Below are 110120 nucleotides of genomic sequence, written 5' to 3'. Positions count from 1 at the left end.
CCGTGGGCCTCGGCTGGGACGTCCGCACCACCACCGGCACGGACTTCGACCTCGACGCCTCGGCCATCGCGGTCAACGCACAGGGCAGGGTCTACTCGGACGCCCACTTCGTGTTCTTCAACAACAAGCAGACCCCGGACAACTCCATCGTCCACACCGGCGACAACCGCACGGGCGAGGGCGCCGGCGACGACGAGGCGATCAACGTCAACCTGGCCGCGCTCCCGGCCGACATCGACAAGATCGTCTTCCCGGTCTCGATCTACGACGCCGAGAACCGCAGCCAGAACTTCGGCCAGGTGCGCAACGCCTACATCCGCATCGTCAACCAGGCCGGCGGCGCCGAGATCGCCCGCTACGACCTGTCCGAGGACGCGGCCACCGAGACCGCCATGGTCTTCGGCGAGCTGTACCGCAACGGCGCGGAGTGGAAGTTCCGCGCGGTCGGCCAGGGCTACGCCTCGGGCCTGGCCGGCATCGCCCAGGACTTCGGCGTGAACGTCTGACGGACGCCCACCCGGATCGTCCCGCCGCCGCGGGAGCCGAGAGCCCCCGGTCACCGCGAGGACGGGCCGGGGGCTCCGGCCTGCCGGGGGCGGACGCGCGCCCGGGAGGGTCCCGGCGCCCCTCAGGGCCGCGCCGGCCTGCCCTCCCCGTACAGCCAGTCCGCCCAGATCCCGCGGAAGTCCTCCCCCGGGGCCGACCTCTCCACGTACGCCGTGAAGTCGCCGGTGTCCGCGTTGCCGTGGCGGTGCTCCCGCGCCCAGCCCTTCAGCAGGGCGCGGAACGGGCCGTCGCCGACCGTCTGCCGGATCTTGTGCAGGACCATCGCGCCGCGCTGGTAGACCGGGACGCCGGACAGGTGCGCCGCGTCGGGCGGCCGGGCCGGCGGGAACGACCAGAGCGCCTCGTCCGACCCCGCCTCGCGGAAGTAGGTGCCCGCGTACAGCGCGTCGAAGGTCTGCTGCGCGGTGTCGCCGCCGTGGTCCTCCTCCCACAGCCACGTCGCGTACGTCGCGAAGCCCTCGTTGAGCCACATGTCCCGCCAGGTCCTCGGGGTGACGGAGTCGCCGTACCACTGGTGGGCGATCTCGTGCACCAGCAGCCCGAGGGCCGGGGCGCCGGGGAAGACGGGGCGGTTCTGGGTCTCCAGCGCGTACCCGGCGTCCCCGGGGCGCTCCACGATCGCGCCCGTGGAGGAGAAGGGGTACGGGCCGAAGGTCCGCTCCGCCCACTCCACCACCTCGGGGAGCCGCGCCAGGACCGCGCGGCTCGCCCCGGCCTGCTCCGGGTCGACCGCCGTGTGCACGGGCAGGCCGCCCGAGGTCGTGGCGCGGTGGACGTCGTACCTGCCGACGGCGAGCGTGGCGAGGTAGCTCGCCATCGGTTCGGCGGTGCGCCAGCGGTAGGTGGTGCGGTCCCCCTTCGTCTCCTCGCCGGCCGGCTCCCCGTTGGACACCGCCCGCAGCCCCTTCGGCACGGTGACCGCGAGGGCGTACGTCGCCTTGTCGGAGGGGTGGTGGTTGCCGGGGAACCACGCCATCGACCCCGTCGGCTGCCCCAGGGCCAGCGCGCCGTCGGCGGTGCGCAGCCAGCCCTCCTCGGAGCCGTCCGGGTCGGTGACGGTGACGGGGGCGCCGGAGTAGCGGACGGCGACGCGGAAGCGCGCGCCGCGGTCGATGTCGCGGCGCGGGCGGATCGTCAGCTCCTGGCCGGCCCGGTGCCGGCTCGCGGGCGCCCCGTCGACGGTGACCTCCTCGACGTCCAGGCCCTGGAGATCGAGGTTCAGCGCGGAGAGGTCCTGGGTCGCGCGGGCGGTGAGCGTCGCGGTGCCGGTCAGGTGGTGGGCGCCGGGGTCGTAGGCGAGGTCGAGGGCGTAGTGGACGACGTCGTAACCGCCGTTGCCCGCCTTCGGGAAGTACGGGTCGCGGACACCGCTCGCGCCGGGAGCGCCGCCGACGCCGCCGCCGCACGCGGTCGCCGTGACCGCCGTGACGGCGGTGAGCAGGGCGGTCACGGCGGCGGTGAGCAGGCGGGGGCGGCGGGAGCGGCACGGGCGGCGGAAGCGGTGGGGACGGTGGGGGCGCACGCCGTGATCCTAGGGAGGCGCGGCGCCGGCCCCGGCCAGGTGCCCGTGCGGGCGGGCCCGCCGTGTCGTGACACCATCACCCCGTGCTCGACATCGGCTACGCCCTCTCCAACCGCTTCCCCGACCCGCCCCAGACCGACTACCGCCGCGCGGACGTCCACGCCCTGCGCCACGACCTGTTCTGCGGTGACGTCTACCTCGCCGACACCGGGTCGGACCGCGAGGTGTCCACGGCCTGGGGATGGGTGCCGGTGCTCGACTTCGCCTGGGCGCTGTGCGACATCGTGGAGCGCCTCGACCGGGACCCGGCGGGCTCCAGGGCCTCCCGTCCCCAGCGGGCCGAGCTGGACTTCACCGAGTCCACCGACCGCCTGCTCTTCGAGCGCCGCTTCGGATGGGTGGACATCGAGGCGGAGTGGCTGCCGGCCACCGAGCCCCCGCTGACCTTCTCCCACGCCGAACTCCGCCGCGAGGCCCGCGACTTCCTGCACGACCTCCTCGCCGACCTGATCGACCTGCACGAGGACCTCGGCGAGAACCCGGCCGTCTGGACCCTCCAGGCCCGCTATCCCCGGCTGGCGTGACCCGGGGCACGGACGGCCTCTCCCGCCGCCCGCTCATCCCTCCACCCGGATCCCCCACTCCGCCGCCAGCACCGGTGCCAGGTCCAGCAGCTGCGCCGGGCTGATCACCGCTCCCGCCAGCCGGTCCGCGCCCCGTGCGACCTCCAGCGGCGCGGCCCCGCGCAGGTCCACGTCCACCAGCGTGACGCCGGTGAGGTCCGCCCCCTTCAGCGCGCAGTCCACGAACTCCACCCGCTCCAGCCGGGCCCCGCCGAAGTCCGGCTCGACCAGGACGCAGCCCTCGAACACCACGTCCTCGAGCCGGGCCGAGCGCAGGTTCAGGAAGTCGATCTTGCCGCCCCGGACCAGCACCCGCTCCAGCACCGCCCCGTGCAGTCGCGTCCCCCCGAGCCGCGCGTCGGTCACCTCGACGTCCCGCAGGGTGGCCTCGGCCAGGTCCGTGCCCACCCCCCGGACACCGGTGAGGACCGAGTCCAGCACCCGCGCCCGGGACAGCCGCGCCTCGTCCAGCGCGCACCCCGTCAGCGCGCAGTCCAGGAAGCGCGCCCCCGCGCCGTTCTGCCCGGAGAGGTCCGCCTCGTGGAACTCCAGCCCGTCGTAGTCCCCGTCCGGCTCCAGCCCGCCTCCCGCGAACCGCTCCAGGGCGGGCAGCACCGGCTCGGGCCGCCGCGCCCCCTTCACTCCCCTGCCGCCCGCCGCTCTCCTCGCCATCCCCCCATGCTGCACCCCGCCACCGACAATCCGTCCGGTCCGCGGCGCTGACGGTCCGTCCGGCCCGCGGCGACCGCGCGCACGTCACCTCCCGGGGCCTTCGCGCGGCCGGGCCGGCGGGCACCCGGAGGCCCTCCCCGGGCGGCTCCCCGAAGACCTTCACCCCCGGGCCGGCGCCGACTTGACCTGAAGCATGCTCGAGGTTGCACCGTGGGGTCACGGCGGCGACACGGCCGCGACCCGACCCACCGGGGGGACCCCTGATGCGCGCCATCCGTCTGCACGCCTTCGGCCCGGCCGAGAACCTCACCCACGAGGAGGTCGAGGACCCCCGGCCGGGCCCGGGACAGGTCCGGATCGCCGTGCGGGCCGCCGGCGTCCACCTCCTGGACGTGGCCCTGCGGCAGGGCCTGCGGGGCCCCGCCCCGGCCCCGGCCGTCCTGCCGACCGTCCCGGGCCGCGAGGTCGCCGGGGTGGTCGACGCCCTCGGCGAGGGCACCTCCGCCGACTGGCTCGGCAGGCGGGTCGTCGCCCACCTCGGCTTCGCCCCCGGCGGTTACGCGGAACTGGCCGTCACCGACGCCGGCCGGCTGCACGAGATCCCGGAGCGCCTGGACTTCGCCGCGGCCGTCGCCATGATCGGCACCGGGCGCACGGCGATGGGCGTCGTGCAGTTCGCCGAGCCGGGCCCGGGCGACGTGGTCCTCGTCCCCGCCGCCGCCGGCGGCCTCGGCACCCTCCTCGCGCAGTACGCCAAGAACGCCGGCGCCACCGTCATCGGCCTGGCCGGCGGCCCCGCGAAGACGGCCCGGGTGGCGGCCGGCGGCGCCGACCTCGCCGTCGACTACACGGACCCGGACTGGCCCGCACGGCTCGAGGCCCACCGGGGCCGTGTCACCGTCGTGTACGACGGCGTCGGCGGCGACGTCGCCCGCACGGCGGTGGCCCTCCTGGCGCCGGGCGGCCGGCACGTCGTGTTCGGCTGGTCGTCCCAGGGCGTCGGCAGCGGCAGCCCCTACCTCGTCGAGGGCGTCTCCCTCAACGTCCTCGGCCCCGAGATGATGCGCCGGGCCGGCGGGGACGACCCCGTCCGCACCCTCGAACTGCGCGCCCTCGCCGAGGCCGCCGCGGGCCGGCTCGTCCCCGCCGTCCACCGCTTCCCCCTCGCCGAGGCCGCCGCCGCCCACCGGGCCCTGGAGAACCGGGGCACGACCGGAAAGGTCGTCCTGGAACCGTGAAACGGGGGTGCCCCGCCCACCGCGCCCGGCTACCGTGCGGAGGGTGATCCACATTCCCGAGGAACTCGCCGCTTTCCAGGAGAAGTTCAACAAGGAGGCCGGCCGGGCCTTCATCGCCGCCCTGCCCGGCCTGGCCGCCTCCTTCCTCGACCGCTGGGACCTGCGCGTCACCGGGGCGCCCCTGCACGGCGTGAGCGCCCTGGTCCTCCCGGTCGACCGCGCGGACGGTACGCCGGCGGTGCTGAAGCTCCAGCTCCGCGACGAGGAGACGGACGGCGAACCGGTCGCGCTGCGCCGGTGGGACGGCGACGGCGCGGTCCGCCTGCTGGACCACGACGAGCCCACCGGCACCCTGCTCCTGGAGCGCCTCGACGCCTCCCGCATGCTCGCGCACCACCCGGACGTCCACGAGGCCGTCCTGGTGATCGCCCGCCTCCTCGCCCGCCTCCACGCCGCTCCCGCCCCCGAGGGCGTGCGCCACCTCGGCGACAAGGCCCGCGACCTGCTCGAACGGACCCCCCGGGCCCTGGAGCACATCCCGGACCCGGCCGCCCGCCGGATCGTCGCCGACTGCGCGGCCGCCGTCCGGGAGGTCGCCGACGAGCCCGGCGACCGCCTCCTGCACTGGGACCTGCACGACGAGAACGTCCTGGCCGCGGACCGCGCCCCCTGGCTCGCCATCGACCCCAAGCCCCTGGTCGGCGACCCCGGCTTCGACCTCTGGCCCGCCCTGGACAACCGCTTCGACGCCGACGACGTCGCGTGGCGCTTCGACGCCATGACCGACGTCCTCGGCCTGGACCGCGAGCGGGCCCGCGCGTGGACGTACGGGAGGGTGCTGCAGAACTGCCTGTGGGAGATCGAGGACGGCCGCCCCCTGGACGACCGCGACCTGGAGCTCGCCCGCCGCCTGCGCCGCCGCGGGGCGTGAGGGACGCGGGACGTGCGACGCGGGGCAGGCACGCGGGGCACGAAGAACCCGGGCCGGGAAGGACCCGGCCCGGGTTCCAGCCGAGCCCCCTGTCGGATTCGAACCGACGACCTACGCATTACAAGTGCGTTGCTCTGGCCAGCTGAGCTAAGGAGGCACCGCGCGGCACGCGCGAAGGCTGGTCCACTGTACACAGAGCCGCTTTCACCGGGCCACGCACGTGCGGAGTGAGGCCCGCCCGCTCACTCCAGTTCGTACGCGAAGGTGTACGGCACCTCCGTCTCCCCGTGCCGGTAGGTGAACCCGCCCGTGCCGCGCAGCCCCGTCAGTCCCCCGGTGCCCGAGCCCTCGACGACCTCGAAGGTGCAGTGCACGGTGCCGTCGGCCTCGAAGCGTCCGCGCTCCTCCAGGACGAAGGTCCCCTCACGCCCGTCGACCCGGCCGCCGACGTGTTCCATCCCGGTGAAGGCGCCGGTCGTCCCGGTCAGGTAGGCGATCGCGTAGTCGCAGGCCGTGGCCTCGGCCTCGATGCCGCCCGAGAACGCGTTGATGACCGTGGCGCGCGCGAGCCGGGGGTGGGCGCCCTCCGGGGTGACGGGGTCCTCCTTCCAGTCGGCGAAGGTGAAGTGGCCGGTGGTGGTCCGGGTGGTGGGCACGGGTGTTCCCTTCCGTTGCTGTTCCGGTCTGCGGGTCCACCCTCCCGGCCGTACCTGACACCCTCTGTCAGGTACGGCGGGAGAATGGGCCGCATGCGCGCCGACCGCCTCCTCTCCCTGCTCCTGCTGCTGCAGAACCGCGGCCGGATGACCGCCCCCGAACTCGCGGCGGAGCTGGAGGTGTCGGTGCGCACCGTCTACCGGGACATCGAGGCGCTCGGCGCGTCGGGGGTGCCGGTCCGGGCGGAGCGCGGACCCGGGGGCGGCTACCGCCTGATGGAGGGGTACCGCACGCGGCTGACCGGGCTGACCGACGCGGAGGCCGGTTCGCTGTTCCTGGCCGGGCTGCCGGGACCGGCCGGGGAACTGGGCCTGGGGGCCGTCCTGGCGAGCGCCCAGCTGAAGGTGGAGGCCGCCCTGCCGGACGCCCTGGCCGGGCAGGCGCGGCGGGTGCGCGAACGGTTCCACCTGGACGCGCCGGCCTGGTTCCGGGACGCCGACCCCGTGCCGCACCTGGAGACCGTCGCGCGGGCGGTGTGGGAGCAGCGGGTGCTGCGCACCCGCTACCGGCGCTGGCGCGGCGAGGTGCGCCGCGAGGTGTGCCCGCTGGGCCTGGTGCTGAAGGGCGGCATCTGGTACCTGGCGGCGCTGGCGGAGGACGCCGTGCGCACCTACCGGGTGTCGCGTTTCCAGGCGGTGGAGGAGACGGACGAGGAGTTCACCCGTCCGGCCGGTTTCGACCTGGCCGCGTACTGGACGGAGTCCGCCCGGCGCCTGGAGGCGGCGCTGCACCGGGACACCGCCCGGCTGCGGCTCTCACCGCGCGGGCAGAAGCTGCTGCCGATGCAGTTCGGTGCGGCGGGGACCCGGGCGCTCGCGGAGGCGGGGCCGCCGGACGACGAGGGGTGGGTCGAGGTGGAGCTGTCCGTCGAGTCGGAGGCGATCGCGACCGGCGACCTGCTCCGGCTGGGCACCGAGGCGGAGGTGCTCGGTCCGGCGGGGCTGCGGCAGGCGGTCGCGGCGGCCGTGGCGGTGCTGGCGGACCGGTACGCGGCCGGCCGGTGACGCCCGCGCCCGCCGGGCCGTGATCCGCGCGCAACGCGGCCGTCACCCCAACGGCCGAAAGTTTCCGCGAAATTCACAGCCCCGGAACTACTGACAGACAGGTGAACGCCGGGTACCGTCCTGTGCCAGTTCACCCCTGTGGACTACACCACAACGGAACACCCGTCGTGGCAACACCTTCCTACTCGGATCGTCCGGCACGTTCCTGCCGGTAGAAGGGGACCGTTCACCATGGCCACTGTCACGTTCGACAAGGCGACCCGGATCTACCCGGGTTCCACCAAGCCCGCCGTCGACGCCCTCGACATCGATATCGCGGACGGCGAGTTCCTCGTCCTGGTCGGCCCGTCCGGCTGCGGCAAGTCCACCTCGCTCCGGATGCTCGCGGGGCTCGAGGACGTCAACGGCGGCGCCATCCGCATCGGTGACCGCGACGTCACGCACCTGCCGCCCAAGGACCGGGACATCGCCATGGTGTTCCAGAACTACGCGCTCTACCCGCACATGACGGTCGCCGACAACATGGGCTTCGCGCTCAAGATCGCCGGCGTCAACAAGGCGGAGATCCGGCAGAAGGTCGAGGAGGCCGCGAAGATCCTCGACCTGACCGAGTACCTGGACCGCAAGCCGAAGGCGCTCTCCGGCGGTCAGCGCCAGCGCGTCGCCATGGGCCGCGCCATCGTGCGCGAGCCGCAGGTGTTCCTCATGGACGAGCCGCTGTCCAACCTGGACGCCAAGCTCCGCGTGTCCACCCGTACGCAGATCGCCTCGCTCCAGCGCCGCCTGGGCATCACCACCGTCTACGTCACCCACGACCAGATCGAGGCCCTCACCATGGGCGACCGGGTCGCGGTCCTCAAGGACGGTCTGCTCCAGCAGGTCGACACCCCGCGCAACATGTACGACAAGCCCGCGAACCTCTTCGTCGCCGGCTTCATCGGCTCCCCGGCGATGAACCTGATCGAGGTCCCGATCACCGACGGCGGTGTGAAGTTCGGCAACTCGGTGGTGCCGGTCCAGCGCGACGCGCTGGCCTCCACCACCGACAAGACCGTCACGGTCGGCGTCCGCCCCGAGCACTTCGACGTGGCCGGCGCCGACTCCGACCTCGGCGTCGAGGTCACCGTCAACGTCGTGGAGGAGCTGGGCTCCGACGCGTTCGTCTACGGCACCGCGCAGATCGGCGGCGAGGCCAAGGACGTCGTCGTCCGCGTCGGCGGCCGCGAGGTCCCGGAGAAGGGCAGCCAGCTGCACGTCGTGCCGCGGGCGGGCGAGACCCACGTGTTCTCGACCTCGACCGGCGCGCGCCTCTCCGACTGAGGCACCGGACCGGGCACACGGCCCCGGGGAGATTCACCCGGGATGATGAAGAAGGGCCCCGCAGGCCGCTGCGGGGCCCTCTCCTTTGTCGACAAGTACCCCGGCACGGCGGACATTTCGAGCAGCGTGCGTCAACACACCCCTTCGAAACCTCCCGCCCCCGTCCCCCGAACCGGTGACGCAAGGCTTGCGGTCAGCTACCTACCGCTACCCTCACACGCGTGAAGCACTCCACGAACCCTCAGACGCGACGCGGCGGGGGCCCCGCCCTCCGGATCGGCCGCACCCTCGCCTTCGTCCTGCCCGTCGTCCTGGTGCTCTCCGGGACCCTCGCGGTCGCCCGGGTCAACTGGTCGGGGACGGCCCCCTCGAGCCCGGTGCTCACCGCCGCGGACGCCTCCGCGCCCGGCGCCTCCTCGCGTGCCGCCGCCCGCGCGCCGCAGGACGTGCTGCGCGACGCGCTGCTGGCCGAACTGCAGGAGGAGAACCCGGGCGTCGCGCTCACCCACCTCCAGCAGGCCGTCGACGACCGCCCCTCGCTGGCGAAGCACTGCGCCTCCATCGCCCGCTCCCTCGGCAAGGCCGCGGTCCGGATGTACGGCCCCACCAGGGCCCAGTCCTACGCCCGCCCGGTCTGCGACACCTCCTTCGCGTCGGGGGTCGTCACCGCCCACCGCTGAGCACACCGCCCGCCCCCGGGCCCGCACCCCGCCCCCGGGCCCGCGCCTCCCCGCACCGGGCCCGCACCCCATGACCCCGGGCCCGCGGCTCACCGCACCGGCCGCACCGCGCCGGTGCGGAGGAGGAGCCGCCGGCTTCACCGGGCCACCGGTCCCGGCCGCTCGCGGAGCGCCACGTACAGTTCCGCCCATGACCGATCCGAGCGCCGCGTCCCGCCCCGTCCAAGCCGTCGTCCTGGCCGGCGGCCAAGGCTCCCGGCTCCGTCCGTACACCGACGACCGGCCCAAGCCGATGGTCGAGATCCCCGGCACGGGGACCCCGATCATCGGCCATCAGCTCTCCTGGCTCGCCGAGGAGGGCGTGACGGACGTGGTGGTCTCCTGCGGCCACCTCGCCGAGGTCCTGCAGGAGTGGCTGGAGACCGCCGACCTGCCCGTCGCCGTCACCACCGCCGTCGAGACGGAGCCCCTCGGCCGCGGCGGCGGCCTGAAGCACGCCGCCGCGCACCTGCCGTACCCGGACCGCCCCTGGTACGCCACCAACGGCGACATCTGGACCCGTTTCTCGCTGCGCGACATGGCGGACTTCCACACCGAGCGGGACGCCGTCGCGACCCTCGCCCTGGCCCGCCCGCGCATCCCGTGGGGCGCGGTGCGGACGGACGGCTTCGGCCACATCACCGACTTCATCGAGGCCCCGCCGTCGACCTTCGAGATCAACGCGGGCGTGTACGTCTTCTCCCCCGGCTTCGCCGACCTGCTCCCGGAGCGCGGCGACCACGAGCGCACCACGTTCCCGCACCTGGCCCGGGAGCGCCGGCTGGCCGGGTTCCCGATCCCCCAGGGCTCCTACTGGCGGGCGATCGACACCGCGAAGGACCTGACGGAGGCGGCGAAGGAGCTGGCGGCGCAGGGCCGCTGACGCGCCCTCACGGCAACGCGAAGGGGTTCCCGCACCTCGGTCCGTGCGGGAACCCCTTCGTCCGTGCGGGCTGTTCCTACCCCAGGAGGCCGCCCACGAGGCCCCGCCTTCCCGAGGAGGAGCCGCTGCCGTCGCCGCCGCCTTCGCCGTCGCCGCTCGGGGTGCCGCTGCTGCTACCGGTGGCGCTGCCGCCCGAGGTCGGGCCGGAGCTGGTGCTCGGCGCCCGGTCGACCGGGGAGGACTGCTGGGGCGGCACCTGCCCGGTGCCGTCCCCGGTCCGGCCGGGGGCGCCGGTGGTGGCTCCGGCGCCCTGGGTGGCGCCCGGGGTGGTGGCCCCGGCGGACGGACCGGTCGGGCCGGAGGTGGTGGCGCTCCGGCTGGGCGGGGTGGAGGCCGGCGGGGTGCGCCGCTTCGGCGACTCACCGGGCTCCTGCGGGAGCGGGGAGCCGGGGAGTTCGTTGCGCGGGGCCTCTCCGGGACCCGGGACGACCACGCGGTCGGCGTCGCGGACGGCGCCGCCGAGCAGCGAGCCGACGAGCAGGGCGAGCCCGCAGACCACGGTGGTGACGAGGGCGCCGCGGCGCAGGACGTGGCGGCGCAGGTCCCAGATGTCGGCGCGGGGGCCGAGCCGGCGCCAGGCGCCGCTCGCGAGGCGGCCGTCGACGGAGTAGACGGGGGCGCCCGCGATGACCAGCGGGGACCAGGCGGCGAGGTGGATGATGTCGGGCGTCTCGTAGACGGGGGCGCTCTTCCAGCTGACGGTGACCAGCAGCGCCGCCGAGAGCAGCGCGCCGACCGCGGCCGCCACCCGCTGCCAGCAGCCGAGGGCGGTCAGGACGCCGACGACGATCTGGAGGAAGGCGACGGCCAGTCCGGAGCCGACGGGGTGCTCCAGGGCGAACTGGCGCAGCGGCTCGGCGGCTTCCCAGGGGTGCAGGGTGTTCAGCCACTTGACCATGGAGCCGCGCTCGCCGCCCTCGAAGTAGAGGGGGTCGCAGAGCTTGCCCATCCCGGCGTAGACGGAGATGCCGCCGAGGAAGAGCCGCAGCGGGAACAGGACGATGCCGAGGTTCATCCGGCGGCCGGGGTAGTAGGCGTGCCGGGCCGGGTCGTCGGCGTGCCGCCTGCCGCGCCGGCCGGTGTCCTCGAACACGTCCTCGTCGTACGCGGACCGGTCGTGGCCGGTGTGACCGAAGCCGTCGTGGTCGGGTTCGTCGTAGGCGCTGCCGACCGTGCGCCCGGGGGGCAGCAGGGGTCCGTCGCCGGGCCCGCGCGGGGCGCCGACGAACGGGATCTCGAGGGGCTGGGTGGCCGGGCCGTCGTCGTAGGCGTCGTGACCGGTGCCCGGGCGGGGGATGACCCGGGTGGCGCCCCCGGTGTCGGTGAGCGGTTCGTCGGCGTGCCGGACGCCCTCGCGCCGCACGGCCTGGAGGAGCCGGTGGGCGCCGGTGTCGTCGGGGGCGGACCGGCCGCTCCAGACGACGGGACGGCGGCGGGGAGCGGCCCGGCCCGGCGCGCCCATGGTGGTGACGACGGGGATGCGGGCGGTCTCCTCGACGGCGCTCGGATACCGCGCGGTCCGCGGCGGCCGGGCCGAAGCGCCCAGCTGCACGCGGAAGCTGGCGTGATTGACGATGACCTGCGCCGGATCGCTCGGCACCTTCACCATGCTCAGCGCGGGAGCGTCGTCGAGTCCCGACGAGCGGTCCCCCGTGGGTGTGCGGGGTGTTCTGGTGTCCACACTCATCTAACCGAGTGACACGGTGTTAGGACACTGCCTTGACCCGCCGGAAGTGTCCGGACAGCGTCAAGCTGGCCCGGACCGTCCGGAACGCCCCGGTCGGACGACGGGGTCGCACACCCGTTCAGGGGCTTCGCGCGCCCCCGGTGGGATCAGCCCCGGCGCCGGGCCGCCTCGTACAGGACGATGCCCGCCGCCACACCGGCGTTGAGCGACTCCGCGCCGCCCGGCATCGGGATCCGCACCCGGAGGTCGCACGTCTCGCCGACCAGCCGGGACAGCCCCTTGCCCTCGCTGCCGACGACGATGACGACCGGGCCGTCGAGCGCGTCCAGCTCGCCGATCCCGGCGTCCCCGTCGGCGGCCAGGCCGACGACCACGAGCCCGGCCTTCTTGTACGCCTCCAGGGCGCGCGTGAGGTTGGTGGCGCGGGCGACGGGCGTACGGGCGGCCGTCCCCGCGGACGTCTTCCACGCGCCGGCGGTCATGCCGGCGGCGCGCCGCTCGGGCACGACGACGCCGTGGCCGCCGAAGGCGGAGACGGAGCGGACGACGGCGCCGAGGTTGCGCGGGTCGGTGACGCCGTCCAGGGCGACGATCAGCGGGTCCTCGCCCTCGTCGTGGGCGGCCGCGACGAGGTCCTCGGGGTGGGCGTACTCGTACGGCGGGACCTGGAGGACCAGACCCTGGTGGTTCAGGCCGTTCGTCATGCGGTCGAGCTCGGGGCGGGGCGCCTCCATGAGGTTGATCCCGCCGCGCTCGGCCGCCAGCTGGAGCGCCTCGCGCACCCGCTCGTCGTTGTCGATGAACTGCTGGACGTACAGCGTGGAGGCGGGCACGCCCTCGCGCAGCGCCTCGACGACGGGGTTGCGCCCGACGACGAGTTCGGACGTCGAGCGGCCCCCGCCGCGCCGCTGCTGCGGGCGGCCCTGGGCGCGGCGCGCCTTCGCCTGGGCGGCGCGCTGCTTGGCGTGGCCCTTGCGCATCTCGGCGGGCGGGGTCGGCCCCTTGCCTTCGAGGCCCCGGCGCCGCTGGCCGCCACTGCCGACCTGCGCGCCCTTCTTGCCGGACATGCGGCGGTTGTTCGCGGCCATGAGGTATCCGTCTTCCGTGAAGTGGTGGGTGCGTGCGTTGTGTCTGTGGGGAGTGTGTCTGCGTGGTGTGCCGCCCGGCGCCCCGGGCGGCGCGGCCGGTCACGGGGGCCGCCGGGCCCCCGTGGTCCTCAGCGCGGGCCGAGGCTCCAGCGCGGTCCTTGCGGGCTGTCCTCGACGACCAGGCCGGACTGGCCCAGCCGGTCGCGGATGGCGTCCGCGGTGGCCCAGTCCTTGCGGGCGCGGGCGGCCTCGCGCTGGTCGAGGACGAGGCGGACGAGGCTGTCGACCACGCCGTGCAGGTCCTCGCCCCGGTCGTCCCCGCCGGCCCAGTGCGGGTCGAGGGGGTCGAGACCGAGGACGCCCAGCATCGCACGGACCTCGGCGAGCCGGGCCACGGCGGCTTCCTTGTCGTCGGCGGCCAGCGCGCTGTTGCCCTGCCGGACGGTGGTGTGCACCACCGCCAGCGCCTGCGGCACGCCCAGGTCGTCGTCCATGGCCTCGGCGAAGGCGGGCGGCACCTCGGCGGACGGCTCGACCGGCCCGCCGGCGAGTTCCGCGGCGCGCTGCACGAAGCCCTCGATGCGCGCGAACGCGGACTCGGCCTCGCGCAGGGCCTCCTCGCTGTACTCGATCATCGAGCGGTAGTGCGGGGTGCCGAGGTAGTAGCGCAGCACGACGGGCCGCCACCGCTTGACCATCTCGGACACGAGCACGCTGTTGCCGAGCGACTTCGACATCTTCTCGCCGCTCATGGTGACCCAGGCGTTGTGCACCCAGTACCGGGCGAACTCGTCGCCGTAGGCCTTGGCCTGGGCGATCTCGTTCTCGTGGTGCGGGAAGACCAGGTCGAGGCCGCCGCCGTGGATGTCGAAGGCGGTGCCGAGGTACTTGTGCGCCATCGCCGAGCACTCCAGGTGCCAGCCCGGGCGCCCGCGGCCCCAGGGCGTCTCCCAGCTCGGCTCGCCGGGCTTGGCCGCCTTCCACATCGCGAAGTCGCGCGGGTCGCGCTTGCCGGTCTCGCCCTCGCCGGAGGGCTGGAGGAGGTTCTCCAGCTCCTGGTTGGACAGCCGCAGGTACTCCGGGAACGAGGTGACGGCGAAGTAGACGTTGCCGTCGGCCTCGTAGGCGTGGCCGCGCTCGATGAGGCCGCGCATCATCTCGACCATCTCGGTGATGTGGCCGGTGGCGCGCGGCTCGTAGCTGGGGGGCAGGCAGCCGAGGGCCCGGTAGCCGTCGGTGAAGGCGCGCTCGTTCTCGTAGCCGATGGACCACCAGGGGCGGCCCTGCTCCGCGGACTTGGCGATGATCTTGTCGTCGATGTCGGTGACGTTGCGGATGAACGTCACCTCCAGGCCGCGGTACTCGAACCAGCGGCGCATGATGTCGAAGTTCAGCCCCGAGCGGATGTGCCCGATGTGCGGCGCCGCCTGCACGGTGGCACCGCACAGGTAGATCGAGACACAACCCGGCCGGAGCGGGATGAAGTCGCGGATCTGCCGGGCGCTGGTGTCGTACAGGCGAATAGTCACCCCTCCAGGGTAGTGGGCCCCGGAGCGTGCCCGGCGCCTTCCGGTGATTCGACGCGCACGGAGGCCGCGGGCCCCGGGCGCCGGGCCGCCGGGACACGGCCCGCGGACGGGGCCCGCCCGGCCCCGCCGGGGGCGGGCCGGGCGGTGCGCGGGCCGTGCCGCGGGGGCCCGGCGCCGTGCGGCGCGGCGGTCCCGCGCGCCCCGGGGCGAGGGGCGGGCCGCCGGTCAGCCCGCGCGCACGACCAGCGCCGTCGCCACCGCCATGAGGCCTTCCCCCCGGCCGGGGAAGCCGAGCCCGTCCGTCGTGGCCCCCGACACCGACACCGGCGCCCCGGCGGCCTCCGACAGGATCTTCTGGGCCTCCTCCCGGCGCTTGCCGATCTTCGGCCGGGGGCCGACGACCTGCACCGCGACGTTGCCGATCCGGAACCCGGCCTCCCGCACGATGCGCGCGGCCTCGGTCAGCAGCGTCACGCCGGACGCCCCGGACCACTCGGGCCGCCCGGTGCCGAAGTGCTGCCCCAGGTCGCCGAGCCCGGCGGCGGAGAACAGCGCGTTGCAGGCGGCGTGCGCGACGACGTCCGCGTCGGAGTGCCCGGCCAGGCCCGGCCCCTCGCCCTCCCACTTCAGGCCGGCGCACCACAGCTCCCGGCCGTCCTCGAAGGCGTGGATGTCGGTGCCGACGCCGACCCGGGGCAGCGGGTACGGCGGGGGCGCCTCGGAAGCCGTCGTCTCAGAAGCCATCGTTGAGCCTCCTGCGGGCCAGGACCGCCTCGGCGAGGACCAGGTCGAGGGGGCGGGTGACCTTGAAGGCCTCCTCGTGGCCGGGGACGGTGACGACGGTCGGGCCGAGCTGCTCGACCATGCTCGCGTCGTCGGTGACGTCGTCCGTCACCGTCTCGTGCGCGCGCACCAGGGTGGCCCGGTCGAAGCCCTGCGGGGTCTGCACCGCGCGCAGCCGGGACCGGTCCGGGGTGGCGACCACGCGCTCGGGCCCGCCCGGCGTGCCGGCGGGCTCGACCTGCTTGACCGTGTCGGCGAGCGGCAGCACGGGAACGACGGCGACGGCGCCGTCGCGGACGGCCTCGACGACGGCGTCCACGGTGTCCACGGGGACGAGCGGGCGGGCCGCGTCGTGCACCAGGACGATGTCGTAGCCGGGCGGCAGCGCCCGCAGGCCGAGCCGCACGGACTCCTGGCGGCTCTCGCCACCGGGGACGACGAGGAAGTCGGTGCGCTCGGGCAGGGCGTGCGCGTCGAGCAGCGTCCTGACCTCGGCGGCGCCGTCGGGCGGGGCCACGACGACGACCAGGGAGACCGCGCGGGAGTCGGCCATCGCGCGGATCGCGTGGATGAGCATGGGAGTGCCGCCGAGGGCCCGGAGGGCCTTGGGGGCGCCCGGCCCGAGCCGTACGCCGCGGCCGGCGGCCGGGATCACGGCCGCCGTCCGGACGGTCGCACGGTCGGGCGCGAGGGTCGTCCGGGGCGGGTGGAGAGGGTCGTCAGACATCGGTTCCTGTCAGGTTTGTGTGCTCGGCCTAGCTGGGTATGGCCTGGACGTGCCCCCGCTCCCGGAGCGGGGGCGGTGCCGGGCGCGACGCCTCGACCAGCCCCTTCCGTGACCCTGGTCGGGCCGGCCGCCCGGGGCCCGGCACACCGGGGGCGGGACGTGAGTGATGACACATTCCCCGGCGCGGCGCAAGTGCGACGCGGGCACGACGGCCCACGGAGTCCGGGTACGAACATGCCGCAGCGCCCGGCGACATCCAGGACGTCATCGGGCACCGCGGCATTTCGGTGTGCTGAGTGCTGAGCGAGCGACGCTCCGCCTCGGTCTCAGGAGGCGAGAACCTCGTCGAGCAGGGCTTCGGCCTTGTCCTCGTTGGTGTTCTCCGCGAGGGCGAGTTCACTGACCAGAATCTGGCGCGCCTTGGCGAGCATGCGCTTCTCACCTGCGGAGAGTCCACGCTCGCGCTCACGGCGCCACAGGTCGCGCACGACTTCCGCGACCTTGATGACGTCGCCCGAGGCGAGCTTCTCCAGGTTTGCCTTGTAACGACGGGACCAGTTCGTGGGCTCCTCGGCGTACGGCGCGCGCAGCACCTCGAAGACTCGGTCCAGCCCGTCCTGACCGACCACATCGCGCACGCCGACGAACTCCGCATTGTCCGCTGGCACACGTACCGTCAGGTCACCCTGGGCGACCTTCAGCACCAAGTAGGTCTTGTCCACGCCTTTGATCTGGCGAGTTTCGATTGCCTCGATCAGCGCGGCCCCGTGATGGGGATAGACCACGGTGTCGCCAACCTTGAACGTCATGTGACAGGTACCCCTTCCGTGGCTATCCAGGGTAACACGGATACGGCGTCTTCTGAATGGCGTTTTCGCAGGTCAGGGCCATTCTCGGGGCTTGACAACAGCGACGGGAACGTGCTGCGGACGCCGAACGGAAGCGGATATTCGCAGGTCGGAGCGGCTCTCCGGGGCAGGCGAAACGCGCCCGCCGCGCATCTCGGAACGTGCGCACACGCGACCGAACAGCCCCATATGTCCGGTTCCAGGTGTGCGACTTCCGCTACTCCGTTCGGTGAGCCGAGCGGGGTTCCGGCCGAATCCCGAATTGATCACACCCCGCGGAGAAGGGCGGCCCGGTGATCAATTCCGGGGCCGCCGGAGCATTCCTCCACGGAAATGCGCGACGCGCGGGACCGCTATCGCGACGCGCGGGGACGACTATGGCGAAGGCGCCGCCCGACGCGCCCGGTCCGCTTATGGGAATGGCCGGGGATGCCGGACCGAAAGCGACCCGTGAGTCACTCGAGTCAACATGAGCCCCTCGGGTCACACGGGATGCGCGGATCGCAGGACCACGGGGACCGCACGGGTCGCGGACGGCGGACGGGTCCGCGGCGCAGGGGACCCGTAGCACGGTGGTGCCGTCCGGGGAAACGCGACGGTGCCGTCCGGGGGAAAGCCGCCCTCCCGGGGATCGGGATGCGTCTTGGGGGAGGGTCGGGTGCGGTCGCGCGGGGGCGGCTCGGTAACCTGAAGCCGCTGACAGATCATTTAAGGCGGCTTTACCGGCCGCCAACGCTCGAGTCAAGGAGTTGCCGCCGCCGTGAGCAGCAGCCTTCGACGCGGCGCCCTCGCCGCCGCCGCCATCGCGTTCTCGATCGCCTCGCTCTCCGCGTGCGCGGCCGGCAACAACGCCCAGACCCTGCAGATCCAGCCGGACAACGCATCCACCTCCGTCGGCGACATCAAGATCCAGAACGCCGCGGTCGTCACCCAGCCCGACCTCGAGTCGACGGGCCCGGCCGTCATCGCCGCCACCCTGTTCAACGAGGGCCGCACCGACCAGACCCTGGAGTCGATCACCCTCCCCGGCACCGGCAAGAGCGCCGAGCTCACCCCCGCCGAGGGCGGCAGCCTGACCATCCCGGCCGGCGGTTCGCTCATCCTCGGCGGCGAGGGCAACGCCTCCGCCGTCCTGCCGAGCAGCCGCGAGGCCGTCCAGGACGGCAACGCGCAGCAGGTCACCTTCACCCTCAGCAAGACCGGTGACGTGACCCTGCGCGCGTTCGTCTACCCCGCCGAGCACGTCTTCAGCGGCTGGGGCCCGAGCGAGGTCCCGGCCGCACCGGGCGCGGAGCCGTCGGCGGAGGCCTCCGGCGAGCCGGCCGACGAGGGCTCCGAGACGCCGGGCGGCACCGGGTCGACGGAGTCCGGGGCTCCGGCGGACGGCGCCACGGGCGCCCCGTCGGGCACCCCGACCGACGCCGCCTCGGCGAGCCAGCAGGCCGGTCACTGACCGGTCGTACGACGCACAGGTGAAGGGCGGGACCCGCGCGGGTCCCGCCCTTCACCGTGCCGCGACGCCCTTCACCGCCTCCGCGGCCCCGGCCGCCGGGGCGCCCACGCCCCCACGGCCTCCCTACGGCTCGAACTTGTAGCCGAGACCGCGCACCGTCACCAGGTACCGCGGCGCGCCCGGGTCCGGCTCGATCTTGGCGCGCAGCCGCTTGACGTGGACGTCGAGCGTCTTGGTGTCCCCGACGTAGTCGGCGCCCCAGACCCGGTCGATGAGCTGCATGCGCGTCAGGACCCGGCCGGCGTTGCGCAGCAGCATCTCCAGCAGGTCGAACTCCTTCAGCGGCAGGTCGATCTTGGTGCCGCCCACGGTGACCACGTGCCGGTCGACGTCCATCCGCACCGGGCCGGCCTCCAGCGCCGCGGGGACGGCCTCCTCCGGCTCGCCGCGGCGGCGCAGCACCGCGCGGATCCGGGCGACCAGCTCGCGCGAGGAGAACGGCTTGGTGACGTAGTCGTCGGCCCCTATCTCCAGGCCGACCACCTTGTCGATCTCGCTGTCCTTGGCGGTCACCATGATGACGGGGACGTTGGAGCGGCCGCGCAGCTGGCGGCACACCTCGGTGCCCGGCAGCCCGGGCAGCATCAGGTCGAGGAGGACGAGGTCGGCGCCGTTGCGCTCGAACTCGTCGAGCCCGTCGGGCCCGGTGGTCGCGACGGCGACCTCGAAGCCCTCCTTGCGGAGCATGTACGACAGGGCGTCGGAGAAGGACTCCTCGTCCTCGACTACGAGCACTCGGGTCACGGAAGGACCTCCGGGGAGGGAAGCGTTTCGTACGCGGATGGATCGGAAGAGTGGGGGGATGAGAGGTGGGACCCCCCGGCCTCGCCGTCGAGGCCGGAGGACTCGTCCCGGCGGGACGTCTGACGGGTGCGGTCGCGGGCCGCTCCGGCCTCCGGCAACCGCAGGGTGAAGGTGGAGCCCTGGCCCTCGGCGCTCCACACCGTGACCTCCCCGCCGTGCGAGGCGGCCACGTGCTTCACGATCGCGAGGCCCAGGCCCGTACCGCCGGTGGCACGGGAGCGGGCCGGGTCGACCCGGTAGAAGCGCTCGAAGACGCGCTCCCTGTCCTTCTCGGAGATGCCGATGCCCTGGTCGGTCACGGCGATCTCGATCAGGTCCCCGCCGGGCTGGGCGACCCTGCGGGCCGCGATGCCCACGCGGGTGCGGGCGGGCGAGTAGTTGACGGCGTTCTCGACGAGGTTGCCGAGCGCGGCGGCGAGCTGGCCGCGGTTGCCCCACACGTGCAGGTCGGTGGTGCCGGCCTGGTCGATCCCCTCGGGCGCCAGGACGTTCGAGGCCATGGTGATCTCCTTGGTGCCCGCCGCGTGCCGGCACCGGTCGATGGCCTCGGCGACCAGCTCGTCCACGCGGACGGGTTCGGCGTCCTCGAGGGGGTCGTCGTTCTGCACCCGGGAGAGGTCGATGAGTTCCTGCACCAGGTTGGTCAGCCGGGTGGCCTCGATCTGCATGCGCCCGGCGAAGCGCTCCACGGCCTCCGGGTCGTCGGAGGCGTCCATGACGGCCTCGGAGAGCAGCGAGAGGGCGCCGACGGGCGTCTTGAGCTCGTGGCTGACGTTGGCGACGAAGTCGCGGCGCACCGCCTCGATGCGGCGGGCCTCGGTGAGGTCCTCGACGAGCAGCAGCACGAGCCGGGAACCGAGCGGCGCCACCCGCGCGGAGACCGCGAGGGGCTCGCCTCGCCCGGTGCCCCGGCGGGGCAGGTCCAGCTCGACCTGCCGTATCTCGCCGTCCCGCCGGGTGTCGCGGGCCATCTGCAGCATCGGCTCCACGGCGAGCTTGCCGCCCCGGACCAGCCCGAGCGCGTACGCGGCGGAGCTGGCCTTGACCACGCCGTCGGCCTCGTCCAGGACGACGGCGGAGGAGCGCAGCACGGACAGGACGGTGTCGACCCCCGGCGGGAGGACCGGGTCGGTGTGCAGGGAGGTGCGCGGGGGACGCCGCTGTTCGCGTTCGCTGAAGCGGACCGCCAGCATGGCGATGACGCCGGTGAGCACCCCGGCGATCGCTGCCACTGCGGCGACCGCCGCGTTCACGTCCATGCGTCCAGGTTAGGCATGGGGCGAGCGGTGGCCACAGCCGTCGGAGGGCGACCTCGAACACTCGTCGCCCAGAGTTCACCTCGGAGCCAGGGATGGTTCATTTGGGGTGGCCGAACCGGACGCACAGGGGACGGAACGTGGGAGCGTGGGGTTCGACCGCCGGCCGCGCGGAGTGCGCGGCCCGCGGTCCCGCGGCGGGGCACCCGGCCCCGGACCTCGCAGGAGCCCAGGCCCCTGAACCCCTGTACAGACGCATGAGAGGAACCCTGATGCGGGACGCGTACCACGAGGAACTGGATTCGATCGGCGACGGTCTGGTGGAGATGGCCCGGCTGGTCGGCTCGGCGATCGGGCGCGCCACGACGGCCATCCTCGACGCCGATCTGAAGCTGGCGGAGAACGTGATCGAGGCCGACCAGAAGGTCGACGAACTCCAGCACGACCTGGAGGCCCGGGCCATAGCCCTGCTGGCACGCCAGCAGCCGGTCGCCACCGACCTGCGCATCGTCGTCACCTCGCTGCGCATGTCGGCCGACCTGGAGCGCTCCGGCGACCTCGCGCAGCACGTGGCGAAGCTCGCCCGGCTGCGCTACCCGTCGCGTGCGGTCCCGCGCGACCTGCACGCCACGATCCTGGAGATGGGCCAGCTCGCGCAGCGCCTGATGGCGAAGGCGGCCGAGGTGATCATCACCAAGGACGTCGACCTGGCGCTCCAGCTGGAACAGGACGACGACGCGATGGACCTGCTGCACCGCACGCTCTTCCAGCACCTGATGGACGACCGCTGGAAGCACGGCATCGAGACGGCCGTCGACGTGACCCTGCTGGGCCGCTACTACGAGCGTTTCGCCGACCACGCGGTCTCGGTCGCCAAGCGGGTCGTCTACCTGGTCACCGGCGAGCACGCGGACGAGATCCAGGCGGACCTCCAGACGGAGATCCAGACCGTGCCGGGGGCGGAGGGGGCCTGATCGGGACGGGGCCCGGCCGGGTCGGGGACGGGGCCCGGCCGGGTCGGGCCGGGCCGGGCCGGGTCGGGTCGAAGTCCTGAGCGGGGCGGGGACCCGATCGGCGCGGGGACCCGATCGGCGCGGAGGGTGCCCGGCCCGGCCGGTCGCGCGCGAGGGGTCGGCCGGGGCGCTCGCGAGCCTCAATGCGCCGTTGATGCGCCCGGCGGGGCGGACGTCCAATGGGCACAGGCACCAGTCTCGAGGAGGGACCCATGGCCGAATCCCCCAGCACGTCACCCGACCCCGCGCAGGAGCGCGAGACCGAGCAGCCCGCCGAGACCAGGAACCTGCCCCTGGTCGCCGCGTGCGGCTGCGGCTCCGGCTGCGGCTGTGGGTGCCAGTCGGGCGGCCCCTGCCAGTGCGGCTGACCCGCCGTACACGCGCGGACCCGCGCACACCACCGCAACCCGCACAGCCCGTATAGATTGGTACACGCCGGTGTGAACCGGCACGGACGGAAGGCCCGGCGACCCTGACCGCCGGGTCTTCCGTCTGCCGGGGGTCCGTCCCCCTCGGGCGCCGGTCAGGAGGCCCCGACCTCCGGCTTCCCCTCGAGGGCGCCGGCCGCCCCGCCCGGCGTCCTTCCTCCCGGCGTTTCCCCGCCCGGCGTCCTCCCGGTCGCCGTCCCCTCGGCCGGAACCGCCGCCTCGGCCGCCGCCGCCGTCGTCGTCGTCGTCGTAGCCGCCGTCGTAGCCGCCGTCGCCGTCTCGTCCGGCAGTCGCCGCATCAGCGCGGCGTAGCCGACTCCGGCCACCGTGCCGATCACGGCGCACAGACCCCACAGCCACTCGGCCCCGAACCGGTCGATCACGGCACCCGACATCAGCGGGGCGACGAGCGCGGCGACGGCCCAGGACATGGTGTACATCCCCTGGTAGCGCCCGCGTCCGTGCACCGGGGAGAGCCGGACCACGAGCCCGGTCTGGGTGGGCGCGTTGACGATCTCGGCGAGGGTCCACACGCAGACCGTGAGGGCGAAGACGCCGACCGACCCGGCGAAGGCGGTGAGGCCGAAGCCGTACCCCGCGAGCAGCGAGGAGATCACCAGCAGCCGCCCGGGGTCACGGTGCTCGATGAACCGGGTGACCGGGATCTGCAGCACGACGATGAGCACGCCGTTGACCGCGATGGCCATGCCGTAGTCGGCCGGGGTGAACCCCGCCGCGCCCATCGCGACGGGCAGGCCGACCGAGCCCTGCTGGAAGATCACCGCGACGAGGAAGGACAGCCCGACGACCCCCATGAACCGCCCGTCGCGCAGCACGGTCCCCAGCCCCACGGCCTCCTCCCGCGCCGCCTCCGCACCGCCGCGCACGGGCTTGGACTCGGGCAGCTTCACGAACACGACGACGGCGCACACCATCGTCATCACGGCTTCGATGAGGAACCCGGCGAGGTAGCTGTGCTCGGCGATGAACCCGGCCGCCATGGAGGAGACGGCGAAACCGAGGTTGATGGCCCAGTAGTTGAGGGAGAAGGCACGGATGCGGTCCTCGGGCCGCACGATGTCCGCCATCATCGCCTGGACGGCGGGCCGGGAGGCGTTGGAGGCCATGCCGACGAGGAAGGCGACGCCGGCGATGGCGACGGGGTCGTGCACGAACCCGAGCAGCGCGACGGACACCGCCGTCGACGCCTGGGCGACCAGCAGCGTGGGCCGCCGCCCGAGCCGGTCGGTCATCACCCCGGCGCCCAGCGACGAGATCACCCCGCCGAGGCCGTGCAGGGCGGCGACGAGACCGGCGTAGGTGGCGGAGTAGCCGCGGTCGAGGGTCAGGTAGAGCGCCATGAAGGTGGCGACGAAGGCGCCGAGCCGGTTGACCAGGGTGCTGGTCCACAGCCACCAGAACGCCGGGGGCAGCCCGGAGACGGTCTGGCGGACCGCGCGTCTCGCACGGGTGACGGACGACACGGATGACACGGGACCCCCCGGATGTAAGCGGCTGAGACGGCAAGCAGACCTTACGAAGAGACCGCGTCCGGGGACCACTCGATTAACAGATCCCGTCAACCGTCCGACCGGCGGGCGCCCCGCGCGACGGGCGCGGGCCTTCGATTACGCTCGGGCACATGGCCGACGCACCGTACAAGCTGATCCTCCTCCGCCACGGCGAGAGCGAGTGGAACGAGAAGAACCTGTTCACCGGCTGGGTGGACGTCAACCTCACCCCGAAGGGCGAGAAGGAGGCGACGCGCGGCGGCGAGCTGCTCAAGGACGCCGGCCTGCTGCCCGACGTGCTCCACACCTCCCTCCAGAAGCGCGCGATCCGCACGGCGCAGCTCGCGCTGGAGGCCGCCGACCGCCTGTGGATCCCGGTCAGCCGCAGCTGGCGCCTGAACGAGCGCCACTACGGCGCCCTCCAGGGCAAGGACAAGGCACAGACCCTCGCGGAGTTCGGCGAGGAGCAGTTCATGCTGTGGCGCCGCTCCTACGACACCCCGCCGCCCCCGCTCGACAACGACGCCGAGTACTCCCAGTTCTCCGACCCGCGCTACGCGACCCTCCCGCCGGAGCTGCGCCCGCGGACGGAGTGCCTGAAGGACGTCGTCGTCCGGATGCTCCCGTACTGGTTCGACTCCGTCGTCCCCGACCTGCTGGCCGGCCGCACGGTCCTGATCGCCGCCCACGGCAACAGCCTGCGCGCCCTGGTCAAGCACCTCGACGGCATCTCGGACGCGGACATCGCGGGCCTGAACATCCCGACGGGCATCCCCCTGTACTACGAGCTCGACGCCGACTTCAAGCCGGTCACCCCGGGCGGCAAGTACCTCGACCCGGAGGCGGCGGCAGCCGCGATCGAGGCGGTCAAGAACCAGGGCAAGAAGAAGTAAGCGCGCCGGAAGAAGCCCCCTACCTGCGGTTTTGCTGTCAGGAGGGGGCTCTTCTATGCGCCTGGGCCGTGCCTGGGCCGTCAGGTGCGGCGGCTCCAGCGGCGGACGCGGATGTCGAGGGCGATCAGCAGCGCCATCGGTACGGCGATCCCGGCGGGCACGTCCCCCCAGTGGGGGGACCCCGCCACGGCCGCGCCGACCAAGCAAAGCGGTAGGTCGCGAAGACAAATGTCGATTCTCAGTCCGAATTGTGGCATGCTTATGTTCTCCAACGTGTCGAGGAGCTTCCCAAGTTTTCCGAACACGGATGGAGACGGGGCCGCCTCCGGGCCAACGGAGGCGGCCTTTCCAATCCGCGAGCAGAACTTAACCACGGATCACCCGGCAGTCAAAATTCCCCGCGGGTACCCCCCGGGGGGATCGGTCGATAATTCCGACTGCATGGCCAACCTCAGCCATGCTAAGCACCTCGAAGGGGCGCTGCGGCGCACTTGCCGATATTGACTCCGATTCTTCTTTCCGTGCCCTCCCGTCCGGTCGCCCGGCCACCCGGCCACCTGGGAGGGAGGGAGGGAGGGAGGTGGTGGCCAGCCACCCGGCGGGGCGGCTGGCGTCGACAATTATGTGTCGCAACATTGTCGCCTGACGAAAGTTCACGAATGGTGATTCCAAATACCATGGTCGGAGAATTGCGTGTCGCAAAACTTTCGATGGACCAAAGTTCACGGATGGTGATTCCAAATGTTGCGGTTGGAGAATTGCGTGTCGCAACATTGTTGGCGGACCAAAGTTCACGAATCAAAGTTCACGGACCAAAGTTCATCGACCGAAGCTCGCGGATGGAAGCTCACGGATGGAGCGTTTGAGGTGCATCCTTCTGCGGGTCAGGCGAAGACGGCCGCAATCGCCTTGCGGGTACGCTCCTGGCTGGACGGCATGAGATGCGCGTACACGCGGAGCGTCAGGCCCGGGTCCGAGTGGCCCAGGTACTCGGCGAGGGCCTTGATGTTCTCGCCCGCGTCCAGGAGCAACGACGCGTAGAAGTGGCGGAGCGCGTGCATGCCGTTCTCGCGGGACTCGGCGTATGGCCGGCCCCGCTTGGGCATGGGGATGACACCAGCCGCGGCCAGCGCTGGCTTCCATGCCTCCTCGTTGAGCGACGTGCGCCAGACGTGCCCGCCGCGCGGCCCGGTGAAGATCAGCCGCTTGGTCACCGGAGGACCGTCGGCAACCTTCCACGGCAAGGTGATCTCGACCGGTGGGAACCGCTTCATGTGCGCCCGGAGCGCATCGGCGACGGGGCCGGGGAGCGGCACGTCCCGCAGCTTGCCGCCCTTCGGCGGCGCGAACACGGCCTTGCTGCGGCTCAGCTTCAGTTGCTGGACCACGTGCAGCGTGTCCGACTCGAAGTCGATGGCGTCGACGGCCACGCCCAGGATCTCGCCCTGGCGGAGCCCACAGCCGCCGCCCAGGTCGACCATGACTTGGTAGCGCTCGGGCATGGCGGCCCGGACGGCGAAGACCCGCTCGGGCGTCCAGGGCACGACGCGCTTGTTGTCGACGGTCGGCGGCCGGACGGACCGGGCCGCACACGGGTTGCGGGGAAGGTGGCCGTCGTCCACGGCCGCGCTGAGCGCCGCGCGCACGTTGGAGTAGATCGTCCGGGCGTACGACCCGCGGATGCCGTTCTCCTGCAACTGCCGCACCCAGTCGCGGATGTGTGCCGGCTGGAAGGAGCCGAGCGGACGTGAGCCGAGGTAGGGGAAGGCGTGCAGCCGTAGTTGCGACTCCATCGAGGCTTGGGTGTTCGGGTCGGCGCCCTGCGTGGCGACCCAGCGTTCGGCGTACTGCTGGAAGGTGATCCGGGCCGCGCGCGGGTCGATGTACTGCCCGCGCGCCATGTCCGCCTCGATGTGCGCCAGCCACTGATCAGCGAGCCGCTTCTGACGGTCGGGGAAGCTCTTGGACTTCTCCGTGCCGTCCGGGCCGACGTAGCGAGCGCGGTAACGCAGGCCGGCCCCGTAACGCTCGGTCTTGACCTTGCGCACCTTCCCGTCCGGGCCGGTCTCGGTCCGGTACCAGCGGTCCTGGATGTGCCCGGCCATCAGGCGGCAGCCCCTTCCCGCAGGGACTCGACCCAGGCTTGGACGTCCGCAGGGTCGTAGCGCAGGTGCCGGCCGACCCGGAAGCCACGGGGACCGGTGCGCTTGCGGCGCCACTGGTAGACCGTCTCGACGCTGGGCAGGTCGAACATCGCCACCAGGTCGTCAGGAGTCAGGTACCGCGACGGCAGACCACGCGGCTCGGAGGCCGCTTCCGCGACAGCGAGGCGCCGGCTACCCATGGGTGGGTTCTCCTTCCGTTCCGGGGGCGGGTTCGAGGGTTTCGGCGAGCCAGGCTTCGGCGTCGGTGAGGCCGGTTCCGGCGTAGACCCAGTGCGCGAGGACGAGGGTCGTGTCCGGGTCGGTCCCGTCCGTTGCCAGGGCCTGTGCGCGGCGCCATGCGGCACGGGCGTCGCGGAGGGCGCCGAGGGTGGTGGAGTAGCGGCGGGACTTGGTGGAGAAGTGGCCGCGGAAGCCGAGCATGTGGGCCCAGGCCCGCAGGCGGAGGTGTTCGAGGTCCTTACGCGCGCCGAGGGTCCAGGCGGTGCGGATGAGCCGGCGGGCATGGTCGCTGATGTCGAGCTGGGCGAGTTCGGCGAGGAACCTCAGCGGCCGGTCCAGAGCTCCCGTCGCCGTCTCGGCGCCCTTAGTGGCGTACTTGGCGATGTACGCGGCGACGGCCCGCTCGGTCAGCTCCTGGCCGCCGTCGAAGTCGGCCGAGCGGATGGTGCGGACGTCGAGCTGACGGCCGAAGGCGAAGGTGTGGGCGCGGCCGTCGATGACCGGGCCGTCCACGCGGGCGGCGGTGGCGGCGGCCCGGATGGCGTCGGTCAGCAGCTCGGCGGTGGCCCAGGCGGGAGGCGGGGTGTCGCCGCCCTCGGGGCCGTCGAGGCGGATAACGGCGTGAAAGTGGACGGCCCCGCGCTTCTGGTACTCGGCGACCTTGGCGAAGGACACCCGGGCGTGCTCGCGGAAGGCCCGCTGGGTGAGGCCGGCGCGCTTGGCGACCTCCCGGCGCAGGTAGATGGAGAAGCGCCGCCACAGCGGACCGGCGTGCGCGTTCCAGAGCACGGCGGCTTCGTAGTCGTAGGTGTCCGGGTCGAGCGGGGTGCCGAGGGCGGGGTCGTCCTGGTCGTGGAGCGCGCCGCAGCGGCAGCGGCGGACCGAGCCGGCCGGGCCGGTGGGGCGGTTGTGGACCGGGCCGAAGCTGGGGGCGGTGAAGGTGGCGAAGACGCGCGGGTGGGCGGCGACGCGCTTGGGGACGCCCTTGCCGCCGCGCAGTCCGGAGGTGATCAGGTGGAAGGTGTCGCGGCGGTAGACCTCGGCGCAGGCCGTGCACCGGGTGGTGCGGCGGTTGTTGCAGCGGACCAGGAGGTGACCGGCCGGGAGGCTGGAGGAGTCGAGGTGGTGGAGGACGTTGCCGATCTCGCCGGTGCGGGTGTTCACGTCGTGCTCGGTGCGGTGGCCGTCGAGGCGGATCGGGTGCGTGCAGCCGCCGAGGCCGGAGAGCTGGCGCAGGAGTGCGGGCATGGTGCCGAGGGCGGCCAGTTCGCCGAGTTCGTGGAGCGGGGGCGGAGTGGCGCGGGTGATGATGGCTTTCTCCTTCTGGTTCGGCTGGAGGGAGACGGTCCCCCGGGGCGGCGGATGCTTGGCGGTATCGAGGCCGCCCCGGGGGTCCGGTGCGTCAGCGGCGGTGCGGGTCGCGCAGCAGCGAGCGCAGGACCACGGCGGCGACGGCCACGGAGACGGCCGTGACGGCGACGGCGGCCAGGAGCGCGGTCAGCACGACGCCGCCGACGAGGACGGCCGCGACCGCTCCGGTGCTGACGGAGATCTGAGGGACCGGCCGCCGCACGGGCGCCTGGTCGGCCACGGTGTGGGGGTGCGCGGGCGGTGGCGTCGGGCTGTCGGGGTACTGGGGCAGGAACACGACGAAGCTCTCCTTACCTACTCGTCTAGTCATGTGAGCCGTTGACGATGTCCACGCCGGAGCGCGTGCCGGACTCGATGGCCGGGGCCAGGAAGGTGTCCGAGAGCCAGAAGCCGAAGAGGGCGATCAGGACGACGATCCACGTGCGGACGCCGAGGAACTTGACCGCTCCCCAGGCGAAGAAGCCGAGGAGGACGACGAGCGGCAGGCTGACGGTCACGGTGTGCGGGTCCTTTCAGCGGACGGGGCAGCGGTGGGTACGGGCGGCCAGTTCGGCGGCGGCGCGGCTGTCGTAGTCGGCGGAGAAGCCGCAGCGCGGGGCCGTGCAGGCGGCGGTGTGCTTCTCCCGGCCGCGGCCGTCGTAGGACGTGCCGACCTGGACGGGGCCGATGCGGGTGACGGAGCGGAAGCGGCGGTTGGCGCTCACGTGGGTCTCCTTTCAGAGCTGGGCGGCGATGGCGTCGGCCATGGGCGGCGGGACGCCGAGGCGGGCGCGCAGGGTCGGGGTGTCGATGGCCGTTCCGGTGCGGGCGTGGTGCTCAGCGGCGACTTTGCGGGCGTGCTCGACCAGGGCAGCCGGGACGGCGACCGGCGGCGGAGCCGGATCCGGTGCCGACTCGACTGCCGGAGGCGCCGGGGGTTCCGGTGCGGGATCGGGCGCGTCCTCCTGGTCCTCGATGTCCTCGGGTGTCTCCTGGCCCACGGCCTCACTGGTCTCGTCGTGCGTGTTCGGCGACGAGTGGACGAGGAGGGTCCCGCCGAGGAAGGCGACCGCGGGCCAGCCCGCGACGAGGATGCGGAGCCAGGCCGGCACGTGGTCCAGGTCGAGCAGTCCGGCGGTGGCGACGTTCGCACCCAGGGACGCGGCGAGGGCGATCAGGAACCAGCACCACCCGGCCGCTTTCGCGTCGCCGGACCGCAGTCGGCGCCAGGCGGCGACGAGCAGCAGGTCGACCGAGACGGGATAGGCCCACGCCTTCCACCCGTCCTGTCCGGCCGCCGAGGCGACGTCGTGCAGGTGGGCGAAGGACAGCGCGGCGGCGATGACCGCTTGGACGAGCACCGCGTCGACGCGGGCCAGGTGGGCGCGCATGCTGCGGCTCCTTCCGGGTTCGGGCATGGGAGGGGTAGGGACACGGCGTGAGGCGGTCACGCCGACCGGGGATGCGTGTGGGCGCGGGTCAGTCGGTCACCGGGCGGGGCCACACGACCAGGCTCGGAGTCTCGACAGGCGGCCGTACGGGGACGTCGGGCCGGAAGGGCTTGAGCGCGGGCAGGTCGGGGACCAGGTGGGCCGACTCGCGACAGGTCTCGGCGGCGTCGCCGAGGGAGAGGTACGGCGTGCGAATGCGGGACCAACCGCCGGAGGTGTCACCGGCCACGGCGAGGCCGGGCCGTTCGGGAGCGATGGCGCAGGCGGCAGCGACCGCCTCGGGGGCGATGTCGCCGAGTGCCATCTTGGCGGAGGCTTCGTCGTTGACGCGGTGACAGACGCGGCCGGTCAACTGGGCCCGCAGCATGGTCGCGCCCTTGCCCAGTTCGGCGCCGAAGCGCTGTCCGCAGACCTCCAGGTAGATGCCGGCGGCCCGGCCGAGCTGGGCGAGCCGGATGAGCTGGGTGACCATCTCGTCCCGGCGTTCCTCGTCCTTCTTCGTGGCGATGAGGAAGAGTTCGGCCACCTCGTCGACGAACAGCACGACGGGCACCGGGCGTTCGTGCTCGGGCAGACCCCAGATGTCAGAGGTGATCTCCTCGTCCGGCGTGCCCGGCGCGATGCCCTGCCGGGCCTTGATCAGGTCGTACCGGTCCTCCATTTCCCTGATCAGCACGGGCAGCAGTTCGGCGGCCTGCTCCGGGTCGGTGGCGAGCGCCGACAGGCGCGGGGCGAAGGGCGCCAGCTCCACGCCCCGCTTGCAGTCGATGCCGACCAGGGCGACGGGCTGACGGGCGAGGCCGGCGACGAGGTGACGCAGGTACATGGACTTGCCGGACAGCGTGGCGCCGAGGGTGAGTTGGTGCGGCACGGTGCGGTAGTCGCGTACGAACGGAGTGGCGTCCTCGCGCAGCGCGACCGGCACCCGGAGCAGGCCCGGGCGGAGCTTGCGCGGCATGCGCACCCGCCGCAGCACGTCGAAGCCGACGAGCCGCAGTTCGACCACGCCCGGCTTGACCGTGGTCACGTAGACGGCGTGGACACCCCAGGCGTGCCGCAGCCGTTCGGCGGAGGCGGCCACGTCGGCGGGTTCCTGCCCCGGAGCGAGCCGCAGGCGGACCCGCAGCCCCGTCGTGGTCGGCCGGATGATCCCCCGGCGCGGCGGCACGGGCCGGACCTCACGGCGAGTGGTGGCCTTGACCGCCAGGACCCGCAGCCGGGAGGGGGCCACGGTCAGCCCGCACGCCTCCATGACGGAGCCGTAGGAGCTGAGCAGCCGGACCGTGGACACCGGTAAGCCGACCGTGGACCAGTAGGCGCCGGGGTGTCGTGCCCGGGCGTAGGCGGCCCCACCACCGAGCGCGGCGAGGGGACCACCCACCTCCAGAAGCGTTGCCAGGTCGGTCATCAGGCCGACGCCCCCACGGCGGCCGGGAAGGTGGCCGGAGTGACGGCGGCGGCCCGGAAGGCGATGCCGTGCCGCTGCTGGCCGTTGAACACGCTCTCCCACGGCCGGGCGATCAGACCCGGCAGGGAGACCGGAGCACCGAGGGCGAGCCCTTCCGACACTCCGCTCTCCGGAACGGTCACCTTGATCAGGGACGACTCTCCCTCCTCGATGTACACGACGCCGATGGTCATCAGCGCCTCACCGCTGACGGCGTCCTTCGCGATCTCGCCCGACTGCCGGTCGCGGACCTTGGGCTCGGGCGCCTCGGTCAGCAGGATCGTTGCGGCCGAGGTCTCCACACGGATGGTGCGCAAGATTTTCCCCATCTACTCGTCTAGACAAGATGCATCCTTCGAACCCGACGACGCCGGGAACGGGATCACCTTGCCACACAACTTGCCCACTCGTCTATACGAGTATGCGTGTCGGTGTGTACGAGTCCGGGGAAGTGGCCTCGCGCACCGCCGATCAGGTCGCCGGAAGCTGGTAGGAGAGGACGTACGCGTCCGCCGCCATCACCGTGTCGCAGACCTCCACGGCCCGCCCCGCCGTGTCGAAGGCGGTACGGATCAGGTGGATCACCGGTACGCCGGAGGCCAGTTGCAGCGTCTTCACCTCGGACGGCGAGGGCATCCGGGCCCGAATCTCCTCCTCGAAGTGGTCGAGCTGGTGGCCCAGTTCCTCGAGCCGCGCGTAGATGCCACCGGGGCCGGGGTTGGGCTCAGCGATCTGCGTCCCGCGGGCGATGTCGAGCGGGAGGTACGACGTGGCGAACTCGACCGGCCGGCCGTCGAGCAGATACCGGCGACGCCGGGCGAGCACGCGCCGCACGGAACCGAGCCGGGTGGAGATGTCCTGGCTGGCCTTCTCCTCCTTTACCTCCAGGCTGTCCACAGTGGGGTGACTGCCGGCGGCGTCGGCCTCCACGATGAACGCGGACTTCCCCTGCTCGCGGTGGCGCCGGGCGAACCGGTCGGAGGCGAGACGGCGCACCGGAGGCCGGGGCCGGACGAAGACGCCCCGGCCGTGCTCGGCGTGCACCAGGCCCTCGCCTTGGAGGATTGAGAAGGAGTTCCGGACCGTCATCCGGGAAACCCCGTAGTGCTCGACCAATTCAGCCTCGGAAGGCAGCTTCTCCCCTTCCTTGAACCGCCCACGGTCGATGGCTTCGCGCAGCTGGTCGGCGATCTGCCGGAAGACCGCACGATCACTGGTCGGGTCGAGGCCGCCGAGAATGCTCGGTAGAGACGCCATGCGTACTCCTTTAGGTATCTAGACGAGTGGGCGAGTCTTGTTGCTACGGTGGAGAGCCTAGTCAGCCGAGAGGGCCGAGGAACGTGAGCACAGAACGCCCGCACTCCGTGAGCGTCGCCGGGGTCATCGTCGATGACCAAGGCCGGGCCCTCCTGATCAAGCGCCGCGACAACGGCCACTGGGAACCCCCGGGCGGAGTCCTCGAACGCGAGGAGACCATCCCCGAAGCCCTCCAGCGCGAAGTCCTCGAAGAGACCGGCATCAAGATCGAGCTTCCCGCGACCCTGACCGGCGTCTACAAGAACATGACGGGCCTGATCGTCTCCCTCGTCTTCCGCTGCCAGGCGGCCGACGGCACTCCCACCACCGGGGACGAGACCCGCGCCCTGCGCTGGGCCACCCGCGAAGAAGTCATCGAACTCACCGACGAGGCGTACGCGATCCGTGTGCTTGACGCACTCGACGCGGCGTCCCCGCCGGCCGTCCGCGCCCACGACGGCGTGAAACTCGTCTAGCCCGAACCCGCTGCACATGGCGGCCTACCAGCACGAAGGAACTTGTATGCACGAGTATACGAGTAGCGCCCGGGTCTGGGGGCTCAGTTGCCCAGGATTCCCGGAAGAGGTCAGCAGGGCCCGCCGCTGGACCCGCGACATCCTGCGGGGATCGCCGTTGGCCGAGGACGCCGAGCTGATCGTCAGCGAGCTGAGCGCGAACGCGATTCTCCACACGGCCAGCGGCCAGGCATCCGGCAGCTTCCATCTGGCGCTCGCGGTCTCCCCGCAGGTGATCGCCCTGTCCGTCACGGACGACGGAGGCACCGGCACGGCCCCGAAGGTCGAGCACCAGGGCCAGGAGGCGGAGCACGGCCGGGGCCTGGGCATGGTCAGCGCGCTCGCTCACCGGGTCGTCGTCCATGACAGCCATGGCGGTTACACGGTCACCGCGGAACTCTTCACCGAGGCCGGACCGGCAGGAGGGCACCCGTGCTGATGTCTGCTCCTCTCGTAGTGCTGAGTACAGGCGGCCGGCCCCTCCCCTACCTGTGCCGAGCCGCCGCCTACCCGTCGAACGAGGTCCGTTCCATCCCCTTGGGATCACACGGCGCCACGAGCCCACGCCTGGCACTGCGCTGGTTACGCGAGCGCACGCAGCACATCACCGACCAGCTCGACGCCGCATACGCACGGCCGGGCCTGCACTGGTTGACGGACGAGGCCGAGCATGAACGAGCCCTCGCCTACCTGACCGGTGGCACGGGTTACCAACTCACTCTCTACGACGAGAGCACCCACTACGTGTTGCTGGCCTACCCGGCGGGAGCGACCCCATGAACGGGCCCACCCGCGGCTACTGGTGCGAATGCTGGACCGAGGAAGTCACCAGCACAGGAGGGCCGGCGCTCCTGGCATCGTTCGACGCGTACTCAGCACCCCAGGCAGACCGATGGGTCACCGTCGCTCTCCGCACCATCTCACCCGTACTCGACTCCGACGCGTCGGACGAAGCGTGGACGTGGTTGTACGAAGAGCGCGCCGAGACCCGCAGAGCCCTGATGCGCTCCGAACCCTGCACGGTGACCATCACCCACGCCAGCACCCGCATCACCTGGACCATCCGCCCAGTGCTCTTCCTGCCCCTCGCACACCGGCAGGACGCCGACCTCCCAGCCTGTGCACACAGCTTCAAGCCCCACCGCACAGACTGAGTTACAACTTTCTCCACTGGTTCAAGGCGGCTCGCTCCGCTCACCGCGCGCGGCCCGGCCCCCGGCCGGGCCTGCGCTCCTGTCTCCGCCCCGCTCCAGCCCGGCCGGCGCCCGTGCCGCGCGCACAGCAATCAGCCACCTGATGCCAGAGAAGGGGTACGTCGTGGCTGGGGCGGTCGGCTCCACGGCTTTACGCAGCCACTTCGGCGCGAGCCTCGAAGATCACGGCCCCAACGTCGTGCTTTACCGGGCAGGTCCACAGACCGCCCGACGCGCCGGAAGCTTACGGGGCCATGATCACTCGCGCCAAAGCAGCGCCACCCCAAAGCCGCTCCGCTGACCTGTCATTTCACTGCGGGAAGCGATTGCAGGCAAGGCTAACTCTCAAGGTCTTCAATATGTTCGCGTGTGTGGAGGCTGTCTGGATGATCTTCCCCTAGATGGCGTACTTGATCGACGTACAGCCGCTTAAACATTTCCAAGGCCCTCCCTCGCTCGCCCAAAAGAAGCAACTGGTAAGCAAGGTAATCCCGAGATTGCAGCGTCCTTGGATCACCAGATCCATGGATTCTCTCTCTATCAGAGACGAGACGCTGATAGGCGGCCAGAGATCCCTGAAGATCGCCAACATCTCGCAGTGCTGAAGCGAGGAGCTTTACCATCCTGACGGTCATAGGATGATCGGGCCCTAGAACGTTTTCACAATCCTTGAGGAGTTGGCCGTACTCACGAGCAGCCTCGCCCTTCTTACCTGACCGGCCCTTCCAATGTGCCACTAGGCCTCTTGAATCCAGGGTTTCCGGGTGCTCAGGGCCTCGTTCCAATAGATGTTTTTCGTAGACATCTTGACTAATCGCCAGGGCGTGATGCGGATCGCCGGCGAGTCCAACGTAATCGGCGAGATGGCCCAGGAGTTCTAGAACGCTCGGATGTGTTTCCCCAAAAGAGGTCTCTTCGTCGTGCACCAGTGATCGCGTGATGCTGACGGCTTCCTCATAGCGTTTATCCTCAGCGTACCATTGGGCCAGATGATGGCGAATCGAGAAGGTTTCCTCGTGATGCTCCCCATGCTGGCGACTAACTTGCCGCAGCATGTTCTCTAGGATTTCAATCGCAGCAGTTGTATCGCCTGAGGCGCCAATCTCTTCTGCGAGGTGAATTTGAGTGTGCCAGGTAGCTGCTTGGTCCTGCCCGTTGACCCGAAGCTCATCTTCCAGCAACTCTTGACACGTGGCAATTGCCCCAGCGATGTCACCAGCATGACTTCGTGCACTCACCAGGCGACGGCGCGTGTCAAAGGTCAGTTCGTCATCAGGGCCGTGAACCCGTATTCTGTCCTTTAGGAGTTCCTCAAAAGCACGCACCGACCCTTCTGCGTCACCAGCGCGTCCCAGGCATTCAGCCAGGGAGCTGCGGATATTTTGCACCCACCCGTCATCGCCGTCATCACGCTTCAGCTCGTCATGGAGGAGTTTTCGATATTCCGTCAACGCCTCGGCGATACGCCCTGACTCCTCGAGAGCATCCCCCAGACACAGCCTAAGATAAGTGAGATCGGGACGGGTTGGATCGTCCTCTTCTATGGCGCGACGCAGCGTCTCAAAATGGGCCACCGCAGCTGACGCAAGACCAGCCGCCATCAGACTTTCTCCATACTTGTCGAGAATTCCGTGAGAATAGTCGGATAGCAGCTGAGGCAAGGAATTATCTCGCATAAACTCCGCGTTCGACCTGAAGGCCCGTACATAATCCGACTGAATCGGACCACTCGGCCATGCCTCGAGTAGACCATCTGCGGCCACCTGAACGGTAATCGCGTAAGCTTCTTCACTCAGAGTCTCAACGACTGCTCGTTGCACGAGCGCGTGCATGCGCACTTCCGCGCCTGGCGTCGCTCCGGCATCATCGTCGATCAGACTTAGCCTGTGGAGATTGCGCAGAGCGGAATTAATATGACCGTCGATGAGCGTCTTTTGTTCACTTGCGTCCATGAAGCTGCTTACATATTCTTTGATGGCAGCCGTTTCGAAGGTCAACCTTGGGATGCCGTTAGGGTTGAGAACAGCCGCAATCTCAAGTACCGGGCGGGCTAATCCACGCGGCGTAAGCGAGTTCGCTTTTTCCATAGAGAGCGACCAAGTGGCCGTCACGATATCTTGATGATCGTCCGGCAGGCTCTCCGCATCCGGCAGAAGCTCCCGCAGTGAACCTCGCCTATCTGCTAGCAATTCTCTGTATTGGGTGCACTCCATACCGGCATCGACCAAATATGCGGCACTCTGAGCCAAAGCTAGGGGCAAATAACCCAGGTCTTCTGCAAGGTTTTCCAACTCTCGGGATTCTACGGAAAGCCCAAATGCCCCGAGTTTTTGAGTTAGATATTCTACGGATTCTCCCGTAGAGAGGATTTCTACAGGGATGCGATGCCATTTAGCACCAGCGAGTGCGGCATCCCTACGGCGAGTCGTAATCAAAACCCTGCCGCTCCCGATTGAGGGCGGACACAGTTCCCTTATTACGGACGGTGTAGACAGATCGTCCAGCACCACCAGCCACTTCATGTCAGTGATATGGGTCCAGGATAGGAAGTTAGCCGCAGCACTTTCCGTATCACTGATGTCAGCTCCCGTAAGCGCATTGATCGCTTTAGCGTAAGAGGATTGTATTGCCTCTCTGCTGCTGGCTGAGGCCCAGACGACCACGTCGACTGATCGATTGCTCAAGCGCTCTCGAACGTAGCGTGCAGCAATCTGTGTTTTTCCCACTCCTCCTACGCCAACCAGCAAACAGACTTCCGGTGCCGCGTCTATCGATTCGAAAGCTTGGGATAGTCGCTGGCTCGCACTCCGTTCTTGATAGCAGTCGGCCTCTCTGGGAAGGCTACCAATCAAGATGGGTGTATCCACCGTTTTTGACTGTGGCGACACAAACAACTGACCAATGTATCCGGCTGCTAGCCCACCGTTACTTGCGAGCACGGAATTTATAGCCGAGATTTCAGGGGCTTGTGAACTACCGGAAACGGTCAGCCCTGGCCCGCCTCCGGAAATGGAGGGTTTGCAAGGCTCAAGCCGCCTTCCACGTTCAGTACGCCGCTGGCGACTGACCCTCGCTCAGCTTGCACATGGAGATCTCCGCCAACCGCCAGCCCTCGATCACCAGCAGACGTGCTGCCTTGGCCTAGAGCTCCCAGCGATGCGATGTCTCGAAGTGCCTGTGCTGCGTCTTCCCGGTCTTCAGCCGGAAGATCCTCGAGGAAATCCTCGAATCGCGTGCGCCAGGCCTCTACGAGCCGGGCCCGTCGGGCGTCGTCAGGCTGGTGATTCTCCTGGAGGTCAGCCAGTGTCCGATCCAATCGAGCCAATGCTGTTTGCTCAGCCGCGGCGTCACGGCCCAGCAATGCTGCTACCCGACTGCGTACAACCGTCCAGACGTCTGTGCCGGCCGCTTGGACTACGGCCGTCCCACCCGCTGCGGCCACGGCTGTTAAGGCCTCGTTCAGCATCCCTACCCCCTAGTCGACGCCTGGGGCATCACGATAGAGCAGAGCGGGGCGATGTGAGTCGACCTTGTTCGTGCTTCATGCCTTCACCGCGGAAGGGCTGGCGGTGTCCAGCACGGATCAAAAGGCTGCGGCCGTGGCGCGCACCACGGCCGCACCATAAGCGCACCAGATCGAACGGGGAACAGCGGGGAACCACGGTGAAAGCCGCCGAGCCCGGTGAGGCCGCTCCTCGGTCGTTCACCCAGGTCAGTGCCCGAACCGGTCGCAGGTGCTCGCAGCTTCCCAAGCTGAGGACTCGGCCGGTCGCCGCCGTCAGGCACTACGTAACCATCGAAACAGGCAGCATGGCTGAGGCCGGCGGGGGTGCAGCGAGGCACACGCGTGCGTGGTCGATTGGCGCACCCGCCATCGTGGCGGGCTGTCGTCGGCTGAGGTTCGGACTGGGCGCGTCGAAGGTGCCGGCCGCCAGGCAAGCGCGCCGAAGCTGGGCCGTCTCTGGGCCGCCCGAGGTCACTCGACAGTGGCCAAGGACGACCAACAATGACCACCAGGCCCACGGGCTTACCGTCTCTGAGCAGCGAAAACGCAGGTCACCAAGATCCCCGGTAAGACCCAGGGCAAGAAGAAGTAAGTTCCGTGGTCATGCCCCTTGCCCGTACTTTCGGTGCGGGCAAGGGGCGTTTTCGTGCCGGGGTTCTGTGCGGGGCACCCGGGTGGTGTGCCGCGAGGTGGTGGGTGCGGCGGGCGGGTGGGCTGCGGTCGTGCGTCACCGTGCGGCGAGGAAGGCGAACAGTCCTGCTCCGCCGCCCAGGAACAGGAGCTGGATCGTGCCGGGGAGGGGCCATCCCCGGGCGAGCAGGCCGCCGCCCGTGACCACCGCGCCCCCGGCCAGCAGCCACATCGCCTGCTGGGCGATCCGGGGGGCGTCCGGTGGGTCGGAGGAGTCGTAGCCGTCGGCCCACCCCGTTATTCCGTAGCCGTACAGCAGACAGGCGATCACCAACAGGTCGAGCAGGAGCAGTGCCGCGCCGACTCCCACCTGCCGACCGGTCGAGGGCCTGGTCGTGCGCTTCATTCCCACCGCCGCTCCCGCCGTTCCGACTGCCGTCCCTCGGCCGCCCGCTGCACAGGGGACAGCATGCGGTCCCGGACCGTGCCCCGCATGAGTACGTCTCCTCAGCTGCGCGGACGGTCAGGGGAGGGGCGGGCCGCCCGGGAGCGAGCCGAGGGTCGGGGAGGTCTGGGTCCGTTGTTCGACCCACTGGCGGAGTTCCTCGTCGCCCACCCGTTCGACCGCTGCGAGGAGTTCCTGCCGGGCCCTTTCGTCGCGCTCGGCGGCGGGGAGCAGGCGGTAGCGGTTGACGGCCCGGCGGAGCGCCTCGTGCGACTGTGCCGCCAGGACGTAGCGGGGACCGTGTCCGAACACCTGCCGGAAGCCGGTGAAGAACAGGGCCCCGCCGGCGACGAGGGCCGTCAGCCAGGCCGGGGCGCTGAGCCCCGCCGCCACCACGGTGGAGGAGGCGGTGGCGAGGGCGCCCAGCTCGGTCATGCGGTACCACCGGCGGGACGCGTTCCGCACCTGCTCGTAGAAGGCCAGTTCCGCCTGGGCCAGGGCCAGTACGGGGTCCGGGGCGTCCAGCCAGTCGGCGTCGGGGGTCCGTCGGCGCATGCACCCATGGTGTCCTCAAAGGGCCGCGTGCGGAACGTGTTTGATCGAACTCCCGGGGAGGGGAGGTGAGTTCCCGTCCGGGGGAAGGGGAAGGACCGATCCGGTCCCCAGCGGACAGGATCCGACCTCATGGCCTCCTACGGTCGTCCCATGACGCAGACGCAACGGGCACAGCAGACACAGAAGACGCAGAAGACACAGCAGCCGCAGAAGGTTCTCGTCACCGGTGCCACCGGCACCGTCGGCCGTCAGGTCGTCGCCGAGCTGCTCGCCCGCGGTCACGCGGTGCGCGCCCTCACCCGGGACCCGGCGCGGGCCTCGTTCCCGGCGGAGGTCGAGGTCGTCCGGGGTGATCTGACCGAGCCCGCGGGTCTGGCCCCGGCCCTGGAGGGCGTCACCGGGCTGCATCTGATCACCTTCGGCGGGGCCCTCTTCACCCCGCTGGAGACCGGCCCGCGCATCCTGGAGCTGGCCCGCGCGGCCGGCGTGCGCCGGGTCACCGTGCTGAACGGCGGCGGCCCGACCCCGCTGGAGGACGCCGTGCGGGCCGAGGCCGGGGTGGACTGGACCGTGCTGATGCCGGTCGAGTTCATGGCCAACGCCCTGGAGTGGGCGGACGGGATCAGGGCGGCGGACGAGGTCCGCGAACCGTTCGTCTCCCGACTGAGCGCCATGGTCCACGAGGCCGACATCGGCGCCGTCGCGGCGGTCGCGCTCACCGAGGAGGGGCACGGCGGCCGGGAGTACGTGATCACCGGCCCCGAGGTGCTGACCGTCGGCGACAAGGTGGCGGCGATCGCCGCCGCCCGCGGCCGGGACGTCGCCCTGGTGGAGCTGACCGAGGAGCAGGCCGTCGCGCGGTGGCGGGCGGCGGGTCAGCCCGAGGAGGTGATCGGTTTCCTGCTCGACGTGTACGGCAACACGCCCGAGGCGGGCCGCACGGTCCTCGACACCGTCGAGAAGGTCACCGGCCGCCCGGCCCGCACCTTCGCCGGGTGGGCCGCGGAGCACGCGGACGCCTTCACGGCGTAGGTCCGCGGCACGGGCCCGCCGTCCGTCCCCGCCTGTCCCCGTTCGGCCGGCCGTCCGCCGCGGCACAGTGGATCCGTCCGGGGCCGGTGACGGTCATCGCGGGCGTCAGCGGGCCCCGCCGACCGGCACCTCCGCCCAGACCGTCTTGCCCACGGGCGCGCGGGGCTCCCAGCCCCAGCGCTCGGCCAGGACGTCCACCAGGAGCAGGCCCCGGCCGGACTCGCCGTCGGGACACGCGGAGGGCGCAGCCGTCGGCGGCCGTTTCGCGGCGGCGGCGTCGGCGACCTCGATCCGCACCAGGCCCGCCGCCTCGTCGAGGCCGACGCGGAGACGGAAGTCGTGCCCCGGGACGCGGCCGTGCCGCACGGCGTTCGCGGCGAGTTCGCCGACGACCAGGGCGACCGTGCACGACAGGTCCGAGACCGGCGGGTGCCCCCACTCCTCCAGGCACCGCACGGCGAGGCGCCGGGCGAGCCGCGCGCCACGGGGTGTGGAGGCGAACGGGGCGCTCGTCTCGCGTGGTGGGGAGATGCCGGGGTCCCGTCCGGATCCGTCGCCCGGGGTGGTCGTTCCTGTCAGCACAGCGTGCCCGTCCTTGCCTGTCGCGTTCTGGGACGTCTCGCGGCGCGCACGAGTCGTCACGTTCCGTACTCAAGAGTCGCGTGATCGCCCTACGCTCGGAAGGTGACGCAGCATTACCTTTCGGTCGCTAAAGGACGGAAGTGACGCCTTGGCCAAGGAAATCGACCCCAGCACCTCCATGGCCGCGCTGTTCGGCGCGCGGGTGCGCAGGCTCCGTACGGCGGCCGGACTGACCCAGGCCGAACTCGGCGCGAGAACCCACGTGGTGGGCGCGCGGATCGCCCAGATCGAGCGGGCGCTGGGAGCGAAACCGACGCTGGAGCTGACCCGGGCGCTGGACGCCGTCCTCGGCGCCGACCACCTGCTGGTCGACCTGTGGCCGTACGTGTACCGGGAGGCCTTCCCGGACTGGTCGCGCAAGTTCATGGCGTACTCGGAGCGGGCGGTGTCCGTCAGGCAGTACGCGGCCCATGTGGTGCCCGGCCTGTTGCAGACGGAGGACTATGCACGGGCGGTCCTGAGCCTGGACGCGCTGCTCGACGGCGACGAGCAGTTGGAGGAGCGTGTCGCGGCTCGTATGGGGCGACAGGAAAGGCTCGGCTCACCCGATCGACCGGAGCTGTGCGTGATTCTGGACGAGGCGGTGCTGAGGCGTCCGGTCGGCAGTTCTGCCGTGATGCGAGGGCAGTTGGACCGACTGCTCGAGACGGCGACGGAACGCCACATCACCGTGCAGGTACTGCCGTTCGACCAGGGCGGGCACGAGGCGATGGGCGGCTCACTGACGATTCTGGCCCTTCCGGACGGCTCGGAAGTCGCCTACACGGAGGGTTCGGACTACGGACAACTCATCGAGGAACCGGACAACGTCGGTCGCTACAAAGTGATTTACGATCGGCTGCGGGCAGTGGCCCTGCCCCCGCTCATGTCCCTCGGCATGATTCGGACCGCGATGGAGGGCAGCTACCGTGGCGCGAACGTCCCGTCCCGATCTGAACGGCGTCGCCTGGCGCAGGAGCAGCTACAGCAATCAAGCGGGGGGCGACTGCGTGGAGGTGGCGGACGGATTCCCCGGCGTCGTCCCCGTCCGTGACAGCAAGGCCCCGCACGGTCCTGCCCTGTCCCTCGGGGCGGACTCCTGGACTGCGTTCATAGGGGAGTTGAAGGCAGGCCGGCACCGGGTCTGAGTCGCCCGGACCCCGGTGGCCGTCCGCCCTCCCGGCCCGCCGGTTCCTCGTCCGCGGGGGCCCGGTGGGCCGCTGACCCCCCGAAGAACAGGAGGAGTGCGGGCGCGTGATCCTCGGGCCGGCGTAGGTCACCGCCGTCCGTCGCGCGTTGCGCGCTCGCGGGGTCCTCACCGGGTGCTCAGACGATCTCCCAGTCCAGCTCGGTCTCGTCGACCACCACACGGCGGTAGTGGTCCACGACCTCGCCGGTTTCCAGGGCGGTGGCCGTCGCCTCCAGGAGGGCCGGGAGCGAGGCCCACATGGGGTGCGGCCGGAACGAACAGCCCGTTTCGTGGTCGGCGTCGCCGATCCGTCCGCTGCGGCGGTGCTCGCGCTGGTCGACGACGAGGTAGTCACCGGCTCCGTCCGCGGCGAAGGGAGTCCACAGGGGGTGCCACCACGGCCCGTACTCCCCTTCCGGGTCCCCTTCCTCCCCGCCGTCGGGGGCGTCGCCGTCGATCCTCGTGCGTAGTTCCCAGGCGTCGACGACGCCCTTCACGTCGAGCAGCTTCCAGAACGGGGGCAGCAGATCGCGGTACCCCGTGCCGTCGTGCCGCAGCAGGGACTCCTTCAGCGGCTCGGGGAGGGGCCGGCCGACGGCCCGTTCGGCCGCAGCGAGGGCCGAGTGCTCGGCGGGTGGTCCGAGCGCGGCGAACGTACTCGGCGCGTGCCCGGCGAGCCACGTCTCGATACGGATCCAGGACTCGGTGACCGAAGACGTCATGCGCCGGATCATGTCAGCCCGGCGCGGTGCGGTGCTGTCCGGACGGTGGGATCAGGACAGCTTCGGACCGGTACTCGCCGTCGTGGTCGAGCAGTTGACCTATTCTTCCGGTGTGAAGAAACGGTGGAGGTCCCTGGTGCGTGCCTTCTGGGCTCTGGACCGGGCCCTGGGCGGGCGGCGAAAGCCGACTCGGCTCCAGCGGTGGGTGGCCCGTCACCCGGTCGGGGCCGGTCTCTGCGTGGCCGTTCCCTGCACGCTCTTCCTCTGGGTGACGGCGCCCGAGGGGGAATCCGACGGGTTCCCGGTCGCCGTGCTCCTCGGGCTGCTCATGGGCTCCGTCGTCGCCCTCGTGGCCGCCGTGGAGCGGCTTCGGCAGCGCCGGCTCGGGCGACCGGGACAGGGGGAGGGGAAGGGTCGTCATGCGCGGTGATCCGCGTCCGCCGCGGGAGCCGTCGGCGCCGTCGGGCGGGGGACGCGGAGCGGCGGGGGCGGGCCGGCACGTCGCCTGGAGCGAGGCCCTGCTCGTGGCCCTGGTCTGCTGGCTGGTCAGTGGCCTGGGGTACGCCGTGTTCGCCGCCCTGGACGAGCCGGGTCTCACGGTCGCGCCCCTGCTGGGCGTGGTCCTCGCCCCGTGGTTCTGGACGCGTCACCGTGTCTGGCCGGCCGCGGTCGCGGCGGGCCTCGTGGGGTTCGTCGTCCTGTTCGGGGCCGTCGACCTGCTGCGACCGGACCTGGGCCGGTACGCCGGTGACGCGCTGGCCACCGGCCTCGGCGCGACGGCGGCCCTCGGCGCCTTCACCCTGACCAGCCGCGTCCGCGTGCGGTCCGGTGGCCGGAACCGCTGAGGCGGACACCGGGCGGCACCGTCAGACCTTCTCGGCCACCCCCGCGGCCGGTCCGCGGTGAGCGGGCCGACGCCCCCGGCGTCGGGGGCCGGGATCGACCTGTGGGCCGGATACCGAGGGGCCGTCACGCGCCACGACGCGCTCGGGCCGGGTCATGCCGGGTCCTCCAGCCGGCGGGCGCGGTCGGTGAGGTGGCGGCGTTCGGGGGCGCTGTCGGTGCGGCGGGCGGCCTCGCGGTACGCGTGTGCGGCGGCCTCCCGGTCGCCCCGGAGCTCCAGCAGGTGGGCGCGGGTGGCGAACAACCGGTGGTGACGCGCCAGGCGCTTGTCGCCCTCCAGCTCCGCCAGCAGGGCGAGGCCGGTGTCCGGACCGTGCACCATGGCCAGGGCGACGGCGCGGTTGAGGGTGACCACCGGGTTCGGTCCGAACCGCTCCAGCAGGCCGTACAGGGCGAGGATCTGCGGCCAGTCGGTGGTGCCGGTGTCCTCCGCCTCGTCGTGCACGGCGGCGATCGCCGCCTGCAGCTGGTAGGGACCTGCCCGGCCCCGCGGCAGGACGCGGCTGACCAGCTCGACGCCCTCGGCGATGAGCGAGCGGTCCCACCGGTCACGGTCCTGATCGGCCAGCGGCACCAGCTCGCCGTTCGGACCGGTGCGCGCCGGGCGGCGGGCGTCGGTCAGCAGCATCAGCGCGAGCAGGCCCGCGGTCTCGGCGTCCTCGGGGACGAGGCCGTGCAGCAGCCGGGTGAGCCGGATCGCCTCGGTGGACAGTTCCGGCGCGGTCAGTTCCGTACCGCCGGTGGCCGTGTACCCCTCGTTGAAGATCAGGTAGAGCACGTGCCGGACCTCGGCCAGCCGCTCGGTGGCCTCCGGGCCCTCGGGCAGCGCGAGCGTGCCGCCGGCCTTCCCGACGGCCGCCTTGGCGCGGCTGATGCGCTGGGCCATGGTCGCCTCGGGCACCAGGAACGCCGCGGCGATCTGAGCGGTGGTCAGGCCGCCGACCGCCCGCAGGGTCAGCGCGATCCGGCTCGGTGCGGACAAGACGGGATGGCAGCACAGGAACAGCAGGGCCAGCGAGTCGTCCCGGTCCGTGGCGGGCACGGCGTCGGCGGCGGGGGCGAGCAGCGCGGACTGCGGGGTGGCCAGGGCCAGGGCCTCCTCCCGGCGGCGGCGCGCCGCCTCGCTGCGCACCCGGTCGGCCAGCCTGCGGGAGGCGACGGTGACCAGCCAGCCGCGCGGGTTGTCCGGGACGCCGGCGTCGGGCCACTGCACGGCCGCCGCCAGCAGCGCCTCCTGCACGGCGTCCTCGCTCAGGTCGAAGGCGCCGTGGCGGCGGACGAGCGTGCCGAGGACCTGCGGCGCCAGCTCGCGCAGCAGGTCCTCGACCTCACGGCGTACGGTGCTCACAGGTCTCCCGCGGACTCGTGGAGCACCGGCCACAGCTCCACCGGCTCGGCATCGGCGAACGGCATGTCCGCGGCGATCTGCTGCGCCCGCTCCAGGCTCTCGCAGTCCAGCAGGTAGAAGCTGGCCACGTACTCCTTGGTCTCCAGGTACGGGCCGTCGGTGACCGCCGGGACGCCGTCCTCGCGGCGCACCAGCCGGGCGGCGGCGGCATCGGCGAGGCCGTAGGCCCCGAGCAGTTCGCCGCTCTCCCGGTACTTCCTGTTGAACGCCTCCTGCCGGGCGATCGCCTCCGGCCACGCCTCCGCGGGGAAGGCGTCCCACTTGGCCTGGTTGCCGTAGATCATCGCGACGTACTTCATCCCGGGTGTCCTCCCCGTCCCGCGCGCCCCGTCGGCGCGCTGTCACCCTTCGGTCGGAGCGGGGAGCGGCTCCTCGACATCCGACCACGGTCTTTTTTCATCTTTCTTCGCAGCCGCCCCGTCACCCCCGTGAGCGGCCGGGCGGCCGGAGCACCCGGGCACCGCGGTGATCAACATACGGTCCGGCCGCCCGCCGGGCCACCGTTGCGCTCGCCGGTCACGAACCGGGTCGGGCGGGCGGGCGACGGAGCCGGGGCCGTGGAGCAGGAGCGGGCGAGGCGGGGACCGGCACGCCCGCCGTCTCAGGGGTGCATCCGCGCCCCCTTCAGGACCTTGTCCACCGCGTTCCTCGGGCCGTACACCGCCAGGCCGACCAGGTCCAGGTCCGACGTGCCCACGGCCCGGACCGCCGCGCGGTTGGCCTCGTCGTGGCCGGTGGTGAACAGGTCGCCGGTGAAGACCGCGCGCGGCAGGGCGCGGGAGAGGGCGCGTGCGTGCGCCGCCCCCAGGGTCTCCTTGGTGCCCTCGAAGACCAGCACCGGCTGGCGGAACATCGGCAGGTAGGACACCCGGTCCGCGTCCTCGTACGGTTCCCCGATCACCTCGGGCAGGTGCGTGCCCAGGCCGCTGACCAGGAACGCGGTGACGTTGAGGCGCTGCCAGGTCTCCAGGTCCCCGCGCAGCAGTACGGCGATCTTCGTGTCGAAGCGTGTGCTCATCGTGCTCATGCCGTGAGACTGCCGCCCGGGGCGCGGGGGCGTCTTGTACGTTGTTTGCATGGCCGCAGAGCACGCCGGGCGTCCCGAGCGGACCGTCTCCGCCTGGCGGCCCGACGTCCCGGGCGTCGTGGAGGTCTTCCACGCCCGCTTCACCGGATACGCCTACCCGATGCACGTCCACGACGCCTGGACGCTGCTGATCGTCGACGACGGCGCCGTGCGCTACGACCTCGACCGGCACGAGCACGGCACCCCGCACGACACCGTGTCCCTGCTGCCGCCGCACGTCCCCCACAACGGCTCCCCCGCCACCTCCGACGGCTTCCGCAAGCGGGTGCTCTACCTCGACGGCACCCACCTCGCCGACGACCTCATCGGGGCCGCCGTGGACCGGCCCGACCTGCGCGATCCCCTGCTGCGGCGGCGGGTCGGACAGGTGCACGCCGCGCTCGTGCGGCCCGGCGACGAACTGGAGGCCGAGAGCCGGCTGACCCTCGTCGGGGAGCGGCTGCGCGCGCACCTGCGGTCCCGGGAGGACACCGCGGGGACGCACCGGCGGGACCCCGTCCTCGCGCGGCGGCTGCGCGAGCTGCTCGACGAGCGGGTCGTGGAGGGGCTCGTCCTGCGGGAGGCCGCCGCGCTGCTGTCCGCCCATCCCGCCCACCTGGTGCGGGCGTTCAGCGGCGCCTACGGCATCGCGCCGCACCAGTACCTGATGTCCCGCCGGGTGGGCCGGGCCCGCCGGCTGCTCCTGCGGGGGCGGTCGCCGAGCGAGGTCGCGGCCGCCACCGGGTTCTACGACCAGGCCCACCTCACCCGGCACTTCCGCAGGCTGGTCGGGGTCACGCCGGGCCGCTACCGCGCGGCCGGCCGGCAGGCGCCCGTGCCTACCGGTCCGAGGGGCGCCCCAGCAGGTGGGTGAAGGCGTCCAGGTTGCGGGTCGACTCGCCGCGCGACACCCGCCAGGCGTACTCCTTGCGGATCGCCGAGGCGAAGCCGAGTTCCAGGAGCGTGTTGAAGCTGCCGTCGGCGGCCTCCAGGACCTGGCCGAGGAGGCGGTCGAGTGCGTCCGGGGTGACGGCGGGCAGCGGGAGGCGGCCGGTGACGTAGACGTCGCCGAGCGGGTCGACGGCGTAACTCACGCCGAAGAGCTTGAGGTTGCGCTCCAGCAGCCACCGGTGGACGGCGGCCTCGTTCTCGTCGGGCCGGCGGATGACGAAGGCGTTGAGGGAGAGCGTGTGCCGGCCCACGATCAGGGAGACCGTCGTGGACAGCTTCCGGGTGCCGGGGAGTTTCACGACGTAACCGCCGGACGCGGGGGTCTCCCAGTCGAGTTCGGCGTCCTTCAGGACGTCCTCGACGATCCGCACCGCCCGCCGCTGTGCTTCTTCCGCCTCCGTGTCAGCCATGGTGGGAGCGTACGTGACGGCGGTGCGCCTGCGTCGCGGCCGTGTAGACGTCGGCCGTGGCGGCGGCCGCGGTGTCCCAGCCGAAGGACCGGGCGTGCCGGGCTGCGGCCTCGCCCATCCGGTCGGCGAGGTGCGGGTGGTCGGCGAAGTCGCGCAGCACGCGCGCGTAGGCGGCGGGGTCGTGGCCCCGGACCAGGAAGCCGGTGTGCCCGTCCCGCACGGCCACCGGGAGGCCGCCGACCGCGGCGGCGAGCACCGGGGTGCCGGCCGCCTGCGCCTCTATGGCGACCAGGCCGAACGACTCGCTGTAGGACGGCATGACGAGGACGGACGCCGCGCGGAACCAGTCCGCGAGCCGGTCCTGCCCGACCGGCGGGTGGAACCGCACGACGTCCGCGATGCCGAGGCGGGCGGCGAGCTTCTGCAGGCCCTCCGGCCGGGCGAGGCCGCTGCCGCTGGGGCCGCCGACCACGGGGACGCAGATCCGCGCGCGCAGCTCGGGGCGTTCGTCGAGCAGGACGGCGACCGCGCGCAGCAGCACGTCCGGCGCTTTGAGCGGCTGGATGCGGCCGGCGAAGAGCGGGATCAGCGCGTCCTGCGGCAGGCCGAGGCGGGCGCGGGCGGCGGCGCGGCCGTCGGCGGGGCGGAAGCGGGAGAGGTTCACACCGGGGTGCACGACGGCGACCTTGCCGGGGTCGGCGGCGTAGTGCCGGACGAGTTCGTCCGCCTCCTCGGCGGTGTTGGCGATCAGCCGGTCGGCGGCGTCGACGATCTGGGTCTCGCCGATGACGCGGGCGGCGGGCTCGGGGGTGTCGCCGTCGGCCAGGTTGGCGTTCTTGACCTTGGCCATGGTGTGCATGGCGTGCACCAGGGGGACGCCCCAGCGCTGGGCGGCGAGCCAGCCGACGTGGCCGGAGAGCCAGTAGTGGGAGTGGACCAGGTCGTAGTACCCGGGGCGGTGGCCGGCCCAGGCCTGCATCACGCCGTGGGTGAAGGCGCACAGCTGGGCGGGCAGGTCCTCCTTGGCGAGGCCCTCGTAGGGGCCGGCGTCGACGTGCCGGACGAGGACGCCGGGGGCGAGTTCGACGGCGGGCGGGAGGGCCGCGGTGGTCGAGCGGGTGAAGATCTCGACCTCGATGTCGAGGGCGGCGAGGCGCTGCGCCAGCTCCACGATGTAGACGTTCATGCCGCCGGCGTCGCCGGTTCCCGGCTGGTGAAGCGGGGAGGTGTGCACGGAGAGCATCGCCACGCGGCGGGGCTGCCTGCGGTGCAGCCGCAGCCGCGGGGGTGCCCCCGGGGAGCGCCGCCCGAGCCTCGCGATGTACTGGCTCACGTGGCGTTCCTCCTCGCTGCGGGCACGACGGTCGCGGGGCCTGCGGCCCCGTGGGGGGTCAACGCCGCAGGACTTCGATCCCATTTCCGGGCGCCCCCTCGCCGGGCCGGTTCTTTGCCGAATCATTACTGACCTTCGCTCAACCGTTCGAGAGGGGAGGGCGTGGTGCGGGAGGCGGGACGCGGGGGCCTGGTGCGGGGCGGTCGCGGCGGCTTCCGCGCCGCGGGGCCCCGGCGGCCCCGGCGGATCGTCCGGCCCGCTCCGGGGCCCCGCCTACCCTCGTACGCATGAGGTCCCGCGCCGACTCCCTCTCCCGCCCCCGGCTTCTCCCCCCCTCCCCCCGGCCGCGTTCCGGCGGGAGGGCCCCCGTCGTGGGCACGGTGACGCGCGGGACGACCAACCCCAACCGGCTGCGCCGCATGGACCGCTGGATCACGGCCGTGCACGGCGCGGAACTGCGCCGCGCGGCCGACCCCGTCGCCGTCGACCTCGGCTACGGCGCGGCCCCCTGGACGGCGGTCGAGCTGCTGCACCGCCTGCGCACCGCGGCGCCGCGCGCCCGCGTGGTGGGCGTCGAGATCGAACCGGCCCGGGTCGCGGCCGCACGGCCGTACGAGCGCGACGGACTGTCCTTCCGGCACGGCGGCTTCGAGATCCCGGTCCCCGGACGACCGCTGCTGGTCCGCGCGGCGAACGTGCTGCGCCAGTACGACGAGGCGGAGGTCGCCGCCGTGTGGCGGCGGCTGTGCGCGCGGCTGGCGCCGGCCGACCCGGCGACGGGGTCGCGCGGCGGACTGCTGGTCGAGGGGACCTGCGACGAGGTCGGACGCCGGCACGTGTGGGTCGCCCTCGGCCCGGAGGGACCGCGCACGGTCACCTTCGCGACCCGGCTGGGCTCGCTGGAACGCCCCTCGGACCTGGCGGAACGCCTGCCGAAGGCACTCATCCACCGCAACGTCCCCGGGGAGCCGGTGCACGCCTTCCTGCGCGACTTCGACCGCGCCTGGGCCGCCGCCGCGCCCTACGCCTCGTACGGCGCCCGGCAGCGCTGGATCCGGGCGGTGCGGGACCTCGCGGCCCACTGGCCGGTGGCGGACGGACCGGCGCGGTGGCGGCAGGGGGAGGTCACGGTGCGCTGGGAGGCGCTGGCGCCCCGGCACTGACCCGGCGGCCGGGCTCCGGGCGCCGGGAGGGGCCGGCCCCCGGACGACGCGGGGGCCGCGACACGCGGGGCGGGGGGAACGATCTCCGTGAGTCGTTCGTCACACCGGCAGGATGATCGCCATGCCGGACGAGAACAGCGGGGAGCACGGGGCCTGTCGCTCCGCGCACCGACGTGGCAGCATCCCGGACGACCGGATGTTACTGACGATTAACCAGTCGGGGGGCGGAGTCATGCGCAGGAGCAGGCGCGGGCTGACCGCGGCGGCCGTGGCCGTGGTCTGCGCGGTCGCGGTGCTGGCGGCGCCGGGGACGGCGTTCGCGGACCCCGTCCCCCCGCCGTCCCCGGGCGCGGGCGCGAGCGCCCCGTCCGCCACCGACGCGGAGCTCGAGGCCGTCCGCAAGAAGCTCGACCGGCTCTACCGCGCGGCGGCCGTCGCCACCGACGAGTACAACGACGCGGAGGAGAAGGCGAGGAAGCAGTCCGCCGAACTCGCCCGGCTGGCCGAGAAGATCGTCGAGGGCCGGGAGCGGCTGGACGGCCTGAGGGAGCGCGCGGGCGCCGCGGCCGCCGCCCAGTACCGCGGGGGCGGGCTGCCGCCCGAGGCGCACCTGGTGCTGAGCGACGACCCGCGGGACTTCCTGGACGGCGCGGGCCTGGTGCGCCAGGGCGAGCACGCGACCCGGGGGCTGCTCGGCGAACTGACCCGCGCGCAGCAGGACCTGGAGCAGTACGCCGAGGACGCCGACGCGCAGTGGCGCCGGCTGGAGGCGGGCCGCGCGGCCAAGGCCAGGGCGCAGAAGAAGATCGAGGAGCAGATCGAGGCGGCCGAGAAGCTCGAGGCGGACCTGGAGCAGGAGGAGCGCGAGCGCCTGGCCCGGCTGGAGGAGCGGGCCGCCCGGCAGGCGCAGGCCGACTGGCTGGGCTCCGGCGTCCTCGACGGGATCCGGGCCCGGGCCAGCGCGCGGGGCGAGAAGGCCGTCGCGTACGCCACCGCGCAGATCGGCAAGCCCTACCAGTGGGGCGCCGAGGGCCCCGAGGCGTACGACTGCTCCGGGCTGACCTCGCAGGCCTGGGCGTCGGCGGGGCTGGGCGTCCCGCGCACCTCGCAGGAGCAGTGGCGGCAGCTGAGGAAGGTCGAGATCGAGGACATGCGGCCCGGCGACCTCATCATCTACTTCGGCGACGCCAGCCACGTCGGGATGTACGTCGGGGACGGTTCCGTCGTGCACGCCCCGCGCCCCGGGCGGACGGTGACGATCGCGGGAGCCGGGTCGATGCCGATCCTCGGAGTGGTGCGCCCGGACGCGGACTGAGCGGCGGGCCGGCGCCGTCCTCCCGCACGGCCCGACCGCGTGATCCGGGCCGTGCGCCCCGTCCCCACGCGCCCGTCCCCACGCGCCCGGGCCGCGCGGTCCGGGCCGCGTGCCCGGGCCCTCCCTGCCCCGGCCGCGTGACCTGCCCCACGTGACCCGTTCCACGCGGATCCCGCCGTCCCTTCCCCGCGAGCGTGACGTTCGTCATCCCCCTCGGCGTCTCCGGCCTGTCCAACTGCGGTAGCAAACGCGGCATATGACAGTGACCGGCGGCCGGCCGACACGCGCCGTGCCATTCCGCTGCGGCGCCGTCACCCGCTATCGTCCCGGTTCGAAAAGGGGCACCCTCGCTCGCACAGAGGTACGAACCGGGGGAAGGGCCGAGATCCCTCGCCCCCACCGTGCCCTCGGGGGGAGGGAAGGAACCCGGAACCATGCCCGCACCCGTACCGCGGCAGAGAGCGATTCCGGCCGCGGAAAGCGGTCGGGCGCCGGCCGCACCACCGCACGGCGATCCCGCCCCGGCGGCCCCGCACGCGGCGGCCCCGTCCGAGAACGGCGCGGACCCGGCGCGCCCCGCGCAGGACCGGGCCGGGACGACCGCCCCCGCCCCCCTCACCCTGCTGCTGATCGAGGACGACCCCGGCGGCTCGCCGATCGTGCCGGACCTGCTGGACCAGGCCGGCAAGCCGATCCGCGTCCGCACCGCCCGCAACCTCACCGAGGCCGAGCGGCTGCTCACCGACGACGTCCACTGCATCCTGCTGGACCTGGCGCTGCCCGCGCCCGGCCGGGCGGGCGGCGGGGACGACGAGCTCGCCGTGCTCAGGCACGTGCTGGAGCTGGCGCCCCGGCACGCAGTCCTCGCGCTCACCGCGGCCGACGACGCCGAGCGCGGCGCGGAGGCGGTGCGGGTGGGCGCCCAGGACTACCTCGTCCGCGACGAACTGGACGGCCGCCTGCTGAGCCGGGCGATCCGGTACGCGGTCGAGCGCAAGCGTTCCGACTCCGCCGAGCGGCGGCTCGCCGAGGGCCGGCTCCGCGCCCAGGAGAACGCCCGGCTGGAACGCGGTCTGCTGCCGACCCCGCTGCTGGAGGGCTCCCCGCTCCGCTTCGCCGCCCGCTACCGCCCCGGCCGCTCCCGCGCCCTGCTCGGCGGCGACTTCTACGACGTCGTCCGCACCCCGGACGGCACCGTGCACGCCATGATCGGTGACGTCTGCGGCCACGGCCCGGACGAGGCCGCCCTCGGCGTCGAGCTGCGCATCGCCTGGCGCGCGCTGACCCTGGCGGGGCTGTGCGGCGACGAGCTGCTGGGCACGCTCCAGGAGGTGCTGGAGCACGAGCGCGCGGACGAGGAGATCTTCGCCACCCTGTGCACGGTCGACATCGCCCCGGACGGCCGCCGGGCCGGCCTGTGCCTGGCGGGCCACCCCTCGCCGCTGCTGGTCCGCCCGGGCCTGCCCGCGCGGCTGCTGCCGTACGACGACAACGGCCCGGCCCTCGGCCTGCTGCCCGGCGCCCGCTGGCCGCGGACGCAGGTGGAGCTGGGCGCCGAGTGGAGCCTGATGCTCTACACCGACGGCCTGATCGAGGGCCGGGTCGGGGACGACGGGGAGCGGCTCGGTCAGGACGGGATGGTGGACGTGGTCCGCCGGCAGCTCACCGCGGGACTGCGCGGCGAGGAACTGCTGCGGGCGGCGGTCAACGAGGTCCGCGACCTCAACGGCGGCGAGCTGACGGACGACGTGGCGGTCCTGCTGCTGGACCGCGCGCCGTAGCCCGGCGGGCGGGCGCCGGCCGGCGCCCGCTCCCCACCGGTTCCTACCGGCCGCCGTTCCACGGGCCGTACGGACCGTCGCTGCTGGAGCCCCTGCGGCTGCGCCCGCCGCCGGGGAGGCCGCGCAGGGCGGGACGGACGTCGACCATGTACACGATGGTCGCGATCAGACCGATGATCGGCAGGAACGACAGGACGTTGAAGATCAGGTTCACCACGAAGGCGAGCCCCAGGATGATCAGCCAGAACGGCTTGGTCTTCTTGTCGGCCGCGCGGTAGGCGTCCTCACGGCGCGTGGCGGCGTCGATCAGCGCGAAACCGCTGAAAAGGATCAGGGCCATGCTCAACAGCCACATCAACCCCGCGAAGCCCTGCATCAGCACTACGTCCACCACCTGACTCGGCTCGTCCCTACGCGGCAACCGTACCCGCAACCACCGGCCGGCTATCCGGACAACGGGCCGGGCACCGCGAGAGTGCCCGGCCCGTCCCGCCGGCCGGCCGCGCCCCGCCGCTCACTGGGCGGGCGGGGTCGTCTTCCTGGGCGTGGCCTTGCGCGCCGGAGCCTTCTTGGCGGCGGCGGGCTTCTTCGCCTCGGCGGACCCGTTCTCCGCGGGCCCCGGGGTCCCCGGCGTCCCCACGGTCCCGGCGGTCGCGGCGGTCCCGGCGGGCTTGCCGTCCCCGGACCCGACCGGCTCGGGCCGGGGCGCGGGCTTCGGCCCGGCGGACGGCTCGACGGCCACGGCGATGTCCTCGATGCCCTCGGCGGCCTCGCCGCGCCAGGTCCGCACGGCCTGCTCGCCGTGCTCGGCGACCTTCTCGTAGGTCTCCCGGGCCTTGACCGCGTACTCGGCGGCGACCCCGACCCCGCGCAGCGCGAGGTCCTGGGCGGTCTCACCGAGCTTCCTCAGGTCGGTGTCGAGCGAGCCGAGGAACTCGCCGACCTTGGCCTGCAGGGTCTCCTGCGTCTCCCGGACCCGGTGGGTCGCCCTCTCCTGGACGGCCTTGGGGTCGGTGTTGCGGACGGCCTCGATGCGGGCCGGGGCCTCGGTGCGCAGCTGCTCCACCAGGACCGGCACCTTCCTGGCCTGCCGCAGGGCGAGGTCGGCGGTGCCGGCCGCGAAGTAGAGGGGGGTCGGGTTGCGGAAGGTCTTGCGCAGGTCGTCGGTGATGGCCATGGTGATGGTCCTCCCGGATTCGTTTCGGCTGAGGGTTCGTGTGGTCCGCGGCGGGCGGCCGGCGCCCTGGTCCGGCTCAGCCGGCCGTCCGCCGCGGACCGGTGTCGCTTCCGCCGTCGGCGCGGGGGCGGCCCCCGGCGGACGTACCGTTCTTGCTGGTGGAGCCGCGGCGCCCGGCGGAGGTGCCGCCGCCGGCCGTACGGCTCCGGCGTATCCCGGCACCGCCGCCCGGGGCGTCCTCCGCACGGTCGCCCCCGTCGGTGCCGCCGGTCGCCCCGACCGTGTCGGTCGCCTCGGGCGCCTCAACCTCCTCGGACGCCTCGGACGTCCCGGTGGTCGTCTCACCGCCCTCGGGGCCGCCGAAACCGTTCTCCTTGCGGAAGGACTCGTAGATCTGGAGCAGCACCTGCTTCTGACGCTCGGTCAGCGTGGGGTCGGCGAGGAGGACGGCCCGCGTCTCGACCTCGTCCCGGCCCCGCTCGGCGTCGAGGATCCCGGCCCGGACGTACAGCGTCTCGGCGGAGATCCGCAGCGCCTTGGCGACCTGCTGGAGCACCTCCGCGCTCGGCTTGCGCAGCCCGCGCTCGATCTGGCTGAGATACGGATTGGACACCCCGGCGGCATCGGCGAGCTGCCGCAGCGACAACTGCGCGTTGCGCCGCTGCTCGCGCAGGTACTCACCGAGATTGCCGACGTTGAGCGATGCCATGCCTCCACCATGACGCACCCCGCTAACTATTGCAAGCACCTGCTTGCAGGAGTGCGCCACCGGGTGCTCCGGACGAGCGGGGGCGCAGAGGCCGGTCGTCCTTTCCCGTGTTTGTGGGGTTTCCCGCTGGATCCGCTCGGCGAAGTGATCGCGTCACGGTCGATCCGCGCGACGAGGTCCCTCGGGGCCGGTCCATGGACGTCGTGCGACGAAGACGAACTCCTTGCCCGGCCTGTCGGGCGCGTCGCGGACGCCCTCCACCTCATAACCCTGCGCGATCAGCTCCGTCTCGACCTCCCGCCGCTCGCGGAAGCGCAGGGTGGAGTCCGACGTCAGCACCTGCCCGTCGGCAGCGAACACGTAGGTCCAGCGGAACGTCACCAGCGGCCCGCTCACCTCCAGCACCTGTACCCAGCTCTCGACGGCGCCGACTCCCGGGACCTGCATCACGCGGTACGAGGCTTCGCGATTCCACTCCTCCCAGGCGCGTCCGGCCGGATCCCGGGTCTCGAACACCAGACGGCCGCCGGGCCGTAGCGCTTCGTACGCGCCACGCAGGGTCTCCCGCCACGCCTGCGGATCGAGGATCTGCTGGGCGACGTTCGCCGTCATCGTCGCCAGGTCGACCCGCAGCGGCGGGAGCGTCGTCGCATCGCCACAGATCCAGCGCACTCGCTCGCCGCCCGGCTTGGCCCGGGCCACGTCGATGGACGCCCGGGCGGGATCGACGCCGACCACCTCGATCCCGCGTCCGGCCAGCGCAAGTGCGAACACACCCGTCCCGCAGCCGATGTCCAGCACCTGACGCGCCCCGAACTCCTCCGTCATCCCCACGTACGCGTCGAGATCGGTGCGGTCGGGGTCGAGCGGGTCATAGATCGCGGCGAGTCGTGGATGCCCGAAGCACTCGTCAGCCATGCGACCGACCGTACGGGGAGCCGGGCTTGCCCGTCTCATCGATTTTCCCGGTTGCCGGAGGTGTTGGCGTCTCCCTCGGTCGGGATCCCCCGGTCGAGATCCCCCAGCCGGTCACCTGGAGCAGGCTCGTCACCGTTCGGACCCACTGGGCCGACCGGCTCCGGAACCGTCCCGGCAGAACCGACGGGGTCCGGCTCGGGGACGCCTCGTCCTCCAGGTCCTCCGGGGACGGACATCGGCGAAGAGGGGGCGGGGAGACGGGGAGGAGGAGAGAGGGCGGGGAGGCGGGAAGGACGGGAAAGGCGGAGACCGGGGAGCGCGCGGGCGGCAGACTGCTCCCCATGACCGCACCGGATCCCAAGACCGACCTCCGCCTCTCCTTGCAGTCCGCCCGCGACGCCCTGCTCTGGAAACTCGAAGGGCTCCCGGAGTACGACGTCCGCCGCCCGCTGACGCCGACCGGCACCAACCTCCTGGGCCTGGTGAAGCACGCGGCCGGCGTGGAACTGGGCTACCTCGGCGAGGTCTTCGGCCGTCCCTCCGGCGAGCCGCTGCCCTGGCTGGAGGAGGGCGCCGAGTCCCACGCGGACATGTGGGCCACCGCCGAGGAGTCGCGCGAACGGATCGTGGGGCTCTACCGCCGGGCGTGGACGCACGCGGACGCGACGCTCGACGCGCTGCCGCTCGACACGGTCGGCAGGGTGCCGTGGTGGCCCGACGGCAGGGACGGGCTGACGCTGCACCAGGCCGTGGTGCGGGTGCTCGCGGACACGCACCGGCACGCCGGGCACGCCGACATCCTCCGGGAACTCCTGGACGGCGCCGTGGGGATGCGGGAGGACAACGTCAGCGTGCCGTCGCAGGACCCGGCGTGGTGGGAGGCCCACCGCGACCGGCTGGAGCGCGTGGCGCGGGAGGCCGGCCGGAACGCGTGACGCCCGGCGCGCCGGGGCGACGCGCCCGGGGCCGCGCCGCCGGCCCCGGACGGGAAGCACCCCGTCGCACCCCCGGCGCACCCCGGCGCGCCCTCGGACGGAGCCCGGGCCGCCCGGCGGTCCCGCCCGCTCCGGCCGGGCGGCCCTGATCCGTACGGGGCCCCCTCCCCTCCCCGACGGCCCGGGACGGGACGGGCGCGGCCCGTACACCCACTTTTTTGTGCGTACTTGGCAGCCCCCCGGCCCTGCGCGAACCTGGATGCGGCCGGTCCACCGGGCACGGGGGGACGGAGGTGACGCGGGCGACGGCGGTCGTCAGGGGACCGGCTCGGTGGCCACGGCCATCCTCTCCAGGCGGCGGTGCCCCCAGTCGGAGAGGGGGGCGAGGGCCTCGGCGAGGTCGCGGCCGAAGGCGGTCAGGGAGTACTCGGTCTTCGGCGGAAGCACGTCGTGGACCCGCCGGTCCACCAGTCCGTCCGCCTCCATCTCGCGCAGCGCCTGGGTCAGCACCTTCTCGGAGAGACCGGGCACCCGCCGGCGCAGTTCGGCCGGCCGGTGCGGACCGGACTCCAGCAGCCACAGCAGCGTGGTCTTCCACTTGCCCTCGATCACGGAGATCGCGGCGGTCACCCCGCAGACGTTCGGATCGTGGCGCCGGTGCGTCACCCTGCACCCCCTTCGTCGCTTCTGCGAACTTTGTCCGCTTCACTTCAGTGCTCGATGATCGACAGTCACGTTACGGGAGTTGAATGATGTCCGCGCACACCCACCAGTCCGCCGTCACCGTCCTCGGGCTCGGCCCGATGGGCCGGGCGCTGGCCGAGGCGTTCCTGGCCGCGGGGCTGCGCACCACCGTCTGGAACCGCACGCCCGGCCGGGACGGCGAGCTGGTCGCCCGGGGCGCGGTCCCGGCGTCCTCACCCGAGGAGGCGGTCGCCTCCTCCCCGCTCACCGTCGTCTGCGTGGTGAACTACGACGCCTCGGACGCCGTCCTGCGCCGGGACGCCGTCGCCGACGCGCTCAAGGGCCGCACGGTGGTGAACCTGAGCGCCGACACCCCCGAACGCGCCCGGGACACGGCCGGGTGGGCGGAGCGGCACGGCATCCGCTACCTGGACGGCGCGATCATGACCCCGACCCCGGCCATCGGCACGGACGACGCGGTGCTCCTGCTCAGCGGCCCCGAGGAGCTGTACCGCCAGCACCGGCCGGTGCTGGCGGCGCTCGGCGGCACGCACACCCACCTCGGGGAGGAGATCGGCCGGGCCGCGGCGTACGACATCGCGCTGCTCGACGTCTTCTGGACGGCGATGGCGGGGTACGTCCACGCCCTCGCCGTGGCCCGGGCGGAGGGCGTCACCGCCGGCGAGCTCGCCCCCTTCGCCCAGGGCATCGCCGCGATCCTGCCGCCCCTGTTCACGGAGTTCGCGGCCGACGTCGACGCCGGCACGTACTCGGGCGAGCTGAACCCGATCACCTCGGCGGCGTCGACCATGGCCCACGTCGTCCACGCCTCCGAGGCGCACGGCATCGACGCGAGCGTGATGCGCGTGATCGAGGGGCAGGCCCGGCGGGTCATCGCGCTCGGGCACGGGGCGGACGGGTTCACCCGGGTCGCCGAGGTGCTCGCCCGCCGCTGAACCGCCCCGGGCGGCGCCCCCGGGCCGGAGCGCGGGCGGGTGCGGGTCCGCCGGGGCCGCGGGCGGACCGGCCGGCTCCCCTCCGGTCCCGGCCGTCACCGGACCGGCCCGTGCTCCCCGGAGGTCACCGGGAGAGGGTCAGGTCCGTCGTGATGGTCTCCCAGAGGGCGTCGAACCACTTCCGGGACTCCTCCACGAACGCCCGGTCCCGCTGCCCCGCCTGCCGGACGAAGGAGAAGAGCAGGGACTGGGAGCCGAGGGCGTCGTACATCTCCAGGGTCCGGCTCTCCCACTCCTCCTCGCGCCGGGTGAGCAGGTAGTAGCCGATCAGCGCCTCCTCCCCGTTGAGCAGGTACAGCTTCACGGGCGGGGTGAAGGGGAGCGCGCGGAACGAGACGTGCACGTCGATGCCGTGCGTGGCGCGCAGGGCGAGCAGGTTGTGCCGGAGCACGCGGGCCTGGGCGTCGCGCTGGGCCAGCCAGCGCTCGTGGACCGGGTCGTCGGGGCCGTCGCGGCCCTCGACCGGGACCGGGAAGGCCAGGTTGATGCTCCGGGAGGGCAGCAGGAGGCGGACCTCGACCGACTCGGGGCGCAGGCGGCCCTCGTGGATGTGCCGGACCGGTTCGCTCAGCGCCAGCATGAGGCTCTCGGCCGTCAGGCAGACCGCGTCGATCCGCACGCGGTCCCGCGCGAAGGCGTCCGTCAGGCGGGGCGCCAGCCCCACCATCGTCGGCTGGGGCTCCTCCCGGGCGGGGGCCGGTTCGGCGATCCGCGGCGGGCTGCCCTTGCTGACGTTGGTGAGGAGGCCGTCCTCCTGGAGCGCGCGCAGGGCCTGGCGCACGGTGCCGCGCTCCACGCCGAACTCCTCGGCGAGTTCGGCCTGGGTGGGCAGCCGGTCGCCCGCCCTGAGCTCGCCGGTGCGGATGCGTTCCCGCAGGATGTCGGCGATCTCCTGGGGTGAGAGCTTCCTGCCGCCGTTCACTGACACGTTCTCCTGGGCCACGGCCAAACGCTACAACTCAGATCCATTCAAAGGGAGTTGCTTGAAAGTTGTTTACCAGGGGCAGCCAAGTGGGGACAACATAAGCAAAGTTGGCAGCCAACTCAGTTGAGTTGGCAGAAGTTCGGAGGTTCCTCCTCCGGTCCGCTCCGCCGACGTCACGCCCGTCCGCCCGGCCAGCCCGCCCGAAGGGGGGAACACCGTGCCCGCACTCGCCCTGGTCTCCGCCGTCCTCGTCATCACCCTGGAGGAGTTCGTCCAGTGGCGGTACGGCGTCGCGGGCCTCGTCGGCCTGCTGCTGCTCACCGTGGGCATCAAGGCCAAGAGCCCGGGGGTCAGTTCCGCCGGGGCGGTCCTGCTCGCGCTGCTGGTGGCGAGGCCCGCCCTGTGAACGGCGCCGGGTGCCGGGCGCCCGGGGGAGACGTCCGTCCGTGAGCACCGGCTCCGAGCCGATCGTCTCCCCCAGCGCGTCGAACCACCGGCGGGACCGCTCCACGAGGGCGGTGTCCCGCGGGCCGACGTGCAGTGGGCGAACAGCACCTCCGCGCCGTTGAGCGGGTACGGCTTCACCGGCGGGGTGAAGGGCAGCGCCCGGGACGAGACGCGCACGTCGATGCCGTGCGTGGCGCGCAGGGCGAGCAGGTGGTGCCGGAACACCTGCCCCCGGGCGCCGCGCCGGCCGGCGCTCGTGGACCGGGTCGCCGGGACCGGCGCGGACCCCGACCGGGACCGGGAAGGCCGGGTCGGCCTCCCGGGAGGGCAGCGGGACACGGGCCTCGATCTTGGCCGGTTTCAGCCGCCCGGCGTGGATCCGGCGCAGCGGCTCACCGGGGGCGAGCGTGAGGGAGGCCGAGGTCAGGCAGACGGCGTCGATCCCGACGTGCGCGGCCGCGAAGGCGGTGGCGATCCGGAGCGCGAGGTCCGCCGTGGGGGGCAGCGGGGGTGCCGCGGGGCCGGCCGGCGCTCCTCCGGCGGCGACGGCGACGGTCGCCGGGGCGCCCCGGGAGACGTCGGTGAGCGACCGCTCGGACCGCGGGATGCGCGGGGCCTGGCGCACGGTGCCGCGCTCGACGCCGAGCTCCTCGGCGCGCCGGGCCCGCGTGGGCACGCGCGGTCCCGGCCGCAGCGCTCCGGACCCGATGCGGGCGCGCAGTTCGCCGGCCACCTCGCGAGGTGCGCTCCGCGGCCGCCGCGCTCCCTTCCCTCCCTCGACGGAGGCGTGTTCCGGCTCCACGGCCGAACACTACAACTTCCCGCCATCTTTGGGCAGTTCACTTGAAGGTGGTTATGAGCCTCCCCCAAGTGGAGATAACCAAAGACAAGTTGGTAACCAACTTGAGCAACATGGTCGGCACACAAGGAGGTTGGCCACCAGGGCAACGGTTGGGAACCACCGACGACAAGGGGGACCGTCATGCCGCTCATCGCTCTCGTCCTCGCCGCCCTGGCCATCGGGTTCGAGCAGCTCGTCCAGTGGAAGTACGGGCCGATGGGGATCATCGCCTTCGTCGCCCTCACCGTGGGCATCAAGGCGCGGAACACCACGGTCAGCGGCATCGGCGCGGTCATCCTCGTGATGCTGCTCGCCCAGTCCGGCTGACGGCACACCGCACGGACCACCGACCGGGCTCCTCTCCGGAGGGGAGCCGGGAGCCCTGTCGGCCGGCACCACCCGCACCACCACAACCACAACCACAACCGAACAGCTCGCTACGGATGAACGCACACCCGTCGTCGACGGAGGGAGGCAGGCAGCAGGGGCGCGAGGGCGACCGCGCCCGGAACGGGTCCGGGCACCACGGTCGGCCCGGACGCACGCAGCAGGGCGCCGGCCCGACGGGCGGCGCCCGCTCGTCCTTCCCGCACCCGGCCCCGGGCCGCCCGCCGCACCGCCGGCCCGTCGCCCGGCCACGGCCCCGTCGGCCCGGCGACGTCCGGCGCGGGAGCGGCGCCCTCCCCGGTCGACGCGCGGGACCCGGTCCCGGCGCCGCACGCGGTCGCGCCACCGGCGACGGCGGTCTCCCGCGGGCCCCTCGGCCCGTCGCCCCTCCGCGCTCCCCGGACCTCCCGGCGCGCGCCCCTTCCCCGGGTCCCGTGAGGACACCGCCCGGTTCCGCGGGTCCCGCTAGAACACCGCCCGGATCTCCCCCACGACCTCCGCCCCGCCCGTCAGCGGCGCCCGGCCGATCCGCTCGACCACCGGTGCGTCCACCCCCATGAGCCCCAGCGCCCGCGCGAGCACCGGGCCCAGGGCCCGCACCGCCCCGTCGTCCACCTTGAAGGCGAGGGCGCGGCCGTCCGGCAGCGCGACGGCCTGGACGGCCTCCGCACCCATCTTGGACAGGGCGCCCGGGACCTCCCGCATCAGCCAGGTGTCGGCGCGGCGGGTGCCGGCGACGTACTCGGGGTGGGCGCGCATGGCGTCCGCGACGCGGCGCTCGGGCGTGCCGGGCTCCGCGAGGACGAAGGAGCGGTAGGCGCGGGCCAGGCCGAGGAGGCTGACCGCCATCAGCGGGGCGCCGCAGCCGTCCGTGCCGACGGCGGCCACCCGCTCGCCCGCCGCGTCCTCCACACCCTCGTGGACGAGCCGCTGGAGCGGGTGGTCCGGGTCCAGGTAGGTCTCCAGCGGCCAGCCCCGCAGCGCGCAGGCCGCCAGCATCGCGGTGTGCTTGCCGGAGCAGTTCATGACCGTCTTCTCCCGCACCCCGCCGGCCGCGAGGTACGTCTCCCGTTCCTCCGCGTCCAGCGGCAGGTCCGGCGGGCAGCCCAGCTGCCGCTCGTCCAGTCCGTGCTCGGCCAGCATCTTCCGGACCAGGTCGCGGTGGAAGACCTCCCCCGAGTGGCTCGCGGCGGCCAGCGCCAGCCGCTCCCCCGCCAGGTCCAGGCCCGCCCGCAGCACGCCCGCCGCCTGCATCGGCTTGTTGCTGGACCGCGGGAAGACGGGCGCCGTCACCTCGCCCAGCGCCAGTTCCACGGCTCCGTCGGCATCCAGCAGGACCAGGCTCCCGCGGTGCCGTCCCTCGACGAAACCGGAACGGACGACCTCGGCGAGAACGGGCGGAACGGCGGACGGGGACGGGGACGGGGACGGGGACGGTGCGGACATCGGCGGTGGCCTTCCGGACGGGGACGCCCCGCCCGGCGCGGGGGCGGCCGGGATCACCGGCCCGGCCCCCGCCTCACACGAGCAGGTCGTCGACTTGGGCTTCTCCCTCACGGTACCTGCGTGCGATCTCCGCGCTGCAGCCGTCGGCCGTGCGCTGCAGCCGCTGCCGCCGCCGGGACACCTGCTGCTCGTACCGCTTCAGCCGCCCCATCGCCGTGCTCAGCTCCCCGTCCGTGCGGGCGCCCAGGTCGGACAGCTCCACCTCGCCGAGCACCTCGGCCGCCAGCCGCCGGTACTCCTCGCCGCGCGGCGTGCCCAGCGTCACGTGGCGGGCGGAGGACCGGTGCCGGGCCGGGGTGTCCCGCAGGATCTCCGGCAGCCGCTCCACCACGGACGCCTCCACCGGATCGGCGGCGGCCGATGCGGCGTCCGCGGGGGCGCGCCGGGTCAGCTCCGCCCCCAGGATGTCGATCCGCCCCTGGATCAGCCGCCGCACGTAGCTGAGGTCGGTCTCGTCGCGCTGGGCGTCGCGGCGCAGGGCGCGCAGCTCGGCCAGGCTGAGCACGGTCAGCTCGTGCTCCGGCCGTTCCTCGGGCAGCACCGGGCTGTCCGTGCGCTGCGTGGGCGGCCGGTGGAACTCCCGCTCCCCGACAGCCGGTTGGGTCAACGAGACAGCCACAGGCGGCTGCCCTGCTCCCGATGTGCTCATATGCCTCAACCGTCCCCTCGACCGGCATGTGCCAGCATCGTGCCACCCCGGACGGCCACCATGTGACCGAGTACACCCGATCCGCCCCAGATGGCGGTTAAGGAGTAAAAATAGCCCGGTCGGGGAGTCGCGCGGACCACCGTCGGCCGCCTGTTCGCCGACCGGCATGATGGACGCATGCGAGCAGTGGTGCAGAGGGTGGACGGCGCGAGCGTCGTCGTGGACGGCGAGACGGTCGGGGCGATCGAGGGCGAGGGGCTGTGCGTCCTCGTCGGCGTCACCCACGAGGACACCAAGGAGAAGGCGGCCCAGCTCGCCCGCAAGCTCTGGTCGATCCGGATGCTCCAGGACGAGAAGTCGTGCAGCGACGTCGACGCCCCGCTGCTGGTGATCAGCCAGTTCACCCTGTACGGCGACGCCCGCAAGGGCCGCCGCCCCACCTGGAACGCCGCCGCCCCCGGGGACGTCGCCGAACCGCTGGTCGACGAGGTGGTCGCCCAGCTGCGCGCCCTGGGCGCGACGGTGGCGACGGGCCGCTTCGGCGCGCGGATGCGGGTGTCGCTGACCAACGACGGCCCGTTCACCGTCCTGCTGGAGATCTGACCGGGGGGCCGGCCCGGCACCGGCCGGCACCGGCCGGCGACCGGCCGGCTCAGGGCTCGACTATGGTCTCCTGGGCCGCCGCCGTCTCCCCGGCGAGCAGCCGGGCGTCCACCGGCACGTTCCGCTTGACCAGCGCGAGCGCGACCGGTCCCAGCTCGTGGTGGCGCGCGGACGTCGTGACGAACCCGATCCTGCGCCCGTCCGGACCGTCGTCGGCGACCCGGATCTCCGTCCCCGCCGCCGGCAGGTGGACCTCGCTGCCGTCCAGGTGCAGGAAGACCAGCCGGCGCGGCGGCTTGCCCAGGTTCTGGACCCGGGCGACGGTCTCCTGGCCCCGGTAGCAGCCCTTCTGCAGGTGCACCGCGCCCCCGATCCAGCCCAGCTCGTGCGGGATGGTGCGGTGGTCGGTCTCGAAGCCGAGCCGGGGGCGGTGCTGCTCGACGCGCAGCGCCTCGTGGGCGAGGATCCCGGCGGGCGGCCCGGCCTGCTCCGCGTACGCCTCGAGCTCGGCCCGGGGCAGGAACAGGTCGCGTCCGTACGGGGTCTCGCGGACGACGACGCCCTCGGGCGCCTCGGCGATGGAACCGGCGGGCAGGTGCACCACCGCGATGTCGGCGGTGCGGTCGGCGACCTCGACGCGGTAGAAGAACTTCATCGACTCCAGGTACGCGATCAGCGCCTCCTGGGTGCCCGGTTCGACGTGGGCCCAGACCGTCTCCCCGTCGTCGACGAGGTAGAGGGCGTGCTCGATGTGCCCGTTGGCGGAGAGGATCAGCGCCTCGGTGGCCTGGTGCGGGGGCAGCTCGCTGACGTGCTGGGTGAGCAGCAGGTGCAGCCAGCCGAGCCGTTCCGGGCCGGTGACGGTCACGACCCCGCGGTGGGACAGGTCGACGAAGCCGGTGCCGTCGGCGAGGGCGCGCTGCTCGCGGAACAGGTCGCCGTAGTGGGCGGCCACGCCTTCGTCCACGCCCTCGGCGGGGACGGCGCCGGGCAGGGTCAGCAGAGGGCTCTTCATACGCCCAAGCCTACGTCCCGGTGGTCTCCGCCTCCGGAGCGCAGTCACCGCACCTGCCGAAGATCGCGAAGTGCTTCATGTCCGTGTCGAAGCCGAAGGAGTCCCGCAGCTTGGCCGTGAACTCGGCCGCCACCTCCACGTCCGCCTCGATGACGCCGCCGCAGTCGCGGCAGACCAGGTGCAGGTGGTGGTGCCGGTCGGCGAGGTGGTACGTCGGGGCGCCGTGCCCGAGGTGGGCGTGGCTGACCAGGCCCAGCTCCTCCAGGAGCTCCAGCGTGCGGTAGACGGTGGAAATGTTGACCCCCGACGCCGTCTTCCTCACTTCCGCGAGGATGTCGTCGGGGGTCGCGTGCTCAAGGGTGTCCACGGCTTCGAGCACGAGTTGGCGCTGCGGCGTCAGCCGGTAGCCGCGCTGCCTGAGGTCGCTCTTCCAGTCGGTGCTCACCACACCCCGAGTCTAGGGGGTGCCGTCCGGACCGGGGCGGGCCCGCTCGGGGCGGGGCCTACTTGAAGAAGGCGATGCCGTCGTCCGGCAGGTCGTCGGGCAGGGCCTTGGCCCAGCGCTCGACCTGCTCCGGGGTGACGACCTTCTTCAGGTGCGCCGACATGTAGGGGCGCAGCTCGACCTCGGGGGTCTGCTTCTCGCCGACCCACATCAGGTCGCTCTTGACGTAGCCGTACAGCCGCTTGCCGCCGCTGTAGGGACGGGAGGCGGCGGTGCGCGCGACCGCGTCCGTGACCAGGTCGATCTGCGGCTTGCCCTCGGCCAGCTCGCCGTACCAGATCTCGATGACGCCGTCGTCGCGGGTCATCGTCACCTCGACCTTGCGGGCGGCGTCGATCCGCCAGAAGCCGTGCTCGGACTCCAGCGGCCGGACCTTGTTGCCCTCCCCGTCCAGCACCCAGGTGTGGGAGCGGTACTCCAGGAAGTCCCGGCCGTCGTGGGTGAACGCGACCTCCTGCCCGAAGTTGCACTTCTCGGCGCCGGGGAAGTCGTGCACGCCCGCACCCGCCCAGTCACCGAGCAGGAAGGCGAGCGGGACGAGGTCCTTGTGGAGGTCGGACGGGATCTCGATCATGAGAGGCAGTTCCTGGACGTGGTCGGACAGGGTCAGCGCTGGCCCTGGAACAGCTTCTTCACGGTCAGCCCGGCGAAGGCGAGGACGCCGACGCAGACCAGGACCAGCAGGGCTTCGAAGAAGATAACCACGGGGTGCTCCTTGAGCGGGGGTGCGGTGTGTGCACAGGGCCGGACCCCAGCTTACGCGGCCGGGGCCCGGCCCCGTCGGGCGAGGTCCGCCCCGACGGGCGCCGGCCCGGCGGCCGGCCCCGCCCCACCGCCGTCCGCCGGGGCGGCACGGCGGGCCCACGGGTGATCGCCGCGGTCGCGGGGGCGTTGACTACGATTCGGTCATGGCGAAGAAGCTCGTGATCAAGGTGACCGCGGGGGCCGACGCCCCCGAACGCTGCTCGCAGGCGTTCACGGTGGCGGCGGTGGCCGTGGCGAGCGGGGTGGACGTCTCCGTGTGGCTGACCGGGGAGTCGGCGTGGTTCGCGCTGCCGGGGCGGGCCGCCGAGTTCGAGCTGCCGCACGCCGCGCCGCTGCCCGACCTGATCGATGCGCTCCTGGCCGGGGGCCGCCTCACCCTGTGCACGCAGTGCGCGGCCCGCCGCGACATCACGGAGAAGGACGTCCTCGAGGGCGTACGGATCGCCGGTGCGCAGGTGTTCGTCCAGGAGGCACTGGCCGACGACACCCAGGCGCTCGTCTACTGAGCCGGCCGGGCGGGCCCTACCGGGGCCGTCTCCTGCCGTCCAGCTCGTCCCACCACTCGTCGGACTGCGGGTCGCCGGTGGGGTCGTCCCACCAGCGGTCCTCGGGGCCGCGCCGGTTGGCGACCATCGCGGCGAGCGGGGGGATGACCATGGCCACCACGCACATGCCCACGGCCGCCGGCACCGACCACAGCCGCACGACGCTCCAGGCCAGGACGAACAGCCCGATGCACGTGCCCATCATGACGAAGTAGGTGCGGCGCCTGCGCGCGTACATGCCTCCAGCGTAGGTCCGGACATGCCGGAGGGCCGCATCCCGGGCGTCTAACCGTGGGATGCGGCCCTCGGCGAGCGGGCTCAGACCGCGATCGCGACCTCGGCCAGGCCGCCCTGCTGGGCGACGACCGTGCGGTCGGCGGTGGCGCCGGGCACCAGGGCGCGGACGGTCCAGGTGCCCTCCGCCGCGTAGAAGCGGAACTGTCCGGTGGCGGAGGTGGGGACCTCCGCGGTGAACTCGCCGGTCGAGTCCAGCAGACGGACGTAGCCCGTCACCGGCTCGCCGTCGCGGGTCACCTGGCCCTGGATGGTGGTCTCACCGGGCTTGATCGTCGAGGCGTCCGGGCCGCCGGCCTTCGCACCGCACATGTCTTAACTCCTGAAGGGGTCGGGAGAGGTCGGTCGGGAGGGTTACTTGCCGGGGCCGAGCTCGATCGGCACGCCGACGAGGGAGCCGTACTCGGTCCAGGAGCCGTCGTAGTTCTTGACGTTCTCCACGCCGAGCAGCTCGTGCAGCACGAACCAGGACAGCGCGGAGCGCTCACCGATGCGGCACAGGGCGATGGTGTCCTTGGACAGGTCGACCTGCTCGGCCTCGTAGAGCGCCTTGAGCTCCTCGTCGGACTTGAAGGTGCCGTCGTCGTTGGCGTTCTTGGACCACGGGATGTTGCGGGAGGTCGGCACGTGGCCGGGGCGCTGCGACTGCTCCTGCGGCAGGTGGGCCGGGGCGAGCAGCTTGCCGGAGAACTCGTCGGGCGAGCGCACGTCGACGATGTTCTTCTTGCCGATGGCGTCCACGACCTCGTCGCGGAAGGCCCGGATGGACAGGTCCTGCGGCTTGGCCTTGTACTCGGTCTTCGGCCGCTCCGGCACCTCGTCGCCGGGGACCAGCTCGCGGGCGTCGAGCTCCCACTTCTTGCGGCCGCCGTCGAGGAGCTTGACGTTCTCGTGGCCGTACAGCTTGAAGTACCAGTAGGCGTACGCGGCGAACCAGTTGTTGTTGCCGCCGTACAGGACGACCGTGTGGTCGTTGGCGATGCCCTTGTCGGACAGGAGCTTCTCGAAGCCCTCCTGGTCGACGAAGTCACGGCGGACCGGGTCCTGCAGGTCCTTGGTCCAGTCGATCCGGACGGCGTTCCTGATGTGGTTCTTGTCGTAGGCGGACGTGTCCTCGTCCACCTCGACGATGACGATGCTCGGGTCGTCCAGGTGCTCCTGGAGCCAATCGGCGTCGACCAGGACGTCGCTGCGGCTCATGCTCTCTCCTCCGGGGCAGATGCGGCGGGGCGTGCCAGTGCGGGGTGCGCGCGGCCGCACCGGGCCGGCGCACGGGTGCCCTCGACGGGGCGGGGTGGGATGCGGACGGCGGCGCGTCCGCTCAGAAAGGCCGACAGAGCATGGCGGCGACGCGGCACAGGTCCACTGCCCGCCGCTTCGTGAGATCCGCCTGTCCTCGCGCTCGGAGGACGCTCGTCTGACACTGCATACGGCCGATCGTAAGGAGGACGGGCGGACGTGTCACCGGTGTGTCATACCCTGAGACGCAAGCGTCCGAAAAGTGAGACGAATGAGGGAAGGAGCCCACTCCCGCGGAGGCCGGGTCCCCATGCGTCCGCCGTCGCATCTGCCCTGCGGACTCCCCCGTCTCGCCTGTCGGACTCCCTCGGGCCGTCCGATCCTTCCTACCCGGCCAGGCGGACGTCGGAACCCTTCACCGTGATGTCCACCCCGTCCCGCGCCGCCTCGACCTTGTCCAGCCGGATGCCGCCGGGCAGGCCGTCGATCCTCTGCTCGAAGTCGGTGATCTGCCGCACCCGGGACTCGGCGATCTCGACCCCGCCGAACGTGGGCGGCGCGTCCGCCTCCACGCGGACGGTGTGGCCGTCCACGACCGTCACCGAGCTGAGCACGGAGACCGGCTCGGGCAGCTTGGTCCCGAGCACGGTGGCCTCCACCTCGACCTTGATCTTCCCGTTGCCGCCGTCGGACAGGCCGACGATGTTCGCGGTGACCCCGGGGCCCATCCGCGTGGGCTCGGACCCCGCGGTCTTGAGCAGTTCGTCGTAGGCGACCGTCGCGGTGCCGGTGGCGTCTGCGGCGGTGGCGGAGCCGAAGTCGCCGGAGAACTCGACGCCCCGCATGTCGGCGCGCAGATCGTCGACGCGGATCTTCCGGGCGCCGTCGCCGGCGGTGGCCTCGTACTGCCGGATCCCGACCTCGACGCCGTCGAGGGTGCCGCCCGCGACCTGGGTGAGGAAGGGGAAGCCCTTGATGGACACGTCGGGGGTGTCGGCGAGGTTCTCGGACGCCTTCAGCCGGTCCGCCACCTCGCCCTCGGCGAAGTGGACCGCGACGCGGTCCGCGATCACGAAGATCCCGCCCAGTACCACGGCGATGATGAACAGTGTGCGTAGTGCGCGCATGCGGTGTTTCCCCCACCGGGCAGGTCGGACGGCATCCCTCGACGACCGGTCGGCCGTCAGCGCGAGGGTAGCCCCGCCGGGGGCGGGGACCCCTAGATTGTCGATCACCTGTGACAGGGGCCGTGCCCGGGGGGGCGGGACCCGTGGCCCGGCCCGCCCCCGTCCGTCCTCAGCCGAGCACGCGCCCCAGCACGTACACCGCCGGGGCGGCCGCCGCCAGCGGCAGGGCGACGCCCGCCGTGAAGTGGACGAAGCGCGACGGGTAGTCGTAGCTGGCGACCCGGTGCCCGATCAGGGCGCAGACCGCCGCGCCCGCCCCGAGCAGCGCGCCCGGGGCGCCCAGGTCCGTCATCGAGCCGGCCGCGAACCCCGCGCCCGCCGCCACGAGCAGCGCGATCACCACCGGCACCGCGGTCACCGCGCCCGGCAGCGGCAGCGCCCGCGCCACGACCGCCGCGGCCACCGCGAGCGCCCCGACGGTCACCGCGTCCGCGTCCGCCGCCAGGTACCCGCCCGCCACGATCGCCAGCGCCGCCGCGGCGACCGTCGCCGTCAGGCCGTACATCCGCTCGTCGGGGTCCGCGTGCGACCGCAGCTGCAGCGCCAGCGACAGCAGCACCCACACGCCGAGCGTCCCCAGGATCGCCGACGGCGAGCGGTCCGACGCCAGCAGCGCCACGTCCGCGACCAGCGCCCCCAGGAAGCCCAGGGCGATCCCCTGGCGCGCGGGCCACATCCCGTTCAGCCGGAACCAGCCCGCCGCCGTGACCCCCTGGAGCACCACCAGCGGCACCAGCAGGGCGTAGGTGCCCAGCGCCGCCCCGCCGGCGAGCAGCAGCCCCAGCAGCGCGGTGAGCACCGCCGACTGCATCCCGGGCTCGATGATCGGGGAACGCCCCTCCGCGCGGGCGCGCTGCGCGTCCGTGACGCGCGTGTTCCCGGCCAGCGTGGCCGGCCCGTACTCGGGAAGGTCCCCTGCGGTCCCCGCGGCCCCGGACCCGGGGCCGGCGGACGGCGGCACGGGGGCCGGCGGAACCGGGGCGGAGGCCGGAGCGGGGATCGGCGCGGGGGCGGGGGTCGGCGCGTGCGCCGGCGCGTACGCCGCCGGCGAGGGCCCGTGCCCCCCGTACCCGGCCGGCTCGGCGTACCCCTGCGGCGGCAGGTACGCCGTCTCCTCCGCCGGCGCGGGCACCGGCGGCTGCATCTGCGTCTCCCAGGTCTGCCCCTGCCACTGCTGCGTGTACTGCTGGTCGGCGTACGGGTCCTCGTACGCCTGCTGCCCGGGCCACGCCTGCGGCTGGGGCCGGGGCTGCGGCTGCTGCGGCTGTCGGTACTGCTGGTACGGGTCGTACCCGTCGTGTCCCTCGTACGGCTGGTCGGTCATGGCTCACCCTCCTGCGAACGGCGGGAGCACCTCGACCGTGCCGCCGTCGGCCAGCCGTACCGTCTCATGCGCGCGGGTGCCCACGGGATCACCGTCGAGCAGGAACGAGCAGCGCAGCAGAACGCGCGCGAGTTCGCCGGGGTGCCGCTCGCGCACCGCGTCGAGCGCTCCGGCGAGCGTGTCCGCCTCGTACGGCTCCTCGGCCACCCCGGCCGCGGCCTTGGCGGCGGCCCAGTACCGCACCGTGACCTTTGCCATCTGCTGGTTCCTCAATCGGTTGACGGTGAACACCGTCAGGCTAGTCCGTCCGGGCGACCGCCCAGTCCCCGATCCGGTGCAGCAGCCCCTCCGGCGCCGCGTTCTCCGCGTGCCCCATCCCGGGCTCGATCCAGAGTTCCCCGTGCTCGCCGGCGGCCGCCGCCAGCATGCGCGGGTGGTCGAGCGGGAAGTACCCGTCGCTGTCGCCGTGCACGATCAGCAGCGGCGTCGGCGCGATCCGCGGCACCGCCTCGACGGGGGAGAGCGGAACCGGGTCCCAGTGCCGGTGGTGGATCCGCGTCCGCAGCCCGTAGCGTCCCACCAGCCGCCCGGAGGGCCGGGTCACCAGCCAGTGCAGCCGCCGCATGGGCGCGGTCCCCCGGTAGAACCACCGGGCGGGGGCGCTCACGCAGACCACGGCGTCCGCGCCCGCGTCGCCGTCCCCGAGCGCCGCGTGCCGCAGCACCACCGAGCCCCCCATCGAGAACCCGACGGTGACCACGCGCGCGTGCCCCCGTTCCCGCGCCCACGCCACCGCCGCCGCCAGGTCCAGCACCTCCCGGTCCCCGACCGTGGACCGCCCGCCCGACGCGCCGTGCCCGCGAAAGGAGAACGTCACCACGGCCCCGTGCCGCGCGAACGCCCGCGCCACCCGCCGCACGTGCGGCCGGTCCGCGTCCCCCGTGAAGCCGTGGGCGACCACGAACACCGGAACGCGGGAGGGGTCCCGGGGCTCCCGGGGGATTCCGTGCGCGGCGTTTCCCGGACCGTTTCCCGGGTCGTATACGGAATCGATCCGCACGCCGTCCGCGGTGCGCAGAAACGTCCGCGAAGGCGTGCCGCCGCTCCCTGCGCCCCGGGTTCCGGAACATGGACGAGAGGTGGAGCGCGCCACATGACCCGCCCGATCGGTGCTCATGTCGGCTATTCTGCTGCGAAGAGGACTCGGGCAGCGAAGCCCCCGGGTCCTTTTGTGCTTTCGGGAGCGTTGTATACGACGCGGGAGACCGCCGGTGTACGGGGCCGTCGATCGCACGCGACAGTTCCGCGAATGTCCTCTCGGGGACCGAGGAGGAACCAGACGTCATGGGCGAGCGAACCGTGCACGAAGGCAGGACGACCCCGGTCCGGGCGGAGGCGATGCGATGAGTTCCCTCCTGCTCCTGACCAACGCCCTCCAGCCGTCGACGGAGGTGCTCCCCGCCCTCGGCCTGCTGCTGCACACCGTGCGCGTGGCCCCCGCGGAGGGCCCGGCCCTCGTCGACACCCCCGGCGCGGACGTCATCCTCGTCGACGGCCGGCGCGACCTCCCGCAGGTCCGCAGCCTGTGCCAGCTGCTGCGCTCCACCGGCCCCGGCTGCCCGCTGGTGCTGGTGGTGACCGAGGGCGGCCTCGCCGCCGTCACCGCGGACTGGGGCATCGACGACGTCCTGCTGGACACCGCGGGCCCGGCCGAGGTCGAGGCGCGGCTGCGGCTGGCCATGGGCCGCCAGCAGCTCGTCGGCGACGACTCCCCGATGGAGATCCGCAACGGCGACCTGTCGGTGGACGAGGCGACCTACAGCGCCAAGCTCAAGGGCCGCGTCCTCGACCTCACCTTCAAGGAGTTCGAGCTGCTGAAGTACCTCGCGCAGCACCCGGGCCGGGTCTTCACCCGCGCCCAGCTGCTGCAGGAGGTCTGGGGCTACGACTACTTCGGCGGCACCCGCACGGTCGACGTCCACGTGCGGCGGCTGCGGGCGAAACTCGGCCCCGAGCACGAGTCGCTGATCGGCACCGTCCGGAACGTCGGTTACCGATTCGTTACCCCGGAGAAGGGGGACCGCGCCGCCGAGGAGGTCAGGGGCGGGACCGACCGGCAAAAGACGTCGGATACGGACGAGACGACCGCCCGGGACGGCACCGGGGCGCGGGCGAAGGCGTGAAAGGCGCACGCATGAGCGTTGCGATCGCACATACGAGCCCTTTCCCCCCTGTACGGAACCTCCTTTACGCCCTGCCCGGACCGGTTATATCCGCGTAGACTCCGCGCGTGGCCAAGGTAACCAGGGATGACGTGGCACGGCTGGCGGGCACTTCCACCGCCGTCGTCAGCTATGTCATCAACAACGGACCCCGGCCGGTCGCCCCGGCCACGCGCGAGCGCGTGCTCGCCGCGATCAAGGAGCTGGGGTACCGGCCCGACCGCGTCGCCCAGGCGATGGCGTCCCGGCGCACGGACCTCATAGGCCTGATCGTCCCGGACGCGCGCCAGCCCTTCTTCGGGGAGATGGCGCACGCGGTGGAGCAGGCCGCGTCCGAGCGCGGGAAGATGGTGCTGGTCGGGAACTCCGACTACATAGGCGAGCGCGAGGTCCACTACCTGCGGGCGTTCCTGGGGATGCGCGTCTCCGGGCTGATCCTGGTCAGCCACGCGCTCAACGACCTGGCCGCCGCGGAGATCGACGCCTGGGACGCCCGGGTGGTCCTGCTGCACGAGCGCCCCGAGGCGATCGACGACGTCGCCGTTGTCACCGACGACCTCGGCGGGGCCCAGCTCGCCGTGCGCCACCTGCTGGAGCACGGCTACGAGTACGTCGCCTGCGTCGGCGGCACCGCGGAGACCCCCGCCGTCGGCGACCCGGTCTCCGACCACGTCGAGGGCTGGCGGCGCGCGATGGAGGAGGCCGGCCTCCCGACCGAGGGCCGCCTCTTCGAGGCCCCGTACAACCGCTACGACGCCTACCGCGTCGGCCTGGAGATCCTCTCCGGCCCGGACCGTCCGCCCGCCGTCTTCTGCTCCACCGACGACCAGGCGATCGGCCTGCTGCGCGCGGCGCGCGAGCTGCGCATCGACGTGCCCGGTGAGCTCGCGGTCGCCGGGTTCGACGACATCAAGGAGGCGGCGCTCACCGACCCGCCCCTGACCACGGTCGCCTCGGACCGCTCGGCGATGGCCCGCTCGGCGGTGGACCTCGTGCTCGACGACGGCCTGCGGGTGGCCGGCTCGCGCCGCGAACGCCTGAAGGTCTTCCCGTCCCGCCTGGTGGTACGCGACTCCTGCGGCTGCGGGCAGTCGTAACCGCGCCGCTCCACGGGGGCGGGACTTCACGTCGGGCGCCTTCGCGTCGGACGCCTTCGCGTCGGGCGCCTCCGCACCGGACGTCCTCGCATCGAACACCCCCACACCGGACGCCTTTACATCGGGCATACGAGGTTCTGCCGGACTTTTCAGCGAGCGCTCAGCATGTTCTCATCGTCGGGCGCGAGGCTCATGAACATGACCGAGAACCCCCGCCCCGGCGACGCGTACGAGAGCAGCGGCCCCCACCGGGCGAGCCCCGGGTGGCCGCCCCCGCCGGCGCACGCGCCGACGCCCGAGCAGCCCCCGGACCCGGCCCCGAGGCGGAAGCGGAACCGGAGCCGGGGCCCGGCCGCCCTGCTCGCCGCGGTGGCGATCGTGGCGGCCGCCGCGGGCGGCGGCGCCGCCTACGGCGTACAGGAACTGATCGGCGACGGCACCGCCGCCGCCTCGAGCTCCACCCGCACCGACGTCGTACCGGCCGCCCTGAAGGGCACGGTGTCCGGCGTCGCCGAGTCGGCCGGCCCGAGCATCGTCGAGATCGGCGCCACCTCCTCCGCCGGCTCCTCGACCGGCTCCGGCGTGATCATCACCGGCGACGGCGAGGTCGTCACCAACCACCACGTCGTCGCCGGGGCCTCCTCCATCGAGGTGCGGACGCACGACGGCACGGCGTACACCGCGGAGGTCGTCGGCACCGACAGCGGGAAGGACCTGGCGCTGATCAAGCTGGAGGACGCCTCCGGCCTGAAGGCGGCCACCCTCGGCGACTCCGACGGCCTGCAGGTCGGTGACCAGGTCGTGGCGATCGGGTCCCCCGAGGGCCTGACCGGCACGGTGACCAGCGGCATCGTCTCCGCGCTCGACCGCGACGTGACCGTCCCGAGGGGTGACGGCCAGGGCCAGCGGCAGTGGCAGCGGGGCGACGGCCTGCCGTTCGAGTACGGCGGCCGGGAGTTCAACGGCGACACGGGCGACTCCACCACCACCTACCGGGCCATCCAGACCGACGCGTCCCTGAACCCCGGGAACTCCGGCGGCGCGCTGATCGACATGAACGGCAACGTCGTCGGCGTCAACTCCGCGATGTACGCGCCGAGCGGCGCGGACTCCTCCGCCGCGGGCAGCGTGGGCCTGGGCTTCGCGATCCCGGTCAACACGGTCAAGGCGGACCTGCCGGGCCTGCGGTCCGGCGCGACCGGCTGACGCGCGCCCCGGGAAACGTGCGAGGCTGAGGATCCGGGAGGCGACCCCTCCCCCGGCCGCGCTCTCCTTGCCGACATGAGGACAGGACCCGACACCCATGACCCCCGCAGAAGGCGACCGTGACCCCCGGCGCATCCTGATCGTCGACGACGAGCCGGCGGTGCGCGAGGCGCTCCAGCGCAGCCTGGCCTTCGAGGGGTACGACACCGAGGTCGCCGTGGACGGCGCGGACGCCCTGGAGAAGGCGGCGGCCCACCGGCCCGACCTGCTCGTCCTCGACATCCAGATGCCCCGCATGGACGGCCTCACCGCCGCCCGCCGCATCCGCTCCGCCGGCGACACGACCCCCATCCTGATGCTGACGGCGCGGGACACGGTCGGCGACCGGGTGACGGGCCTGGACGCCGGGGCGGACGACTACCTGGTGAAGCCGTTCGAGCTGGACGAGCTGTTCGCCCGGATCCGCGCGCTGCTGCGCCGCAGCTCCTACGCGGCGGCCGTGGCCGCCTCCGCCGAGTCGGACGACGTCCTCGCCTTCGGCGACCTGAGCATGAACCTGGCCACGCGGGAGGTCGTGCGGGGCGGGCGCCCGGTGGAGCTGACCCGTACGGAGTTCACCCTGCTGGAGATGTTCATGGCGCACCCGCGCCAGGTGCTCACCCGGGAGCAGATCCTGAAGGCGGTGTGGGGCTTCGACTTCGAACCCTCGTCCAACTCCCTGGACGTGTACGTGATGTACCTGCGCCGCAAGACCGAGGCGGGCGGCGAGCCGCGCCTGGTGCACACGGTGCGGGGCGTGGGTTACGTGCTGCGGCAGGGCGGCGCGGAGTGAGGGAAGCACGGGAGTGAGGAGGGGGCGGGAGTGAGGAGGGCGCAGGAGTGAGCGGACCGGTGCGCCGCTTCCGGGCCCTGCCGATCCGGGCGCGGCTGTCGCTGCTGGTGGCGGCGGCGGTGGCGTTCGCGGTGGCGGTGGTCTCCGTCACCTGCTGGTTCATCGTGCAGAAGAAGCTCTACGCGGAGCTCGACGACGACCTGCGCTCGTCGGTCGTCGTGCTGGACCAGGACCAGCTCGACAGGATCGTCGCCACCTGCAGCCGGACGCCTTCCCGCACGGACGACGCCCTCGGCCCGCAGAGCGGGAGCTACGGGCAGCTGGTGCGGCGCGACGGCACGGTGTGCCTGCTGCCGTTCGCCTCGGCCTCGGTCGGGGTCACCGGTCACGACAAGGAGGTGGCCGGCGCCCCGGACCCGGGCACCCTCGCCTTCCGCAACGGCACCGACGGCAACGGCGACCCGGTACGGGTGCTGACCACCGCGCTCACCGTCAAGACGCCGCTCGGCCGCGGCGTGGCCCGGGACTACGCCTATGTCGCCGCCGTCCCCCTCGACAGCACCCGGTCGACGCTCAGCGACCTCGCCCTGCTCCTGCTCCTGGTCTCCGGCCTGGGCGTGCTGGGCGCCTCCGCCGCGGGCCTCGCGGTCGCCCGGGCCGGCCTGCGCCCCGTCGACCGGCTCACCGAGGCGGTCGAGCACGTGGCCCGCACCGAGGACCTGGGCATCCGCATCCCGGTCGAGGAGGACGCCGAGGACGAGGTCGCCCGGCTCTCCCGCTCCTTCAACTCCATGACCTCCGCCCTCGCCAGCTCCCGCGACCTGCAGCAGCAGCTCATCGCGGACGCCGGGCACGAGCTGCGCACCCCGCTCACCTCCCTGCGCACCAACATCGAACTCCTCACCCGCAGCGAGGAGACGGGCCGCCCCCTCCCGCCCGACGACCGCAAGGCGCTGCTCGCCTCCGTGAAGGCGCAGATGACGGAACTGGCGTCGCTCATCGGCGACCTCCAGGAGCTGTCCCGCCCGGACACCGGCCAGCACGCCGGCCGGACGCGGATCGTCGCCTGGCAGGACGTCGTCGAGTCGGCCCTGCGCCGCGCCCGGCTGCGCGGTCCGGAGCTGACCATCACGGCGGACGTGCGGCCCTGGTACGTGCGGGCGGAGCCGAGCGCGCTGGAGCGGGCGGTGGTCAACGTCCTGGACAACGCGGTGAAGTTCAGCCCGGAGGGCGGCACCGTCGAGGTCCGCCTCGCCGACGGCGTCCTCACCGTCCGCGACCACGGCCCCGGTATCCCCGCCGACGAGCTGCCGCACGTCTTCGACCGGTTCTGGCGCTCCCCGGGCGCCCGCTCCCTGCCGGGTTCCGGCCTCGGGCTGTCCATCGTGGCCCGCACGGTCCAGCAGGCGGGCGGCGAGGTCGCCCTGGTCCCGGCCGAGGGCGGCGGCACGACGGCCGTGGTCCGCCTGCCGGGCGCCCCGGCCCCGCCGCCCGGGGCCCCGTAGCGGGGGCGGCGCCCTTCCCCCCGACCAGTCCTTCCCGACCGGTCCTCCGGGCCGTTGTGCGGGTCCGGCCGCGGGCCCGGAGAGGGAGCGTGGCCGCCGTACGACACGGAGGAAGCCCGGACCGTGGCGGTCCGGGCTTCCTCACCGGGGGCGCGCGGGTCGCCGCGCGGGGCGACTACTTCGCCCGGGCCTCCTTGGTGGCCTGCTCGATGCGCTCGCCGATGGTGGCGTCGATGTTCTTCCAGTACTCGAAGGCACGGGAGAGCACCGGCTCCTGCACCGGGGCGAGGGCACCGGAGACGGTCTCGACGAGGCGGTCCCGCTGGGCGTCGTCGAAGACCTCGCGGACCAGCGTGCCGGGCTGCGTGAAGTCGTCGTCCTCGGCGTGCAGGCGGTAGGCGCTGCGCACCATCTCGCCGTCGGCCTCCCAGCTCTCGTCCACCGGGCCGGTCTCGTCCGCGTACGGACGGCCGAAGGCGTTCGGGGCGTACACCGGGGCCTTGCCGGTGTGCTCGAACGTCATGGCGGCGTCGAAGGTGTAGGAGTTGGTCTTCACCTTCGGACGGTTCACCGGCAGCTGGAAGTAGTTGGCGCCGATGCGGGCGCGCTGGGCGTCCGCGTAGGCGAAGACGCGGCCGAGCAGCATCTTGTCGGGGGAGACGCCGATGCCCGGGACGAGGTTGGACGGCGCGAAGGCCGCCTGCTCGATCTCGGCGAAGAAGTTCTCCGGGTTCCGGTTCAGCGTCATGGTGCCGACCTTGATCAGCGGGTAGTCCGCGTGCGGCCACACCTTGGTCAGGTCGAACGGGTTGAACCGGTAGTCCTTGGCGTCCGCGTACGGCATGACCTGGACGTGCAGGGTCCAGGACGGGAACTCGCCGCGCTCGATGGCCTCGGACAGGTCACGGCGGTGGTACTCCGCGTCGGACCCGGCGAGGCGCTCGGCCTCCTCGTTGGTCAGGGACTCGACGCCCTGCTCGGAGATGAAGTGGTACTTCACCCAGAACTTCTCGCCCTCGGCGTTGACCCACATGTAGGTGTGGGAGCCGTAGCCGTTCATGTGGCGCCAGGACCGGGGCAGACCGCGCTCGCCCATGAGGTAGGTGACCTGGTGGGCGGACTCGGGGTTGGCGGTCCAGAAGTCCCACTGCATGGTGTTGTCGCGCAGGCCGGTGTCGGGCAGCCGCTTCTGGGACCGGATGAAGTGCGGGAACTTCATCGGGTCGCGCACGAAGAAGACGGGGGTGTTGTTGCCCACGAGGTCGTAGTTGCCCTCGGAGGTGTAGAACTTCAGCGAGAAGCCGCGGACGTCGCGCCAGGTGTCCGGCGACCCCTGCTCACCGGCCACGGTGGAGAACCGGGCCAGCATCTCCGTGCGCGCACCCTGCTGGAACAGGGCCGCCTTGGTGTAGCGGGAGACGTCCTCGGTGGTCTCGAAGACGCCGAAGGCACCGGCACCCTTGGCGTGCGGGTTGCGCTCCGGGACGCGCTCACGGTTGAAGTGCGCGAGGGTCTCGACGAGCTGGACGTCGTGCAGCAGCAGCGGCCCGTTGGAACCCAGGCTGAGCGAGTTGCGGTTGCTGACGGCCGGCGCGCCGTTCTCGAGCGTCGCCGGGGTGTCGATGGAGTCGGACAAGGCGGTCTCCTTTGTGTGCGTACGGGGCCGAAGCCCAGTCGGCGGACTCAGAGGGGGGAAGTTCACCAGGCCGAGCCCGCACTCGATCCTACAATAGATTCTGTCTAACTTCCGTGCCGCTCCAGAAAGAGATCGAGCCCGGCGCCGCCGGAGCGGGAGGCCGCGCGCCGCACGCACCGCGCCCGCGCCGCACGCACCGCGCCCGCGCCGCCCCACCGAGCCGGGTCCCGCCGCAACCGGACGCACCGCCCGGCCGTGCGGGGGCTTCCCCCCTCCTCCCCGGGAGACGCGGCGTCCGCCCCGGTACCGCGCGCCCCGGCCCGACGTGCGCGACGGACCGTCCGGTCACGCCGCTCCTCCCCGCCGCCCGGAGCCGCGGGCACCCCAGGCCCTCTTCCGCAGCGCACGTGCGATGAGTGACGATCGTGGCACGAACGGTAATCACCGCTGCTCGGCGTATCGGAGGGACACCGCATGAGGGGAAGTACCGCAAGAGGCACCGGCGCCGGGCCGCGCCGCGCCCACGGGACGGGGGTCCTCGCGTGAGTGACGCCTTCCGGCTCCGTCTGCTGCCCTGGACCACGCCCGAGGGCAAGCCCTGTTACCTGAGCACCGACAGCGACCGCAGCAGGCTCTCCCGGCTCGCGGACGACGTGGAAGAGGCCCAGCTGGACTCGGGGGAGCAGGTGCTCGCGGGAGCGCGGGCCGTGCTCGCCGATCCCGAGGCCGGCGAGCGGGCGGTGCGCTTCGCGCTCACCCGGGCGACGGAGTCGCTGGAGGACGCGCTCCGGGTGGCCGAGAGCCGGGGGCGGCGCATCGTCCGGCTCGAGTGAGACGGGGGGCGGCGGGCGGGGAAGCGCCTGTGCCACGCTGGGCGGCATGGAGACGCCACGGGAGAGACTGCCCCGGTACCGCGTGCTGACCGGCCCCGACGACGCCGCGTTCTGCCGCCGGGTGAGCGAGGCGCTGGACATGGGGTACCGGCTGCACGAGGGGCCGGCGCTCACCTTCGACGGGGAGCGGGTGATCGTGGCGCAGGCGGTCGTGTGGCCTCACGCCGAGGGCCCGCCCCCGGCATGAGGACGGGCCCCGGGCGTCGGTCCGCGCGGTTACCGCACGATCGTGATCCGGTCCGCCTTCGGCGGGTCGATCGGGTCGGCCGCCGAGGAGTTGGCCGTCAGGTACCGCTCCAGGGCCGTCAGGTCGTCCGCGCCGACGAGGTCGTTCGTGCCCTCGCCCAGCGTCGGGAAGCCGTCGCCGCCGCCCGCGAGGAAGCTGTTCGTCGCGACGCGGTAGGTGGCGGACGGGTCGACGGGCTCGCCGTTCAGCCGGACGGAGTCCGTGACGACCCGGTCCGCGCCGGCCCTGGTCAGGTCCAGGGTGTAGGTCAGGCCCGAGGAGACCTGGAGGATCTTCGGGGCGGCCTCGTTCGGGCCGCTCACCTGCTCCCTGAGGGCCTGGATCAGCTGCGCGCCCGTGAAGTCCTGGAGGTTGACCGTGTTGGCGAAGGGCTGGACCGTGAAGGCCTCCGCGAACGTCACCACGCCGTCGCCCTCGGAGCCGCCGGCCGCGTAGGTCAGGGACGCCCGGATGCCGCCGGGGTTCATCAGCGCCAGGTCGGTCTCCGGGTCCAGGGTCCTGCCGTACTCCAGCTGCGCGTCGGCGATCAGGTCGCCGAGCGGGGACTCCGTGCCGTCGCGGACGATGTCGCCGGAGATGTGGCCGATCGGGCGGTTGCCGATGGGGGCGGCGAGGGTGTTCCACTCGTCGATCAGGCGGGTCATGTCCGGCGCCCTGGGGACGTCCCGGGTGACGACGTGGTTCGCGGACTTCACGGCCGTGCGGGCGATGTCGCCGGTCGCGCGGTCGTAGGTCAGCGTGGTGTCCGTGTAGAGGCGGCCGAAGGACGCGGCCGAGGTGACCGTGCGGGGCTTGCCGGCCGGGTCGGGGATCGTGCAGACGTACGCCGCGTGGGTGTGGCCGGTGACCAGGGCGTCCACCTGGGGCGTGACGTTCTTCGCGATGTCCGCGATCGGGCCGGAGATGCCGTCGCCGGCGCCCGGGGAGTCGCAGTCGTAGTTGTAGGAGGAGGACGCCGGGAAGCCGCCCTCGTGGACGAGGGCGACGATGGACCTCACGCCCTGGCGCTGGAGCTCCCGGGCGTACTTGTTGATCGTCTCGACCTCGTCCTTGAAGACGAGGCCCTTGACGCCCTCGGCCGAGACGATGTCCGGGGTGCCCTCGAGCGTCACGCCGATGAAGCCGATCCTGACGCCCTGCTTCTTCCACACCCAGTACGGCTTGAGGAGGGGCTTCCTCGTCCTCTCGTCCAGGACGTTGGCCGCCAGGTACGGGAAGTCGGCGCCCTTGAACCCCTTGTCGGTGGAGCAGCCGTCGGTGGGGTGGCAGCCGCCGTTCTGCAGGCGGACCAGCTCCGCGGCGCCCTCGTCGAACTCGTGGTTGCCGACCGAGGTGACGTCCAGGTCGAGCTTGTTCAGCGCCTCGACGGTGGGCTCGTCGTGGAAGAGGCCGGAGAGGAGGGGGGACGCGCCGACCAGGTCGCCGCCGGCGGCGGTGACGGAGTAGCGGTTGCCCTTGCGGGCCTCGCGCAGGTGGGTGGCGAGGTACTCCACGCCGCCCGCCTCGACGTCCTTCGTCATCCCGTCGGGCTGGAGCTCGTTGACCCGGCCGGAAGAGCCCGCCGGGGGTTCGAGGTTGCCGTGCAGGTCGTTGAAAGACAGCAGCTGGACGTCCTGGTAACGGCCCGGGTGGTGGCCGTGCGGCCCGCCCTTGCCGCCGCCGCGCTCGCCCGCGCTCGCCGACCCGGGCAGGGCGGCGGCGGCCAGCGCGCCGACGGTCAGCACGCCGGCGGCGGTCGCGAGGAGACGGTTCGTACGGCGTCTGCGGCGCTGCTGACGGTGCGCCGGGGATGTGGCTGGCATGCGCCCCCCTGTGGGTCCGAGTGGGTACCGGCGCAGCCTAGGGTCAACGCGCGTAGCGCGACAGGGTGTTCAGGGTTACATCTTGGTGTGTCTTTCGCCGCCGCCGTCGCCGCCCGTCCCACGGCGCCCTCCCGCGCCCGTCCGCGCCCTCCGCTTACCCTCGTACGCATGACCAGCGACGACATCGCACGCCCCGGACGGCCCCGCTCGATCCAGACCTCCGCCGCGCTCCCCTCCGAGCAGGTCGAGGCGGTCCTCGCCCTGCTCGACGAGGCCGCCCGGACCGACGGGCAGCAGGCGGTGTCCGAGCAGGGGCGGTTGCAGCTGCGCGGCGGGGAGCGGGAGGGGGTCTCGCACCTGCTGCTCACCGCCGGCGACGAACTCCTCGGATACGCCCAACTGGAGGACACCGACCCGGTGGAACCGCCGGCCGCCGAGCTGGTCGTGCACCCCGCGCACCGGGGCCGGGGGCACGGGCGGGCACTCGGCGCCGCACTGCTCGCCGCGTCCGGGAAGCGGCTGCGGGTGTGGGCGCACGGCGGGCACCCCGCCGCCCGGCACCTCGCCCAGGTGCTCGGGCTCACCCTCTTCCGGGAACTGCGGCAGATGCGGCGGCCGTTGACCGGGCTCGACCTGCCCGATCCGGCGCTGCCCCGGGACGTGACCGTACGGACGTTCGTGCCGGGGCGGGACGACGCGGCCTGGCTCGCGGTGAACTCCGCCGCCTTCGCCCACCATCCCGAGCAGGGCTCCCTCACCCAGCGCGACCTCGACGACCGCAAGGCCGAGCCGTGGTTCGACCCCGAGGGCTTCTTCCTCGCCGAACGGGAGGGCCGGATCGTCGGCTTCCACTGGACCAAGGCGCACGCGGCGGAGGGCCTCGGCGAGGTGTACGTCCTCGGGGTGGCCCCCGGCGCCCAGGGAGGCGGCCTCGGCAAGGCCCTCACGACGATCGGGCTGCGGCACCTGGCGGGGAAGGGCCTGCCGACGGCGATGCTCTACGTCGACGCCGACAACGAGGCGGCGGTGTCCGTCTACGAACGGCTCGGTTTCACCACGCACGAGACGGACCTGATGTACCGCACGGAGAGCTGACCCGGCCGGGGAGCCGACCCGGCCGGGCCGCCGCTCGGCGAGGACCCGGCCGGCGGGTCCCTTGCCGAGCGGAAGCGGAGGCGGGCCCGCCGCGCCCACCGCCGTCACCGCCGGCGCCGCGCACAGGAACACCGCCCGGCCCGGACGGCGGGCGCGGGCCGGATCGACACCGCCGAGCAGTGGCGCGACGTCCCCACCTTCCACGCCGACGGAACCGTCCCCGTGGCCCTCGCCCTGGCCGGACTCGCCGCGGGCGCGCCGGCGGGCCTGCTGCTGCGCCGCTCCCTCGCCGCGCCCACCGCGGCCGTGCTCGCCCTCGCGGGACTGCGGGCGGCCGTCCACGCGGCCCTCCCGCACCTGTGGCCCACGGCCACCGAGGTCACCAGCCTGCGCGACGGACCCTTGCCCGGGGGCATCGTCACCGGTGACGGCATCGTGGCCGGCACCGGCGTCCTGACCGCCGACGGCGACCGCCTGGCCGCCCCCTGCGGCAGCGAGACGCTCCCGGGCTGCGGTGCGCGGCCGGCCGACCTGGACGCCGTCGGCTTCCACCACGACCTCCACCCGGCCGGGCACTCCTGGCCGCTGCAGCTCATGGCCTCCGGCGTGCCGCTCGTCGTCGCCGTGCTGCCGGCCCTGGCGGCGTTCCGCGTGCTGCGCCCGCGCACCGCCGGCCCGGCCGGGAGGAGGGGCCCGGCATGAGCACCACCGCACCCGCGCGGCCGCACCGCGCGGTGCCGTGCCGCCGCGCCCCCTGACCGGCGCCTTCGCAGTCCCTGCCGGGCGCGCCCGCACCTCTCCCCCGGGCGCGCCCGCACGTCCCTCCCCGCGTGAGGGGCGCCCGCCCGCACCCCCCGGGCCGCCCCCCGCTAGCCAGGACGTCATGTCGCCGTAACCGCTGATTCAGACAGCCTTGCGACGCTCGGCCAATGCATCCCGCCGTGCCAGAGTCTTCGCCACTCCGAGGGGGGAACGGGCGGAACACGGAAGCCCCAGGGCCACCACCGCTCCCACCCGCGTTTTCCGACGCGCCCGCGGAGGCGCGGGCGCGGAAGAATGGCCCCATGAGCCAGCAGAACGCCCAGGCACAGCAGGTACAGCACGCGCAGCCCTCCGTGGGCTCCATAGCCGCTCACCGCCCGCACACCGTGGCGGGGGTGGTCTCCGACCTGGAACCCGACATCGACGCGGACCTCGGCGGATACGCGGAGTCCCCGGTGGACGGCCACCCCCAGCTGCCGCAGGGTCGTTTCCTCGACCGGGAGCGGAGCTGGCTCGCGTTCAACGAACGCGTTCTGGAACTCGCCGAGGACCCCGAGACCCCGCTGCTGGAGCGGGCGAACTTCCTGGCGATCTTCGCCAGCAACCTGGACGAGTTCTTCATGGTCCGGGTGGCCGGTCTGAAGCGCCGCATCGCCACCGGCGTCGCCACCCGCTCCGCCTCCGGGCTCCAGCCGCGCGAGGTCCTGGAGATGATCTGGGCCCGCTCCCGCGAGCTGATGGCCCGGCACGCCGCCTGCTACCACGAGGACGTCGCCCCGGCCCTCGCGGAGGAGGGCATCCACCTGGTCCGCTGGAACGAGCTGGCGGAGAAGGAGCAGGCCCGCCTGTTCACCCTCTTCCGGCACCAGATCTTCCCGGTCCTCACGCCCCTCGCGGTCGACCCGGCGCACCCCTTCCCGTACATATCGGGCCTGTCGCTGAACCTGGCCGTCGTCGTCCGCAACCCGGTCACCGGCCACAAGCACTTCGCGCGGGTCAAGGTGCCGCCGCTGCTGTCCCGCTTCCTGGAGAGCTCCCCGGGCCGCTACGTCCCCGTCGAGGACGTCATCGCCGCCCACCTGGAGGAGCTGTTCCCGGGCATGGAGGTGCTGGAGCACCACGCCTTCCGGCTCACCCGCAACGAGGACCTCGAGGTCGAGGAGGACGACACCGAGAACCTGCTCCAGGCGCTGGAGAAGGAGCTCATGCGGCGCCGCTTCGGGCCGCCGGTGCGGCTGGAGGTGGAGGAGTCCATCGACCGGGAGGTGCTGGACCTGCTGGTCCGGGAGCTGAAGGTCAGCGAGGCCGAGGTGTACCCGCTGCCGGGCCCGCTGGACCTCACCGGTCTCTTCCGCATCCACAGCCTGGACCGGCCCGAGCTGAAGTACCCGAAGTTCGTCGCCGGCACCCACCGCGACCTGGCGGAGGTGGAGTCCGCCTCGCCCCCCGACATCTTCGCCGCGCTGCGCAGCCGCGACGTGCTGCTGCACCACCCCTACGACTCGTTCTCCACGTCCGTGCAGGCGTTCCTGGAGCAGGCCGCCGCCGACCCGGACGTCCTCGCCATCAAGCAGACGCTGTACCGGACGTCGGGCGACTCCCCGATCGTGGACGCGCTCATCGACGCCGCCGAGTCCGGCAAGCAGGTCCTCGTCCTGGTCGAGATCAAGGCCCGCTTCGACGAGAGCGCCAACATCAAGTGGGCGCGCAAGCTGGAGGAGGCCGGCTGCCACGTCGTCTACGGCCTGGTCGGCCTGAAGACCCACTGCAAGCTCTCCCTGGTGGTCCGTCAGGAGGGCGACACGCTCCGGCGGTACAGCCACGTCGGCACCGGCAACTACCACCCGAAGACGGCCCGCCTCTACGAGGACCTGGGCCTGCTCACCGCCGACCCGCAGGTCGGCGCGGACCTCTCCGACCTGTTCAACCGCCTCTCCGGCTACTCCCGCCGGGAGACCTACCGCCGGCTCCTGGTCGCCCCCAAGTCCCTGCGGGACGGGCTGGTCTCCCGGATCGACAAGGAGGTCCAGCACCACCGCGCCGGGCGGCCCGCCCACGTCCGCATCAAGGTCAACTCGATGGTCGACGAGGCGGTCATCGACGCCTGCTACCGGGCGTCCCGGGCGGGCGTGCCGGTCGACATCTGGGTGCGCGGCATCTGCGCGGTCCGGCCGGGCGTGGCGGGCCTGTCGGAGAACATCCGGGTGCGGTCCGTCCTCGGCCGCTTCCTCGAGCACTCGCGCGTCTTCGCCTTCGGCAACGGCGGCGAGCCCGAGGTGTGGATCGGCAGCGCGGACATGATGCACCGCAACCTCGACCGCCGGATAGAGGCGCTGGTCCGGGTCACCGACCCGGCCCACCGGGCGGCCCTCAACCGGCTGCTGGAGACCGGCATGTCCGACTCCACCGCGTCCTGGCACCTCGGCCCGGACGGCGAGTGGACCCGGCACGCGAAGGACGCGGACGGCCAGCCCCTGCGCAACGTCCAGGAGATGCTCATAGACGCCCGGAGGCGCCGGCGTGGCACAGCGACACCTTGACCCGACCGACCCGACGGCCGGTCCGGCACCGGCGGACGCCCTGGCCGGCTACCTGCGGGGCCGGGCGACCGAGTTCCTCCGCGCGCTGCGCCTGCACCGGGAGGCCGGCGCGGGCGCGGCGGAGGACTCCGCCGAAGCGGCCCGGGCGCTGCGCCGCGCCTCCCGCCGCATCAGCGCCAGCCTCCACACCTTCCAGCCGGTCCTGGACCCCGACTGGTCGGAGGCGATGCGTCCCGAACTCGCCTGGGTCTCCGGCACGCTGGCCCTGGAGCACGCGTACACGGCCCGTCTGGAGCGGCTGCTGCTGGCCCTGCACCGGCTGTCGGGAGCCGCCACGGCCTTCCCGGCCCAGGCGGAGGGCGGCACGGGCGCGCCGGACGCGGGGGGCGCGGCGCGGCGGCCCGCCCCCGACGCCGTCCCCGCGCGCCCCGGCGGAGCCGGCCGTGCCACGGCCACCGTGCCGGCCACGGGCACCGACCGCCTCCCGGGCGCGACCCGCACCGCCCGCCCGGCGGGCACGGTCCGCGCGGCCGGCGGGGCCGCCGTCGTCGACCGCGGTCACCTCACCGTGGGGGCCGCCAAGGCGGGCGCGCTGCTCGACCGGCAGCTGACGCTCGCCCGCACCCGGGCGCACTCCACCGCCCTCCAGGCCCTCGGCTCCTCCCGGTTCCACGCGATCGCCGACAAGGTCGCCGTGCTCGCCAGCGAGGTCCCGCTGGCGCCGGCCGCGTCCACCGCGGACCTCGCCCCCCTGGCGGCGGCCGCGCGCGAGCGCCTCGTCGACGCCGTCGCCGCGCTGCCCCTGCTCACCGCGGGCAGCCCGTACAACGCGGAGGCGCTGATCCACGGGCTGTCCCCGGACCCCGCCCCGCACCCGCAGGACGTCCCCTGGCACCAGGTCCGCCTGCTGCTGCGCCTGCACCGCTACGCCCGCGAGGTCCTGCACGCCGCGGCCGGCGGGGAGCCGGCCGCCGACGGGTGCCTGCTCACCGCCGCCGACGCCCTCGACCGGCACCGCGACGCCGCCGAGGCGGCGGCCGCCGCGGCGCAGGCGGCGCGCACCCCGCGGATCGCCCCGGCCACGGCGTACGCGCTGGGCGTGCTCCACGCCGACCAGCGGCACGAGGTGGAGGCGGCGCGGTACGCGTTCCAGCGCGCGTGGCACAAGGACGTCACGGGCACGTCCTGACGGCACGGGCCGGCGCCACGGCCCCAGCGCACCAGCGCACCAGCGCCCCAGGGAGGCACCCGATGAAACCCCCGGGCTCCGATTCCGGCTCCGATTCCGGCTCCGGCGGGATCCGCACCCCCACCGTCCAGGCCGCCGGCTGCGTCCTGTGGCGCCGCTCCCCGGTGACCGGGGAGCTCCAGCTCTGCCTCGTGCACCGGCCGAAGTACGACGACTGGTCCTGGCCCAAGGGCAAGCTCAAGCGCGGCGAGGACCCGCTGGCCGGCGCGCTGCGCGAGGTCGCCGAGGAGACGGGCCACACCGCCGCGCCGTCCGCCGAGCTGCCCTCGGCGCACTACCTGGCGGGCGGCCGCCCCAAGCGGGTCCGCTACTGGGCGGCCGAGGCCGTCTCCGGCACGTTCACCCCGAACCACGAGGTCGACCGCATCCTGTGGCTCCCCCCGGACGCGGCCCGCGCCCACCTCACCGCGCCCGGGGACGCCGCCCTGGTGGACGCCCTGCTCGCCGCCCTGCGCCCGCCCGCCTCCTGAGCGCGCCCGCCCGCCCCGCCGCCCCGCCCGGACACCTGTTCGGTCACCCCGCCCGGATGCCCCGTTCCGGCCCGGTCGCCCGGTATCCTCCCGTGTCCTCGACGTAAGCGTTCCGTGACCTCACCGCACCGTCCCCAGGGGTTCACCCCTCGTTCATTTACGGCCATCGGCGCCGTCACCTGATCTGCCTACTTTCGGCCTTACGCGATGCGGATCGCCCGAAAAAGAGGGAGACCGCGGCACCCACACTTCGCACGCCGCCGAATGCAGGACGGCGGCTCCTGGAAGGAACTCAAGTGAAGCTTCAGCGCAAGAACCGGCGGGCCCTCGCTCTCGGCGCTCTCGCCGTCTCCGGCGCCCTGGCCCTCACGGCGTGCGGCTCCGACGACACCGGCGGCTCCAACGGCGGCGGCGCGTCGGCCGGCGCGCCGGCCGGCAACGTCGACTGCGGCGACGCCAAGGGCCAGCTGCAGGCCTCCGGCTCCTCCGCCCAGAAGAACGCGATCGACGCCTGGGTCAAGCAGTACACCGCGGCCTGCAAGGACGTGCAGATCAACTACAACCCGACCGGTTCCGGCGCCGGCATCACCGCGTTCACCCAGGGCCAGACCGCCTTCGCCGGTTCGGACTCCGCGCTGAAGCCCGACGAGATCGAGGCCTCGAAGAAGATCTGCGCCGACGGCCAGGCCATCGACCTGCCGATGGTCGGCGGCCCGATCGCGGTCGGCTACAACGTCCCCGGCGTCGACACCCTCGTCCTGGACGCCGCCACGCTCGCGCAGATCTTCGACAACAAGATCACCAACTGGAACGACGAGGCCATCAAGAAGCTCAACCCCGACGCGAAGCTTCCCGACCTCAAGATCCAGGCCTTCCACCGCTCCGACGAGTCCGGCACCACCGACAACTTCACCAAGTACCTGAAGGCCGCCGCGCCCGAGGACTGGAAGTACGAGCCGGGCAAGTCCTGGGAGGCCGAGGGCGGCCAGTCCGCCCAGGGCTCCTCCGGCGTCGCCCAGCAGGTGAAGCAGACCTCGGGTGCCATCTCGTACTTCGAGCTCTCCTACGCCAAGGACGGCGTCAAGACCGTCGACATCAAGACCGAGGCCGCCGAGCCGGTCAAGGCCACCGTCGAGAACGCCACCGCCGCCATCGGTGCCGCCAAGGTGGTCGGCACCGGCAAGGACCTCGCGCTGGAGCTGGACTACACCCCGTCCGCCGAGGGCGCCTACCCGATGGTCATGGTGACCTACGAGATCGTCTGCGACAAGGGCAACAAGCCCGAGACGCTGCCCGCCACCAAGTCCTTCCTGAACTACATGGCCTCCGAGGACGGCCAGGGCCTGCTCGCCGACGCCGGCTACGCCCCGATGCCCCAGGAGATCATCACCAAGGTCCGCGAGACCGTCTCGGGCCTGAGCTGACCCGAGTGTGCGGACCGGACCCCACCACCACGGGGCCGGTCCGCACCGTCCGGTGCACCGCCATCAGGAGCCCCCGGCCCCCGGACGGCTCCGACCGAGCCGCCCGCCCCGGCGGCTCCGCAGACCGGAGAACCCGATGGACGTCATGACACAGCAAACCACCGCTCCCCCCGCCCCCGGGCCGGCCGCGCCCCAGGACAAGCGCGCCGCACGCGGTGCCACCCGCCCCGGTGACCGGATCTTCCTCGGGCTCTCCCGCGGATCCGGCATCCTCGTCCTGGCCCTCATGGCCGCCATCGCGGCCTTCCTGACCTACCGCGCCTCCCTGGCGATCAGCAAGAACGAGGCGAACTTCTTCACCGCCTTCGAGTGGAACCCCGGCGGCGTCCCGCCGGAGTTCGGCATCGCGGTCCTGGCCTTCGGCACCCTCGTGTCGTCGGTCATCGCCATGGTCATCGCGGTCCCGGTCTCGGTCGGCATCGCCCTGTTCATCACGCACTACGCCCCGCGCCGCCTCGGCGGCCCCATCGCGTACGTGATCGACCTGCTCGCCGCCGTCCCGTCCATCGTCTACGGCCTGTGGGGCGCCCTCGTCCTGGTGCCGCACCTGGAGGGCCTCTACGGCTGGCTGGACGACTACCTCGGCTGGACCGGCGTCTTCGAGTGGAACGACGGCGCCCCGCGCTCGCTGTTCACCGTCGGCATCCTGCTCGCCATCATGATCCTGCCGATCATCACCAACGTGAGCCGCGAGGTCTTCCGGCAGGTCCCGCGGATGCACGAGGAGGCGGCCCTGGCCCTCGGCGCCACGCGCTGGGAGGTCATCCGCATGTCGGTGCTGCCCTTCGGCCGCTCCGGCGTCATCTCCGCCTCGATGCTCGGCCTCGGCCGCGCGCTCGGCGAGACGATGGCCGTGGCCATGGTGCTCTCCCCGTCCTTCGACATCATTCCCAGCCTGCTCGACACGGGCGGCGGCACCTTCGCGCAGAACATCGCCAGCAAGTTCAACGAGGCCACCGTGATGGGCCGGGACGCGCTGATCGCCTCCGGCCTCGTCCTCTTCGTCATCACCCTGCTGGTCAACGGCGGAGCGCGCATGATCATCGCCCGCCGCAAGGAGTACTCGGGGGCCAACGCATGAGCCACGCAGTCCTTTCCCGCCGGCGCAGCTCCCTGCGCGGCGCGACCCTGCCCACGTGGTTCCCCTGGGCGGTCGCCGCGGGCTCCGTCGCCCTGGGGCTCGCCATCAGCACCCTGGCCGGCCTGCACAGCAGCATCCAGTGGGCCCTGATCGCGGCCGTGCTGTTCGTCCTCGGCTCCTACGCCATCTCCGCGAAGGTCGAGGGCAGCCGGCAGGCCAAGGACCGCACCGCGACCAGCCTGGTGTGGGTCTCCTTCCTCCTGGCCGTCATCCCGCTGGCCTCCCTGGTCTGGGAGACGGTCAAGCGCGGCGTGAAGGTCCTCGACGGCTACTTCCTCACCCACTCCATGGGCGTGGTCGCCGACACCGAGCCCGGCGGCGGCATCTACCACGCCATCCTCGGCACCCTCCAGCAGGTCGGCCTCGCCACCCTGATCTCGGTGCCGGTCGGCATGCTGACCGCGATCTACCTGGTCGAGTACGGCCGGGGCAGGCTGGCCCAGGCGGTCACCTACTTCGTCGACGTGATGACCGGCATCCCGTCGATCGTGGCCGGTCTGTTCATCCTGAGCATCATGCTGATGCTGGACCTGCAGCCCTTCGGCTTCGCCGGTTCGCTCGCCCTGACGATCCTGATGATCCCGGTCGTCGTCCGCTCCACCGAGGAGATGCTCAAGCTCGTCCCGAACGAGCTGCGGGAGGCCTCGCTGGCGCTGGGCGTCCCCAAGTGGCGCACCATCCTCAAGGTGGTCCTGCCGACGTCGGTCGGCGGCATCATCACGGGGGTGATGCTCGCGATCGCCCGCATCACCGGTGAGACCGCCCCCGTGCTGCTGCTGGTCTGGGGCACGAACTTCATCAACGCCAACCCGTTCGAGGGCCCCCAGGCGTCCCTGCCGATGTACATCTACCTCCAGTACCAGAACAGCGGCGGATACGGCGCGGCCTACGACCGGGCCTGGGCGGCGGCCCTGACGCTCATCGCGTTCATCATGATCCTCAACCTGGTGGCCCGCGGCATCGCCCGCTGGAAGGCCCCGCGCTAACGACTTGCGGCTCCGCCGCGCGGCCGGTCGCCGACGCGACCGGAGCCGGCCCCGGCCACCGACCCGAAAGAAGCAGTGATTCCCATGGCCAAGCGCATCGATGTCAGCGGCCTCAACGCCTACTACGGCTCCTTCCTCGCCATCGAGGACATCTCGATGACCGTCGAACCCCGTTCCGTGACGGCCTTCATCGGCCCGTCCGGCTGCGGCAAGTCCACCTTCCTGCGCACGCTCAACCGCATGCACGAGGTGACGCCGGGCGGCCGGGTCGAGGGCAAGGTCATGCTCGACGACGAGAACCTGTACGGCAGTGGGATCGACCCGGTGGCCGTGCGGCGCGAGGTCGGCATGGTCTTCCAGCGCCCGAACCCGTTCCCCACGATGTCGGTCTACGACAACGTGGCGGCGGGCCTGCGCCTGAACGGCAAGTACAAGAAGTCCGAGCTGGACGACATCGTCGAGAAGTCCCTGCGGGGCGCGAACCTCTGGAACGAGGTCAAGGACCGCCTGAACAAGCCGGGCTCCGGCCTCTCCGGCGGTCAGCAGCAGCGCCTGTGCATCGCCCGCGCCATCGCGGTCGAGCCGAACGTCCTGCTGATGGACGAGCCCTGCTCCGCCCTGGACCCGATCTCCACCCTCGCCATCGAGGACCTGATCGGCGAGCTGAAGGAGCGCTTCACGATCGTCATCGTGACGCACAACATGCAGCAGGCGGCCCGCGTCTCCGACCGCACGGCGTTCTTCAACCTGGCCGCGGTCGGTCAGCCCGGCAAGCTGATCGAGATCGACGACACGGAGCGGATCTTCTCCAACCCGTCCGTCCAGGCCACGGAGGACTACATCTCCGGCCGCTTCGGCTGACCCGGACCCCTCGCGGTGCTGCATGGCGGTGCCACCGTGAGGACGAAGAGGGCCCGCCCCCGGCTCCCGGGGGCGGGCCCGTCGTCGTACGGACGGCGTCCGGCGCCCGCCGGGTGTCCGGCGGACGTATGCCGGGTGCTAGAGGAACGCCAGGTGCACCAGGCCGAACGACGCCGCGGCCACCAGTGCCGCCGCCGGCATGGTGATGAACCAGCCGAGGACGATGTTCTTGGCCACGCCCCAGCGCACCGCGTTGACCCGCTTCGTCGCCCCCACGCCCATGATCGCGGACGTGATCACGTGCGTCGTCGAGATCGGCGCGTGGAACAGGAACGCCGACCCGAACATGATCGACGCACCCGTCGTCTCCGCCGCGAACCCCTGCGGCGGGTCCAGCTCGATGATCTTCCGCCCCAGCGTCCGCATGATCCGCCAGCCGCCCGCGTACGTCCCCGCGGACAGCATCAGCGCACAGGCGACCTTCACCCACACCGGGATCGGATCGCCGTAGTCCTCGACGTCGGCGATGACCAGCGCCATCACCACGATGCCCATCGTCTTCTGCGCGTCCTGCAGACCGTGCCCCAGCGCCATCCCCGCCGCCGAGACCGTCTGCGCGATGCGGAAGCCCCGCTTGGCCTTGTGCGGGTTGGCCCGCCGGAAGATCCACAGGATCGCCGTCATCACCAGGTAACCGGCGATCAGGCCCACCACCGGCGACACGAACATCGGGACGACGATCTTCTCCAGCACCCCGTCCCAGTACACGGTGGTGCCGCCGGCCAGCGCGGCGCCCACCATGCCGCCGAACAGGGCGTGCGAGGACGAGGAGGGCAGGCCGAAGTACCAGGTGATCAGGTTCCAGACGATCGCCCCCACCAGCGCGGCGAAGAGGATCCCCATCCCCGTCGAGCCCTCGGGCGTCTCGATCAGTCCTTCACTGACCGTCTTGGCGACCCCCGACCCCAGGAAGGCGCCGGCGAGGTTCATGACGGCCGCCATCGCGAGCGCGATCCGGGGGGTGAGGGCCCGCGTCGACACCGAGGTGGCGATCGCGTTCGCCGAGTCGTGGAAGCCGTTGGTGTACGTGAAGAAGAGCGCGACCCCGATGGTCACGACCAGAGCGAAGGTGTCCATGGACGGGCCTCAGGACTCCTTGACCGCGATGGTCTCCACCGTGTTCGCCACGTGCTCGAAGGCGTCGGCCGCCTCCTCCAGTACGTCCACGATCTGCTTCAGCTTCAGCACCTCGATCGCGTCGTACTTGCCGTTGAAGAGGTGGGCCAGCAGCTTGCGGTGGATCTGGTCGGCCTGGTTCTCCAGGCGGTTGACCTCGATCCAGTACTCGGTGAGGTGGTCCATCGTGCGCAGGTGCGGCATGGCCTCCGCGGTCAGCTCCGCGGCCCGCGCCAGCACCTCGATCTGCTGCTCGACGCCCCTGGGCAGTTCCTCGATGTTGTAGAGGACGACCAGGTCGACGGCCTCCTCCATGAAGTCCATGATGTCGTCGAGGGAGGACGCGAGGGAGTAGATGTCCTCGCGGTCGAAGGGCGTGATGAAGGAGGAGTTCAGCTGGTGGAAGATCGCGTGCGTGGCGTCGTCACCTGCGTGTTCGGCGGCCCGCATACGCTCTGCGATCTCGGCCCGGGCGGAGGCGTCCGCCCCGAGCAGTTCCATCAGGAGTTTCGAGCCCGTGACGATGTTGTCCGCGGACGCGGCGAACATGTCGTAGAAGCTCGTCTCCCTGGGGGTCAGACGAAAGCGCACGTGGGGTCCTCGGTCTGCATCGGTTTCAGTCAGGCTGATGCTAGGCGCATCCTCCGGCCACGACTAACGGGCCGTCCCCCAGTGTCGCCCATCGGGCAGAGTGACGAGCAGGGGGGCGGTCCGCGGGCCGTGCCCGGCCGCAGCGCACGGCGGCGGCCAAGAAGCGTCTACCCCGCAGAATTCGCTACCATATACCCACCAGGGGTATATGTCGCCCGTCAGCACACCAGGAGGACGCGATGACCACCACCGAGACCGGCGCGAACGCGCCCTCCTCCCCCGCCGCCCGGCAGGGGACCGAGGTGACACACACGACAGATGTGGCACATGCGACAGATACGACGGGTGCGGCGGGCGTCGTGACCGACCACGACCGCGGCGTCCACGGCTACCACCACCAGAAGCAGGACCACGTCAAGCGCCTGCGCCGCATCGAGGGCCAGATCCGCGGCCTGCAGCGGATGGTCGACGAGGACGTCTACTGCATCGACATACTCACCCAGGTCTCCGCCTCCACCAAGGCCCTGCAGTCCTTCGCGCTGCAACTGCTGGAGGAGCACCTGCGCCACTGCGTCGCGGACGCGGCCGTCAAGGGCGGCGACGAGATCGACGCGAAGGTCGAGGAGGCGACGCAGGCGATCGCCCGCATGCTGCGCACCTGAGCGGTCCGGCCGGCGGCCGGTCCCTACTCCGGGAAGGACTCCGCCCGCGCCTCGGCCACCCGCAGCACCTCGTCGATGCTCTCCAGGCTGAGCCGGTCCTCGGCGGCGGAGGCCGCGATGATCAGTTCCCCGCACAACTCGATCTCGGCGAGCGCCACGTGGTCCTGCACCGTCCCGCTCCTGAGCGGAGCCACGCCCTCACCCCTTCTCTGCCGTCACCGGCTTCCTAGGGTAGGGAGCGGCCCGCGCACCGCGCATGGCACGGAAGGGCTAGTTCGGGCCGGTCACCCCTCGGCGATCCGGCCGGCGTAGATGTCCTCCTCCGCCGGAAGCCGTACGTCGGCCGGGGCCCCGAAGGCGTACAGCAGCGTGGTCGAGGCGACCGCGACGGTCCTGTCCTGCTCCCCGTTGACGAAACTGAACCGGTGCCGGACCTTGCGGATCCGCCCCTGGTCGTCGAGGTAGACGTCGAACGGCACCTCGGCGGTGGCGAACCCTTCCGCCGCCGCGGCCAGCGGACCGCGGTTCGTCCCGGACGCGCCCCGCGCGGCCCTGGCCAGGTCCGCCGTCCCCCGGTAGTGCCGCACCCGGGTGCCCGCGACCTCGGTCCGCCCCACGAACGTCGCCTCGCGCGTCCCGCGCAGCACCTCGGCGGCGGCGAACGGGTCGGTGGCCCCGCCGGTGACGAGGTTCCCGTCGGACAGCGTCCCGGTGTCCACCCGCACCCACTTGTCGGCGGGCACCCCGGCGCCCCGGTTCTTCATGAACAGCGCCCCGGGGGCGAGCAGCTCGACGATGGGCCGCCGCGCCGCGGCCCCCGCCGGGCCCTGCGGCAGCAGCACCTCCAGCCGCCCCAGCCGCCTGCGGTAGTCGTACACGCCCTCGCCCCGGATGGTCACCCGGGTCCCGCCGGCGGCCATCTCCAGGAAGGTGCGCGCCCTGGAACTCCCGGCGTCCACCAGCGCGTCGGCGGCCCCGCGCAGCGTCCGGACCGGATCGCCGGCCGGTGCGTCCCCGGTCACGGCGTTGCTCCGCGCGCAGCCCACCGCGCCCAGGCAGAGACAGCCCGCGACCACCACGCCGACCGTCCGGCGGTACCGCCGCTGCCGTCGAGCCGTCACCTGCCCACCCCCGCTCCGTCCGACACGGGTCGCCTGTCGTTCCCGTTAACGACCGGTGGGAGAGCCCGTCACGCCGCCGCGCGGGAGCGCTACCGTGGTCGACGTGGCGCATCAGGACGACGAGGCAGGCCCAGGCCGACACAGCACGACCACCACCGAACGGGGGCCTTTCTGCATGGCCCGCTGCACCTGCGGCTGGCGCGGTCCGGCCAGGAGAGCCAGGAGCCTGGCCCGCACGGACGCCGAGAACCACACCCGCGAGTGACCGGCCCCCCCGGCCGCGGCGGCGGGCGGGGGCACGCGGCCCGGTCCGCGCCCTCCCCGTGGTGGTCCGCAACGGCGGCCGCTCCCGGGCCGGTTGGCCCTCCGACGACGAACACCTGATCGGCGCCGTCTCCGCGCTCGACGCCGCCCGCGCCGCCCGCGCCTTCGCGGACGCCGCCGTCGTCGGCGAGGACCACAGGGGTCCGAGGGGCTCGGGAGGGCCCGAGGGACCCAAGGGGCAGCGGGGGCGGGGGAACCGAGGGGCCGTCAGGCCGCCAGGTCCCGCTGCTCCGCCCCGGGCATCCCGTTCCGCGTCCCCGGAACCGCCGCGCCGCGTTCCGCGCGCTCGCGCCCCCGCGCCGCGATCAGCCAGCCGGCCCGCGGCGACCGTTCGATCGCCCGCATGACCGGCGTCAGCAGCGCCATGGCGAGCGGCGACAGCAGCAGGGCGACCGCCGTGCCGAGCGCGAGTCCGCCGATGACGTCCGTCGGGTAGTGCACGCCCATGTAGACGCGGCAGAAGCCCGCGAACACGGCGAGCACGAGGCCGACGAGCCCGAGCCTCCGATTGGCCAGGAACAGCCCCACCGCGAGCGCCATGGTGAGCGTCGCGTGGTCGCTGACGAAGGAGTAGTCGGTCTTGCCCTCGATGAGGACCTCGAGCCCCTCGTGGTCGTAGAACGGCCGGGGCCGCTCCACGAATCCGCGGATCGGCACGTTCACCAGGACGGCGACGCCGGCCGCGAGCGGCGCCCACACCAGCGCCGCGACGGAGGACGCCGCGTCCTCACCGCCCCGCCGCCGTATGCCCCACCAGCACCACAGGATCAACCCCATCACGGCGATCAACAGGCCGAACTCGCCGACGAACTCCATGACCCGGTCGAACCACGGCGGCGCTTCCCTGGCGAGTCCGTTGATGTCGTAGAGCAGGTCGACGTCGGGGTTCGACCCGGATTCTGCGAGTCCAGCCATGGTGCTACGGCCCCTTCGTCATCTCTCTCGGCGCGCCGTGCGCACGCCTCTCCTGCCACCCCCGTGGTTTGTAGGCCCGCTCGTCCGCTCGGCTACGAGAACAGGAACGCATGGTCCCCGTTGATACGTTCCACACTCCACCGAATGATCACGCAGACGTTATCGAAGAGAGATTCATCCGCGCAGCTCAGGGGGTGGGCTCGCGGGGCGCTCACCGCGTCACGGGGAGTGCTTTCGCGCCATCTTCGGTCACCCTGGTGGCACCGAAGTAGTCAGGTGTGTCGATCGGGTCGAACCGGATCACGGCACCCGGACGGGGCGCATCGATCATGTATCCGCCTCCGACATAAATACCCACATGCCGGATGGCCCGGGAATTGGTGAGGTCGTCCGAGAAGAACACCAGATCACCGGGGAGCAGTTCGTTCCGCTTCGGGTGCGGTCCCGCGTTGTACTGGTCGTTGGCCACGCGCGGCAGCGTGATCCCGACGCTCTCGTACGCCGCCTTGGTCAGACCCGAGCAGTCGAAGCGTCCGCCCTGCTCAGCGGTGCCGTTGCCGCCCCAGAGGTAGGGCGTGCCCAGCTTCTTCTGCGCGTAGGCGATGGCACCGGCGGCCTGCCGGGAGGGGTCGACGCGGCCGACCGGCGCGGCGAAGCTCTTCTCCAGCGCGGTGATCCGCTTGACGTAGTTCTGCGTCTCCTTGTAGGGCGGGACACCCCGGTACTTGATCACCGCGTAGGCCCCGGCGTTGTACGACGCCAGCATGTTTTCGGTCAGATTCCCGGGAACGTCCTTCACGTAGGACGCGAGCGTGCAGTCGTACCTGGCCGCCGACGGGATGGCGTCCTCGGGATCCCACACGTCGCGGTCCCCGTCCCCGTCCCCGTCGATGCCGTGGGTGGCCCAGGTGCCGGGGATGAACTGGGCGATGCCCTGCGCCGCCGCGTGGCTCTGCGCCCTCGGGTTGAACCCGCTCTCCTGGTAGAGCTGGGCGGCGAGCAGCGCCGGGTTGATCGCCGGGCAGAGGTTGCCCCACTTCTGCACGAGCGCCTGGTACGCGGCCGGCACGCTCCCCTTGGCGAGCGCCTTGGCCGCCCCGCCGCCGACCCCGTTGACGAGGTTCCCGGCGACGACGTAGACCCCGACGACGAGGAGCATCACGAAGGCCAGACCCGCACCGGTGGCGATGGTCGCCGCGACCCAGACCCTACGCACCGTCAACCACCCCTCACCGTCCGGGAGTCCGCTGCCGGACGTCAGTGTAGGGGCGGCACCCGCCCTCCGGGGTGATCACGTGACGGAAGTGACGGCCGGTCACGGCGGTCCGCGCCCGGCCCGCGGCGCCTCCCCGCCGGACGGGCTCCCCGGCCCACCCGGCGCCGGGACGTCAGCCGAAGAGCGGGAACCGGTCGGCGTCGGGCCCGAGGAGCCGCCGTTCCCCCTCCGTGAGGCGCGCCCGGCCGGTCGCCGCCCGCGCGTAGTGCTCGTCGCCCCATTCCAGCGGGACGGGCCCGCCCAGGAGGCCGTCCGGGGTGGTGCGCACCGCGGCCAGGCCGGCCGCGGACGGGCCGCGGTGCGCCGGGGAGCCCGGCCACGAGGTCCAGGTGGTGGACGGTCGCCTCCCCCGCCGGCGTCGTCACCAGGTCCCCGGCGGTCATCACGTGGCCCTGGGTGGAGACCGGCCTTCCGGGACCGGCCGCCACGGCGGCCGCCACGGTGGCCGCCGCCGTCTCCAGGTACAGCTCGCGCAGCGGACGGAAGTCCGGGAACAGGCTCGCGCACACCCGTGTCCGGCGCCGTTCGTCCGCCGCGTCCGCCGTGCCGGGCCGCCGGCCCCGCCAGTAGGCGACGGCATCGCGGTCCGCCGGACCGGAAGCCGGGGTGCGCAGGGCCACGAGCCCCCGCCGGGCGTCGGGGAGGCAGTGGTGGACCAGGTCACGGACCGTCCAGCCGGCGCAGCCGGTCGCCCGCCGGGACCCCTCGTCCCCGAGCGCGGACACGACGGCCGAGAAGGCCTCGCAGGAAGCACGCAGATCCCGTGTCGGATTCACGTCCCGCAGCCTTCCCCGCGGGAGGGGACCGACGACGCGGCCACGCACCGGGTTCCGATCCGATCTCATTGCCCGGGGTGACGTAGCGTGATACACAGAGTGACGATACGACTCTTCACCCGCCGGAACGCGCCCCTCCCGGAGCCGGGCGCGCGCCGGTGGCAAGCTGTTTGTACGAAACCCGCCAACGGATGACGCCAAGTCGACATACGACAGCGACAATGTCGGTGACAATGAGGCCTGTCCTCTGCACCACCGCAGAGGACGCGGAACTACCCATACAGGGGCGGTGACTTACATGCTCTTTGCGGCCGACGAGGGAGACATCAACACCATTATCGGCGGAATCGCTCCGGACTGGGGCCCCTTCGGCAGCCTGGGCAACGAGGCCAAGGTGATGATCGAAGTGGTCATGGCGGTCGCCATCCTGATCTGCCTGGGCATCGCCATCTGGGGGGCGGCCAAACAGCGCATCGGCGCCACCGCGTTGAGGGACACGTTCAGTGCCGAACAGGGCAAGGGCCTCATCATCGCGGGCCTGACGGGCGTCTTCATCATCGGTTCGCTCGGCACGCTGTTCACCATCGTGTACGGCATGGCCGTGTAGCCCCGCCCGCTCCATCGGTCCCGACCGGGCACGCCCGGCCTCTCCTCCACCCCACCCGCCCGTCGTGCCCACCGGCTGAGGTTGCGCTTCCCTGATGTCCAGTCACCACACCGCGCCCGCGCGGGAACCGACGCGGCTACCGTCGTACGTGGAGTACGCGGAGCACGGGGTGTTCCCGCACGACGCTGAAAGGGCGTACGCGGTATGAGTCTCGGAGACGAGCACGAGACCCCCGGTGGGTACGGCGGCACGGGCCAGACCCGCACCCGCCTGCCGGGAAGGGACGACGACCCGTACGGCGGCGCGCGCAGAGGCGGCCGTACCTCGTCGCGCAGCCTGGTCACGGTCGTCGGCGTGGTGGTGCTCCTCATCGCCGCGATCGCCTTCGCGAACCGCGGAGGAGGCGATTCCTCCTCGACGGACGACTCCGACGACTCCCCCAAGGCGGCGGCGACGGCCCCCTCGGGGGAGAAGCCGGTGAAGGCGAAGGCGGCGGGGATCCCGACCGGATACAAGCAGGACGCTCAGGGTGCGCAGAGCGCAGCGGCCAACTACTCCGTCGCGCTGGGATCCGCCGACATGTTCGTCGAGGACCGGCGGCGCGAGATCGTCACCACCGTGTACGCCCCGGATGTCGCCGCCGCCCGGCAGGCCGATCTGGACAAGGCCTACTCCAGCAGCGAGTTCCTCGCCAACATCGGTCTCGACAAGGACGGCAGGGCACCCGCCGGGCAGACCTTCGTCTCACGGGTGATCCCGGTGGGCACCAAGGTGACGTCGTCCGGCCCGAGCACTGCCACCGTCGAGGTGTGGTACACGTCGCTGTTCGGCCTGTCCGGCGAGGGCTCCACCAACCCCGTGACCGAGAGCTGGTACACCACCACGTACCAGTTGAAGTGGATCGACGACGACTGGAAAGTCACCGACTTCCAGCAGAAGGACGGACCAGTCCCGGTCGGACGCGACCAGCAGGCCTCCACCGCCGACGACATGACGAAGGCTGTCGAGGAGTACGGAGGGTTCACGTATGCGCGCTAACCACCGCTTCCTCGGGCTCACGGCCGCCGTCGCCGCCGTACAGACCACCATGGTGCTGCTCGCGACCCGAGCCGTCGCCGACCCCACTCCGGCACCGACGGACAGCGGCAACCCCTGCGACCTCATCCGCGGCCCCGCCAAGGACTACTGCGAGCGGGGCAGGGACGCCGGCGACTCCCCCGGAACCAGCAGCGTCCCCGACGGCCCCGCCTCCACCCTCGACCCCCTCGCCTCCCTGGCCCAGGGCTGCGCCGACGCCGCCGCCTGGACCGTCAAGCAGCTCAGCAAGGCCGTGGAGGAGACCGCCGACGTCGACTTCACCAACGACACCTTCCTCAAGCAGTACGCCGTCGTCTTCGCCGCGTCGACGATCCTCACCCTCATCCTCTGGCTGCTCGCGGTCGCCAAGCGGGCGGTGCGGGGCGTCCCCCTCACCACCGCCCTCTCCGAGGCCGTCGGCTTCCTCTGGCTGACCGTGCTCGCCTCGGCCTTCACCCCGCTGATCCTCTACACCGTGGTCTCCGCCACCGACGGCGTCACCGAGGTCCTCGCGAAGGCGACCGGCGACCAGACGGACACCTTCTTCGGCACCTTCTCCGCCGCGCTGGAGAAGGGCGACGACATCGGCGGCGGCCCGATCATGCTGATCGTCGTCTCCCTGGTCTCCATCCTCGCCGCCGGCGTCCTCTGGCTGGAGCTGGTCATCCGCGCCGCCCTGCTCTACGTCGGCGCCCTCCTCGGCACCGTCGTCTACGCGGGCCTCGTCGACAAGAACCTGTGGGGCCACGTCCGCCGCTGGGCCGGCATCATGATCGCGGTGATCCTGGTGAAGCCGGTCATCGTCATCGTGCTCGGCCTCGCCGGGGCCCTGTCCGGAGACGACGGCCCCGACGCCTTCTCCGCCGTCGTCTCCGGACTGGCGATCATCCTGCTCGCCATCTTCGCCTCCGCGATGATCTACCGCTTCGTCCCCGGCTTCGGCGACGAACTCGCCAGCTCCCGCAACAACCGCCTCATGCAGGGCGCCGAGGGCAAGGCCGCCGCCGTCATGAGCTCCCCGGCGACCATGGTCGCCCAGGGCATCAAGACCCACAGCGGCCGGACCGACCACGGCGGCGCGGGCGGCCGGTCCTCCGGCCCGCGCCCCTCCAACCCCGCCTCCGGCGGAGTCGCCGCGCACAGCTCGCGCACCTCCGGCAGCGGCGGCGGATCCGTCCCTCCCGCCGCACCCGCACCCCGCTCGAGCAGCCCGGTGAACACACCCCACGCCAGCAGTACCCGCAACAGCAGCAGCAACCGCACGGGAGGTGAAGGGCGTTGACGACCGAGTCCCATCTGTCCCATCCGGTCACGCCCCGCCGTACGTATCTGATCGGCCGCGCCCGGCCGAACGCGATCGTCGGACGCAACCGGGAGACCGGGGAGATCGCGCTGATCGTCGTGGGCGCGTTCCTCGGCATGATGTGCGGGCTCCTCGTCCCCGTCCTGTCCGTGCGGATCGTGCTGCTGGTGGGCCTGCCGATGCTGGCGCTGGCCGCGGTGTACGTGCCGTACAAGCAGCGCACGTTCTACAAGTGGTTCGAGATCAACCGCAGTTACAAGCGCACCGTGCGCCGGGGCGCCGCCTACCGCTCCGGCGCCGTCGAGGCCGGCACCCGGCTGGACGGGCGCGAGGTGGAGATCGGGCCGCCGCCCGGCATCGGACGGATCACCTGGCTCTCCGCGCCCTTCGGTCCCGACGAGATCGCCGTCCTGCTGCACGCGGACCGCAAGACCGTCACCGCCGCCATCGAGATCGAGGGCCCCGGTGTCGGCCTGCGCGACTCCGAGGACCAGGAGGCCCTCGTCGACCGCTTCGGCACCCTGCTCAAGCACGTCGCCAACGGCGACGGCTTCGTCACCCGCCTCCAGATGCTCGCCCGCACCCTGCCCGCCGACCCCGACGCCCACGCCAAGGACGTCGCCGTGCGCGGCGACGACCGGGCACCGGCCTGGCTGCAGCAGTCCTACGACCAGCTGCAGTCGATGGTGTCGACCAGCAGCGAGCAGCACCGCGCGTACCTCGTCGCCTGCATGCACTACACGCGCGAACTGGCCGCCGAGGCCAACGCCATGGCGCGGGCCATGCGCAGCCAGGGCGGCGGCAGGGTGGACCGCGACGCGGGACTCGCCGTCGTCATGGCCCGCGAGCTGACCGACATCTGCTCCCGGCTCCAGGAGGCCGACATCCGCGTGCGGCAGCCGCTCGGCCAGAGCAGGCTGTCCTCGCTGATCCACTCCATGTACGACCCCGACCACCCGATCGACCACATCCAGGCGATGAGCAAGCGCAACGCCTGGCCGGCCGAGCTGGACGCCATGGAGCCGACCTACCTCCAGGCCAAGACCCGCGAGTCCGCGACCCGCGCCCCCTGGTGCCACGCCACGGCCTGGATCAAGGAGTGGCCGATGACCCCGGTGGGCGTCAACTTCCTGGCCCCGCTCCTCGTCCACACCCCGGACGTGATCCGCACGGTCGCCGTCACGATGGACCTCGAACCCACCGAGGTCGCCATCGAGCGCATGCTGACCGAGAAGACCAACGACGCGGCGGAGGCGTCCCGCGCCGCCAAGATGAACCGCACCGTCGACCCGCGCGACGTCGCCGCCCACAGCCGCCTCGACCAGCGCGGCGAGGACCTCGCCAGCGGCGCGGCCGGCGTCAACCTGGTCGGCTACATCACCGTCTCCTCCCGCACGCCCGAGGCCCTGGCCCGCGACAAGCGGACCATACGGGCCTCGGCCGGAAAGTCGTACCTGAAGCTCGAGTGGTGCGACCGCGAGCACCACCGCGCCTTCGTGAACACACTCCCGTTCGCCACCGGCATTCGAAGGTAGGGGCTGAGCTGAAGATGCGGGATCCGCTGTCCGTCGTCACCGACGCCTTCACGTCCTTCCTCTTCGGGAAGGTCGAGACGACCCGGCTTCCGGTGCGCACGTCCACCGGCCAGGCGCAGGCGGTCTACCTGCCCACCGCCGCGCCCGGCCTCGGCGACTCCGGCGTCATCATCGGCCGCGAGGTCTACTCCGGCAAGGGCTACATCTACGACCCCTTCCAGCTCTACGGCCAGCAGCTGCCCGCCCCCCACTGGCTGGTCCTCGGCGAATCGGGAAACGGCAAGTCGGCCCTGGAGAAGACGTACGTCCTGCGCCAGCTGCGCTTCCGGGACCGCCAGGTCGTCGTCCTGGACGCCCAGGGCGAGGACGGCGTCGGCGAGTGGAACCTCATCGCGCAGGAACTGGGCATCACCCCCATCCGACTGGACCCGATGGCCGCCCTGGACCACGGCATCCGGCTCAACCCGCTCGACCCGTCGATCACCACCACGGGCCAGCTCGCCCTGCTGCGGACCATCATCGAGGTCGCGATGGGCCACGGCCTGGACGAACGCTCCGGCTTCGCGCTCAAGGTCGCGCACGCCTACGTCAACGAGACGATCGTCGAACGCCAGCCGGTCCTCTCCGACATCGTCGAGCAACTGCGCCACCCCGAACCGGAGTCGGCGGAGGCGATGAACGTCGCCATAGACGACGTACGGGCCTGGGGCCTGGACGTCGCACTCGTCCTGGACCGCCTGGTCGACGGCGACCTGCGCGGCATGTTCGACGGCCCCACGACCGTCGGCATCGACCTGGACGCCCCGCTGATCGTCTTCGACCTCTCCCACATCGACCGCAACTCCATCGCCATGCCGATCCTGATGGCGATCGTCGGCGTGTGGCTGGAGCACACCTGGATCCGCCCCGACCGGAAGAAGCGCATCTTCCTGGTCGAGGAGGCCTGGCACATCATCAACAGCCCCTTCGTCGCCCAGCTGTTCCAGCGCCTGCTGAAGTTCGGCCGCCGGCTCGGCCTGTCCTTCGTCGCGGTCGTCCACCACCTGTCCGACGTGGTGGACGGAGCGGCCGCGAAGGAGGCCGCGGCCATCCTGAAGATGGCCTCGACCCGGACCATCTACGCCCAGAAGGCCGACGAGGCACGGGCCACCGGACGAGTCCTGGGCCTGCCCCGATGGGCCGTGGAGATCATCCCGACCCTCACCCCCGGCATCGCGGTCTGGGACGTCAACGGCAACGTCCAGGTGGTCAAGCACCTGGTCACCGAGACCGAACGCCCCCTGGTCTTCACCGACCGGGCCATGACCGAGTCCTCCGCCGACCTGGCCGACGACGCCCTGCGCGCCGCCGAACGGGAGGCGGAGGCGCGCGCGGCGGCCTTCGTGGAGCAGCACGTCGGGGACTCCGAGTCGACGGTGGCGTAGGGGCGAGGGTGCACGGGGAGGACGTGTGAGACCGGACGACCACCGCGGGAACGGCCGCAGCGGCCAGGGCGGCATCCCGGACGGGCTGCTGATCGGCCTCATCGGGTTCCTCCTCGGCATGACCCTGCTGGTGTGGACGGCCACGGGCCTCGCGGGCCTCCTCGCCCACGGCTCCTGGCCGTCCGGGGTCACCTTCGCCCGCACCCCCCTGGCCATGCGCCACCTCGTCGCCGAGCCGCACGACCTCCCCGGCGCCTGGCCGGACGCACCGGCGTCCGGCCTCTCGGGCTACGGCCTGTTCTGGGGCCTGTTCCTCGGCCAGCTGATGATCCTCACCGTCCTCACCGTGTTCGTGCTGGGCACGGTGGCCCGCTGGCGAGCCGTACGGGCCCGGCGCCGCGCGGAACGGACGACGGCACCGGCACCGGCACCGGCGGCGACCATGACCGCGACACCGGCACCGACACCGGCCCCGCACGAGGTGCCCCTGCCGAGAACGGCACCGCAACCCGTACCGGAGACGGAACCGCTCCGGACCACGGCACCGCGCCAGGTCACACCCCCCGCTCTCCCGCCCGACGGCGGGGGGACGGACGAGCGGGAAGCACGCCCCGCCGCGGGCCCGGTGCGCTACGGCCCCCCGGACCTGCGCCGCACCACCGCCGCCCGGGCCGTACGGGACGCCGCCGGCCCCGCCCTCGTCCTCACCTCGAACCCCACGCTCTGGGCGGAGACCAAGGACGCCCGGGCCAAACTCGGCCCCACCCACCTCTACGACCCCACCCACCTCTGCGACACCCCGGGCCGCCTCCACTGGTCCCCCACGGCCGGCTGCGAGGACCCGCGCACCGCCGCCTCCCGCGCGACGGCGCTCCTCGCCCCCGTACGCCCCGCCTCCCGCCTGGACCAGGCGGTCAGCGACACCGCCACGACCCTCCTGCGCAGCTACGTGCACGCCGCCGCCGTCGACGGCCGCACCGTGCGCCACGTCCACCGCTGGGCCCAGGGCCTCCAGGTGCAGGACGCCGTACGCATCCTGCGCACCCACCCCAAGGCCGCCCCCGGCGCCGCGGGCGAACTCGAAGCGGCCCTCACCGCCCACCCCGAACGCCGCGAGATGGCACAGCAGCTGACCACCCGCGCGCTGTCCGCCCTCGCCACGGTCAACGTCCGTGAAGCCTGCACCCCCCACCGAAATGATGCCCTCGCCCTGGATTCCTTCATCCACGAAGGGGGAACGCTTTACGTAGTGGGCGAATCCATCGAGGATCCCCGTACCAGCCCGGGCGCGATGCCCCTGCTGACGGCCCTCGCCTCGCACGTGGTCGAGCGCGGCCGGCGCATGGCCGAACGGTCATCCTCCGGTCGGCTCGACCCACCACTCACCCTCGTCCTCGACGACGTCGCGGCCGTGGCTCCGCTTCCCCAGCTCCCGGAACTGCTGACCACCGGAGCGGACCGCGGCATGCCGACCCTGGCCCTGCTCCGGTCCCGCGAACAGGGACGGGCCCGCTGGCCGCACGACGAACTGCCGGTATGACCGCGCACTTCCGGACGGCACAGGCACCACCCGCCCGGCCCGGCACGGGCGCCGACGCCCGTCAGCGCTCGACGACCATCTCCAGCTCGTCCGGCCTCCCCGCCAGCGGCACGGTCACCCCGCTCTCCACGGACCCCGCCTTGCGGTAGAAGCCCAGCGCCCGCGCGTTCCCCGGATGCACGATGAGCCGCGCACGCTCCGCCCCGCGCCCCCACGCCCACTCCAGCGCGGCACCGAACAACGCCCCGGCCACCCCGCTCCCCCGGTACCCGGGCCGCACGTACACCCCGACGAGATGCCCCTGCCGCCGCTCCACGGGGAACCCGGCCCAGTCCGTCGACCCGGCCTCCTCCATCAGCACGGTGACCGTGCCCGCCCAGGCCCCGTCCCCCGTCTCGGCGACGAACTGCCGCACCCCGCCCGCGTCCCGCGCCGCGTCCGCCGTCCGCTCCCGCCAGTGGGAGTCGGGCCGCGCCACCGCTTCCTCATGGGTCTCCAGGTACGCGAGATGCGCCACCGGGTCCCGCAACGCCGCCAGCCGCACCTCCTTCGCCACGGCCCACTCCTCGGCACGCACCGGCCGGACCACCCAGTCCCCGAAGGGCTCGTTCCTCATGCCGGCCACCGTAGTACCGGAGTACCACGGCCCTCACCCCGAATACCGCCCGCGGTCCGACGCCCCCCGTCCCCGCGCGGACGACCATCGGAGCAGGACGCCGGCACCGCCGCGACGACATCACGACACCGCAGGAGGGTCCGGCCCATGACATCCACCGTGTTCCCCCCGACGGGCGGGCCCACCACCATGGACCCCGTGTCGACCCACCGGGCAAAACCCTCGGAGGAACAGGCCCCGGAGCCCCTCACCTCCTCCCTGCAACGCCTCAACCAGCGCGTACGCGCCTTCGACCGGCGTCACCCGCTGCTGTGGGACCTGCACTTCACCGGCTTCTGGGTGACGGCCGCCCTCATCGACCACCTCGGCGGCGGCTGGCGCACCACCACGCACCACCCCGACGCCCCCGGCTGGCTCCTGCTCACCCTGAGTCTCGGCCTGTCCGTCCCCCTCCTCCTGCGTCGCACCCACCCCGCGGCGGCCCTGCTCGTCCTCACCCCGTTCGCCCTCGCCAACGCCTGGACCGGCGTCACCCTCCAGGCGGCCCTGCTCCACCTCGTCGTCGTCTACCACATCGCCCTGCGCCTCCCCCTGCGCGCCCTGTGGTGGACCGTCGCCCTGGTCCTCGCCCCGGTGGCGCTCTCCACCGCCCTGCACGGGGAGGGCGAGTGGAGCCAGCAGATCGGCTCCCAGCTGACCTCCGTCGTCGTGGCGGTCCTCATCGGCATCACCGTCCGCACCCGCCGGAACTACACCGAGGCCCTGGAGGACCGCGCCCGCCGCCTGGAGACCGAGCGCGACCAGCAGGCCCGGATCGCCGCCGCCGCCGAACGCGCCCGCATCGCCCGCGAGATGCACGACATCATCGGCCACAACCTCTCCGTCATCACGGGCCTGGCCGACGGCGGCGCCTACGCGGCCGCCAAGTCCCCGGAGCGCGCCGTCCAGGCCCTGGACGCCATCGCCACCACCAGCCGCCAGGCCCTCGGCGAACTGCGCCGCCTCCTGGACGTCCTGCGGGACGACGAGGCGTCCCGCCCCGCCGAGCTGACGCCGCAGCCCACCCTCACCGACCTCGAGCACCTCGTCGACGGCGTCCGCGCCGCGGGCCTGCCCGTCCACACCACGGTCGAGGGCCGGGCCGCCCTCCCCGAGGGCCGCCAGCTCACCGTCTACCGCGTCGTCCAGGAAGCCCTCACCAACACCCTCAAACACGCCGGCCCGGGCGCCACCGCCGCGATCGCCCTCTCCTACGGTGACAAAGGGGCCGTCACGGTCACGGTCACCGACACGGGAGAAGCCGGGACGACCGCCCCCGGTGAGGGCCGCGGCCTGCCCGGAATGCGCGAGCGAACCGCCCTGTACGGCGGCACACTTGAGGCCGGCCCACGCCCCCACCCCGAACGGGGCTGGCGCGTCCACCTGCACCTCCCGGAGGAAACCCCGCAGTGACCACCGTCCTCATCGCCGACGACCAGCCCCTCCAGCGTTTCGGCTTCCGCATGCTCCTGGAGAGCCAGGACGACATGACGGTCCTGGGCGAGGCGGCGAACGGCACCGAAGCGATCCGCATGACGGCCGAACTGCACCCCGACGTGGTCCTGATGGACATCCGCATGCCCGGCCTCGACGGCATCGAGGCCACCCGCCGCATCATCGCCACGGGCGACCGCACCCGCGTCCTCATCCTCACGACCTTCGACCTCGACGAGTACGCCTACGCCGGCCTGCGTGCGGGCGCCTCCGGCTTCCTCGTCAAGGACGTCCGGCCCGAGGAGCTCCTCTCCGGCATCCGCGCGGTGGCCACGGGCGACGCGGTGGTGGCCCCCAGCCTGACCCGCCGCCTCCTGGACGCCTACGCCCACCGCCTCCCCGCCACCGCCCCGGAGCCCGCCCTGCCCGAGACGCCCGTCCCCGACCCCCGCCTGGCCTCCCTCACCGAGCGCGAACGTGAGATCCTCACCGTCATCGGCAAGGGCTGGACCAACACGGAGATCGCCACCCGCCTCCACCTCGCGGAGTCGACGGTGAAGACCCACGTGGGCCGCATCCTGGCGAAGACGGGCTCCAGGGACCGCATCCAGGCGGTGATCCTGGCGTACGACACGAAGCTGGTCGAACCGGCCTGAAACGCAGAAGACCCCGCACCATATCGGTGCGGGGTCTCCCCAACAATTGTTCGGCGGCGTCCTACTCTCCCACAGGGTCCCCCCTGCAGTACCATCGGCGCTGTGAGGCTTAGCTTCCGGGTTCGGAATGTAACCGGGCGTTTCCCCCACGCTATGACCACCGAAACACTATGAAACTGACAACCAGCCGCATGCCGTGACCATGGCATGGGGTTGTTCGTGGTTTCAGAACCAACACAGTGGACGCGAGCAGCTGAGGACAAGCCCTCGGCCTATTAGTACCGGTCAACTCCACACGTTACCGTGCTTCCATATCCGGCCTATCAACCCAGTCGTCTGCTGGGAGCC

Annotated in this window: 117 protein-coding genes, 1 tRNA gene, 2 rRNA genes and 2 pseudogenes (1 of these 122 running past the window's edge); 57 read left to right on the top strand and 65 right to left on the bottom strand. The window is 72.6% G+C overall.

What is annotated here, in order from left to right; translation table 11 throughout:
• On the top strand, nucleotides 1-506 hold the 3' portion of the coding sequence (locus tag ACZ56B_RS15440) for a TerD family protein (protein WP_468790011.1). 70 nt of this gene lie to the left of the window's left edge; 506 of the gene's 576 nt are visible here — the last part of the coding sequence; its start codon lies beyond the left edge, outside the window; the stop codon is at nucleotides 504-506.
• Between the two features lie 122 nt (nucleotides 507-628).
• Here the strand turns inward: ACZ56B_RS15440 and ACZ56B_RS15435 are convergent, their stop codons facing one another.
• Complete coding sequence (locus tag ACZ56B_RS15435; RefSeq protein ID WP_468790009.1) at nucleotides 629-2089, bottom strand: M1 family metallopeptidase; 1461 nt, start codon at nucleotides 2087-2089, stop codon at nucleotides 629-631.
• 83 nt (nucleotides 2090-2172) lie between these two features.
• On the opposite strand from ACZ56B_RS15435, the gene ACZ56B_RS15430 reads away from it, so the two are divergent.
• Nucleotides 2173-2673, top strand: coding sequence for a hypothetical protein (locus ACZ56B_RS15430; protein ID WP_468790007.1), 501 nt, complete (start codon nucleotides 2173-2175; stop codon nucleotides 2671-2673).
• Nucleotides 2674-2706: 33 nt separating this feature from the next.
• Here ACZ56B_RS15430 and ACZ56B_RS15425 read toward each other — a convergent pair whose 3' ends face one another.
• Nucleotides 2707-3384, bottom strand: a complete 678-nt coding sequence (locus ACZ56B_RS15425; RefSeq protein WP_468790005.1) for a pentapeptide repeat-containing protein — start codon at nucleotides 3382-3384, stop codon at nucleotides 2707-2709.
• 263 nt (nucleotides 3385-3647) lie between these two features.
• Between ACZ56B_RS15425 and ACZ56B_RS15420 the strand changes: the two genes are divergently transcribed.
• Together ACZ56B_RS15420 and ACZ56B_RS15415 are read left to right on the top strand one after the other, a co-directional pair.
• Entirely contained in the window at nucleotides 3648-4622 is a 975-nt protein-coding gene (locus ACZ56B_RS15420) for a zinc-binding dehydrogenase (protein ID WP_468790003.1), read from the top strand.
• Nucleotides 4623-4656: 34 nt separating this feature from the next.
• Entirely contained in the window at nucleotides 4657-5553 is an 897-nt protein-coding gene (locus ACZ56B_RS15415; protein ID WP_468790001.1) for an aminoglycoside phosphotransferase family protein, read from the top strand.
• An 83-nt stretch (nucleotides 5554-5636) separates the two neighbouring features.
• Here ACZ56B_RS15415 and ACZ56B_RS15410 read toward each other — a convergent pair.
• Together ACZ56B_RS15410 and ACZ56B_RS15405 are read right to left on the bottom strand one after the other, a co-directional pair.
• Nucleotides 5637-5710 (bottom strand) — tRNA-Thr (locus ACZ56B_RS15410).
• An 85-nt stretch (nucleotides 5711-5795) separates the two neighbouring features.
• Entirely contained in the window at nucleotides 5796-6209 is a 414-nt protein-coding gene (locus tag ACZ56B_RS15405; RefSeq protein WP_468789999.1) for a DUF3224 domain-containing protein, read from the bottom strand.
• Nucleotides 6210-6302: 93 nt separating this feature from the next.
• Between ACZ56B_RS15405 and ACZ56B_RS15400 the strand changes: the two genes are divergently transcribed.
• From ACZ56B_RS15400 to ACZ56B_RS15385, 4 genes are all read left to right on the top strand, one after another.
• Entirely contained in the window at nucleotides 6303-7274 is a 972-nt protein-coding gene (locus ACZ56B_RS15400; protein WP_468789997.1) for a helix-turn-helix transcriptional regulator, read from the top strand.
• Nucleotides 7275-7505: 231 nt separating this feature from the next.
• Nucleotides 7506-8594: an ABC transporter ATP-binding protein gene (locus ACZ56B_RS15395; protein WP_468789995.1), complete on the top strand. Its 1089-nt coding sequence runs from the start codon at nucleotides 7506-7508 to the stop codon at nucleotides 8592-8594.
• A gap of 221 nt (nucleotides 8595-8815) precedes the next feature.
• The gene (locus ACZ56B_RS15390; protein ID WP_468789993.1) at nucleotides 8816-9274 is read left to right on the top strand and encodes a hypothetical protein; all 459 of its coding nucleotides are present in this window, start codon (nucleotides 8816-8818) and stop codon (nucleotides 9272-9274) included.
• A gap of 190 nt (nucleotides 9275-9464) precedes the next feature.
• Entirely contained in the window at nucleotides 9465-10196 is a 732-nt protein-coding gene (locus ACZ56B_RS15385) for a nucleotidyltransferase family protein (protein ID WP_468789991.1), read from the top strand.
• Nucleotides 10197-10272: 76 nt separating this feature from the next.
• Here the strand turns inward: ACZ56B_RS15385 and ACZ56B_RS15380 are convergent, their stop codons facing one another.
• From ACZ56B_RS15380 to ACZ56B_RS15355, 6 genes are all read right to left on the bottom strand, one after another.
• On the bottom strand, nucleotides 10273-11943 hold the full coding sequence (locus ACZ56B_RS15380) for a DoxX family protein (RefSeq protein WP_468789989.1): 1671 nt from the start codon (nucleotides 11941-11943) through the stop codon (nucleotides 10273-10275).
• 146 nt (nucleotides 11944-12089) lie between these two features.
• Nucleotides 12090-13031 (bottom strand): 23S rRNA (guanosine(2251)-2'-O)-methyltransferase RlmB, encoded by a 942-nt coding sequence (rlmB, locus tag ACZ56B_RS15375; protein ID WP_468789987.1) that lies wholly within the window; start codon nucleotides 13029-13031, stop codon nucleotides 12090-12092.
• A gap of 128 nt (nucleotides 13032-13159) precedes the next feature.
• Nucleotides 13160-14560 carry a cysteine--tRNA ligase gene (gene cysS, locus ACZ56B_RS15370; RefSeq protein WP_468789985.1) on the bottom strand — a complete coding sequence of 467 codons (1401 nt, stop codon included), beginning with the start codon at nucleotides 14558-14560 and terminating at the stop codon, nucleotides 13160-13162.
• A gap of 225 nt (nucleotides 14561-14785) precedes the next feature.
• Nucleotides 14786-15304 (bottom strand): 2-C-methyl-D-erythritol 2,4-cyclodiphosphate synthase, encoded by a 519-nt coding sequence (gene ispF / locus ACZ56B_RS15365; protein ID WP_468789983.1) that lies wholly within the window; start codon nucleotides 15302-15304, stop codon nucleotides 14786-14788.
• Entirely contained in the window at nucleotides 15294-16070 is a 777-nt protein-coding gene (gene ispD, locus ACZ56B_RS15360) for a 2-C-methyl-D-erythritol 4-phosphate cytidylyltransferase (RefSeq protein WP_468789981.1), read from the bottom strand. Before ispD ends, ispF begins: the two co-directional genes overlap by 11 nt.
• 326 nt (nucleotides 16071-16396) lie before the next feature.
• The gene (locus ACZ56B_RS15355) at nucleotides 16397-16879 is read right to left on the bottom strand and encodes a CarD family transcriptional regulator (protein ID WP_003953493.1); all 483 of its coding nucleotides are present in this window, start codon (nucleotides 16877-16879) and stop codon (nucleotides 16397-16399) included.
• Between the two features lie 799 nt (nucleotides 16880-17678).
• Between ACZ56B_RS15355 and ACZ56B_RS15350 the strand changes: the two genes are divergently transcribed.
• Nucleotides 17679-18371, top strand: a complete 693-nt coding sequence (locus ACZ56B_RS15350; RefSeq protein WP_468789980.1) for a copper chaperone PCu(A)C domain-containing protein — start codon at nucleotides 17679-17681, stop codon at nucleotides 18369-18371.
• 123 nt (nucleotides 18372-18494) lie between these two features.
• On the opposite strand, the gene phoP is transcribed toward ACZ56B_RS15350, so the two are convergent.
• Together phoP and phoR are read right to left on the bottom strand one after the other, a co-directional pair.
• Nucleotides 18495-19175 (bottom strand): two-component system response regulator PhoP, encoded by a 681-nt coding sequence (phoP, locus tag ACZ56B_RS15345; RefSeq protein WP_468789979.1) that lies wholly within the window; start codon nucleotides 19173-19175, stop codon nucleotides 18495-18497.
• Nucleotides 19172-20494, bottom strand: coding sequence for a two-component system sensor histidine kinase PhoR (phoR, locus tag ACZ56B_RS15340; protein ID WP_468789978.1), 1323 nt, complete (start codon nucleotides 20492-20494; stop codon nucleotides 19172-19174). Before phoR ends, phoP begins: the two co-directional genes overlap by 4 nt.
• Nucleotides 20495-20763: 269 nt before the next feature.
• Between phoR and phoU the strand changes: the two genes are divergently transcribed.
• The gene (gene phoU, locus ACZ56B_RS15335) at nucleotides 20764-21465 is read left to right on the top strand and encodes a phosphate signaling complex protein PhoU (RefSeq protein WP_468790031.1); all 702 of its coding nucleotides are present in this window, start codon (nucleotides 20764-20766) and stop codon (nucleotides 21463-21465) included.
• Nucleotides 21466-21716: 251 nt separating this feature from the next.
• On the top strand, nucleotides 21717-21872 hold the full coding sequence (locus ACZ56B_RS15330; RefSeq protein ID WP_468789977.1) for a hypothetical protein: 156 nt from the start codon (nucleotides 21717-21719) through the stop codon (nucleotides 21870-21872).
• Nucleotides 21873-22027: 155 nt separating this feature from the next.
• On the opposite strand, the gene ACZ56B_RS15325 is transcribed toward ACZ56B_RS15330, so the two are convergent.
• Nucleotides 22028-23416, bottom strand: a complete 1389-nt coding sequence (locus tag ACZ56B_RS15325) for an MDR family MFS transporter (protein ID WP_468789976.1) — start codon at nucleotides 23414-23416, stop codon at nucleotides 22028-22030.
• 158 nt (nucleotides 23417-23574) lie between these two features.
• On the opposite strand from ACZ56B_RS15325, the gene ACZ56B_RS15320 reads away from it, so the two are divergent.
• Nucleotides 23575-24336 carry a phosphoglyceromutase gene (locus ACZ56B_RS15320; protein ID WP_468789975.1) on the top strand — a complete coding sequence of 254 codons (762 nt, stop codon included), beginning with the start codon at nucleotides 23575-23577 and terminating at the stop codon, nucleotides 24334-24336.
• Nucleotides 24337-25220: 884 nt separating this feature from the next.
• On the opposite strand, the gene ACZ56B_RS15315 is transcribed toward ACZ56B_RS15320, so the two are convergent.
• The 10 genes from ACZ56B_RS15315 to ACZ56B_RS15270 form a co-directional block, all read right to left on the bottom strand.
• Complete coding sequence (locus ACZ56B_RS15315) at nucleotides 25221-26441, bottom strand: tyrosine-type recombinase/integrase (RefSeq protein ID WP_468789974.1); 1221 nt, start codon at nucleotides 26439-26441, stop codon at nucleotides 25221-25223.
• Nucleotides 26441-26680, bottom strand: a complete 240-nt coding sequence (locus ACZ56B_RS15310) for a helix-turn-helix transcriptional regulator (RefSeq protein ID WP_073934353.1) — start codon at nucleotides 26678-26680, stop codon at nucleotides 26441-26443. Before ACZ56B_RS15310 ends, ACZ56B_RS15315 begins: the two co-directional genes overlap by 1 nt.
• Nucleotides 26673-27968, bottom strand: coding sequence for a replication initiator (locus ACZ56B_RS15305; RefSeq protein WP_468789973.1), 1296 nt, complete (start codon nucleotides 27966-27968; stop codon nucleotides 26673-26675). The genes ACZ56B_RS15310 and ACZ56B_RS15305 overlap by 8 nt, the downstream gene beginning before the upstream one ends.
• A 154-nt stretch (nucleotides 27969-28122) precedes the next feature.
• The gene (locus ACZ56B_RS15300; RefSeq protein ID WP_468790029.1) at nucleotides 28123-28368 is read right to left on the bottom strand and encodes a SpdD protein; all 246 of its coding nucleotides are present in this window, start codon (nucleotides 28366-28368) and stop codon (nucleotides 28123-28125) included.
• Nucleotides 28369-28393: 25 nt separating this feature from the next.
• Nucleotides 28394-28588, bottom strand: a complete 195-nt coding sequence (locus ACZ56B_RS15295) for a hypothetical protein (RefSeq protein WP_004986817.1) — start codon at nucleotides 28586-28588, stop codon at nucleotides 28394-28396.
• A 15-nt stretch (nucleotides 28589-28603) separates the two neighbouring features.
• Entirely contained in the window at nucleotides 28604-28795 is a 192-nt protein-coding gene (locus ACZ56B_RS15290) for a mobile element transfer protein (protein ID WP_004986816.1), read from the bottom strand.
• A gap of 12 nt (nucleotides 28796-28807) precedes the next feature.
• Nucleotides 28808-29461: a DUF2637 domain-containing protein gene (locus tag ACZ56B_RS15285; RefSeq protein WP_468789972.1), complete on the bottom strand. Its 654-nt coding sequence runs from the start codon at nucleotides 29459-29461 to the stop codon at nucleotides 28808-28810.
• Nucleotides 29462-29549: 88 nt separating this feature from the next.
• Nucleotides 29550-30929: an FtsK/SpoIIIE domain-containing protein gene (locus ACZ56B_RS15280; protein ID WP_468789971.1), complete on the bottom strand. Its 1380-nt coding sequence runs from the start codon at nucleotides 30927-30929 to the stop codon at nucleotides 29550-29552.
• Nucleotides 30929-31285 carry an SCO3933 family regulatory protein gene (locus tag ACZ56B_RS15275; RefSeq protein ID WP_123188327.1) on the bottom strand — a complete coding sequence of 119 codons (357 nt, stop codon included), beginning with the start codon at nucleotides 31283-31285 and terminating at the stop codon, nucleotides 30929-30931. The genes ACZ56B_RS15280 and ACZ56B_RS15275 overlap by 1 nt, the downstream gene beginning before the upstream one ends.
• 154 nt (nucleotides 31286-31439) lie before the next feature.
• Nucleotides 31440-32225 (bottom strand): GntR family transcriptional regulator, encoded by a 786-nt coding sequence (locus tag ACZ56B_RS15270; RefSeq protein ID WP_004986802.1) that lies wholly within the window; start codon nucleotides 32223-32225, stop codon nucleotides 31440-31442.
• Nucleotides 32226-32332: 107 nt separating this feature from the next.
• Between ACZ56B_RS15270 and ACZ56B_RS15265 the strand changes: the two genes are divergently transcribed.
• From ACZ56B_RS15265 to ACZ56B_RS15250, 4 genes are read left to right on the top strand one after another with little or no spacing between them, the layout of a single operon-like run.
• Complete coding sequence (locus ACZ56B_RS15265) at nucleotides 32333-32740, top strand: NUDIX hydrolase (protein WP_468790027.1); 408 nt, start codon at nucleotides 32333-32335, stop codon at nucleotides 32738-32740.
• Between the two features lie 46 nt (nucleotides 32741-32786).
• Nucleotides 32787-33218: an ATP-binding protein gene (locus ACZ56B_RS15260; protein ID WP_468789970.1), complete on the top strand. Its 432-nt coding sequence runs from the start codon at nucleotides 32787-32789 to the stop codon at nucleotides 33216-33218.
• The gene (locus ACZ56B_RS15255) at nucleotides 33218-33559 is read left to right on the top strand and encodes a hypothetical protein (RefSeq protein WP_468790025.1); all 342 of its coding nucleotides are present in this window, start codon (nucleotides 33218-33220) and stop codon (nucleotides 33557-33559) included. Before ACZ56B_RS15260 ends, ACZ56B_RS15255 begins: the two co-directional genes overlap by 1 nt.
• The gene (locus ACZ56B_RS15250; protein ID WP_468789969.1) at nucleotides 33556-33933 is read left to right on the top strand and encodes a hypothetical protein; all 378 of its coding nucleotides are present in this window, start codon (nucleotides 33556-33558) and stop codon (nucleotides 33931-33933) included. The genes ACZ56B_RS15255 and ACZ56B_RS15250 overlap by 4 nt, the downstream gene beginning before the upstream one ends.
• A 377-nt stretch (nucleotides 33934-34310) precedes the next feature.
• On the opposite strand, the gene ACZ56B_RS15245 is transcribed toward ACZ56B_RS15250, so the two are convergent.
• The 3 genes from ACZ56B_RS15245 to ACZ56B_RS15235 all read right to left on the bottom strand — a co-directional run bounded on the left by ACZ56B_RS15245 (nucleotide 34311) and on the right by ACZ56B_RS15235 (nucleotide 39107).
• Nucleotides 34311-36860, bottom strand: coding sequence for a tetratricopeptide repeat protein (locus ACZ56B_RS15245; protein WP_468790023.1), 2550 nt, complete (start codon nucleotides 36858-36860; stop codon nucleotides 34311-34313).
• Between the two features lie 1344 nt (nucleotides 36861-38204).
• Nucleotides 38205-38513 carry a hypothetical protein gene (locus ACZ56B_RS15240; protein WP_468789968.1) on the bottom strand — a complete coding sequence of 103 codons (309 nt, stop codon included), beginning with the start codon at nucleotides 38511-38513 and terminating at the stop codon, nucleotides 38205-38207.
• Nucleotides 38514-38630: 117 nt separating this feature from the next.
• The gene (locus ACZ56B_RS15235; RefSeq protein WP_468789967.1) at nucleotides 38631-39107 is read right to left on the bottom strand and encodes an SLATT domain-containing protein; all 477 of its coding nucleotides are present in this window, start codon (nucleotides 39105-39107) and stop codon (nucleotides 38631-38633) included.
• A gap of 150 nt (nucleotides 39108-39257) precedes the next feature.
• Between ACZ56B_RS15235 and ACZ56B_RS15230 the strand changes: the two genes are divergently transcribed.
• Nucleotides 39258-40139, top strand: a complete 882-nt coding sequence (locus ACZ56B_RS15230) for an NAD(P)H-binding protein (RefSeq protein ID WP_468789966.1) — start codon at nucleotides 39258-39260, stop codon at nucleotides 40137-40139.
• Between the two features lie 105 nt (nucleotides 40140-40244).
• On the opposite strand, the gene ACZ56B_RS15225 is transcribed toward ACZ56B_RS15230, so the two are convergent.
• Nucleotides 40245-40670 carry an ATP-binding protein gene (locus tag ACZ56B_RS15225; protein WP_468790021.1) on the bottom strand — a complete coding sequence of 142 codons (426 nt, stop codon included), beginning with the start codon at nucleotides 40668-40670 and terminating at the stop codon, nucleotides 40245-40247.
• Between the two features lie 229 nt (nucleotides 40671-40899).
• Between ACZ56B_RS15225 and ACZ56B_RS15220 the strand changes: the two genes are divergently transcribed.
• Entirely contained in the window at nucleotides 40900-41814 is a 915-nt protein-coding gene (locus ACZ56B_RS15220; protein WP_468790019.1) for a helix-turn-helix domain-containing protein, read from the top strand.
• On the top strand, nucleotides 41771-41908 hold the full coding sequence (locus ACZ56B_RS15215; RefSeq protein ID WP_468789965.1) for a DUF397 domain-containing protein: 138 nt from the start codon (nucleotides 41771-41773) through the stop codon (nucleotides 41906-41908). Before ACZ56B_RS15220 ends, ACZ56B_RS15215 begins: the two co-directional genes overlap by 44 nt.
• A gap of 178 nt (nucleotides 41909-42086) precedes the next feature.
• On the opposite strand, the gene ACZ56B_RS15210 is transcribed toward ACZ56B_RS15215, so the two are convergent.
• The gene (locus ACZ56B_RS15210) at nucleotides 42087-42671 is read right to left on the bottom strand and encodes an SMI1/KNR4 family protein (RefSeq protein ID WP_468789964.1); all 585 of its coding nucleotides are present in this window, start codon (nucleotides 42669-42671) and stop codon (nucleotides 42087-42089) included.
• Here ACZ56B_RS15210 and ACZ56B_RS15205 point away from each other — a divergent pair.
• Both ACZ56B_RS15205 and ACZ56B_RS15200 read left to right on the top strand, forming a co-directional pair.
• Complete coding sequence (locus tag ACZ56B_RS15205; RefSeq protein ID WP_468789963.1) at nucleotides 42655-43101, top strand: hypothetical protein; 447 nt, start codon at nucleotides 42655-42657, stop codon at nucleotides 43099-43101. The genes ACZ56B_RS15210 and ACZ56B_RS15205 overlap by 17 nt on opposite strands.
• Complete coding sequence (locus tag ACZ56B_RS15200; RefSeq protein ID WP_468789962.1) at nucleotides 43091-43516, top strand: hypothetical protein; 426 nt, start codon at nucleotides 43091-43093, stop codon at nucleotides 43514-43516. The genes ACZ56B_RS15205 and ACZ56B_RS15200 overlap by 11 nt, the downstream gene beginning before the upstream one ends.
• Before the next feature lie 152 nt (nucleotides 43517-43668).
• On the opposite strand, the gene ACZ56B_RS15195 is transcribed toward ACZ56B_RS15200, so the two are convergent.
• The 3 genes from ACZ56B_RS15195 to ACZ56B_RS15185 all read right to left on the bottom strand — a co-directional run bounded on the left by ACZ56B_RS15195 (nucleotide 43669) and on the right by ACZ56B_RS15185 (nucleotide 46060).
• Nucleotides 43669-44922 carry an RNA polymerase sigma factor gene (locus ACZ56B_RS15195; protein WP_468789961.1) on the bottom strand — a complete coding sequence of 418 codons (1254 nt, stop codon included), beginning with the start codon at nucleotides 44920-44922 and terminating at the stop codon, nucleotides 43669-43671.
• The gene (locus ACZ56B_RS15190) at nucleotides 44919-45281 is read right to left on the bottom strand and encodes a YciI family protein (RefSeq protein WP_468789960.1); all 363 of its coding nucleotides are present in this window, start codon (nucleotides 45279-45281) and stop codon (nucleotides 44919-44921) included. The genes ACZ56B_RS15195 and ACZ56B_RS15190 overlap by 4 nt, the downstream gene beginning before the upstream one ends.
• 302 nt (nucleotides 45282-45583) lie before the next feature.
• On the bottom strand, nucleotides 45584-46060 hold the full coding sequence (locus tag ACZ56B_RS15185) for a DUF2000 family protein (protein WP_468789959.1): 477 nt from the start codon (nucleotides 46058-46060) through the stop codon (nucleotides 45584-45586).
• Between ACZ56B_RS15185 and ACZ56B_RS15180 the strand changes: the two genes are divergently transcribed.
• On the top strand, nucleotides 46059-46922 hold the full coding sequence (locus tag ACZ56B_RS15180; RefSeq protein ID WP_468789958.1) for an AraC family transcriptional regulator: 864 nt from the start codon (nucleotides 46059-46061) through the stop codon (nucleotides 46920-46922). The two genes, ACZ56B_RS15185 and ACZ56B_RS15180, sit on opposite strands and share 2 nt — an antisense overlap.
• Here ACZ56B_RS15180 and ACZ56B_RS15175 read toward each other — a convergent pair.
• Entirely contained in the window at nucleotides 46888-47409 is a 522-nt protein-coding gene (locus ACZ56B_RS15175; RefSeq protein ID WP_468789957.1) for a type III secretion system chaperone family protein, read from the bottom strand. The genes ACZ56B_RS15180 and ACZ56B_RS15175 overlap by 35 nt on opposite strands.
• On the bottom strand, nucleotides 47402-48742 hold the full coding sequence (mshA, locus tag ACZ56B_RS15170; protein ID WP_468789956.1) for a D-inositol-3-phosphate glycosyltransferase: 1341 nt from the start codon (nucleotides 48740-48742) through the stop codon (nucleotides 47402-47404). Before mshA ends, ACZ56B_RS15175 begins: the two co-directional genes overlap by 8 nt.
• Before the next feature lie 371 nt (nucleotides 48743-49113).
• Here mshA and ACZ56B_RS15165 point away from each other — a divergent pair, with 371 nt between their 5' ends.
• The 3 genes from ACZ56B_RS15165 (at nucleotide 49114) to ACZ56B_RS15155 (ending at nucleotide 53001) form a co-directional block, all read left to right on the top strand.
• Nucleotides 49114-49905 carry a class I SAM-dependent methyltransferase gene (locus ACZ56B_RS15165; protein WP_468789955.1) on the top strand — a complete coding sequence of 264 codons (792 nt, stop codon included), beginning with the start codon at nucleotides 49114-49116 and terminating at the stop codon, nucleotides 49903-49905.
• 232 nt (nucleotides 49906-50137) lie between these two features.
• Nucleotides 50138-51220, top strand: coding sequence for a C40 family peptidase (locus ACZ56B_RS15160; protein WP_468789954.1), 1083 nt, complete (start codon nucleotides 50138-50140; stop codon nucleotides 51218-51220).
• 434 nt (nucleotides 51221-51654) lie between these two features.
• Nucleotides 51655-53001, top strand: a complete 1347-nt coding sequence (locus ACZ56B_RS15155; RefSeq protein WP_468789953.1) for a PP2C family protein-serine/threonine phosphatase — start codon at nucleotides 51655-51657, stop codon at nucleotides 52999-53001.
• Between the two features lie 43 nt (nucleotides 53002-53044).
• On the opposite strand, the gene ACZ56B_RS15150 is transcribed toward ACZ56B_RS15155, so the two are convergent.
• The 4 genes from ACZ56B_RS15150 to ACZ56B_RS15135 form a co-directional block, all read right to left on the bottom strand.
• The gene (locus ACZ56B_RS15150; protein ID WP_468790017.1) at nucleotides 53045-53377 is read right to left on the bottom strand and encodes a DUF2516 family protein; all 333 of its coding nucleotides are present in this window, start codon (nucleotides 53375-53377) and stop codon (nucleotides 53045-53047) included.
• A gap of 138 nt (nucleotides 53378-53515) precedes the next feature.
• The gene (locus ACZ56B_RS15145) at nucleotides 53516-54178 is read right to left on the bottom strand and encodes a hypothetical protein (RefSeq protein WP_468789952.1); all 663 of its coding nucleotides are present in this window, start codon (nucleotides 54176-54178) and stop codon (nucleotides 53516-53518) included.
• Nucleotides 54179-54254: 76 nt separating this feature from the next.
• On the bottom strand, nucleotides 54255-54887 hold the full coding sequence (locus ACZ56B_RS15140; protein ID WP_468789951.1) for a helix-turn-helix domain-containing protein: 633 nt from the start codon (nucleotides 54885-54887) through the stop codon (nucleotides 54255-54257).
• Between the two features lie 153 nt (nucleotides 54888-55040).
• Nucleotides 55041-55805: a class I SAM-dependent methyltransferase gene (locus tag ACZ56B_RS15135; RefSeq protein ID WP_468789950.1), complete on the bottom strand. Its 765-nt coding sequence runs from the start codon at nucleotides 55803-55805 to the stop codon at nucleotides 55041-55043.
• Nucleotides 55806-56146: 341 nt separating this feature from the next.
• On the opposite strand from ACZ56B_RS15135, the gene ACZ56B_RS15130 reads away from it, so the two are divergent.
• Complete coding sequence (locus tag ACZ56B_RS15130; protein ID WP_468789949.1) at nucleotides 56147-56740, top strand: DinB family protein; 594 nt, start codon at nucleotides 56147-56149, stop codon at nucleotides 56738-56740.
• Between the two features lie 315 nt (nucleotides 56741-57055).
• Here the strand turns inward: ACZ56B_RS15130 and ACZ56B_RS15125 are convergent, their stop codons facing one another.
• A complete protein-coding gene (locus ACZ56B_RS15125; protein ID WP_468789948.1) occupies nucleotides 57056-57406 on the bottom strand; it encodes a winged helix-turn-helix transcriptional regulator in 351 nt (116 codons plus the stop codon).
• Nucleotides 57407-57492: 86 nt separating this feature from the next.
• Here ACZ56B_RS15125 and ACZ56B_RS15120 point away from each other — a divergent pair, with 86 nt between their 5' ends.
• Nucleotides 57493-58380 (top strand): NAD(P)-dependent oxidoreductase, encoded by an 888-nt coding sequence (locus ACZ56B_RS15120; RefSeq protein ID WP_468789947.1) that lies wholly within the window; start codon nucleotides 57493-57495, stop codon nucleotides 58378-58380.
• Between the two features lie 124 nt (nucleotides 58381-58504).
• Here ACZ56B_RS15120 and ACZ56B_RS15115 read toward each other — a convergent pair whose 3' ends face one another.
• Nucleotides 58505-59389, bottom strand: a complete 885-nt coding sequence (locus tag ACZ56B_RS15115) for a GntR family transcriptional regulator (RefSeq protein ID WP_468789946.1) — start codon at nucleotides 59387-59389, stop codon at nucleotides 58505-58507.
• Between the two features lie 193 nt (nucleotides 59390-59582).
• Between ACZ56B_RS15115 and ACZ56B_RS15110 the strand changes: the two genes are divergently transcribed.
• A complete protein-coding gene (locus ACZ56B_RS15110; RefSeq protein WP_468790015.1) occupies nucleotides 59583-59771 on the top strand; it encodes a hypothetical protein in 189 nt (62 codons plus the stop codon).
• A gap of 36 nt (nucleotides 59772-59807) precedes the next feature.
• Here the strand turns inward: ACZ56B_RS15110 and ACZ56B_RS15105 are convergent.
• Nucleotides 59808-60545, bottom strand: a pseudogene (locus ACZ56B_RS15105) (GntR family transcriptional regulator); the annotation flags it as partial.
• Between the two features lie 249 nt (nucleotides 60546-60794).
• On the opposite strand from ACZ56B_RS15105, the gene ACZ56B_RS15100 reads away from it, so the two are divergent.
• Nucleotides 60795-60980: a hypothetical protein gene (locus ACZ56B_RS15100; protein WP_468789945.1), complete on the top strand. Its 186-nt coding sequence runs from the start codon at nucleotides 60795-60797 to the stop codon at nucleotides 60978-60980.
• 525 nt (nucleotides 60981-61505) lie between these two features.
• Here ACZ56B_RS15100 and ACZ56B_RS15095 read toward each other — a convergent pair.
• On the bottom strand, nucleotides 61506-62486 hold the full coding sequence (locus ACZ56B_RS15095) for an asparaginase (RefSeq protein ID WP_468789944.1): 981 nt from the start codon (nucleotides 62484-62486) through the stop codon (nucleotides 61506-61508).
• Nucleotides 62487-62559: 73 nt separating this feature from the next.
• Nucleotides 62560-63195 carry an RsiG family protein gene (locus ACZ56B_RS15090; RefSeq protein ID WP_468789943.1) on the bottom strand — a complete coding sequence of 212 codons (636 nt, stop codon included), beginning with the start codon at nucleotides 63193-63195 and terminating at the stop codon, nucleotides 62560-62562.
• A gap of 177 nt (nucleotides 63196-63372) precedes the next feature.
• Between ACZ56B_RS15090 and dtd the strand changes: the two genes are divergently transcribed.
• Nucleotides 63373-63798 (top strand): D-aminoacyl-tRNA deacylase, encoded by a 426-nt coding sequence (gene dtd / locus ACZ56B_RS15085; protein WP_468789942.1) that lies wholly within the window; start codon nucleotides 63373-63375, stop codon nucleotides 63796-63798.
• 49 nt (nucleotides 63799-63847) lie between these two features.
• Here the strand turns inward: dtd and ygfZ are convergent, their stop codons facing one another.
• The 3 genes from ygfZ to ACZ56B_RS15070 are packed head-to-tail and all read right to left on the bottom strand — an operon-like array spanning nucleotide 63848 to nucleotide 65892.
• On the bottom strand, nucleotides 63848-64813 hold the full coding sequence (gene ygfZ, locus ACZ56B_RS15080) for a CAF17-like 4Fe-4S cluster assembly/insertion protein YgfZ (protein ID WP_468789941.1): 966 nt from the start codon (nucleotides 64811-64813) through the stop codon (nucleotides 63848-63850).
• Between the two features lie 10 nt (nucleotides 64814-64823).
• On the bottom strand, nucleotides 64824-65261 hold the full coding sequence (locus tag ACZ56B_RS15075) for a Fur family transcriptional regulator (protein WP_468789940.1): 438 nt from the start codon (nucleotides 65259-65261) through the stop codon (nucleotides 64824-64826).
• A gap of 55 nt (nucleotides 65262-65316) precedes the next feature.
• Nucleotides 65317-65892, bottom strand: a complete 576-nt coding sequence (locus tag ACZ56B_RS15070) for a heme-binding beta-barrel domain-containing protein (RefSeq protein ID WP_468789939.1) — start codon at nucleotides 65890-65892, stop codon at nucleotides 65317-65319.
• Nucleotides 65893-66226: 334 nt separating this feature from the next.
• Between ACZ56B_RS15070 and ACZ56B_RS15065 the strand changes: the two genes are divergently transcribed.
• Nucleotides 66227-66589, top strand: a complete 363-nt coding sequence (locus ACZ56B_RS15065) for a DsrE family protein (RefSeq protein ID WP_468789938.1) — start codon at nucleotides 66227-66229, stop codon at nucleotides 66587-66589.
• A gap of 16 nt (nucleotides 66590-66605) precedes the next feature.
• Here the strand turns inward: ACZ56B_RS15065 and ACZ56B_RS15060 are convergent, their stop codons facing one another.
• The 7 genes from ACZ56B_RS15060 to ACZ56B_RS15030 all read right to left on the bottom strand — a co-directional run bounded on the left by ACZ56B_RS15060 (nucleotide 66606) and on the right by ACZ56B_RS15030 (nucleotide 71849).
• Entirely contained in the window at nucleotides 66606-66866 is a 261-nt protein-coding gene (locus ACZ56B_RS15060; RefSeq protein WP_468789937.1) for a DUF3099 domain-containing protein, read from the bottom strand.
• A gap of 80 nt (nucleotides 66867-66946) precedes the next feature.
• Nucleotides 66947-67234: a DUF1416 domain-containing protein gene (locus ACZ56B_RS15055; RefSeq protein WP_010351646.1), complete on the bottom strand. Its 288-nt coding sequence runs from the start codon at nucleotides 67232-67234 to the stop codon at nucleotides 66947-66949.
• A 42-nt stretch (nucleotides 67235-67276) separates the two neighbouring features.
• On the bottom strand, nucleotides 67277-68122 hold the full coding sequence (locus ACZ56B_RS15050; RefSeq protein WP_468789936.1) for a sulfurtransferase: 846 nt from the start codon (nucleotides 68120-68122) through the stop codon (nucleotides 67277-67279).
• 425 nt (nucleotides 68123-68547) lie between these two features.
• The gene (locus ACZ56B_RS15045; protein ID WP_468789935.1) at nucleotides 68548-69288 is read right to left on the bottom strand and encodes an LmeA family phospholipid-binding protein; all 741 of its coding nucleotides are present in this window, start codon (nucleotides 69286-69288) and stop codon (nucleotides 68548-68550) included.
• A gap of 169 nt (nucleotides 69289-69457) precedes the next feature.
• Nucleotides 69458-70672, bottom strand: coding sequence for a hypothetical protein (locus tag ACZ56B_RS15040; RefSeq protein WP_468789934.1), 1215 nt, complete (start codon nucleotides 70670-70672; stop codon nucleotides 69458-69460).
• A 3-nt stretch (nucleotides 70673-70675) separates the two neighbouring features.
• Nucleotides 70676-70930 carry a MoaD/ThiS family protein gene (locus ACZ56B_RS15035; protein ID WP_468789933.1) on the bottom strand — a complete coding sequence of 85 codons (255 nt, stop codon included), beginning with the start codon at nucleotides 70928-70930 and terminating at the stop codon, nucleotides 70676-70678.
• Between the two features lie 40 nt (nucleotides 70931-70970).
• A complete protein-coding gene (locus tag ACZ56B_RS15030; RefSeq protein ID WP_468789932.1) occupies nucleotides 70971-71849 on the bottom strand; it encodes an alpha/beta hydrolase in 879 nt (292 codons plus the stop codon).
• A 226-nt stretch (nucleotides 71850-72075) separates the two neighbouring features.
• Between ACZ56B_RS15030 and ACZ56B_RS15025 the strand changes: the two genes are divergently transcribed.
• From ACZ56B_RS15025 to ACZ56B_RS15005, 5 genes are all read left to right on the top strand, one after another.
• The gene (locus ACZ56B_RS15025; protein WP_468789931.1) at nucleotides 72076-72855 is read left to right on the top strand and encodes a response regulator transcription factor; all 780 of its coding nucleotides are present in this window, start codon (nucleotides 72076-72078) and stop codon (nucleotides 72853-72855) included.
• A 107-nt stretch (nucleotides 72856-72962) separates the two neighbouring features.
• The gene (locus ACZ56B_RS15020) at nucleotides 72963-73991 is read left to right on the top strand and encodes a LacI family DNA-binding transcriptional regulator (protein WP_468789930.1); all 1029 of its coding nucleotides are present in this window, start codon (nucleotides 72963-72965) and stop codon (nucleotides 73989-73991) included.
• 192 nt (nucleotides 73992-74183) lie between these two features.
• The gene (locus tag ACZ56B_RS15015) at nucleotides 74184-75197 is read left to right on the top strand and encodes a S1C family serine protease (RefSeq protein ID WP_468789929.1); all 1014 of its coding nucleotides are present in this window, start codon (nucleotides 74184-74186) and stop codon (nucleotides 75195-75197) included.
• 97 nt (nucleotides 75198-75294) lie between these two features.
• Nucleotides 75295-76029, top strand: coding sequence for a response regulator transcription factor (locus ACZ56B_RS15010; RefSeq protein ID WP_468789928.1), 735 nt, complete (start codon nucleotides 75295-75297; stop codon nucleotides 76027-76029).
• A gap of 47 nt (nucleotides 76030-76076) precedes the next feature.
• Nucleotides 76077-77534: a sensor histidine kinase gene (locus tag ACZ56B_RS15005; RefSeq protein ID WP_468789927.1), complete on the top strand. Its 1458-nt coding sequence runs from the start codon at nucleotides 76077-76079 to the stop codon at nucleotides 77532-77534.
• A 175-nt stretch (nucleotides 77535-77709) separates the two neighbouring features.
• On the opposite strand, the gene ACZ56B_RS15000 is transcribed toward ACZ56B_RS15005, so the two are convergent.
• Complete coding sequence (locus ACZ56B_RS15000; protein WP_468789926.1) at nucleotides 77710-79170, bottom strand: catalase; 1461 nt, start codon at nucleotides 79168-79170, stop codon at nucleotides 77710-77712.
• Between the two features lie 542 nt (nucleotides 79171-79712).
• On the opposite strand from ACZ56B_RS15000, the gene ACZ56B_RS14995 reads away from it, so the two are divergent.
• Nucleotides 79713-80003, top strand: a complete 291-nt coding sequence (locus ACZ56B_RS14995; protein ID WP_468789925.1) for a hypothetical protein — start codon at nucleotides 79713-79715, stop codon at nucleotides 80001-80003.
• A gap of 46 nt (nucleotides 80004-80049) precedes the next feature.
• Nucleotides 80050-80250, top strand: coding sequence for a DUF1737 domain-containing protein (locus ACZ56B_RS14990; protein ID WP_468789924.1), 201 nt, complete (start codon nucleotides 80050-80052; stop codon nucleotides 80248-80250).
• Nucleotides 80251-80279: 29 nt separating this feature from the next.
• Here the strand turns inward: ACZ56B_RS14990 and ACZ56B_RS14985 are convergent, their stop codons facing one another.
• On the bottom strand, nucleotides 80280-82112 hold the full coding sequence (locus tag ACZ56B_RS14985) for a bifunctional metallophosphatase/5'-nucleotidase (RefSeq protein WP_468789923.1): 1833 nt from the start codon (nucleotides 82110-82112) through the stop codon (nucleotides 80280-80282).
• Between the two features lie 168 nt (nucleotides 82113-82280).
• Between ACZ56B_RS14985 and mshD the strand changes: the two genes are divergently transcribed.
• From mshD to pstB, 9 genes are all read left to right on the top strand, one after another.
• Entirely contained in the window at nucleotides 82281-83207 is a 927-nt protein-coding gene (mshD, locus tag ACZ56B_RS14980; protein WP_468789922.1) for a mycothiol synthase, read from the top strand.
• A 222-nt stretch (nucleotides 83208-83429) separates the two neighbouring features.
• Complete coding sequence (locus tag ACZ56B_RS14975; protein ID WP_468789921.1) at nucleotides 83430-83909, top strand: hypothetical protein; 480 nt, start codon at nucleotides 83430-83432, stop codon at nucleotides 83907-83909.
• A gap of 362 nt (nucleotides 83910-84271) precedes the next feature.
• Entirely contained in the window at nucleotides 84272-86509 is a 2238-nt protein-coding gene (locus ACZ56B_RS14970; protein WP_468789920.1) for an RNA degradosome polyphosphate kinase, read from the top strand.
• Nucleotides 86490-87698 (top strand): CHAD domain-containing protein, encoded by a 1209-nt coding sequence (locus ACZ56B_RS14965; RefSeq protein WP_468789919.1) that lies wholly within the window; start codon nucleotides 86490-86492, stop codon nucleotides 87696-87698. Before ACZ56B_RS14970 ends, ACZ56B_RS14965 begins: the two co-directional genes overlap by 20 nt.
• 62 nt (nucleotides 87699-87760) lie before the next feature.
• Nucleotides 87761-88228 (top strand): NUDIX hydrolase, encoded by a 468-nt coding sequence (locus ACZ56B_RS14960; RefSeq protein ID WP_468789918.1) that lies wholly within the window; start codon nucleotides 87761-87763, stop codon nucleotides 88226-88228.
• 296 nt (nucleotides 88229-88524) lie between these two features.
• Entirely contained in the window at nucleotides 88525-89652 is a 1128-nt protein-coding gene (pstS, locus tag ACZ56B_RS14955) for a phosphate ABC transporter substrate-binding protein PstS (protein ID WP_468789917.1), read from the top strand.
• A gap of 136 nt (nucleotides 89653-89788) precedes the next feature.
• A complete protein-coding gene (gene pstC / locus ACZ56B_RS14950; RefSeq protein WP_468789916.1) occupies nucleotides 89789-90793 on the top strand; it encodes a phosphate ABC transporter permease subunit PstC in 1005 nt (334 codons plus the stop codon).
• Nucleotides 90790-91839, top strand: a complete 1050-nt coding sequence (gene pstA, locus ACZ56B_RS14945) for a phosphate ABC transporter permease PstA (RefSeq protein ID WP_468789915.1) — start codon at nucleotides 90790-90792, stop codon at nucleotides 91837-91839. The genes pstC and pstA overlap by 4 nt, the downstream gene beginning before the upstream one ends.
• Nucleotides 91840-91923: 84 nt before the next feature.
• Nucleotides 91924-92700, top strand: coding sequence for a phosphate ABC transporter ATP-binding protein PstB (gene pstB, locus ACZ56B_RS14940; protein ID WP_468789914.1), 777 nt, complete (start codon nucleotides 91924-91926; stop codon nucleotides 92698-92700).
• Nucleotides 92701-92838: 138 nt separating this feature from the next.
• On the opposite strand, the gene ACZ56B_RS14935 is transcribed toward pstB, so the two are convergent.
• Nucleotides 92839-93837 (bottom strand): inorganic phosphate transporter, encoded by a 999-nt coding sequence (locus ACZ56B_RS14935; protein WP_468789913.1) that lies wholly within the window; start codon nucleotides 93835-93837, stop codon nucleotides 92839-92841.
• 9 nt (nucleotides 93838-93846) lie between these two features.
• Entirely contained in the window at nucleotides 93847-94467 is a 621-nt protein-coding gene (locus ACZ56B_RS14930) for a DUF47 domain-containing protein (RefSeq protein ID WP_468789912.1), read from the bottom strand.
• A gap of 239 nt (nucleotides 94468-94706) precedes the next feature.
• Between ACZ56B_RS14930 and ACZ56B_RS14925 the strand changes: the two genes are divergently transcribed.
• Nucleotides 94707-95129, top strand: a complete 423-nt coding sequence (locus tag ACZ56B_RS14925; protein ID WP_468789911.1) for a metal-sensitive transcriptional regulator — start codon at nucleotides 94707-94709, stop codon at nucleotides 95127-95129.
• Nucleotides 95130-95152: 23 nt separating this feature from the next.
• On the opposite strand, the gene ACZ56B_RS14920 is transcribed toward ACZ56B_RS14925, so the two are convergent.
• Nucleotides 95153-95323 carry a hypothetical protein gene (locus tag ACZ56B_RS14920; protein WP_468789910.1) on the bottom strand — a complete coding sequence of 57 codons (171 nt, stop codon included), beginning with the start codon at nucleotides 95321-95323 and terminating at the stop codon, nucleotides 95153-95155.
• Nucleotides 95324-95413: 90 nt separating this feature from the next.
• On the bottom strand, nucleotides 95414-96250 hold the full coding sequence (locus ACZ56B_RS14915) for an SCO4651 family lipoprotein (RefSeq protein WP_468789909.1): 837 nt from the start codon (nucleotides 96248-96250) through the stop codon (nucleotides 95414-95416).
• Between the two features lie 103 nt (nucleotides 96251-96353).
• On the opposite strand from ACZ56B_RS14915, the gene ACZ56B_RS14910 reads away from it, so the two are divergent.
• Nucleotides 96354-96515 carry a hypothetical protein gene (locus tag ACZ56B_RS14910; protein WP_468790035.1) on the top strand — a complete coding sequence of 54 codons (162 nt, stop codon included), beginning with the start codon at nucleotides 96354-96356 and terminating at the stop codon, nucleotides 96513-96515.
• 266 nt (nucleotides 96516-96781) lie between these two features.
• Here the strand turns inward: ACZ56B_RS14910 and ACZ56B_RS14905 are convergent, their stop codons facing one another.
• From ACZ56B_RS14905 to ACZ56B_RS14890, 4 genes and pseudogenes are all read right to left on the bottom strand, one after another.
• Nucleotides 96782-97489 carry a phosphatase PAP2 family protein gene (locus ACZ56B_RS14905; protein ID WP_468789908.1) on the bottom strand — a complete coding sequence of 236 codons (708 nt, stop codon included), beginning with the start codon at nucleotides 97487-97489 and terminating at the stop codon, nucleotides 96782-96784.
• 211 nt (nucleotides 97490-97700) lie between these two features.
• Nucleotides 97701-98711 (bottom strand): NlpC/P60 family protein, encoded by a 1011-nt coding sequence (locus ACZ56B_RS14900; RefSeq protein WP_468789907.1) that lies wholly within the window; start codon nucleotides 98709-98711, stop codon nucleotides 97701-97703.
• Between the two features lie 166 nt (nucleotides 98712-98877).
• Nucleotides 98878-99033, bottom strand: a complete 156-nt coding sequence (locus tag ACZ56B_RS14895; protein WP_468790033.1) for a hypothetical protein — start codon at nucleotides 99031-99033, stop codon at nucleotides 98878-98880.
• Between the two features lie 112 nt (nucleotides 99034-99145).
• A pseudogene (locus ACZ56B_RS14890) lies at nucleotides 99146-99610 on the bottom strand (maleylpyruvate isomerase N-terminal domain-containing protein); the annotation flags it as partial.
• Nucleotides 99611-99839: 229 nt separating this feature from the next.
• Here ACZ56B_RS14890 and ACZ56B_RS14885 point away from each other — a divergent pair.
• From ACZ56B_RS14885 to ACZ56B_RS14860, 6 genes are all read left to right on the top strand, one after another.
• On the top strand, nucleotides 99840-100148 hold the full coding sequence (locus tag ACZ56B_RS14885; RefSeq protein WP_006136301.1) for a hypothetical protein: 309 nt from the start codon (nucleotides 99840-99842) through the stop codon (nucleotides 100146-100148).
• A 204-nt stretch (nucleotides 100149-100352) separates the two neighbouring features.
• A complete protein-coding gene (locus ACZ56B_RS14880) occupies nucleotides 100353-101186 on the top strand; it encodes a hypothetical protein (RefSeq protein WP_468789906.1) in 834 nt (277 codons plus the stop codon).
• Nucleotides 101176-102507, top strand: a complete 1332-nt coding sequence (locus ACZ56B_RS14875) for a hypothetical protein (protein ID WP_468789905.1) — start codon at nucleotides 101176-101178, stop codon at nucleotides 102505-102507. Before ACZ56B_RS14880 ends, ACZ56B_RS14875 begins: the two co-directional genes overlap by 11 nt.
• Entirely contained in the window at nucleotides 102504-104063 is a 1560-nt protein-coding gene (locus ACZ56B_RS14870; protein ID WP_468789904.1) for an SCO6880 family protein, read from the top strand. The genes ACZ56B_RS14875 and ACZ56B_RS14870 overlap by 4 nt, the downstream gene beginning before the upstream one ends.
• Nucleotides 104064-104077: 14 nt before the next feature.
• Nucleotides 104078-105487, top strand: coding sequence for an ATP-binding protein (locus ACZ56B_RS14865; protein ID WP_468789903.1), 1410 nt, complete (start codon nucleotides 104078-104080; stop codon nucleotides 105485-105487).
• Nucleotides 105488-105512: 25 nt separating this feature from the next.
• The gene (locus ACZ56B_RS14860) at nucleotides 105513-107027 is read left to right on the top strand and encodes a type IV secretory system conjugative DNA transfer family protein (RefSeq protein WP_468789902.1); all 1515 of its coding nucleotides are present in this window, start codon (nucleotides 105513-105515) and stop codon (nucleotides 107025-107027) included.
• Between the two features lie 61 nt (nucleotides 107028-107088).
• Here ACZ56B_RS14860 and ACZ56B_RS14855 read toward each other — a convergent pair whose 3' ends face one another.
• Complete coding sequence (locus ACZ56B_RS14855; protein WP_468789901.1) at nucleotides 107089-107643, bottom strand: GNAT family N-acetyltransferase; 555 nt, start codon at nucleotides 107641-107643, stop codon at nucleotides 107089-107091.
• A 147-nt stretch (nucleotides 107644-107790) separates the two neighbouring features.
• On the opposite strand from ACZ56B_RS14855, the gene ACZ56B_RS14850 reads away from it, so the two are divergent.
• Nucleotides 107791-109095, top strand: coding sequence for a sensor histidine kinase (locus ACZ56B_RS14850; protein ID WP_468789900.1), 1305 nt, complete (start codon nucleotides 107791-107793; stop codon nucleotides 109093-109095).
• Entirely contained in the window at nucleotides 109092-109772 is a 681-nt protein-coding gene (locus tag ACZ56B_RS14845; protein ID WP_468789899.1) for a response regulator, read from the top strand. The genes ACZ56B_RS14850 and ACZ56B_RS14845 overlap by 4 nt, the downstream gene beginning before the upstream one ends.
• A gap of 48 nt (nucleotides 109773-109820) precedes the next feature.
• On the opposite strand, the gene rrf is transcribed toward ACZ56B_RS14845, so the two are convergent.
• Nucleotides 109821-109937 (bottom strand): 5S ribosomal RNA (gene rrf, locus ACZ56B_RS14840).
• A 90-nt stretch (nucleotides 109938-110027) separates the two neighbouring features.
• Nucleotides 110028-110120: ribosomal RNA gene (locus ACZ56B_RS14835) — 23S ribosomal RNA — on the bottom strand; the annotation flags it as partial.

This window comes from Streptomyces sp. NPDC034670 (assembly GCF_055574875.1).
Note: the sequence above shows the minus strand (reverse complement) of the source record. Positions and strands in the feature narration are given on the sequence as shown.

Coding starts and splice junctions, on each gene's coding strand:
- ACZ56B_RS15025 (WP_468789931.1), top strand. CDS start 72,076: ATGAGTTCCCTCCTGCTCCTGACCAACGCCCTCCAGCCGTCGACGGAG.
- ispD (WP_468789981.1), bottom strand. CDS start 16,070: ATGTCTGACGACCCTCTCCACCCGCCCCGGACGACCCTCGCGCCCGAC.
- ACZ56B_RS15030 (WP_468789932.1), bottom strand. CDS start 71,849: ATGAGCACCGATCGGGCGGGTCATGTGGCGCGCTCCACCTCTCGTCCA.
- ACZ56B_RS15095 (WP_468789944.1), bottom strand. CDS start 62,486: ATGTCCGCACCGTCCCCGTCCCCGTCCCCGTCCCCGTCCGCCGTTCCG.
- ACZ56B_RS15305 (WP_468789973.1), bottom strand. CDS start 27,968: ATGCCCGCACTCCTGCGCCAGCTCTCCGGCCTCGGCGGCTGCACGCAC.
- pstA (WP_468789915.1), top strand. CDS start 90,790: ATGAGCCACGCAGTCCTTTCCCGCCGGCGCAGCTCCCTGCGCGGCGCG.
- ACZ56B_RS15120 (WP_468789947.1), top strand. CDS start 57,493: ATGTCCGCGCACACCCACCAGTCCGCCGTCACCGTCCTCGGGCTCGGC.
- ACZ56B_RS15090 (WP_468789943.1), bottom strand. CDS start 63,195: ATGAGCACATCGGGAGCAGGGCAGCCGCCTGTGGCTGTCTCGTTGACC.
- ACZ56B_RS15330 (WP_468789977.1), top strand. CDS start 21,717: ATGGCCGAATCCCCCAGCACGTCACCCGACCCCGCGCAGGAGCGCGAG.
- ACZ56B_RS15315 (WP_468789974.1), bottom strand. CDS start 26,441: ATGGCCGGGCACATCCAGGACCGCTGGTACCGGACCGAGACCGGCCCG.
- ACZ56B_RS15380 (WP_468789989.1), bottom strand. CDS start 11,943: ATGAGTGTGGACACCAGAACACCCCGCACACCCACGGGGGACCGCTCG.
- ACZ56B_RS15235 (WP_468789967.1), bottom strand. CDS start 39,107: ATGCGCCGACGGACCCCCGACGCCGACTGGCTGGACGCCCCGGACCCC.
- ACZ56B_RS15210 (WP_468789964.1), bottom strand. CDS start 42,671: ATGACGTCTTCGGTCACCGAGTCCTGGATCCGTATCGAGACGTGGCTC.
- ispF (WP_468789983.1), bottom strand. CDS start 15,304: ATGGCTTCTGAGACGACGGCTTCCGAGGCGCCCCCGCCGTACCCGCTG.
- ACZ56B_RS15050 (WP_468789936.1), bottom strand. CDS start 68,122: ATGAGCCGCAGCGACGTCCTGGTCGACGCCGATTGGCTCCAGGAGCAC.
- ACZ56B_RS15180 (WP_468789958.1), top strand. CDS start 46,059: ATGGCCGCAGAGCACGCCGGGCGTCCCGAGCGGACCGTCTCCGCCTGG.
- rlmB (WP_468789987.1), bottom strand. CDS start 13,031: ATGGCCGCGAACAACCGCCGCATGTCCGGCAAGAAGGGCGCGCAGGTC.
- ACZ56B_RS15015 (WP_468789929.1), top strand. CDS start 74,184: ATGAACATGACCGAGAACCCCCGCCCCGGCGACGCGTACGAGAGCAGC.
- ACZ56B_RS14960 (WP_468789918.1), top strand. CDS start 87,761: ATGAAACCCCCGGGCTCCGATTCCGGCTCCGATTCCGGCTCCGGCGGG.
- ACZ56B_RS15255 (WP_468790025.1), top strand. CDS start 33,218: ATGTCTGCTCCTCTCGTAGTGCTGAGTACAGGCGGCCGGCCCCTCCCC.
- ACZ56B_RS14880 (WP_468789906.1), top strand. CDS start 100,353: ATGAGTCTCGGAGACGAGCACGAGACCCCCGGTGGGTACGGCGGCACG.
- ACZ56B_RS14935 (WP_468789913.1), bottom strand. CDS start 93,837: ATGGACACCTTCGCTCTGGTCGTGACCATCGGGGTCGCGCTCTTCTTC.
- ACZ56B_RS15010 (WP_468789928.1), top strand. CDS start 75,295: ATGACCCCCGCAGAAGGCGACCGTGACCCCCGGCGCATCCTGATCGTC.
- ACZ56B_RS15220 (WP_468790019.1), top strand. CDS start 40,900: ATGGCCGCGCTGTTCGGCGCGCGGGTGCGCAGGCTCCGTACGGCGGCC.
- ACZ56B_RS14985 (WP_468789923.1), bottom strand. CDS start 82,112: ATGCCAGCCACATCCCCGGCGCACCGTCAGCAGCGCCGCAGACGCCGT.
- ACZ56B_RS15280 (WP_468789971.1), bottom strand. CDS start 30,929: ATGACCGACCTGGCAACGCTTCTGGAGGTGGGTGGTCCCCTCGCCGCG.
- ACZ56B_RS15155 (WP_468789953.1), top strand. CDS start 51,655: ATGCCCGCACCCGTACCGCGGCAGAGAGCGATTCCGGCCGCGGAAAGC.
- ACZ56B_RS15055 (WP_010351646.1), bottom strand. CDS start 67,234: ATGTGCGGTGCGAAGGCCGGCGGCCCGGACGCCTCGACGATCAAGCCC.
- ACZ56B_RS15130 (WP_468789949.1), top strand. CDS start 56,147: ATGACCGCACCGGATCCCAAGACCGACCTCCGCCTCTCCTTGCAGTCC.
- ACZ56B_RS14905 (WP_468789908.1), bottom strand. CDS start 97,489: ATGGCTGGACTCGCAGAATCCGGGTCGAACCCCGACGTCGACCTGCTC.
- ACZ56B_RS15385 (WP_468789991.1), top strand. CDS start 9,465: ATGACCGATCCGAGCGCCGCGTCCCGCCCCGTCCAAGCCGTCGTCCTG.
- ACZ56B_RS15395 (WP_468789995.1), top strand. CDS start 7,506: ATGGCCACTGTCACGTTCGACAAGGCGACCCGGATCTACCCGGGTTCC.
- ACZ56B_RS15190 (WP_468789960.1), bottom strand. CDS start 45,281: ATGAAGTACGTCGCGATGATCTACGGCAACCAGGCCAAGTGGGACGCC.
- pstB (WP_468789914.1), top strand. CDS start 91,924: ATGGCCAAGCGCATCGATGTCAGCGGCCTCAACGCCTACTACGGCTCC.
- ACZ56B_RS15175 (WP_468789957.1), bottom strand. CDS start 47,409: ATGGCTGACACGGAGGCGGAAGAAGCACAGCGGCGGGCGGTGCGGATC.
- ACZ56B_RS15285 (WP_468789972.1), bottom strand. CDS start 29,461: ATGCGCGCCCACCTGGCCCGCGTCGACGCGGTGCTCGTCCAAGCGGTC.
- ACZ56B_RS15250 (WP_468789969.1), top strand. CDS start 33,556: ATGAACGGGCCCACCCGCGGCTACTGGTGCGAATGCTGGACCGAGGAA.
- ACZ56B_RS15060 (WP_468789937.1), bottom strand. CDS start 66,866: ATGTACGCGCGCAGGCGCCGCACCTACTTCGTCATGATGGGCACGTGC.
- ACZ56B_RS14875 (WP_468789905.1), top strand. CDS start 101,176: ATGCGCGCTAACCACCGCTTCCTCGGGCTCACGGCCGCCGTCGCCGCC.
- ACZ56B_RS15065 (WP_468789938.1), top strand. CDS start 66,227: ATGGCGAAGAAGCTCGTGATCAAGGTGACCGCGGGGGCCGACGCCCCC.
- ACZ56B_RS15100 (WP_468789945.1), top strand. CDS start 60,795: ATGCCGCTCATCGCTCTCGTCCTCGCCGCCCTGGCCATCGGGTTCGAG.
- ACZ56B_RS15070 (WP_468789939.1), bottom strand. CDS start 65,892: ATGATCGAGATCCCGTCCGACCTCCACAAGGACCTCGTCCCGCTCGCC.
- ACZ56B_RS15425 (WP_468790005.1), bottom strand. CDS start 3,384: ATGGCGAGGAGAGCGGCGGGCGGCAGGGGAGTGAAGGGGGCGCGGCGG.
- ygfZ (WP_468789941.1), bottom strand. CDS start 64,813: ATGAAGAGCCCTCTGCTGACCCTGCCCGGCGCCGTCCCCGCCGAGGGC.
- ACZ56B_RS15400 (WP_468789997.1), top strand. CDS start 6,303: ATGCGCGCCGACCGCCTCCTCTCCCTGCTCCTGCTGCTGCAGAACCGC.
- ACZ56B_RS15045 (WP_468789935.1), bottom strand. CDS start 69,288: ATGCGCGCACTACGCACACTGTTCATCATCGCCGTGGTACTGGGCGGG.
- ACZ56B_RS15270 (WP_004986802.1), bottom strand. CDS start 32,225: ATGGCGTCTCTACCGAGCATTCTCGGCGGCCTCGACCCGACCAGTGAT.
- pstC (WP_468789916.1), top strand. CDS start 89,789: ATGGACGTCATGACACAGCAAACCACCGCTCCCCCCGCCCCCGGGCCG.
- ACZ56B_RS15140 (WP_468789951.1), bottom strand. CDS start 54,887: ATGGCATCGCTCAACGTCGGCAATCTCGGTGAGTACCTGCGCGAGCAG.
- ACZ56B_RS15200 (WP_468789962.1), top strand. CDS start 43,091: ATGCGCGGTGATCCGCGTCCGCCGCGGGAGCCGTCGGCGCCGTCGGGC.
- ACZ56B_RS14925 (WP_468789911.1), top strand. CDS start 94,707: ATGACCACCACCGAGACCGGCGCGAACGCGCCCTCCTCCCCCGCCGCC.
- ACZ56B_RS15135 (WP_468789950.1), bottom strand. CDS start 55,805: ATGGCTGACGAGTGCTTCGGGCATCCACGACTCGCCGCGATCTATGAC.
- dtd (WP_468789942.1), top strand. CDS start 63,373: ATGCGAGCAGTGGTGCAGAGGGTGGACGGCGCGAGCGTCGTCGTGGAC.
- ACZ56B_RS15355 (WP_003953493.1), bottom strand. CDS start 16,879: ATGACGTTCAAGGTTGGCGACACCGTGGTCTATCCCCATCACGGGGCC.
- phoR (WP_468789978.1), bottom strand. CDS start 20,494: ATGGACGTGAACGCGGCGGTCGCCGCAGTGGCAGCGATCGCCGGGGTG.
- ACZ56B_RS14885 (WP_006136301.1), top strand. CDS start 99,840: ATGCTCTTTGCGGCCGACGAGGGAGACATCAACACCATTATCGGCGGA.
- phoU (WP_468790031.1), top strand. CDS start 20,764: ATGCGGGACGCGTACCACGAGGAACTGGATTCGATCGGCGACGGTCTG.
- ACZ56B_RS15420 (WP_468790003.1), top strand. CDS start 3,648: ATGCGCGCCATCCGTCTGCACGCCTTCGGCCCGGCCGAGAACCTCACC.
- ACZ56B_RS15145 (WP_468789952.1), bottom strand. CDS start 54,178: ATGGCCATCACCGACGACCTGCGCAAGACCTTCCGCAACCCGACCCCC.
- ACZ56B_RS15260 (WP_468789970.1), top strand. CDS start 32,787: ATGCACGAGTATACGAGTAGCGCCCGGGTCTGGGGGCTCAGTTGCCCA.
- ACZ56B_RS14970 (WP_468789920.1), top strand. CDS start 84,272: ATGAGCCAGCAGAACGCCCAGGCACAGCAGGTACAGCACGCGCAGCCC.
- ACZ56B_RS15160 (WP_468789954.1), top strand. CDS start 50,138: ATGCGCAGGAGCAGGCGCGGGCTGACCGCGGCGGCCGTGGCCGTGGTC.
- ACZ56B_RS15185 (WP_468789959.1), bottom strand. CDS start 46,060: ATGCAAACAACGTACAAGACGCCCCCGCGCCCCGGGCGGCAGTCTCAC.
- ACZ56B_RS14850 (WP_468789900.1), top strand. CDS start 107,791: ATGACATCCACCGTGTTCCCCCCGACGGGCGGGCCCACCACCATGGAC.
- ACZ56B_RS15230 (WP_468789966.1), top strand. CDS start 39,258: ATGACGCAGACGCAACGGGCACAGCAGACACAGAAGACGCAGAAGACA.
- ACZ56B_RS15240 (WP_468789968.1), bottom strand. CDS start 38,513: ATGAAGCGCACGACCAGGCCCTCGACCGGTCGGCAGGTGGGAGTCGGC.
- ACZ56B_RS15310 (WP_073934353.1), bottom strand. CDS start 26,680: ATGGGTAGCCGGCGCCTCGCTGTCGCGGAAGCGGCCTCCGAGCCGCGT.
- ACZ56B_RS15150 (WP_468790017.1), bottom strand. CDS start 53,377: ATGCAGGGCTTCGCGGGGTTGATGTGGCTGTTGAGCATGGCCCTGATC.
- mshD (WP_468789922.1), top strand. CDS start 82,281: ATGACCAGCGACGACATCGCACGCCCCGGACGGCCCCGCTCGATCCAG.
- ACZ56B_RS14865 (WP_468789903.1), top strand. CDS start 104,078: ATGCGGGATCCGCTGTCCGTCGTCACCGACGCCTTCACGTCCTTCCTC.
- ACZ56B_RS15035 (WP_468789933.1), bottom strand. CDS start 70,930: ATGGCAAAGGTCACGGTGCGGTACTGGGCCGCCGCCAAGGCCGCGGCC.
- ACZ56B_RS15040 (WP_468789934.1), bottom strand. CDS start 70,672: ATGACCGACCAGCCGTACGAGGGACACGACGGGTACGACCCGTACCAG.
- ACZ56B_RS14855 (WP_468789901.1), bottom strand. CDS start 107,643: ATGAGGAACGAGCCCTTCGGGGACTGGGTGGTCCGGCCGGTGCGTGCC.
- ACZ56B_RS14990 (WP_468789924.1), top strand. CDS start 80,050: ATGGAGACGCCACGGGAGAGACTGCCCCGGTACCGCGTGCTGACCGGC.
- ACZ56B_RS15320 (WP_468789975.1), top strand. CDS start 23,575: ATGGCCGACGCACCGTACAAGCTGATCCTCCTCCGCCACGGCGAGAGC.